Annotated in this window: 63 protein-coding genes (1 of these 63 running past the window's edge); 27 read left to right on the top strand and 36 right to left on the bottom strand. The window is 74.0% G+C overall.

Annotation, left to right across the window (positions count from 1 at the left end):
- Nucleotides 1-289: the 3' end of a class I adenylate-forming enzyme family protein gene (locus tag ACFYUV_RS06060; RefSeq protein WP_387665479.1), read on the top strand. Its footprint begins 1,022 nt before the window's first position; only the last 289 of its 1,311 coding nucleotides appear in the window; its start codon lies beyond the left edge, outside the window; its stop codon occupies nucleotides 287-289.
- Here ACFYUV_RS06060 and ACFYUV_RS06055 read toward each other — a convergent pair.
- The 10 genes from ACFYUV_RS06055 to ACFYUV_RS06010 form a co-directional block, all read right to left on the bottom strand.
- Nucleotides 286-825: a DUF1697 domain-containing protein gene (locus ACFYUV_RS06055; RefSeq protein ID WP_387665476.1), complete on the bottom strand. Its 540-nt coding sequence runs from the start codon at nucleotides 823-825 to the stop codon at nucleotides 286-288. The two genes, ACFYUV_RS06060 and ACFYUV_RS06055, sit on opposite strands and share 4 nt — an antisense overlap.
- A 5-nt stretch (nucleotides 826-830) precedes the next feature.
- Nucleotides 831-1,892, bottom strand: coding sequence for a flavin-containing monooxygenase (locus tag ACFYUV_RS06050; protein ID WP_387665474.1), 1,062 nt, complete (start codon nucleotides 1,890-1,892; stop codon nucleotides 831-833).
- Nucleotides 1,893-2,000: 108 nt separating this feature from the next.
- Complete coding sequence (locus ACFYUV_RS06045) at nucleotides 2,001-2,399, bottom strand: DUF3224 domain-containing protein (RefSeq protein WP_352327373.1); 399 nt, start codon at nucleotides 2,397-2,399, stop codon at nucleotides 2,001-2,003.
- A 66-nt stretch (nucleotides 2,400-2,465) separates the two neighbouring features.
- A complete protein-coding gene (locus tag ACFYUV_RS06040; RefSeq protein ID WP_387665472.1) occupies nucleotides 2,466-3,719 on the bottom strand; it encodes a beta-ketoacyl synthase N-terminal-like domain-containing protein in 1,254 nt (417 codons plus the stop codon).
- Nucleotides 3,716-3,955: a phosphopantetheine-binding protein gene (locus ACFYUV_RS06035; RefSeq protein WP_358298245.1), complete on the bottom strand. Its 240-nt coding sequence runs from the start codon at nucleotides 3,953-3,955 to the stop codon at nucleotides 3,716-3,718. The genes ACFYUV_RS06040 and ACFYUV_RS06035 overlap by 4 nt, the downstream gene beginning before the upstream one ends.
- Entirely contained in the window at nucleotides 3,952-5,169 is a 1,218-nt protein-coding gene (locus ACFYUV_RS06030) for a hydroxymethylglutaryl-CoA synthase family protein (RefSeq protein ID WP_387665470.1), read from the bottom strand. The genes ACFYUV_RS06035 and ACFYUV_RS06030 overlap by 4 nt, the downstream gene beginning before the upstream one ends.
- A complete protein-coding gene (locus tag ACFYUV_RS06025; RefSeq protein WP_387665467.1) occupies nucleotides 5,166-5,402 on the bottom strand; it encodes a phosphopantetheine-binding protein in 237 nt (78 codons plus the stop codon). Before ACFYUV_RS06025 ends, ACFYUV_RS06030 begins: the two co-directional genes overlap by 4 nt.
- The gene (locus tag ACFYUV_RS06020; protein ID WP_364337106.1) at nucleotides 5,389-6,312 is read right to left on the bottom strand and encodes an LnmK family bifunctional acyltransferase/decarboxylase; all 924 of its coding nucleotides are present in this window, start codon (nucleotides 6,310-6,312) and stop codon (nucleotides 5,389-5,391) included. Before ACFYUV_RS06020 ends, ACFYUV_RS06025 begins: the two co-directional genes overlap by 14 nt.
- Nucleotides 6,296-26,635 carry an SDR family NAD(P)-dependent oxidoreductase gene (locus ACFYUV_RS06015; RefSeq protein ID WP_387665464.1) on the bottom strand — a complete coding sequence of 6,780 codons (20,340 nt, stop codon included), beginning with the start codon at nucleotides 26,633-26,635 and terminating at the stop codon, nucleotides 6,296-6,298. The genes ACFYUV_RS06020 and ACFYUV_RS06015 overlap by 17 nt, the downstream gene beginning before the upstream one ends.
- 4 nt (nucleotides 26,636-26,639) lie before the next feature.
- The gene (locus tag ACFYUV_RS06010; protein ID WP_387665462.1) at nucleotides 26,640-38,942 is read right to left on the bottom strand and encodes an amino acid adenylation domain-containing protein; all 12,303 of its coding nucleotides are present in this window, start codon (nucleotides 38,940-38,942) and stop codon (nucleotides 26,640-26,642) included.
- Between the two features lie 98 nt (nucleotides 38,943-39,040).
- On the opposite strand from ACFYUV_RS06010, the gene ACFYUV_RS06005 reads away from it, so the two are divergent.
- The gene (locus tag ACFYUV_RS06005) at nucleotides 39,041-39,775 is read left to right on the top strand and encodes a thioesterase II family protein (protein WP_387665459.1); all 735 of its coding nucleotides are present in this window, start codon (nucleotides 39,041-39,043) and stop codon (nucleotides 39,773-39,775) included.
- A gap of 13 nt (nucleotides 39,776-39,788) precedes the next feature.
- Here the strand turns inward: ACFYUV_RS06005 and fabD are convergent, their stop codons facing one another.
- From fabD to ACFYUV_RS05985, 4 genes are read right to left on the bottom strand one after another with little or no spacing between them, the layout of a single operon-like run.
- A complete protein-coding gene (gene fabD, locus ACFYUV_RS06000) occupies nucleotides 39,789-42,038 on the bottom strand; it encodes an ACP S-malonyltransferase (protein ID WP_387665456.1) in 2,250 nt (749 codons plus the stop codon).
- A gap of 15 nt (nucleotides 42,039-42,053) precedes the next feature.
- Nucleotides 42,054-42,776: an enoyl-CoA hydratase-related protein gene (locus ACFYUV_RS05995; protein WP_358298259.1), complete on the bottom strand. Its 723-nt coding sequence runs from the start codon at nucleotides 42,774-42,776 to the stop codon at nucleotides 42,054-42,056.
- Complete coding sequence (locus tag ACFYUV_RS05990) at nucleotides 42,767-43,984, bottom strand: hydroxymethylglutaryl-CoA synthase family protein (RefSeq protein ID WP_387665452.1); 1,218 nt, start codon at nucleotides 43,982-43,984, stop codon at nucleotides 42,767-42,769. The genes ACFYUV_RS05995 and ACFYUV_RS05990 overlap by 10 nt, the downstream gene beginning before the upstream one ends.
- 3 nt (nucleotides 43,985-43,987) lie before the next feature.
- Nucleotides 43,988-44,821, bottom strand: coding sequence for a DUF6039 family protein (locus ACFYUV_RS05985; RefSeq protein ID WP_352323689.1), 834 nt, complete (start codon nucleotides 44,819-44,821; stop codon nucleotides 43,988-43,990).
- Nucleotides 44,822-44,955: 134 nt separating this feature from the next.
- Here ACFYUV_RS05985 and ACFYUV_RS05980 point away from each other — a divergent pair, with 134 nt between their 5' ends.
- Nucleotides 44,956-46,239: a cation:proton antiporter gene (locus tag ACFYUV_RS05980; protein ID WP_387665450.1), complete on the top strand. Its 1,284-nt coding sequence runs from the start codon at nucleotides 44,956-44,958 to the stop codon at nucleotides 46,237-46,239.
- Between the two features lies 1 nt (nucleotide 46,240).
- Here ACFYUV_RS05980 and ACFYUV_RS05975 read toward each other — a convergent pair whose 3' ends face one another.
- Nucleotides 46,241-46,879 (bottom strand): 4'-phosphopantetheinyl transferase, encoded by a 639-nt coding sequence (locus ACFYUV_RS05975; protein ID WP_387665447.1) that lies wholly within the window; start codon nucleotides 46,877-46,879, stop codon nucleotides 46,241-46,243.
- Nucleotides 46,880-46,938: 59 nt separating this feature from the next.
- The gene (locus tag ACFYUV_RS05970) at nucleotides 46,939-47,859 is read right to left on the bottom strand and encodes a nitroreductase/quinone reductase family protein (RefSeq protein WP_387665444.1); all 921 of its coding nucleotides are present in this window, start codon (nucleotides 47,857-47,859) and stop codon (nucleotides 46,939-46,941) included.
- 160 nt (nucleotides 47,860-48,019) lie between these two features.
- Between ACFYUV_RS05970 and ACFYUV_RS05965 the strand changes: the two genes are divergently transcribed.
- The 3 genes from ACFYUV_RS05965 to ACFYUV_RS05955 all read left to right on the top strand — a co-directional run bounded on the left by ACFYUV_RS05965 (nucleotide 48,020) and on the right by ACFYUV_RS05955 (nucleotide 51,739).
- Nucleotides 48,020-49,417 carry an MFS transporter gene (locus ACFYUV_RS05965; protein ID WP_387665442.1) on the top strand — a complete coding sequence of 466 codons (1,398 nt, stop codon included), beginning with the start codon at nucleotides 48,020-48,022 and terminating at the stop codon, nucleotides 49,415-49,417.
- A 35-nt stretch (nucleotides 49,418-49,452) separates the two neighbouring features.
- Complete coding sequence (locus tag ACFYUV_RS05960; RefSeq protein WP_387665440.1) at nucleotides 49,453-50,517, top strand: alkene reductase; 1,065 nt, start codon at nucleotides 49,453-49,455, stop codon at nucleotides 50,515-50,517.
- 487 nt (nucleotides 50,518-51,004) lie between these two features.
- On the top strand, nucleotides 51,005-51,739 hold the full coding sequence (locus ACFYUV_RS05955) for a glyoxalase (protein WP_387665438.1): 735 nt from the start codon (nucleotides 51,005-51,007) through the stop codon (nucleotides 51,737-51,739).
- A gap of 42 nt (nucleotides 51,740-51,781) precedes the next feature.
- On the opposite strand, the gene ACFYUV_RS05950 is transcribed toward ACFYUV_RS05955, so the two are convergent.
- From ACFYUV_RS05950 to ACFYUV_RS05930, 5 genes are read right to left on the bottom strand one after another with little or no spacing between them, the layout of a single operon-like run.
- Complete coding sequence (locus ACFYUV_RS05950; RefSeq protein ID WP_387665436.1) at nucleotides 51,782-53,080, bottom strand: phenylacetate--CoA ligase family protein; 1,299 nt, start codon at nucleotides 53,078-53,080, stop codon at nucleotides 51,782-51,784.
- Complete coding sequence (locus ACFYUV_RS05945; RefSeq protein WP_387665433.1) at nucleotides 53,077-54,288, bottom strand: hypothetical protein; 1,212 nt, start codon at nucleotides 54,286-54,288, stop codon at nucleotides 53,077-53,079. Before ACFYUV_RS05945 ends, ACFYUV_RS05950 begins: the two co-directional genes overlap by 4 nt.
- A complete protein-coding gene (locus ACFYUV_RS05940; RefSeq protein WP_387665430.1) occupies nucleotides 54,285-55,568 on the bottom strand; it encodes a phenylacetate--CoA ligase family protein in 1,284 nt (427 codons plus the stop codon). The genes ACFYUV_RS05945 and ACFYUV_RS05940 overlap by 4 nt, the downstream gene beginning before the upstream one ends.
- Nucleotides 55,565-56,767 carry an ATP-grasp domain-containing protein gene (locus ACFYUV_RS05935; RefSeq protein ID WP_387665428.1) on the bottom strand — a complete coding sequence of 401 codons (1,203 nt, stop codon included), beginning with the start codon at nucleotides 56,765-56,767 and terminating at the stop codon, nucleotides 55,565-55,567. Before ACFYUV_RS05935 ends, ACFYUV_RS05940 begins: the two co-directional genes overlap by 4 nt.
- Nucleotides 56,764-57,705 (bottom strand): glycosyltransferase family 2 protein, encoded by a 942-nt coding sequence (locus tag ACFYUV_RS05930; RefSeq protein WP_387665425.1) that lies wholly within the window; start codon nucleotides 57,703-57,705, stop codon nucleotides 56,764-56,766. The genes ACFYUV_RS05935 and ACFYUV_RS05930 overlap by 4 nt, the downstream gene beginning before the upstream one ends.
- A gap of 198 nt (nucleotides 57,706-57,903) precedes the next feature.
- Here ACFYUV_RS05930 and ACFYUV_RS05925 point away from each other — a divergent pair, with 198 nt between their 5' ends.
- From ACFYUV_RS05925 to glf, 3 genes are read left to right on the top strand one after another with little or no spacing between them, the layout of a single operon-like run.
- A complete protein-coding gene (locus ACFYUV_RS05925) occupies nucleotides 57,904-59,700 on the top strand; it encodes a carbamoyltransferase (RefSeq protein ID WP_387665423.1) in 1,797 nt (598 codons plus the stop codon).
- Nucleotides 59,697-60,335 carry a hypothetical protein gene (locus ACFYUV_RS05920; RefSeq protein WP_387665420.1) on the top strand — a complete coding sequence of 213 codons (639 nt, stop codon included), beginning with the start codon at nucleotides 59,697-59,699 and terminating at the stop codon, nucleotides 60,333-60,335. The genes ACFYUV_RS05925 and ACFYUV_RS05920 overlap by 4 nt, the downstream gene beginning before the upstream one ends.
- Nucleotides 60,332-61,480, top strand: coding sequence for a UDP-galactopyranose mutase (gene glf / locus ACFYUV_RS05915; protein ID WP_387665417.1), 1,149 nt, complete (start codon nucleotides 60,332-60,334; stop codon nucleotides 61,478-61,480). The genes ACFYUV_RS05920 and glf overlap by 4 nt, the downstream gene beginning before the upstream one ends.
- A 238-nt stretch (nucleotides 61,481-61,718) precedes the next feature.
- Here the strand turns inward: glf and ACFYUV_RS05910 are convergent, their stop codons facing one another.
- From ACFYUV_RS05910 to ACFYUV_RS05890, 5 genes are read right to left on the bottom strand one after another with little or no spacing between them, the layout of a single operon-like run.
- Nucleotides 61,719-63,830: a hypothetical protein gene (locus tag ACFYUV_RS05910; protein ID WP_387665415.1), complete on the bottom strand. Its 2,112-nt coding sequence runs from the start codon at nucleotides 63,828-63,830 to the stop codon at nucleotides 61,719-61,721.
- The gene (locus tag ACFYUV_RS05905; protein ID WP_387665413.1) at nucleotides 63,827-67,552 is read right to left on the bottom strand and encodes a DUF5682 family protein; all 3,726 of its coding nucleotides are present in this window, start codon (nucleotides 67,550-67,552) and stop codon (nucleotides 63,827-63,829) included. The genes ACFYUV_RS05910 and ACFYUV_RS05905 overlap by 4 nt, the downstream gene beginning before the upstream one ends.
- Nucleotides 67,549-68,700, bottom strand: a complete 1,152-nt coding sequence (locus tag ACFYUV_RS05900) for an AAA family ATPase (protein WP_387665410.1) — start codon at nucleotides 68,698-68,700, stop codon at nucleotides 67,549-67,551. Before ACFYUV_RS05900 ends, ACFYUV_RS05905 begins: the two co-directional genes overlap by 4 nt.
- A gap of 33 nt (nucleotides 68,701-68,733) precedes the next feature.
- Complete coding sequence (locus ACFYUV_RS05895; protein WP_387665408.1) at nucleotides 68,734-73,587, bottom strand: DNA-binding protein; 4,854 nt, start codon at nucleotides 73,585-73,587, stop codon at nucleotides 68,734-68,736.
- The gene (locus ACFYUV_RS05890) at nucleotides 73,584-74,450 is read right to left on the bottom strand and encodes a DUF4132 domain-containing protein (RefSeq protein ID WP_387665406.1); all 867 of its coding nucleotides are present in this window, start codon (nucleotides 74,448-74,450) and stop codon (nucleotides 73,584-73,586) included. Before ACFYUV_RS05890 ends, ACFYUV_RS05895 begins: the two co-directional genes overlap by 4 nt.
- Before the next feature lie 342 nt (nucleotides 74,451-74,792).
- Between ACFYUV_RS05890 and ACFYUV_RS05885 the strand changes: the two genes are divergently transcribed.
- The 5 genes from ACFYUV_RS05885 to ACFYUV_RS05865 all read left to right on the top strand — a co-directional run bounded on the left by ACFYUV_RS05885 (nucleotide 74,793) and on the right by ACFYUV_RS05865 (nucleotide 84,971).
- Nucleotides 74,793-76,388: an FAD-dependent oxidoreductase gene (locus ACFYUV_RS05885; protein ID WP_387665404.1), complete on the top strand. Its 1,596-nt coding sequence runs from the start codon at nucleotides 74,793-74,795 to the stop codon at nucleotides 76,386-76,388.
- Nucleotides 76,389-76,421: 33 nt separating this feature from the next.
- Nucleotides 76,422-77,633: a cytochrome P450 gene (locus ACFYUV_RS05880; protein WP_387665401.1), complete on the top strand. Its 1,212-nt coding sequence runs from the start codon at nucleotides 76,422-76,424 to the stop codon at nucleotides 77,631-77,633.
- Nucleotides 77,634-77,771: 138 nt separating this feature from the next.
- The gene (locus ACFYUV_RS05875; RefSeq protein WP_387665398.1) at nucleotides 77,772-80,600 is read left to right on the top strand and encodes an ATP-binding protein; all 2,829 of its coding nucleotides are present in this window, start codon (nucleotides 77,772-77,774) and stop codon (nucleotides 80,598-80,600) included.
- A gap of 72 nt (nucleotides 80,601-80,672) precedes the next feature.
- Nucleotides 80,673-80,795 carry a hypothetical protein gene (locus ACFYUV_RS05870; protein ID WP_357978876.1) on the top strand — a complete coding sequence of 41 codons (123 nt, stop codon included), beginning with the start codon at nucleotides 80,673-80,675 and terminating at the stop codon, nucleotides 80,793-80,795.
- 135 nt (nucleotides 80,796-80,930) lie between these two features.
- Complete coding sequence (locus ACFYUV_RS05865; RefSeq protein ID WP_387665395.1) at nucleotides 80,931-84,971, top strand: S8 family serine peptidase; 4,041 nt, start codon at nucleotides 80,931-80,933, stop codon at nucleotides 84,969-84,971.
- Between the two features lie 76 nt (nucleotides 84,972-85,047).
- Here ACFYUV_RS05865 and ACFYUV_RS05860 read toward each other — a convergent pair whose 3' ends face one another.
- Nucleotides 85,048-85,398, bottom strand: coding sequence for a hypothetical protein (locus tag ACFYUV_RS05860; protein WP_387665392.1), 351 nt, complete (start codon nucleotides 85,396-85,398; stop codon nucleotides 85,048-85,050).
- Here ACFYUV_RS05860 and ACFYUV_RS05855 point away from each other — a divergent pair.
- Nucleotides 85,397-86,287: a YihY/virulence factor BrkB family protein gene (locus tag ACFYUV_RS05855; protein WP_358298309.1), complete on the top strand. Its 891-nt coding sequence runs from the start codon at nucleotides 85,397-85,399 to the stop codon at nucleotides 86,285-86,287. The two genes, ACFYUV_RS05860 and ACFYUV_RS05855, sit on opposite strands and share 2 nt — an antisense overlap.
- A 74-nt stretch (nucleotides 86,288-86,361) precedes the next feature.
- Nucleotides 86,362-88,119 (top strand): 3-oxosteroid 1-dehydrogenase, encoded by a 1,758-nt coding sequence (kstD, locus tag ACFYUV_RS05850; RefSeq protein WP_387665390.1) that lies wholly within the window; start codon nucleotides 86,362-86,364, stop codon nucleotides 88,117-88,119.
- A 3-nt stretch (nucleotides 88,120-88,122) separates the two neighbouring features.
- Here kstD and ACFYUV_RS05845 read toward each other — a convergent pair whose 3' ends face one another.
- Nucleotides 88,123-88,824, bottom strand: coding sequence for a hypothetical protein (locus ACFYUV_RS05845; RefSeq protein ID WP_387665388.1), 702 nt, complete (start codon nucleotides 88,822-88,824; stop codon nucleotides 88,123-88,125).
- Nucleotides 88,825-89,079: 255 nt separating this feature from the next.
- Here ACFYUV_RS05845 and ACFYUV_RS05840 point away from each other — a divergent pair, with 255 nt between their 5' ends.
- Nucleotides 89,080-90,480, top strand: a complete 1,401-nt coding sequence (locus tag ACFYUV_RS05840; protein WP_387665386.1) for an APC family permease — start codon at nucleotides 89,080-89,082, stop codon at nucleotides 90,478-90,480.
- Between the two features lie 92 nt (nucleotides 90,481-90,572).
- On the top strand, nucleotides 90,573-91,136 hold the full coding sequence (locus ACFYUV_RS05835) for a dihydrofolate reductase family protein (protein WP_387665384.1): 564 nt from the start codon (nucleotides 90,573-90,575) through the stop codon (nucleotides 91,134-91,136).
- Between the two features lie 164 nt (nucleotides 91,137-91,300).
- Here the strand turns inward: ACFYUV_RS05835 and ACFYUV_RS05830 are convergent, their stop codons facing one another.
- The 5 genes from ACFYUV_RS05830 to ACFYUV_RS05810 form a co-directional block, all read right to left on the bottom strand.
- Nucleotides 91,301-93,253, bottom strand: coding sequence for an ABC transporter ATP-binding protein (locus tag ACFYUV_RS05830; RefSeq protein WP_387665382.1), 1,953 nt, complete (start codon nucleotides 93,251-93,253; stop codon nucleotides 91,301-91,303).
- Nucleotides 93,250-94,986 carry an ABC transporter ATP-binding protein gene (locus ACFYUV_RS05825; RefSeq protein ID WP_387665380.1) on the bottom strand — a complete coding sequence of 579 codons (1,737 nt, stop codon included), beginning with the start codon at nucleotides 94,984-94,986 and terminating at the stop codon, nucleotides 93,250-93,252. The genes ACFYUV_RS05830 and ACFYUV_RS05825 overlap by 4 nt, the downstream gene beginning before the upstream one ends.
- Nucleotides 94,986-95,609, bottom strand: coding sequence for a TetR/AcrR family transcriptional regulator (locus ACFYUV_RS05820; protein ID WP_387665377.1), 624 nt, complete (start codon nucleotides 95,607-95,609; stop codon nucleotides 94,986-94,988). Before ACFYUV_RS05820 ends, ACFYUV_RS05825 begins: the two co-directional genes overlap by 1 nt.
- A gap of 69 nt (nucleotides 95,610-95,678) precedes the next feature.
- On the bottom strand, nucleotides 95,679-97,394 hold the full coding sequence (locus ACFYUV_RS05815) for an MFS transporter (protein WP_387665374.1): 1,716 nt from the start codon (nucleotides 97,392-97,394) through the stop codon (nucleotides 95,679-95,681).
- Nucleotides 97,395-97,504: 110 nt separating this feature from the next.
- Nucleotides 97,505-97,807 carry a 4a-hydroxytetrahydrobiopterin dehydratase gene (locus ACFYUV_RS05810; protein WP_387665372.1) on the bottom strand — a complete coding sequence of 101 codons (303 nt, stop codon included), beginning with the start codon at nucleotides 97,805-97,807 and terminating at the stop codon, nucleotides 97,505-97,507.
- Between the two features lie 520 nt (nucleotides 97,808-98,327).
- Between ACFYUV_RS05810 and ACFYUV_RS05805 the strand changes: the two genes are divergently transcribed.
- The 7 genes from ACFYUV_RS05805 to ACFYUV_RS05775 all read left to right on the top strand — a co-directional run bounded on the left by ACFYUV_RS05805 (nucleotide 98,328) and on the right by ACFYUV_RS05775 (nucleotide 108,182).
- The gene (locus ACFYUV_RS05805) at nucleotides 98,328-99,458 is read left to right on the top strand and encodes an NAD(P)/FAD-dependent oxidoreductase (protein ID WP_387665370.1); all 1,131 of its coding nucleotides are present in this window, start codon (nucleotides 98,328-98,330) and stop codon (nucleotides 99,456-99,458) included.
- Nucleotides 99,459-99,528: 70 nt separating this feature from the next.
- Nucleotides 99,529-102,567, top strand: coding sequence for an amino acid adenylation domain-containing protein (locus ACFYUV_RS05800; protein WP_387665368.1), 3,039 nt, complete (start codon nucleotides 99,529-99,531; stop codon nucleotides 102,565-102,567).
- 16 nt (nucleotides 102,568-102,583) lie between these two features.
- On the top strand, nucleotides 102,584-103,567 hold the full coding sequence (locus ACFYUV_RS05795) for an aldo/keto reductase (RefSeq protein WP_387665366.1): 984 nt from the start codon (nucleotides 102,584-102,586) through the stop codon (nucleotides 103,565-103,567).
- On the top strand, nucleotides 103,564-104,286 hold the full coding sequence (locus ACFYUV_RS05790) for a sulfotransferase family protein (protein ID WP_387665364.1): 723 nt from the start codon (nucleotides 103,564-103,566) through the stop codon (nucleotides 104,284-104,286). The genes ACFYUV_RS05795 and ACFYUV_RS05790 overlap by 4 nt, the downstream gene beginning before the upstream one ends.
- 9 nt (nucleotides 104,287-104,295) lie before the next feature.
- A complete protein-coding gene (locus ACFYUV_RS05785) occupies nucleotides 104,296-105,135 on the top strand; it encodes a family 3 encapsulin nanocompartment shell protein (protein ID WP_358298335.1) in 840 nt (279 codons plus the stop codon).
- Nucleotides 105,136-105,172: 37 nt separating this feature from the next.
- Complete coding sequence (locus ACFYUV_RS05780; RefSeq protein ID WP_387665360.1) at nucleotides 105,173-106,798, top strand: AMP-binding protein; 1,626 nt, start codon at nucleotides 105,173-105,175, stop codon at nucleotides 106,796-106,798.
- 1 nt (nucleotide 106,799) lies between these two features.
- Nucleotides 106,800-108,182, top strand: a complete 1,383-nt coding sequence (locus ACFYUV_RS05775) for a DHA2 family efflux MFS transporter permease subunit (RefSeq protein WP_387665358.1) — start codon at nucleotides 106,800-106,802, stop codon at nucleotides 108,180-108,182.
- Between the two features lie 34 nt (nucleotides 108,183-108,216).
- Here the strand turns inward: ACFYUV_RS05775 and ACFYUV_RS05770 are convergent, their stop codons facing one another.
- Nucleotides 108,217-108,855: a GntR family transcriptional regulator gene (locus ACFYUV_RS05770; protein WP_387665356.1), complete on the bottom strand. Its 639-nt coding sequence runs from the start codon at nucleotides 108,853-108,855 to the stop codon at nucleotides 108,217-108,219.
- 18 nt (nucleotides 108,856-108,873) lie between these two features.
- Here ACFYUV_RS05770 and aceE point away from each other — a divergent pair, with 18 nt between their 5' ends.
- Together aceE and ACFYUV_RS05760 are read left to right on the top strand one after the other, a co-directional pair.
- Nucleotides 108,874-111,321 (top strand): pyruvate dehydrogenase (acetyl-transferring), homodimeric type, encoded by a 2,448-nt coding sequence (gene aceE, locus ACFYUV_RS05765; protein ID WP_387665353.1) that lies wholly within the window; start codon nucleotides 108,874-108,876, stop codon nucleotides 111,319-111,321.
- Nucleotides 111,322-111,424: 103 nt separating this feature from the next.
- Nucleotides 111,425-112,780 (top strand): sensor histidine kinase, encoded by a 1,356-nt coding sequence (locus tag ACFYUV_RS05760; protein WP_387665351.1) that lies wholly within the window; start codon nucleotides 111,425-111,427, stop codon nucleotides 112,778-112,780.
- A gap of 72 nt (nucleotides 112,781-112,852) precedes the next feature.
- Here the strand turns inward: ACFYUV_RS05760 and ACFYUV_RS05755 are convergent, their stop codons facing one another.
- Together ACFYUV_RS05755 and ACFYUV_RS05750 are read right to left on the bottom strand one after the other, a co-directional pair.
- A complete protein-coding gene (locus ACFYUV_RS05755; protein ID WP_387665348.1) occupies nucleotides 112,853-114,469 on the bottom strand; it encodes a protein kinase in 1,617 nt (538 codons plus the stop codon).
- 85 nt (nucleotides 114,470-114,554) lie between these two features.
- On the bottom strand, nucleotides 114,555-115,343 hold a 789-nt coding region (locus tag ACFYUV_RS05750; protein ID WP_387665345.1), incomplete at its 5' end, for an aldehyde dehydrogenase family protein.

Below are 115,343 nucleotides of genomic sequence, written 5' to 3'. Positions count from 1 at the left end.
CTTCGACCGGGCCGCCGACGTCATCACCGCCGGCGGGCGCCGGATCTCCTCGCTGCGGGTCGAGCACGCCCTGCACTGGCATCCCGAGGTGGTCGAGGCCGCCGCGGTCCAGGGGCCGCGGGGCGTCACGGCGGCCGTCGTGCTGCGCTCGCCCGTGCCCGAGGACGAGCTGCGCGCCTTCGCCGCCGACCGGCTGGACCCGGCCGAGCGGCCGGCGCGGTACGTGGTCGCGAAGTCGCTGCCGCGCGGGCCGATCGGCAAGACGCTCAAGCGCGAGCTGGCGGGCTAACCGGCGGTGGCCAGCTCGTGCAGCTTGGAGACGGTCTTCCAGTTGCGGGCGGTGGCGGTGACGCCGAGCTTCTTCTCCCAGAAGGAGTAGGACAGCTTGGTGTTGCGCACCCCGTCGGGGCACCAGACGTAGATCTCCTTGCCGACGTGCTTGAAGACGTCGGGCTTGAAGGCGTCGGGGTCGAGCGCCTTGATCGGCCCTGCGTCGGGCTTGTCCGACAGGAACGTGACGAGGTGCAGGGCGTCGTCGGCGGCGACGTCCCCGAGCGGGTTGGCCTTGAGGATCTCGCCCAGCTCGGCGCCCGTCCTGGCCAGGACGGGCACCGAGACGCCGAGGTCGCGGGCGAGCGCGGCCTGGATCTCGGCCGCCGCCGCCTCGGGGCTCTTCCCGCTGGTGTAGACGACGTTGCCGCTCTGCAGGTGCGTCTTGACGTCCTCGAAGCCGAGGCCCTCCAGCAGCTTGCGGAGCTCGGCCATGCTCACCATGTTCCGGCCGCCGACGTTCACTCCGCGCAGCAGCGCCACCTGCCTGGACATGTCGCTCAACCCCTTCTGCCCGCCACCGCCTGGGGACGGAACTGCCTGATGCGCTCGACCAGATAAGCCGCGTCGTCCTTTACCCACCAGATGAGCGCCGAACCGTAGGAGTGCTGGCACTGCATGCCGAGGACGTAGAGGCCGGGGGACGCGGTCACACCGCGGTCCTGCGTGATGCCGCCGCCCTCGTCCTGGACGGGCGCGTGCACCCAGGAGTAGTCGTAGCGGAAGCCGGTCGCCCAGACGACGGCGTCGACGTCGGCCGAGCGGCCGTCCTCGAAGCGCATCGTGCGGCCCTCGGCGTCGACCGTGCGGCCCACGAGCTCGAAGCGGTGCCGCTTGGCCAGCTTCTTCAGGCTCGGCCCGACCAGGATCGTCTTCTTGTGCAGCCGGTCGCGCTCGCCCATCAGCGGCTTGGCGATCAGCCCGAACTTGTCGCCCCACCAGTGCAGGCCCTTGCCCAGGAACCGGCGGCCGAAGTGCGGCAGCGGCGAGCCCTGCGACAGCAGCACGCGGCGGCCGGCGGCCAGCTCGGGCGCGATCTGGGCGCCGGAGTTCGCCGCGCCGACCACGACGACGGTCCCGCCCGGCACCTGGGACGGGTTGCGGTAGCGGCCGGTGTGCACCTGGTAGACCTCGGGGTCCAGCCGACCCGCGAGCTCGGGCACCTTCGGCACCCGGTAGGCGCCGGTCGCGATGATCACCTGCGGCGCCTCGTCTGTGCCCTTCGTGGTCTCCAGCCGGTAGCCGCCCTCGATCGGCTCCAGGGAGGTGACGCGGGTGCCGAGCCTGACCGGCAGGTCGAACTCCTCGCCGTACGCCTCGACGTAGTCGGCCATCTCCTCCTTGGTGGGGAAGCGGTTCTTCCGGCCGGGGAAGCGCAGGCCGGGCAGGGCACAGTACTCGGCGATCGTGAACAGCTCCAGGGAGTCCCAGCGCTGCCGCCACGCCTCGCCGAGCCGCGGTTCCTCGTCGAGGATGACGAAGGGGATGCCGGCCTGTTTCAGGTAGTAGCCCGCGACGAGCCCGCTCTGGCCGCCACCGACGACGATCACTTCAGTGTCCATGCGGCCATCGTCGCGCGCGGGCGCGAGGCGGTCTGCTCAACACTGAGCAGTTCCTGACATGCGAGTACGCGGAGCCCCCGGCCCCGCGTACTCGGCTGCGTGCAGCGCCTACTTGAGGTTGAAGTTGAGGGTGACCTCCGCCGAGCCGTCGGTCTTGGAGACGTACCCTCCCTTGCCGCTCAGCCCCTTCAGCTCCTCCGTGCCGGAGTTCGGCACGACGGACCAGTCGGCCTTGGCCACGCCGCCGTCGAAGGTGCCCGTCGCCTGCAGCACGAAGGAGCCCTTCTTGCCGCGGACGCTCCCGACGACCTTCTGCAGGCCGACGAAGCTGGCCTCGGTGTCGCTGGCGTAGGCCATCAGGTACTCGGCCTGCCCCTCGCCTTCGATGTCGCCGGTCCAGGCGTTGGTGACGTGGGCCTGAGTGAGCTTGGGCTGGCCCTTCTTCTCCTCGTAGGGCTTCTCGTCCCAACCGGTGATCTGGTACGAGCCCTTACCTTGGGTAGTCATGTCAGCTCCCTTTTTTGCTCTCTTTTTCGCTACCCCTGACCCTGGGCGCTATGCGTCGGCCGTCGGTCAACGCTCGCGTCCGAGGACGATGCAGGTGTTGAAACCGCCGAACCCGAAGCTGTTGGACAGCGCGTAACGGATGTCGGCGGCCCGCAGCCTGCCGGGTGCGAGCCGGCAGTCGCGGTTGATCGGATGGCGCAGGTTCAGGTTGGGATGGACGAAGCCGCGGCGCATCTGCACCACGGTCGCGATCGCCTCCACCACGCCGGCCGCGCACATGCAGTGGCCGACCAGCCCCTTGGTGGAGTTGACCCACGGCCGGCCGAAGCTGTCGCCCAGCGCCCTGCGCAGCGCGGCCAGCTCGGCCACGTCGCCGCTGGGCGTCGCCGTGGCGTGGGCGTTGACGTAGTCGATGTCGCGCGGCCCGACGCCCGCGTTGGCCATGGCGTTGACCATCACCTTGGCCTCGCCCTCCTCGCGCGGGTCGGGCAGGCTGTTGGCGTCCAGCTTCAGGTCGTAGCCGCACAGCTCGGCCAGCGCCGTCGCGCCGCGCGCGGCGGCCGAGCGGGCGCTCTCCAGCACGACGCAGCCGGCGCCCTGGCCGGGCACGAACCCCTCGTGCTCCTCGTCGAACGGCCGGCACCTGGCCTGCTGCGGCTCCTCGACGCCGGCGACCGCCCCGAGCGTGGCCAGGCCGCGCTTCTCCATCGGCGACAGGTCGGTCATGGCGCCCACCACCAGGCAGACGTCCACCGCCCCCGACTCCACCAGCCGGCTGCCGTTGATGATGCCGACGTTGCCGCTGGCCGAGGCGCCGCCCACGGTGTAGCCCTCGCCCCTGATGCCGAACACCTGGCTGAGCGTGCCCACCCGGTCGGTGTCCATGAAGTGCAGCGCGAACCTGGCCGGCAGGTGGGCGGGGTTGTCCTCGTACTTGGGGTGCAGGTCGTGGGCGTAGCCGGAGCTGAGGTTGTGCCCGGCCACGACCAGGCCCATCCGCTCGGGGTCGGCGCGCGCCTCGTGCAGCCCGGCCTGCTCGTACGCCTGCATGGCGGCGACCAGGTCCATCTGCAGCGGCTGCGGCGAGCGGTTGGCCGCCCGCAGCGCGTTGCGCACGATCTCCTCGGGCAGGCGGCGGCGGGCCGCCACCGCCTCCCGGAAGCGGAAGCCCTTGACCAGGGCGGCCAGGCGCGGCCCGCCGTCGCCGGGGTCGGGCACCGGCCCGATCCCGCACCGTCCGGCCCGCAGCGCCCTGGTGAACGACGGGACGGTGGAGGCGATCGAGCAGACGATGCCCATGCCGGTGACGACGACCTTCATGAATGCCTCGCCAGCAGGTCCACCAGGGACCGGATGTCGTGCACCTCCTGGAACTCCGACACCGGCACGGTCAGCCCGAGGTCCTCCATGCTCATGGTGACCACGTCGGCCCGGTCGACGCTGTTCGCGCCCAGGTCGGTCAGGGTGCCCTCGGTCGTCACGTCGCCGGGCCGCAGGTCCGGCAGCACCCTCAGGACGTTCTGCTTGACGGTCTCGAAAATCTCCGCGTTTGTCATGGTGCCAGCCATTCGTAGGTTCGGTGGTAGTCCTTCGTCCCGGTGTTCACCAGGAGGTCGCGGTCGAAGCGGGCGCGGGCGAGCAGGTGCTCGTACGCGCCCACGTCGACCTGCCTGTCCCGCTCCGGCACGAGGCAGGTCAGGGTCTCCGGCAGCAGCGCCGCGTACTCGTCGAAGCCGAGCTCGCAGCGGCCGTCCAGGTGCTCGCCGATCCGCATCGCGGCCAGCGTGCTCGCCGACTCCTCGTCGACCAGGCCGCTGAAGAACTCCGACGAGCAGCCCGAGCCGTAGGAGTAGAGGCCGACCCGGGCCGGGCCGTCCAGGGTGGCGTGGTCGATCAGGCTGGCCAGGGCCAGGTAGACCGAGCCGGAGCAGAGGTTGCCCACCCGTCTGGGGTAGGCGAGGGAGGGCAGCACCCGCCGCTCGAAGTCCTCCTCGACCGACGCCGTGCCGCCGCCCGACTCGCGCATCAGCTTGCGGTGCGCGGCCTTGACCATCCCGGCGAACGGGGTGTGCATGGCCAGATGGTCGAAGGTGGTGGCGAAGTCGGCGTCCTCGACCCTGGACCGGTAGCCGGCCAGGCAGCTCGTCAGGCAGTCGAGGTAGGCGAACAGCGAGCGGTCGGAGTCGGCGATGTCGAACGTCGGCCCCGGCCGGGCCGAGTCCATCGTCTCGTAGCTGTGGTTGCCGAACGCCCCCAGATCCAGGTCCAGGATCCGCGGCCGGTCGCTGATCAGCACGGCCGCCGCCCCGGCGCCCATGGCGGGCTCGGCGTAGGCGGCGCGCTCGTCCACCAGCGCCACGTCCGTCGCGATCACCAGCGCCTTCGCGCCGGGCGACACGCCCGAGGCGACGTACGCGGCGGCGAGCTGGACGGCCGCCGTGGCCGCGTAGCACGCCTGCTTGACCTCCACGACCCGGCAGCTCCTCGGCAGCCCCAGGTACTCGTGCACGTAGGAGGCCACCGACTTGCTGTAGTCGAGGCCGGACTCGGTGGAGGTGATCAGGATCTCGATCCGGTCGTCGCCGGCGATCGGCCGGGCGGCGTTGACGGCGTTGGTCACCGGGTCCTCGAAGGGCAGGCCGACCGAGCGGTTGCGCATCATCAGGTTGCCCAGGCGCTCGGCATCGAGCCCGCGCCCCTCGAACAGCTCCGGCACCGGGATCTGGGCCAGGCCGCAGTAGACGTTCAGTGCCTCGATTCCGACGTTCACCTCACACGCTCCCACACGAAGTCGACCAGGGCGTCGATGCTGGGCACGCCGCCGAAGGAGGACAGCGGCTCGCGCACGCCGAGCCGGTCGAGCACGGCCAGGATGATCTCGACCCGGTCCACGGAGTCCGCGCCCAGGTCCTTCAGGTGCGCCCGGCCGTCGATCTCGACGCCGGGCAGGATCTCGTCGATCGTCTTGTGCACGACGCCCTCGACGTGTTCACGCGTCGTCATCGGTGTCTCCCCTCCTGAGAACGCGCAGGGTGCTGACCGCGATCGTGCGGCCCCGGTCCTCCATGACGAGGTTGACGATCTCCTCGTTCTCGTCCTCCGGCGCCGGCCAGCACTCCAGGCTCACCCGCAGCACCGAGTCGGCGTTCGCGTTGCCCAGGTAGCACAGCCGCTGGTCGAGCACGACCCGCCGGAGGAAGTCGGCGACGCCGATCCCCCGGCTGCGCCAGAAGCGCAGCAGCACCCAGTCGACGATCGCGAAGTAGGAGGCGAAGTAGAGCAGGCCCACGCCGTTGAGGTCCCTGGACGGCTCCACCGGGTAGTCGGCGGTGAACGTGACCGGGTCGTCCGGTTTGCGGGCCAGGAACGTGCCGGTGCTCCGCGCGTGGCCGTAGATCTTCCGCGGCGAGTACGCGCCGGGCAGCGTCGGCAGGTGCTCGTGCCTGAAGTCCACCGGCGACGACTTGACCAGCCCCTCGTTGCTGCCGGGCGCGCTGCGCGAGATCCAGCGGTTGAAGGTCTCGACGTAGATGCAGCCGGGGTCGTCGAAGGCGTAGAAGCGGTCGGGGTCGAGCTCGCCCGTCCGGCCGCCGCCGCGGCCGATCCGGTGCAGGGCCAGCACCGACTCGCTGCCGAAGCCGAACAGCCGGGAGGTGACCTCCAGCTCGTCGCCGAACGTCAGCGCGTTGACGTGCAGGTCGCGGCTGCCCCTGACGTGGAAGTAGTAGAACGACAGGTACGTCGGGTCGCCGGCGGCGTTGCGCGCGTCGAAGGCGTTCGTGCCGCACAGCGCGCTGACCGTGTCCCAGGTCCAGTCGCCGACCTCGCCCATGAACAGCGAGCTGGGCCCGCACATCCCTGGCTTGACCAGCTCGGTCCTGGTCACGGTGCTGTCGTCAATTCTGTTCATCATGGAACTCGCAGATCAGCCGGTTGACGTGGTCGGGGCTGGTGAGCTGCGGGAAGTGGCCCGCGTCGGGGATCTCCTCGTACCGGGAGTCGGGGATCAGGGCGTGCAGCAGGTGCGCGGTCTTGGCCGGGATGACGGTGTCGTACCGGCCCTGGACGATCAGCGTGCGCGCCCGGACCTCCGGCAGCCGGTCGCCCAGGTCCGGGCGTTCGGCGAACACGTCCAGGTAGCGCAGGCCGACCTGCGGGGCCATGCTCTCGGCGCGCAGCAGCAGCCGCATCAGGGCGTCCCGCCGCTTGCGCAGCCGCTTGGACCCGCTGCCCTCGATGACCCGGTCGAAGTCCTGGGTGGCCACCACCTCCAGCTTGTCGATGTCGCCGACCCGGTTGCCGATGCGGCAGGAGCTGCCGATCAGGATCAGCGACTCGGTGTCGTCGGGATGGTCGAGCGCGTACGCCAGGGCGACCAGCCCGCCGAACGACGCCCCGGCCACGTGCGCCGGGCCGCCCGCCACGTCGTGGCAGAGCCGGGCCAGGCCGCTGAGCGACAGGTCGGCGGCGGCCGTGGTCGCGCCGACGCCCGGATGGTGCACGCTCGTCACCCGGTAGCGGTGGGCCAGGCCCTCGAACTGGCGGGCGTAGACGCCGGCGCCGATGTTGAACGGGTGCATGAGCAGCAGGGCCGGTCCCGAGCCGGCGCTGAACAGCTCGACGTCGCCGTCCGCGGTGGTGACGATCTCGTGCTCGACGTCGGGCTGGTGTTCGCGCAGGATCGCCAGGTTGGGGTTGTCGGGGTTCCTCCGGGTCTCGTTCTTCCGGCCTTTGGGACGGGCGGATTGCGAGGCGTCGGCCTTCTGATGGGCGGATTGCGAGGTGTCGGCCGTCTGACGGGCGGACTGCGGGGCGTCGGCGCCGAGGAGGGCGCCCAGGCGGGCGGCGGCGTCCTTGGCCTCCTCGACGCTCAGGCCGACCGGCACCGCCAGGCGCACCACGCCCTCGCGGCCGAAGTGCGGAGCGCCCCTGATGCCCGTCTCGCGGAAGATGCGCACGTGGTCGGCGTCCTTCAGCAGCACGCAGTGACCGCCGGGCGGGCCCTCCAGCGCGACGCCCGCCTCCGACAGGCCCTGCCGGAGCGCCGCCACCGCGTCCGCCCGGGCGCGGACCTGGTCGGCCACCGTCTCGCGGTCCTCCAGGGCGGCCGCCATGATCCGGCGGTTGGCCAGGCCGACGTCGCTGCCCCAGGTCTCCAGCCGCTCGGCGACCCGCTCGCGCAGGGCGTCGTCGCGGGTGGCGAGCAGGCCGCCGAACGGCACCCCGAAGTCCTTGGACAGGCTGATCGTGGCGCTGTCGGCCAGTTCGAGCAGCTCGCCGACGACCTCCCACACGTCCCGGCCGCCCGCGACCGCCATGGCGTTGTCCACGACGCGGGCGCCGTCGATCACCAGGGGGACGCCGTGCCGGGCCGCGGCCTCCTTGACCGCGCGCAGGCTCGCCAGGGAGGTCGGCGCGCCGCCGGCCGCGTTGTTGGCCACCTCCACGCAGACGAACGACACCGGCTCGTCCCCGGCCAGCTCCGCCTCCAGCGCCTCGACGTCGATCTCCGGGCCGCCGGGCAGCTCGACCGGCTTGAAGCCGTTGTCGGCCAGGCTCAGGAACCAGGTCGGGAACAGGCCGTTGTGCAGCACCCGACCGCGCCGGCCCGGCCACGACCGGCACAGCAGCGCCTCGGCCGCCCGGCCGGAGCCCGTCGGGACGACGAAGGGGAACGGCAGGCCGTCGATCTCGGTGTCCGGACGGGCGGCCGACCGTTCCGTCAGGCGCCGCAGCCGCTCGGCGATCCAGGGGGCGTCCAGCTCGGCCCAGGAGTCGGTGATCAGGTCGGTGGTGACGTGGTGGGCGGGGACCCGGGCCGGCTCGCCGCCGTACCGGTTCAGCAGTCCGGCCGTGTCCGGCTTGTCCGCTGCCGGCTTGGCTTCGGGCTTGGCTTCGGGCTTGGCTTCGGGCGGCTCCTCGGTGGTGGCGGGGCGCAGGTCCGGGTCGGCGATCATGAGGATGATCTCCGAGACCGGCGTGCGGTCCTCCCCCTCCGGCTGGCACAGGTAGATGGGCACGTTCACCGGCCGGAACTTGTTCTTGAACTGGAAGTTCCCCTCGCCGAAGATGCCCGCGGAACGCAGCTCGTCCAGCGCCTGGCGCACGTCCGGGGCGGCGTTGGCCGACTCCTCCGTCTCCACGCCGAAGCTGGCGCCGAAGCTGAACATCGTGCAGCCCTCCTCCACGAGCCGCTCGATGATCTGCACGATCGCGAACTCCAGCCCGCCGAGTGGCATGCCCTTGGGGTAGAACTCGACGTCCAGCAGGTAGCCGTTCTCCGACGGGATCTTCGTGATGACGACGGCGTTGGCCACCTCGTCGTCCAGGTAGGTGACGAAGACGCGGTGCCTGCCGTCCAGGCGGCCCTCCTCGATCTCCCGCCGGACGACCGACACGTACGGGTTGACCATCTGCTTGCGGCCGGCCCAGTCGTCCACCAGCGCGGCCAGCCTGCGGTCCATCGCGGGGTCCTCGCCCGAGCGGTACTCGGCCGTCCGGCACTCGCCCGCCTTGCAGAAGCGCCGCACCATGTAGCGCAGGCGTTCCATCCGGCCGCCCTTCAGCGTGAAGGAGCCCAGGTCGTCGAGCCGCTGCACGGCCCCGAACGGCGTCGCGCTGTACGGCTCCCCGGCCACCTCGCGCACCGGGAGGAGGGACAGGAAGTTGGGCCGCAGGCCGCGCGCCCGCGCGTAGGCGGTGTACTCCTCGACCAGCTCCTGGAAGTACTCCTCGGAGCCGGCGTAGCTCCAGGCCAGCAGGTTGCCGCCGTTCTCGGAGACGTGCAGGTAGCCCTTGCGCGCCGAGCCGATGAAGGCCAGCGGCGCGATGTCGCGTCCGGCCAGGCCGCCCTCCTTGGCGTGGCGGCGGTCGATGCCTGCGACCAGGTCCCGCAGGTCCGGGTGCCGGTGCAGGTCCCGCTTCAGCAGCACGGCCGGCTCGCCGTCGCGCGTCCTCGTCTCGAACGGGGCCGGCCCGTCCGGCTGCTCCGGGGGCTGTACGGACTCCGTGCCGCGCTCGTCGCGCAGGTGCGCGGCCAGGTCGGCGGGCGTGGTGTGGTCGAACAGGAGGGTCTTGCGCAGCGCGCCGACCTGCTTCTCCAGGACGCTCACCACGCGCAGCATCTCGAAGGAGGTCAGGCCGTTGTCGGCGAAGCTGCGGGCGGGGTCGAGCGGGCGCTCGATGATCGCGCCGACCAGGTCCGCGAGCTGGTCCTCCAGGGTGCCTGCCGTCCCTCGCGCCTGCTGCTTCGACGTCGGTTCGGTGGCGGGCTTCGGGGCGGGTTTCGGGGCGGGTTTCGGGGCGGGTTTCGGGGCGGGTTTCGGTTGCGGTTCTTGGGTGGGGGCGGAGTCGGTGATGGCTGATTCGACGGCGCGGGCCAGCCGGTCCACCGTGTCGTACTCGTACAGCTCGGCTGCCTGGAGGTCGAGGGAGAAGGCGGTGTTGATCGCCTTGACCAGTTCCATCCGGAAGATGGAGTCGAGTCCCAGCTCCTCGAAGGGGGTGTCCACGTCCACGCCGGCGGGGTCGGCGTCCAGGATCGTGGAGAGCCGTTCGCGCAGCATCTCCTCCACCCCGGCGGGGCCGCCGGCGCTTCCGGCGGGCGCGACCGGCGTCTCGTCCAGTCGCGCGGCCTCCACCCGCTCGGCGGGGGCGGGGGCGGGAACGTCGGGCGTCCGGCCACCCTTGGCGGCGCGCAGGCGCACCCTCCCGTCGCTGGTCCGCCGCACGACCGCGCCGTCCGAAGACGCGGCGGCCGGGGCGGCGGCGCGGGACGGCTCGGGCGCGGTGAACCAGTGCTCGACGCGGGCGAAGGGCGGGCCGGGCAGCGAGACCCGCACCGGGCGCGGCCCCTGCCACAACCCCTGCCAGTCCACCTCGCTGCCGGAGACCCACGCCTCGGCCAGGTCCTCCGGCCCGGTGCCCCACGGCGCCGGGGCGTCCCTGCGGGCGGTGCCCCTGTGCACGCCCGCCGGTTCGCCGCTCAGCGCCCGTACCGCCTGCTCGCGATCGCTGACCACCACGGCGAGCCGTTCGGACAGGTGGCGGCGTCCGTTCTGGAGGGTCCAGGCGATGCGGTCGAGGCCGATCTCCGGATGTTCCCGGATGTACCGGGCGACGTTCCGCGCGTACTCCTCCAGGGCCTCCCGGCGGGCCGCCGACAGCACCAGCACCCGCGGCTCCCCCGCCTTCTCCGGCGGGACCTGCTGCCGGTACGCCTCCAGCACCACGTGCGCGTTCGTCCCGCCGAAGCCGAACGAGCTGACCCCCGCCACCCGGTCCGGCCCGTCCCACGGCGTGAGCCGCGTGTTGATGGTGAACGGGCTGCCCTCCAGCCGCACGTACGGGTTGGGACGCTCGTAGTGGATCGTCGGCGGCAGCGCCCCGTGACGCATGCAGAGCAGCACCTTGAGCAGCCCGGCGATGCCGGCCGCCGCCTCCAGGTGGCCGATGTTGGTCTTCACGGTGGCGAGCGCCACGTGCGGGACGTCCGGCGCGGGCCGCCCCCGGTCGGCGTACAGCCGGGCGAACGCCTTCTTCATGCCCTCGATCTCGATCGGGTCGCCGAGCCTGGTGCCGGTGCCGTGCGCCTCGATGTAGCTGACGCGGGCGGGATCGACGTCCGCCTTGCGGTAGGCGTCGACCAGCACGCGCGCCTGCGCCTCGGGGTTGGGCGCGGTGAGCGAGCTGGCCCGGCCCCCGTGGTTGACCGCGCTGCCCCTGATCACGGCGAGGATCTGGTCGCCGTCCGCCAGCGCCGTCCGCAGCGGCTTGAGCAGGACGGCGCCGCAGCCCTCGCCCCGGCCGTAGCCGTCGGCGCGCTCGTCGAACGTCTTGCAGACGCCGTCCTCGCTGATCATGCCGGACTTGGCGAAGGCGATGTAGAGCCCCGGGCTGAGCGTCAGGTTGACGCCGCCGGCGATGGCCGCGTCGCACTCGCCGTCCTCGATGGCGCGTACCGCGTGGTGCAGGGCGACGAGGGAGCTGGAGCAGGCCGTGTCGACCGCCTCGCTCGGGCCGCGCAGGTCCAGCAGGTGGGAGACGCGGTTGGCCAGGATGCAGTCGGCCACGCCGCTGGCCGTGTGGGCCTCGACCGGCACGCCGTGCTCGCGCAGCAGGTCGTCGTAGTCGCACGCGGACACGCCCGCGAACAGGCCCGTCCTGGTGCCGGCCAGGTCGGCGGGGCGGTAACCGGCGTCCTCGACGGCCCGCCAGACGGTCTGCAGGAACAGCCGCTGCTGCGGGTCCATCATCGCCGCCTCCTTGGGCGAGATGCCGAACAGCGCGGCGTCGAAGGAGCGCACGTCGTCGAGGAAGCCGGCGCGGACGTTCGCCGTCTCGGGGTTCTCGCGCAGCTCGCGCCGGTCCTCGGGGACCGGGCGGGTCAGGTCGCGGCCCTCGGTCAGGTGGCGCCAGAAGTCGTCCAGGTCGGCGGAGCCGGGCAGCATGCCCGCCATGCCGACGATCGCGATGCCACCCGTCGCGGGCCTTTCCGTCGCGCTCCCAGCCGTCGTGCCGGTCGCAGTGCCGGTCGCTGTGCCGGTCGCTGTGCCGGTCGCTGTGGTCGGTGGGTTGTCAGGGGTGGTCGGGGAGGTCCCGGCGCCGGGCCGTGGGGGCGAGGTCACGGTCTCCGGCGCCGGGCCTGGCTCGGCGTCCTCCTGCCGCTCGGTGGGGGCGAGAGGTTCTGCGGCGGGGGCGGGTGGGGTGGCGGGCGAGGGGGTGGCGGGGGCCGGTGGGGTGTGGGCGGCGGCGATCTCGGCCGGGTGCTCGGCGAGCAGGTGGTCGCAGAAGGTGTTCAGGTCGGTGGCCTCGAAGAGCACGGTCGGCAGCAGGTCCAGCTTGTACCGCTCGTTGACCTGGTCCACCAGCTCGGCCATGGAGATCGAGTCGAACCCCATGTCCATCAGCTCGGCGTCGAGGTCCACGTGCTCCTCGCCCACCAGCAGGAATCCGGCCGCCGCGCGACGCAGCTCCGCCCGGACCGCCTCGATCAGATGGTCGTCGGACCCGGTCGTCTCCGTCGCGGACATGGGCTCACTCATCTCCATAACCTCGGATTCGGGATTCGCGGGCGGCTGGGACCGTTCGGGGGCGGGCTCGGCGGGGCCTTCGACCACGGCGAAGCTCGTCTCGGCTCCGGCCAGCCCCCGGGCGAAGGCGGCGAGCCCGGCGGCGGTGCTCATCGGGACGCTGCCCCAGCGGCGTTCGAACAGCCGGCGGGTGGCGTCGTCCACCTTCATGCCGCCCTCCTCCCACAGCGGCCAGCCGACGGCGAGCGTCCTGCCGTGCCCGAGCCGCGCGCGCCGCTCGGCGAAGTGGTTGAGGAAGGCGTTGGCGTAGGCGTAGTCGATCTGCCCGATGTTGCCGGTCTCGGCGGCCACCGACGAGAACAGCGCCAGGAAGTCCAGCGGCTGGCCGCGCAGGGCCTCGTCCAGCAGGACGGTGCCCAGGATCTTGGGCTCCAGCACGGCCCGCGTGTCCTCGGGACGTTTGCGCACGGCCCGCGCGTCCCGATGGATCCCGGCGGCGTGGATGACGCCGTGGAAGGGGCCGTACCGGTCGCGCAGGTCACGCAGGTCGGCGGCCGAGCACACGTCGGCGCGCACGTAGACGGCGGGCAGCCCGGCGATCCGGCGCTCGATGTCGTCGCCGGGCTCGGAGCGTCCGGTCAGGACCAGCTTCGCCGCCCCGCGCCCGGCGAGGAAGCGGGCGAACGCCAGCCCGATGGCCCCGGCGCCGCCGGTGATCAGGTACGTGCCGTCCGGCCGGACGTCCAGCCCGGGCGGCGGCGGCTCGTACGGCTCCATGCCCTTCACCAGGCGGGCGCCGTCGCGGTAGGCGACCTCGGAGACCCGCCGCTCGGGAGCGGTTCCGGCGGCGGGCGCCCGCAGCTCGGCCGCGACCTGCGCCGGGGTGGCGCCGGTGACGCACACGCCGCTGAACGCCGTGTGCTCCAGGGCCAGCGTCCTCAGGGCGGCGGCCAGGGCGGTGTGGTGCGGCTCGCGGGTCGCGGCGGACACCACCACCCTGAGCGGGCCCCCGTCGCGCAGGACGGCGGTGGCCGTGCGCAGCAGGGCGTCGAAGGCGGCGGTCCCGGGGAACGGGTCCGAGGGGGCGATCACGACGGCGTCGGGGGTCCGATCCAGGCCGCCGAACTGCCGGGCGGCCTGCGCGGGGGGAACGTCCGCGTCGCCGAACTGCCGGGCGGGCTGTTCGGGGGGATCGTCCGGTGGGAAGGCGTCGCCGGGGCGGAGTTGAGTGCCGCCGAGCGCTTCGGCGAGCCGGTCGTCGTCGGTGATGACCAGGAGGGCTTCAGGTTCCCGGTGTCCTTCGGGGAGTGCGGCGGGTGTCCAGCGGGGCCGCAGGTAGGTGCAACGCCCGTCGGCGGCCTCCCCCGCTCCCTGACCGGACGCCCGCTCGGCGGCGAGCTCGGAACCCGCCTGAGAGGCGGCCGCGTCGGCGGGCGTCGGCTGAGAGGCCGGAGGTCTGGGCATGGGGCTGGGTCGGTCGGCGGGCTTGCCGACGGGCTCACCGGCGGCCTGGTCGGTGGGGTGGGTGGTGGTCTGGGCGGTGGGGTGCGTGGTGGTCTGGTCGGTGGGGTGCGTGGTGGTCTGGGCGGTGGGAGTGGCCGTGGGGAGCCAGTAGGGGCGGCGGTCGAAGGGGTAGGGCGGGAGGGTCACGCGGCGCGGGTGGGGGGTGGGCCAGTTGGCGGCCCAGTCCACCCGGGCCCCCGCGACCCATCCGGCCCCGAGCCCCTCCGCGCCGTCCTCCGGCGGAGCCTGGCCGGCGCCGGGCTCCGCCGTCCCCACGAGGACGCCCTCGGCCTCGCCGTCGCCCGCGAACGAACGCAGCCGGGCGGCCAGCTCGTCCAGGCCGGCAGCCCGGACGGCGAGCCGTTCGGGCAGCTCGGCGCGACCCACCTGGGTGGTGTACGCGAGCTCCGCCAGCCCCGCCCGCCCGCTCGCCGCGACGTCGGCGACCTGGCCCGCCATGGCGCGGAGCTGGTCGCGGGTACGCGCCGAGAGCAGGATCACCTGCTCCCCCGCGTCGGCGGGCTCCGGCGGCGTCCCGGCGGTGGGCACGTACTCCTCCAGGACGACGTGCACGTTGGCCCCGCCGGCGCCGAACGAGCTGACCCCGGCCCGGCGCGGGAACGTCTCGCCGTCCAGGAAGGGCCGCTGCCAGTCGGTCAGCCGGTCCGGCGGCCGGAAGGGGGACGCGGTGAAGTCGATCTTGGAGTTGGGCGTTCTCAGGTTCGCGCAGGGAGCCACCTGGCCGTGCTGGAACTGCAGCAGCACCTTGGTCAGCCCGGCGATGCCCGCCGCGCCCTCCAGGTGCCCGATGTTGGCCTTGACGGAGCCGACCATCCGGTCCACGCGGTCCCCGTCCGCGACGCCCTCGGAGGCGAAGGCCCGGGTCAGGCTGGCGATCTCGATGGGGTCGCCGAGCGCGGTGCCGGTGCCGTGGGCCTCGACGTACGAGATGGTCCGCGGGTCCAGCCCGGCCCGCCGGACCGCCTCGGAGACCAGGTCGGCCTGGGCGCTCGGATTGGGCACGGTGTACCCGGCGGTCTTCCCTCCGGCGTTGGCGAAGGCGCCCTTGATGACGCCGTAGATCCGGTCGCCGTCCCGCTCGGCGTCGGCCAGGGGCTTGAGCAGCACCGCCCCGACGCCCTCCCCCGGGACGAACCCGTCCGCCGCCTCGTCGAACACCTTGCAGGCGCCGTCGGCGGCGAGCATGTTCAGCGAGCAGAGCGCCACGAAGTGGGCGGGGTGCAGGATCAGGTTCACGCCGCCCGCGATGGCCTGCGCGCACTCGCCGCGCCGCAGGCTCTCGCAGGCGAGCTGGACCGCGGTCAGCGACGACGAGCAGGCCGAGTCGACGGCGAGGCTCGGCCCGCGCAGGTCGAAGAAGTACGACACCCGGTTGGCGATCGACCAGTACGCCGAGTGCGCCCCCGCGAACCTGCCCTCCGGCCAGCCCTCGGCCGCCGCCATGCGCCCGTAGGAGCCGTACATGGTGCCGACGAAGACGCCGGTGCTCGGCTGCCTGGTGTGCTCGCTCAGGTAGCCGGCGTCTTCGAGCAGGGTCCAGGCGGTCTCCAGGAACAGGCGTTCCTGCGGGTCGGTGATCTCGGCGTCGCGCGGCAGGATGCCGAAGAACGGCGCGTCGAACTGCTCCACGCCCTCGATGAAGCCGCCCCACTTGCTGTAGGTGCGCTGCTTGCGTCCGCGTTTGGGGTCGTACAGGGCGTCCAGGTCGAAGCGGTCCGCCTCGGTGATGCAGTTCGCGCCCTTCGCCAGGTTGCTCCAGAAAGCGTCCAGGTCGGGGGAGGCCGGGTAGCGGCCGGTCATCGCGACCACGGCGATGTCGAGGGCCTGCGCGGCGGGCTCGCGGCGCGGCGCGGGCCGCGCCGGCTCCTCCGGCGCGGGTTCCTGGCCGAGGGCCGCGCGCAGGCGCTCGCCGTGCTCGTTCTCCAGGTACGCGGCCAGCTCCTCGATCGTCAGGTTCTCGAACAGCAGCGTGGACGGCAGCGGCCCCAGGTCCTGCTCGAACCGGTGGATGACGTTCTGGCTCACCAGCGAGTCGATGCCGAACGTCTCGAAGGTGGCGCGCTCGTCCAGATCGGTGCTCCCGTACTTGAGCACCTCGGCGAACACCCGCTTGACGTAGCCGCGGGCGCCGGTGCCGGGAGCTGTGGCGGCCGCCGTCTCGCCCACCAGGACGCACTGGTCGAGCTCCGCGACGGGCGTGCCGGGGATGCCCAGGGTGCGGGCGGGAGTGAGACCGGCGTCCCGGAACGCCCGCTGCCATTGCGGCGCGCCGAGCAGCGGGCTGTGCGGCAGGCGCAGCTCCTCGTCGGTGAAGCGCCACCAGCCCGGGGTCAGCCCGAACGTGAGGGTCAGGAAGTCGGCCGCCCTGGTCACCTCGTTGACCAGCAACCGTCCGCCGGGACGCAGCAGCGCGGCGGCGTTGCGCAGCGTCCGGCCGACGTCGGCGGTGGCGTGCAGGACGTTCGTGGCCAGCACGACGTCGTAGGTCCCGGGTTCGAAGCCCTGCTCGGCCGGGTCGCGTTCCACGTCGAAGAGGGCGAGCACGAGGTCCGGGCGGCGCGCGCCGAACTCCCGCTCGCCGTGGCGCAGGAACCCGGGCGAGACGTCGGTGTAGGTGTACTCGACGTCCTGGCCTTCGAGGGCGTCCAGCACGAAGCCGGTGCTCGCGCCCGTGCCGGCGCCGATCTCCAGGACGCGGCGGGGGCCGCCGCGGGCGACCTCCCCGGCCAGCAGCCGGTTGAAGTGGTCCGAGACCGCCTGCCCCTTGTAGACCTGCTCGACCAGGCTCATCGAGCCGCCGGGGAACAGCACCTCCATGGGGTCGCGCTCGCCCGCCAGCACGCCGGGCAGCGCCTCGACGCAGGCGGTCAGCAGCTTGACGTGCGGCTCCAGGTCGGGGAAGCGGGCCAGCACGTCCGCCGGCGACGTCTGCGGCGCGGGCCCGTCCAGCAGGTCGAGCACGGCGGCGCGCAGCCGTCCGCGGTCCGCGCGCACGTTCTCGACGGCCCTGACCCGGTCGGCCGACCGGTGGAGCAGCCCGCGGGCCAGGTCGTCCAGAGCGGCGAACGCCGTCCGCGCTCGTTCCAGTTCACCGGGCTCGCCGGTCCGGCCGGGCTCTCCGGCGGCGTCCGGGGTGCGGACGCCGATGTGGGCCAGGCCCTTCGGCTCCGCCTTGACGACGAGCGCCTGCCGCGCGCCCGAGCCCAGGACGGACGCCAGCGCCGCCATGCCCTCCTCCGGCTCGATCGAGCCGATGCCCAGCTCGGCGAACCGGCCGTCGTAGCCGCCGCCGGAGACCGCGCCGACGCTGCCCCAGTAGCCCCAGTTGATCACGCTGACCGGCCGGTCGGGCAGGCTCAGCGCGTAGGCGTCCTCGAACGTGCTGGCGGCCGCGTAGTTCGCCTGGCCGCCCACCTCGACGAACGAGGCCGCCGAGGAGAAGTAGGCCAGGAAGTCGAGCGGCAGGCCGGCCAGCGCCTCGGCGAAGACGGCGGCGCCGGCCACCTTGGGCGCGAGCACCCGGTCGAACGCGTCGTCGTCCATGTTGGCGAGCGTCATGTCGCGCAGCACCAGAGCGGCGTGGAAGGCGCCGTGGAGCTCGCCGAACCGCTGCCGCGCCGCCTCGACGGCCCTGCCGAACGCGGCCCGGTCGGCCACGTCGGCCCGCAGGTACACGGCCTGGCCGCCGAGCGACTCGATCTCGGCCAGCTGCTCGCGGATCTCGGGGCTGATCTCGCGCCGCCCGACCAGGGCCAGCCGCGCTCCTGCGGTGGCGGCCAGATGCCTGCTCAGGGTGCGTCCGAGGCCGCCGGTCCCGCCCACGATCAGGTAGGCCCCGCCGTCCCGGTAGGGGCTGCGTCCGGCGGTCAGGGGCAGGGGTTCCAGGGTGCGGAGGTGGCGGTGGCCGTCGCGGAGGGCGACCAGCTCGTCGGCGCAGCTCTCGGCGCGCACCAGGCGGGCGAGGTCGGCGGGCGGCTGCGGCGCGGCCCCGACGTCGATGACGGCGACGGTCCAGTGCGGGTGCTCGGCGGCCACCGCCCTGGTCAGTCCGATCACACCGGCCGCGTGCGGGACGATCTCCTCGCCCCCGACCCGCACGGCTCCGGCGACGACCACCTTCACCGTGGGGCTCCAGCCGCCGCGCCCCTGCTCGGAAAGCCGCTTGACCAGGCGGAACACGTCGCGGGTGGTGGGGTCGTCGGCGGGCGGGCCGCTCCGGTCGGGCAGGGCGAGGACGTACACGGTGTCGTACCGTTCCTCCGGCGCTGCGGGCGAGGCGAGCGGGGCCAGATGGCCGTCCTCGTGGGTGTCCAGGAGGGCGCGGGCCAGCGGCTCGGCGGCGGGGGTGTGCAGCACGAGAGCCCGGCCGCCGCCCGCACCGGGCTCGGTGGCGGGCTCGGTCCGGCGCCAGACGGGGGCGAAGATCATGCCGTCCGCCGGGCGGCTCGGCCGGGTCCGCAGGACGACCCCCCGGAACTCGGCCCTGACCCGCCCCGCGGAGTCGGCGAGGCGGACCGTGTACCCGTCCCGGCCCTCGTCGGTCACGTGGGCGTGGGCGGGGCCGGTGATCGGGCCGTCCAGCTCGGCCGACTCCACGCTGAACGGCATCGCGGGCTCACCGCCCTCGGGACGCAGCGCCGCGACGGTCTGGAGCGCGCCGTCCAGCAGCGCCTCCCAGCGCGCGCCGTCGCGCAGGACGCCGAGCGCCTCGCCGTCGCCGACCCGGACCTCGCGCAGCACCCGGAACCCGGGCCCGTAGTGCAGCCCGGCGCGGTCGAAGGCGCGGTAGAGGTCGTCGGCCGGACGGCTGTCCGCGCACCGGGCCTCGACCTGGGCGACGTCCAGCCGCCCGAGTGCGCCGTCGCCGGTCCGCAGGGTGCCGCGGGCGTGCCCGTCCAGCTCGAAGCCGCCGTCGTCGCGCACGACCACGTCCAGGGCGCGGGCCTCGCGCACCTCGAACGGGCGCAGCCACCGTACCCGCTCGAAGCGCACCGGACCGGACAGCCCGCCGCGCTCGGCGGCGATCGTCAGGAGGGCCACGCCGGGCAGCACGGAGGTGCCGCCGATCCGGTGGTCGGCGACCAGCCGGTCGTCGGGGCGGATCCACATCCCGGGGGCGGGCCCGGCGGGGTGGTCGTCGCCGGGCCCGGCGGGGTGGTCGTCGCCGCCGATCCAGTGGCGCCGGTCGTCCGCGAACGGGTATCCCGGCAGCGGCACCCGCCGCCCGCCCGCCGTCAGGTCGTCCCAGGGGAGGTCGTCGCCGCCGGTGTACCGCTCGGCGAGGCGTCCCGCCTCACCGCGTGCCGGGCGGGCGCCGTCGCGCAGCTGGCCGCGCAGGTCGGCGAGGTCCCCGGCCACGTACGCGCACCGGGCCCCGGCCAGGTGCGGCCTGCCCACGGCGAGCGTGCGGGCGACGTCGCGCACGTCGAGCTCCGGGTGGGCGTCGAGGTGGCCGGCCAGGCCGGTGCGCAGCCGGGCCAGGGCCTGCTCGTCCGAGGCCGACAGGGGCACGACGACGTCCTCGCGCCCGCCGGCCCGCGGTTCGCGGGAGGGCGGCTCGGCGACCACGACGTGGCAGTTCGTCCCGCTGAAGCCGAAGCTGCTCACCGCCGCGACCCGCTCGCCGGAGCGGCCGGGCGTCCAGGGCGACAGCTCCGTGACCACTTCGAGCGCGCCGTCCGCGAAGTCGATCTTCGGGTTGGCCCGGACGAACCCCGGCGACGGCGGCAACTGCCGATGCCGCAACGCCAGCAGGGTCTTGAGCAGCCCGCCGATCCCCGCCGCCATGGTGGTGTGGCCGACGTTCGCCTTGAGCGAGCCGATGCGGCACGGGCGCTCGCGGTCCGCGCCGAACACCTTCGCCAGCGCCTTGACCTCGATCGGGTCGCCCAGCTCGGTCCCGGTGCCGTGCGTCTCGACGTAGTCCACCGCGCCGGGCCGGATCCCGGCCCGCCGGTGCACCTCGGTCAGCAGTTCCGCCTGGGAGGAGGCGCTGGGCGCGGTGATGCCGTTGCTCGCGCCGTCGCCGTTGACGCCGCTGGCCCGGATCACGCCGTGGACGTGGTCGCCGTCCGCCAGCGCCCGGTCCAGCCGCTTCAGCACGACCACGCCGACGCCCTCGCCCAGCACGATGCCGTCGGCCGACTCGTCGAAGGGCGCGCAGGTGCCGGTGGGCGAGAGCATCCCGGCCTTGCTGCACCAGATGTGCATCCTCGGGGTGTTCATCACCGCCACCCCACCCGCGACCGCCGCCTCGCACTCGCCGCGCCGGATGCTCTCGCAGGCCAGGTGCACGGCCACCAGCGAGGACGAGCACGCGGTGTCCACGGCCATGGTCGGCCCGCCGAAGTCCAGCAGGTACGCGATCCGCGCGGGCAGCACCGAGGAGGCGTTGCCGAGGAAGGCGTGCCCGGTGTCGTCGCGTCCGGCCGCCGCCAGCAGGCCGGCGTAGTCGCCCGCGCCGCAGCCGACGAAGCACCCCCACGGCCTGCGGCCGGACCTGGCGGCGTAGCCGGCGTCCTCCAGGGCGTGCCACGCCTCCTGGAGGAACAGCCGCTGCTGCGGGTCCATCGTCTCGGCCTCCAGGGGCGAGATGTTGAAGAAGGCCGCGTCGAAGGCGTCGACGTCGGTGAGCATGGCGGCCCACTTGCTGTACGTCCGGCCCGGCGCCATGCGGTCGGCGTCGTACACCCGCGAGACGTCGAACCGCTCGGGGGGCACCTCGCGGATGCTGCACCGGCCGTCCGCCAGGTTCCGCCAGAACGTCCGGAGGTCGGGCGCGTCCGGGAACCGCCCGGCCATGCCGATGACGGCGATGTCCCCCTCCCGGACAGGCGTCTTCTCTCGTGCGGGGGTGGGCTCCTCACGGGCGGGGGGCTCTTCGGTGGGCCTCACCGCCTCCAGGGTGACCGTGCCGGTGTTCGCGCGAGGCTCGGCGGTCGTGGGGTCCGGCTCGGCGCGGTCGCCGTCGAGCGAGGGCAGCCGGACCTGGCCCGCCCGCTCCTCCGGATCGCCCGGTCCGGGCGTCTCGTCCCGCTCGGCGGGCGTGGGTTGCCTCGGTACGGAAGGCCGCTCCTCCGGGGCCGGCTGCTCGGGGGCGGGACGCGGCGGGGGCACGGTCAGCCCGTCGGCGGCCACGGCCTCCCGTACGGCGTCCACCAGCGCCGGGACGGTCGGGTGGTCGTAGACGGCGACGGAGTCCAGGTCGAGCCCGAAGCTCCGGTTCAGGTCCCGGACGATCTCCACGGCCCCGATCGAGTCCAGACCCATCTCGCTGAAGCTCAGCGAGTCGTCCACCTCGTGGGCCTGGAGGTAGAGGTGGCTCATGAGCGTGCCCTCGATGACCCGCCGCACCTCCCCCGGCTCAGGCCCGCCCCCCGCAGGACCCCCCTTCACGGGACGGGCCTTCGCTGACGCGCTTCTGCCCGTGTCCGCCTTCGGGGCGTCGCCTCTGAAGGTGTCCACCTTGGCGAAGTAGTCGTCGACGCGGGCCAGCGACTCCTCCCCCAGCACGCGCTCGTGCATCCCCGACTCCCCCGCGATGACGCCGGTCAGCCGGTCGAGCACCCGTCCGGCCAGCTCGGACTTGAGCGCCCGCAGGGCGGGCAGGGGCAGCGCGGCGATCGAGCGGGCGTGCCTGAGCGCCGCCTTCAGCACGGCGCCCTGCGGCAGGACGGTCACCCCGGCCCCCCGCCGGGCCAGCTCCTCACCCGTCACGGACCGGCCGGTGTAGAGCATCTCGTGCGCCGCCGACCGGCCGAGCCGCTCCTCCAGGATGTACGTCGCGCCCATCCCGGGCGTGAAGCCGAACTTCATGAAGTTGGCGCTGTAGACCCCCTCGGCCGCCATGATGACGAGGTCGGCGAACAGCCCGAAGGCCAGCCCGCCGCCCGACGCGTGCCCCTGGACGGCGGCGACGACCGGCCGGTCGCACCGCAGCAGCCCCTCGTACAGGAAGGGCACGTCCGTGAAACGTCCTTCGCCGCCCGCAAGGGTGCGCAGGGCCTCCGGGGTGGCGCCCATGCTGAAGACGTTGCCGCTGCCGGTGAGCACGACCGCCTTGACGTCCTCGCGCCCGGCGATCTCGGCGAACGCGGCCTGGAGGTCGTCGATCAGCTCCCTGGTGAACATGGACGCGCCGGACCCCATCACCACCAGCGCCACCCCGTCGGGCAGCACCTCGAACCGCAGCCCTTCCCCGTCCGGCACGAGCTCCACGGCCTGCTCCTCCGGCGTCTCCACGGCCTGCTCCTCCGGCGTCTCCACGGCGGGCGGCCCGGTGGGTGACTCGAACAACGGCTCGGCAGGCTGCTCGGAGGTCGCGGTGGCGCGCTGCCAGCGTCCGAGCCAGCAGCTCTCCTCCTGGAACGGATAGACCGGCAGCGACACCAGACGTCCGCCGTCGTGGCACTCGCGCCACGGCACCTCGGCTCCTCCGGCCCAGGCGGCCGCCACCTCTTCCAGCCGTCCGGCCCGGAACAGCCGGACGCAGTCCGCCGCCGACGGCGTCCCGTCCTCGCCGCCGGAGCCGGAGCCGGTGAAGACGCCGGGGCCGGGGTTCGCGCCCGCCGCGTACGCCTCCAGCCCGTCCCGCAGCTCGGCCACGTCGCGCACGACGAGCGCCAGCCGCTCCGCCATGCCGGTCCGTCCGACCTGCGAGGTGTAGGCGAGGTCGGCCAGAGCCGTGCCGGGCCCGGCCAGGTCGGCGACGGTGTCGTCCAGCGAGAGGCCCTGTCCGAGATGGATCAGCGCGGCCGGGTCGAGGCCGAGGTCGCCCAGCGAGTCGGCCGGGTCGAGCTGGTCGGCGGGGATGCCGAGCAGCGCGGCCACCCGTTCGACGGCGCCCCGGGAGCTTGAGAGGGAGCCGTCCGCCGTGGCGGTCTCCGCCAGGAAGCGGGTCCAGGCGCGGGCGTAGTCGCGCAGCGCCTCGGGCGTACGGGCGGAGAGCACGACCAGGCAGGGCCCGTCCGCGCCCGGCCCGGGAGCGGGCTCCGGCGCCTCCTCGACCAGGACGTGCGCGTTCGTGCCGCCCGCGCCGAACGCGCTGACCCCGGCCCGCCGGGGTGCGCCGCCCGCGCGGGGCCAGGGTTCGAGCGCACGCTGCACGTGGAAGGGCGTGGCGGCGAAGTCGATCTTCGGGTTGAGCTCGTCGGCGTGCAGGGACGGCACCAGTTGCCCGTGCTGGAGCTGGAGCAGCACCTTGGTCAGCCCGGCGATCCCGGCCGCGCCCTCCAGGTGGCCGATGTTGGACTTGACCGAGCCGATCGAGCAGTCCGCGCCCTCCGGCAGGGCCTGGCGCATGCCCTCGACCTCGATCGGGTCGCCGAGCGAGGTGCCGGTGCCGTGCGCCTCGATGTAGCCGATGCTCGCCGGGTCCCAGCCGGACCTGCGGATCGCCGTGCCGATGAGCTGGGCCTGCGAGCGCGGGCTCGGGACCGTGGCGCCGCTGGTCCGGCCGGTGTGGTTGACGGCGGTGGCGGCGATGACGCCGTAGACGTGGTCGCCGTCCGCCAGGGCCCGCGAGAGCGGCCTGAGCAGGACGGCCCCGACGCCCTCGCCGGGCACGTACCCGCTGCCGCCGGCGCCGAAGGCGCGGCACCGGCCGTCCTCCGACAACCAGTGTCCCTGGGCGAGTTGCAGGTACTTCTGCGGGTGGACGGTCGCGTTCACGCCGCCGGCCAGGGCGAGGTCGCACTCGCCGCGCCGCAGGCTCTCGACGGCCAGGTGCACGGCGGTCAGCGAGGAGGAGCAGGCGGTGTCCAGCGCGATGCTCGGGCCGTGCAGGTCGAGGGTGTAGGAGACGCGGTTGGCGATGGAGGCGTGCATGGCCGTGGGGGCGACGCCGCCCTCCCCGCCCTCGACGAGCTGGTAGTGGTTCCACATGACGCCCGCGAACACGCCGACGTTCTGCGCCGACAGCGACTCCGGCGGGTGGCCGGCGTCCTCCAGCGCGTGCCAGCAGGTCTGGAGGAACAGCCGTTCCTGCGGGTCCATGCGTTCGGCGTCGCGGCGGGAGATGCCGAAGAAGGCGGGGTCGAAGCGGTCGACGCCGTCGAGGAAGCCGCCCCACTTGCCGTACGTCCTGCCACGGGCGCCCTTCTCGGGGTCGTAGATCTCGTCGTGGTTCCAGCGGCCGGCCGGGACCTCCTCGATGCAGTCGCGTCCCTCGGCCAGGTTGCGCCAGAAGGCGCGCAGGTCGGGGGCCTGCGGGTACCGTCCGGCCAGCCCGACGACCGCGATGGGCTCTTCGCCGCGCACCTCGCCGGGCTCGCCGCCGCCCGCCGCCCGCGCCTCCGCTCGGGGCGTGGCGGCCGCGCGCCGGGAGGCCGCGCGGGGCGAGGGTTGCGGCGGGGCGGGTGGCAGCAGCGCGGGGACGCGGTCCGCGTCGCCGTGCAGCACCGTCAGGACGTCCTCGCTGCCGCTCAGGGCGCGGTCGAACACGTCGAGGGCGGCCTCGGTGGGCAGCGGGACCATCCCGGTGGCCGCGCGGGCGCGCTCGACCGTCTCCGGCCCGACCCGCATCCCGCCCTCGGCCCAGTACGGCCACGCGATCGCCAGGGTCCGGCCCGGCCGGTCCCGTCGCGCCGCCCGCCGCCGGGCGAACTCCTCCAGGTACGCGTTCGCGAAGGCGTAGTCGGCCTGCCCCGGGTTGGCCAGCGACGCCGACACCGACGAGAACACCACGAAGCAGTCCAGGTCGTCGTCCCTGGTCGCGGCGTCCAGGTGGCGCACGCTCAGGGCCTTGGCCGCCACCACGGCCTCGATGTCGGCGGCCCGTTTGCCCGGGTAGAGCCCGTCGCGGTTGACGCCCGCGCAGTGGACGACGCCGTCGATGCGGCCGTGGCGCGCCCGGACCGTGGCGAGGGCGCGCTCGACCTGGTCCGGGTCGGTCAGGTCGGCGGAGATCTCCGCGTTCCTGCTGACCGGCACGGCCGTGGCCTGGTGGCGGCGTGCCAGGTGCTCGGCGAGGAGGCGGCCGATGCCGCCCGTCCCGCCGGCGATCACGTACACGCCGCCCTTCCTGATCGGGACGCGCCCGCCGGGCTCGGGCTGCTCGGGCGGCTCGGGCGGCTCGACCGGGAGCCAGCGGCGGACCAGGCGTTCGCCGCGCTCGTAGCGGATCTCGGGCTCGGCGGAGGCGTCCCGCAGCACGTCGGCGGAGGCGGAGACGTCGGCGGAGGCAGGGGCGTCGGAGGAGGCAGGGGCGGGGGCGGGGGCGTCGGCAGGGTCCAGGCGGATGCTGCGGCAGCGGATCAGCGGGGTCTCGGCGGTGATCGTCCTGGCCAGCGCGCCGACGGCCTCGTGGGCGGGGTCGTCGCCGGTGTGGGCGTAGGTGAGGGTGACCGGCCGCTCCGGCTTCGCGGCGAGGACGGCCTTCGCGGTCTCCCAGACGGCCAGGCACGGGTCGGCGGGCTCACCCGGCGTGGCCCGGATCACCAGGTGCCGGGAACCGTCGTACCGGGCGCCGGGGGTGATCTCGCGGTACTCGCCGGGGTCGTCGCCGTCCTCGGGGTGGGGCACCCACACGTCGCGGAAGCAGCGCGTCTCGCCCGGCTCGGGCTCCGGCTCCGCCGGGGTGAGGTCGTAGGCGGAGGAGAGGTGGGCGGCGAGGCTGTCGATGTCGCCGTACTCGAACAGCAGGGTCGGGTAGAGCCGCCGCCCGACGATCTTCTCCAGCCGTTCGCTGATGTCCACGAGCGTGACCGAGTCCAGGCCGAGGTCGTAGAAGCCGGTTCCGGTGGGCACCTCGCCGGGCGGGCGGCCGAGCGGCCCGGCGACGAGCTCGCGCAGGCGGCCGACCAGGTCGCCGGAGCCGTTGTGGCCGGTGGCGGACGGCTGCTCAGGGCGGGCCGGGTCGTCGAGCAGTCGCTCGATCAGCCGCGGTGACCTGATGCGCTTGCACGACAGCCCGCCGAACCCGGCGACGAAGCGCCCCCGCTCGTCGTAGAGGCCGAAGTCGTTGGTGATCACGTCGCCGGACGGCGCGATGCTCTCCGGGCGCGGCGCGTACACGTGGAAGGCCGCGCCGAGCCGCCGGGGCGCGCGGAACTCGGCGATGTAGACCGGGATGAACGGCTCCCGCCCCGACGCCTGGGTCTGGCCCAGCCCGGCCAGGGTGGCCGCGTCCAGGCGGGCGGGGTGCAGGTGGAAGCCCTCGTGGCCGGGGGCGGGCGCGTCCTGCCGCAGCTCGGCGAGCAGGTAGCCGTCGCCGTGGTGCAGCCGTCCTGCGCATTTCATCGGGGCGCCGTGGCTGATGTCCTCGGCCCTGGCGCGGGCGTACAGGTCCTCCATGTCGCCGTGCCGCCGAGCGCCGCGGCGGAGGGCGTCCAGGTCGATCGGGCCGGGCTCGGGGCCGGTCGGCGTGCCCACCTTGCCGGTGAAGTTCCGCCGCCAGCCGGACAGCGGCGTCCCGTCCCTGCTCCAGCGGCTCTCCGCCCGCACGTCGGCGCCGTCGACGGTGACGCGGATCTCCCGGTCGGCCTCCGGCTTGGTGACGATCGCCTCGGTGAACAGCACCTCGCGCAGGACGATCTCCCCGGCGTCGCGCCCGGTCGCCATCAGCGTGCGGAACACCAGATCGAGGAACGTCACCCCGGGCATGACGGACACGTCGTGCACCCGGTGGTTCCGCATGATGAAGTCGGTGTGCTTCAGCGTGGTGTGACACTCGATCGCGGGCATGGAGTCAGCGCCTCCCCGTGGTGATGTTCAGGTCGAGCAGCGAGCTGGCGTCGTCCGGCGGACCGGGATCGGGACCGGGACCGGTGCCGGAGGCGCCGGCCGGGACCGGGTCGCGGGCCGTGTCACGGGCCGGGGCCGGGTCGCGTTCCAGCCACAGGCGCCTGCGCCGGAAGACCGGCGCGGGGGCGGGCTCGCGTTCCGGCCGCACGCCCGGCCGCGGGTCCGGCTCGCTCAGCACGAGGTGCGCGTTGGTGCCGCCGAGCCCGAACGAGCTCACGCCCGCAACTCTGGGCGAGGGCCAGTCCCGCGGCTCGGTGGCGGGCTCGAAGGGCGAGGCGGCGAAGTCGAAGCGCGGGTTGGGCCGCTCGCAGGACAACGTCGGCGGGATCCGCCCGTGCTCGACGGCCAGCGCCGCCTTGATCAACCCGGCGATCCCGGCCGCGCTGAGCGTGTGCCCGATGTTGGTCTTCACGCTGCCGATCGCGCACGTTCCCGGGTCGCCGCCGCCTTCCGCGAACACCCGCGTCAGGGCGCGCAGCTCGATGGGGTCGCCGATCAGCGTGCCGGTGCCGTGCGCCTCGATCAGGCCGATCTCGCCCGGCGTGCGGCCGGCCGCCGCCAGGGCCCGGCGGACCACGTCGGCCTGGGCCTCGGGGTTGGGCGTGGTGACGCCCATGGTGCGTCCGTCGTTGTTCACCGCCACCGCCTCGATGACCGCGTGCACCCGGTCGCCGTCGGCCAGCGCCGCGCGCAGCGGCTTGAGCAGGACGACCCCGCACCCCTCCCCCGGCACGAACCCGTCGGCGCGCTCGTCGAACGTGTGACACCGTCCGGTGGGCGACAGCGCCTTGGCGGCGCTGAGCTGGAGGTAGTCGTTCTCGTCCAGGAGCACCTCCACCCCGCCCGCCAGGGCGACCTCGGCCTCCCCGGCGAGCAGGCTCTGCGCGGCGAGCTGCACGCCGACCAGCGAGGAGGAGCAGGCGCTGTCCACGACGAGGTTGGGGCCGCGCAGGTCGAAGTGGTGGGCGACCCTGGCCGCGATGAAGTTCTGGTCGGAGGCCAGGCCGCCCGGCCGGACGCCGACCCGGCGCCCGTAGTCGGACATGCGGGCTCCGGCGAACACGCCGGCCCGGCGTCCGCGCAGCTCGGCGGGGTCGTAACCGGCGTCGGCCAGGCAGGCCGCGCAGCACTCCAGGAACATGCGGATGGCCGGGTCGAGGGCGCGGGCCTCGTCCTCGCCCAGGCCGAAGTAGTCGTTGTCGAAGTCCTCGATGCCGTCGACGAAGCCGCCCCACTTGCTGATGCTGCGGCCGAGGGCCGGTTCGGGCGAGTACAGCTCGCGGTGGTCCCAGCGGGAGGCGGGCACCTCCCGCACGTCGCACCGGCCCTCGGTGAGGTTCCGCCAGAACGCGGCCACGTCGGGGGCGCCGGGGAACCGGCAGGCCATGCCGATGATCGCGATCCTGCGATCCTCGGCGCCCGGAAGGGCAGACCCGGAGGCGCCGCCAGGCGCACTCTCCCGGCCCTCCCCCCACGCGCCCGTCTCGGGGGCGTCCGGGAGAACGACGGTCGGCTCGGGGACGTCCGGACGGTCGGCGGTCGCTTCGGGGACGTCCGGACGTTCGGCGGTCGCTTCGGGGGCGTCCACGCTGTCGGCGTCCGGCTCCGGAACGTCCAGGCGGTCGCGGAGCTGCTCCAGCGTCGGATGGTCGAGCAGCAGCGACGGCTCCAGGCTCTCCCCGAGCCGTTCCTCGATGCGCTGCACCAGCTCGGCCAGCATCACCGACTCGACGCCGAGGTCCCCGAACTCCGCCGCCGGGTCCAGGGCGTCCACGGGGATGCCGATCGTCTCGGAGAACAGCACGGCCAGCCAGTCGGGTCCGCCGGTCCGCGCCGGCTCGGGAGCCGGGCGGGCGGTGGCCGGGCGGCGGTCCGCCCGCTCGGGGAGCCGGATCAGCGCCGGGACGTCCACGGACGCGCCGGACGGCGGGCACGGCAGCACGGTCGCGCCGCGCGGCAACCCGATCACCCGGTCCAGCACCCGCAGCCCCTCCCGGTCGCCGAGCGACGCGAGCCCGACGGCCTCGCCGACGTTCGGCTTGCCGCGCGCCCCGCCGGACTCCCGCCACTGCGGCCAGTCGACCGACCGGAACTCGGTCCGCCCGGACCGCCGCCTGACCCCGGTGCAGTAGTCGAGGAAGGCGTTGGCGGCCGCGTAGTCGGCCACCCCGGCGGCCAGCGCGGGCACGGCGGCGCACACGGAGGAGAAGGTGACGAAGAAGGCCGGACGGTCCCCGGCGCACGCCTCGTCCAGCGCCTCCAGGAGGTCGGCCTTGGGCGTGAGCACGGCCCGCAGGTCGTCCTCGGACTTGTGGGCCAGCGACGGACGGCCCTGGCTGGAGCGTCCCGCGCAGTGGACGACGCCGCCGATCGGGCCCAGCTCGCGCCGCACGCCGTCCAGGAAGGCGGCCACCCCGGACGGCGGCCCGGTGTGCACGACGACCCGGGCGCCCGCGCGTTCCAGGTCGAGGACGGTGGCGACGGCCTCCTCGCCGGAGCCGTCCCACTGCTCGCGCGGCGGCAGCGGACGCGCGCCGAGCAGGGCGAGCCGGCGCGCGCCGCGAGCGGCCAGGTGGCGGGCCACCAGCGCGCCCAGCCCCCTGGTGCCGCCGCTCACGACGTAGACGGCCGAGGGGTCGAGCCGCGGCTCGGCGTACGGCGCGGACAACTCCCGCAGATCGGGACGGAACCGCTCACCGTCGCGGTAACAGACCTCCCCGTACGGCTCGGCGGCCGCCCATTCGGCGCGGATCTGCGCGGCCGTGGGCCGGTCGCTGTCCAGCACGGTGGCCGTGACCGCCGGGTACTCGGCGGCGAGCATCCGCACGAACCCCGCCATCCGCGCCCCCGCCAGGCTCGGCGACGCGCCGCCGAGGTCCAGCAGGCCGCTGGTGACGTGCAGGATCCGGAGCGGGCGGCGCCGGGCCAGGGCGTCCCGCAGCACGGCGAGCCGGTCCAGCTCGCCCGCCGGGTCGGCCTCGCCCAGGTCGCGCAGGTCGATCCAGCCGGTGAACTCCTCCGGGACGGGGTCGCCCGCGCCCACGGGCACGACCTGGTCGCCGAGCGAGCGCGCCAGCTCCTCCGAGGCGTCGCCGAACAGGCACACCACGGTCCCGCCGCCGAACGTTCCGGGGTCGCGGGCGGGCTCCCCGGACGGCGCCCAGGTCCGTTCGAAGAGCGGCGTCTCGGCGACGGCCGGTCCCGGGATGCCGGAAGCGGGCTTCTGGTCGCCGGAAGCGGGCTTCTGGTCGGCGGCGGCCGGTCCCGGGGCGCCGGAGGCGGGCTCCCGGTCGGCGGAGGCGGGTTCGAACGGCCAGCACCGCATCCGGTCGAACGGGTACGACGGCAGGCCCACCAGCCGCGCGCCCGGCGGCGGCGTCCAGTCCACGTGGCCGCCGTCCACCCAGTGCCGCCCCAGCTCCAGCAGGTCGCCGGGCCGTCCGGACAGCTGGTCGCCGGACCACCCGGACGGCGGGACGCCGGGACGGGTCCGGCCGCGCAGCACGTCGGCGGGCTCCGACCGGGCGAACCGCTCCAGCCGTTCGCACAGCTCCGCCACGTCCGCGACGACCAGGGCGAGCCGTTCGCGCAGCGGTTCCCGCCCGATGCGGAGGGTGTGGGCGACGTCGGCGAGACTCTCGGGCGTCGCGCGCAGGTGACCCGCCAGCCGGCCCGCCATGGCCCGCAGCCGCCGCTCGTCGTGGGCCGACAGCACGATGAGCTGCGGTCCGTCGTCGGGCGTACCGGTCGCGGTGGACGTACCGGTCGCTGCGGGCCTGCCGGTCGCTGCGGGCGGGGCCTCTTCGATCACCGCGTGGGCGATCGTCCCGCCGGCGCCGAACGAGCTGAGGCCCGCCCGCCGGGGCGCGCCGCCGGGCCCCTCGGGCCAGTCGGCCGCCTCGCGCTGCACGCGGAAGGGGATCTCGTCCCAGGCGATGTCCGGGTTGAGCTCGTCGGCGTGCAGGGAGGGCACGAGCCGCCGGTGCCGGAGCTGGAGCACGATCTTGGTGAGCCCGGCGATGCCGGCGCCCGACTCGACGTGCCCGAGGTTGGACTTGACCGACCCGATCGGGATGCTGCCCGGCGCGGCCCCCACCTGCCCGAACACCCGCATGAGGGCGTTGATCTCGATGGGGTCGCCGAGCGCGGTGCCCGCGCCGTGGCATTCCAGGTAGCCGATCCCGGCGGGGTCCACGCCCGCGTCGGCCAGCGCGCGGGCGACGAGCTCGCCCTCCTCGACGGGGCTCGGCACCACCCAGCCGTTCGTCCTGCCCGAGTGCACGACGGCGGTGCCCCTGATCACGGCGTGGATGCGGTCGCCGTCCGCCTTGGCCCTGGACAGCGGCTTGAGCAGGACGACCCCGGCGCCCTCGGCGGGCACGAAGCCGTCGCCGCCCGCCCCGAAGCTGTGGCAGCGCCGGTCACCGGCGGTGAGCCGCATGCGGGCGTGCTGGACGAACTTGTTCGGATGCAGGTTGAGGTTGACGCCGCCGGCGATCGCCAGCTCGCACTCCCCCTGGCGCAGCGACCGGACCGCGAGGTGCAGCGCGGCCAGCGACGACGAGCACATCGTGTCGACCGACATGCTGGGCCCCTTGAGGTCCAGGTGGTAGGAGACGCGGTTGGCCACGCCGCCGAGCGTCGCGCCGGTGTCCTGGGGCGTGCCGCGCAGGCTCTGCTCGACGCCGAAGAAGGGGTACTCGTTGTACATCACACCCGCGTAGACGGCGACGTTCGAACCGTGCCGGTCGCGCAGGCGGGTGCGCGGGTAGCCCGCGTCCTCCAGGGCCTCCCAGGTGACCTCCAGGAAGACGCGCTCCTGCGGGTCCATGAGGGCCGCGTCGCGCGGGGTGATGCCGAACAGCAGCGGGTCGAAGTCGGTGACGCCGTCGAGGAAGCCGCCCCACATCAGGTCCACGGGCCAGCCGTCGCGGGTCCTGTCGGCGGGGACGCGGGAGAGCGAGTGCCGCCCGGCGGCCAGGTTCTCCCAGAACGTGCCCAGGTCGGGGGCGTCGGGGTAGCGCCCGGCGATCCCGATGACGGCGATCGCGCCGTCGTCTGCACTGTCCGTCCCGGCGGAGCGCGGTTCGGTCCGATCGGTCCGGTCCGTCGGGGGCGGGGCGGGGGTTCTGGCGGACAGGGCGGCGGCGACCCCGGCCAGGTCCTTGTGCTCGAAGAAGAGCGTGCGCGACCGCTCGCCCAGGTCCCGCTCCAGCCGCGCGTTGAGCTCCACGATCTGGGACGACGTCAGCCCGTACTGCTCCAGCGGCACCCGCGTCCCCAGCCGGTCGGCGTCGATGCCCGAGACCTCGGCGTAGACGCCCTTGAGGTAGTCCTCCATGTCCCCGGCGGCGGACTCCGACGCGACCGGCTCCGCCCGTTCGATCCAGTACGGCTCGGCCTCGAACGGGTAGGCGGGCAGCGCGACCCGTCCGGGCGGCTGCGGCCAGAACCGGGCCCAGTCGACGTCCTGACCGGCCACCCAGGCCGCCGCCGCCTCGGCCTCCGCGCCGGTCGGACGCCCGCCGGAGCCACCGGTGAGCACGGACGGATGCGTCCTGCCCGCCGCGAACGCCTCCAGCCCCTCCCGCAGCCCGGCCGCGTCACGGCAGACGACGGCGATCCGGTGCGCGAGGGCGGCGCGCCCGGTCTGGGTGGTGTAGGCGATGCGGCGCACGTCCCGCTCCCCGGTCTCGGCCAGGCGGCGGGCGGCGGCCACCAGCCGTTCCGGGGTCGCGGCGGAGACCAGGACGGTGTGCTCCCGTCCGTCCTCGTCCGAGTTGCCCGGGGTCTCCTCGGGGAGGGGCGCGCGGACGACGGCGTGGGCGTGCGTGCCGGTCGCCCCGAAGGCGTTGATCAGCGCCCGCCGCTCGCCGGTCCACGGCTGCGGCTGCTCCGGCACGGTGACCGCGTCGGTGGGCGGCTCGGCGAGCAGGGTGGGCGCCAGCCGTCCGTGCCGGAGCTGCAGCAGCACCTTGGCGAGCTGGGAGGCGCCGGACGCGGCTTCGAGATGGCCGATGTTCGGCTTGAGCGTGCCCGCCGCGACGGGCTCGGCCCGCTCGCCGAAGACCTCGGCCAGCGCCTCGGCCTCGGCCGCGTCGGCCAGGGCGGCTCCGGCCGCCGCGCACTCGACGTAGGAGACGTCGCCGGGCCCGGCACCCGCCCGCTCCAGGGCGCGGCGCATGGACGCCGCCATGGCGTCGGCGCTCGGCGCGGTGAACCGCCCGGTACGCCCGGTGTGCGCGACCCAGGTGGCCTCGACCACGCCGTGGACGGCGTCCCCCGCCCGGACGGCGTCCGCGACGGGTCGCAGCAGGAAGGAGCCGACGCCCTCGCCGACCGTCCAGCCGGGCCGGTCGGGGTCGAAGGCGGCGGCGCCGGCCTCCTCGGCCAGCAGGCCGAGCCCGGCCAGCAGCCCGGCGTGGTAGGGGTCGGCGAGCAGGTTGACGCCCGCGACCACGGCCGCGTCGCAGTCGCCCGTACGGATGGCCTGGGCGGCCAGGTGCAGGGCGGTCAGCGTGGACGAGCACGACGTGTCCACGGCGATGCTCGGCCCGGTGAAGCCGAAGAAGTACGAGACGCGGTTCACCATGTCGGACGCGGTCGCCGAGACCACGGCCGGGCCGCCCGCGCGCCAGGCGGCGGCGCCCGCGTGCTGGTAGTCGTGCCACATCGAGCCGACGAAGACGCCCACCCTGGGCGCGGTCGCGTGCAGCGAGGCGGGGGTGTGACCGGCGTGCTCCAGGCACTCCCAGACGTTGTGCAGCAGGAGCCGGAGCTGCGGGTCGAGCGTCGCGGCCTCCTTCGGCGAGACGTGGAAGAGCAGGCTGTCGAAGCGGTCGATGTGCTCCAGGTAGCCGCCGGGACGCTCGCCCCTGGGGCTCGGGCCCAGGCTGCGGGTGCCGGTGCTGAGGTTGCGCCAGAAGCCGTCCAGGTCGTCGGCGCCGGGGTAGCGTCCGGCCATGCCGATCACGGCGAGCCCGCCCGGCCGATCCTCGTGCGCCGGCTCCTCGGGCGTCGGCTCCCCGCGCCGGGCGGGCTCGGTGCGGAGGGCCGGTTCCGTCTCCGGGGTGGAGAGCACGGGGGTGGAGAGCACGGGAGTGGCGAACACGGGCGTGGCGTCGCCGTTCGCGTACTCCGCCGGGCCGCCCAGGAACGCCTGGAGGAAGCGGTGGCCGTCGTCCAGGTCGAACTGGTCGCGCACCTGGTCGAAGGCGACCTCGCCGATGGGACAGAGCCCGATTCCGCAGGCCGCCTGGCCGGTCATCAGGAGCTGGCCGAGGTAGCCGGCCTCCAGGGTCAGGTAGCGCAGGCTCTGCTCGCCGTACAGGGGCTCGATGCCCTTGGTCTGGCCGATGAGGTAGAGGCTGAAGCCGGCGCGGTCGTACAGGTCGCGGTTGTAGACGAAGTGGGCCGTACGGTCGAGCTGGGGGCGGCCGTTCACGAGCTGGAGCGCGTGCTCGACCGGGTTGTAGTAGTAGATCCCCTCGGCGACGCCGCTGATCGCGCCCTTGGCGACGTGCAGGTACGCCTGCACGGCGTAGGTGTCCCCGGCCGACGGGTACAGGTGGCGCGCGCGGTCGCCGAGCCGCCGTTCGCGCAGCAGCCCGAGCAGCCGGCACAACGACCGGTACGGCAGCGAGCCGGGCGCGAAGTCGCGCACGCTGGCCCGCCAGGCGTAGTGCTCCTCGGGCACGTCCAGGCGGTCGAGGCGGATGAGGCTGGCGTCGGGCTCCAGCGGGCGCAGGTTCCAGCGGCCCGCCTTGAACGCCTCCCGGTCCTCGGGCGAGAAGAAGTCGACCTCCCCCGGCCCGTCCGCCTCGACGTCGGCCTTCACAGGCTGCTCGACGGGCTTCTCGGTGGCGGGCTTCTCGGTGGCGGGCTTCTCGGTGGCGGGCTTCTTCGTGGGGGGCTTCTTCGGTGCGGGCTCGTCGGTGGGGGCGCCGACGACGGTGGCGATGCCGGTGACGGTCGGGTTCTCCAGCAGCAGCGCCACCGGCACCCGCCTGCCGTACCGCTTCCGCAGCGCCTTGGAGACCTGGACCATGGTGAAGGAGGTGACGCCCTGGTCCCACAGGTCCTGGCCGGGATCGACCTCCTCGACCCCGATCAGCTCGGCGAACAGCTCGGCGATCTCCGTCACCGTCCGCCCCGCCACCTCGGGCTCGGGCTCGGGTTCCGGCTCGGGGGCGGGCTCGGGCTCGGGGGCGCGGTCGGTGAGCGGCCACGGGAGCGCGTCCCGGTCCAGCTTGCCGTTGGCGGTGGCCGGGAACGTGCTCACGAACGCCACGTGGTTGGGCACCATGTACGCCGGCAGCGTCCCGGCCGCGTGCGCCCGCAGCTCCCCCACGTCCGGCTCCGCGCCCTCGGCCATCACGTACGCGACCAGCTTCCGCTCCCCCGACCGGTCGTCGCGGGCCAGGACGACGACGTCCCGCACGCCCGGATGCTGCCGCAGCCGGTGCTCGATCTCGCCCAGCTCCACCCGGAACCCGCGGATCTTCACCTGGTTGTCGGCCCGCCCGAGGAACGTGATGTTCCCGTCGGGCAGCAGCGCGGCCCGGTCGCCGGTCAGGTACATGCGCCCGCCCGCGAACGGGTCCGGCACGAACCGCTCGGCGGTCAGCTCGGGCTGGTTGCGGTAGCCGAGGCTCAGGCACCTGCCGCCGATGTACAGGTCGCCCTCCTCGCCTTCGGGGCAGGGCCGCCGGTCCTCGTCGAGGATGTAGTAGAGGGCGTCGTCGATCGGCCGCCCGTACGGGATGCTCCGCCACGACGGGTCGACCTCGCCCACCTCGAACCAGTTCGACCAGACGGTGGCCTCGGTGGCCCCGCCCAGGCTGACCACCCGCGCCCGCGGAAAGGTCGCGCGCACGGCGTCCGGCAGCGGCAGCGGCGTGTAGTCGCCGCTGAGGAAGACCAGCCGCAGGTCGCCGGTGCCCTCCCCGCCCTGCCGCTCGGCCAGCAGCGGGGCGAGCTGGTTGAGCGTGGTGGGCGCGGAGTTCCAGAACGTGATCGGCTCGTCGATGAGCACGTCCAGCAGCAGTTCGGGGTCGCGCTGCTGGCCCTCGTCGGCGATGTAGAGCGAGGCGCCCCGGCCGAGCAGGCCGAAGATGTCGAACACCGACAGGTCGAAGCCGAGCGAGGTGACGCAGAGCCCGACGTCGGAGGCGTCGAAGTCGAAGGTGCGGTAGCACCAGTCGAGCAGGTTGAGCAGCGGCCGGTGGCTGACCTCGACGCCCTTGGGCTTGCCGGTGCTGCCCGAGGTGAAGATCACGTACGCGAGGTCGTCCACGGTGCCGGCGAGGGGCGGGTCGCCGCGGTCGTCGCCGCCGGCGTCCAGCTCGACGGCGCGCACGCCCTCGGGCACGGCCCAGCCGGGCGTCTGCGCGCAGGTGAGGACGATCCCGGCGGCGGCGTCGTCCAGCATGACGGCGGCCCGCTCGTCGGGCAGGGACGGCTCCACCGGCAGGTAGGCGCCGCCCGCCTTGTGTATCCCGAGGACGGCGGCCACCATGTCGGGCCCGCGGCACAGGCGCACGGCGACCACCGTCCCCGGCCCCACGTCCAGCTCCTTCAGCCGCCAGGCGACGGCGTTGGCGCGCCGGTTCAGCTCCCCGTACGTCATGGTGCCGCCGGCGTGCCGCAGCGCGACCGCGTCGGGGCGGGCGGCGGCCTGCCGCTCGAACAGCCGGTGCGCGGGGCGCAGCCGGTCCTCGAAGGCCGCGAACAGCTCGGCGAGGTCGGGGAACTCCGGCTCCAGCGCGTCCCAGTGGTAGTGCAGCCGGTCGCCCTCCCTGATGACGATGCAGTCGAGCGCGACGTCCGGGGTGTAGGTCATCCAGGGCCCGGCCTCGACGCCGTCCGGCAGGGGGTGGTCGGTCAGGTCGAGGGTGCTGGTGTAGACGACGGGGAAGGCGTAGGCGCGGCGGCGGCGCTCCTTCATGACGTGGCCGCGCAGCGTGGCCAGGCCGGTCAGGGCGCCGTTCGCGGCGTCGGCGGCGATCCGGTCGGGGTAGGACTCCGCGTCGGTGACCCAGCTCAGGGCGGTGTGCTCGCCGGGGCGCCGCGGCTCGGACTCGGCGGTCCAGCGCACCACGGACACGCTGAACGGATCGGCGAAGCGTGCGCGCAGCGCGCCGGCCAGGGCGGCGAAGACGGTCTCGTCGGACACCGCGGCGACGCTGCCGCTCAGCCGGACGCGGCGCGCGGGCGTGGTGGCCAGCCCGGGCCCCGGCGGCAGGTCGCGGAACCGCTCGTCCCAGTAGCCCCCTTCGCGCGGACGCTCCGGGGCGGCCGGGGCCTCGGCGGGCGGGCGCGGCTCGGCGGACGGGTCGGCGTACAGCCTGAACAGCTCGCGCAGCACGATGTGGATGCTCCGGCCGTCCAGCACGGCGAGGTCGACGGCCGCGTGCACCGTCTCGCCGCTGACCCGCAGCTCCCAGTGCGGCCAGCGGCCCAGCGGGAACGCCCGCCCGGCCATCTCCGCGGCCGTCTCCCCTGCCGTCTCTCCCGTCTCGGCGCCGGGGATCTCGGGGATGTCCCAGTTCTCCGGCGCGTGCGGCCTGACCCGCAGCGTCCCGTCGTGGGTGACCTCCGAGCGCAGCGCGTCGTGCGCGGCCACCAGGCGCAGCCAGGCCCGTCCGAGCCGGTCCCGGTCCAGGTCGCGGACGTGGAAGCTGTGGTGGACCTGGCAGCCGTCGTAGGGGTGCGAGCCGCCCGCTCGGGCCACGTAGTACGCCTTCTGCAGCTCGTTGAGCGGCCGGATCTCCTCCTCGCCGGTGTCGGCGGCCAGGGCGCGCAGCGCGTTGGTGAAGCGGGCGAACAGGGTCTCCGGCTCGCCGGGCGCGAAGCAGCCGGGCACCAGGTCCCAGCGCACCCGCAGCTCGCCGTCGTGCTCCCACATCTGGTGGTCCAGCGCGACGCCGGAGGTCTGGCTCAGCGCGTACGTCACCGGCGGCACGGCCTCGTCGGGCCGGGCGTCCAGCAGGCTGGTGAAGACGACGGGCAGCGCCGTGCGCTCGCGCAGCTCCCGCATGACGGTCACGCCGGGGACGCCCGCGTGGCCGAGGTCGCGCCACAGCCGCCGGTGCACCTCCTGGACCGCCTCCGGGAGCGGCTCGCCGAGCGTGCTCTCGGCGGCGAACACGGCGGTGCCGGTGAACGGCCCGACCACCTCGTCCACCTCGCGCGGCAGCCAGGCCCGGCCGGTCGTGGTCACGGCCAGGGAGCAGTCCTCGCCCCTGCCGACCGTCTCGGCGAACAGGGTCAGCACCAGGGCGGTCGGCGAGACGTCCAGCTCGGCGGCCCTGGCGCGCAGGGCGCCCCACTGGGCGGCGGTCAGCGAGCCGGTCAGCGCGGAGCGCGGCGACCCGTCGGGCACGCCGGCGGCGGGGCCGGGCGGCAGGTCGGCCAGGCGCTCCCGCCAGTAGTCCAGGTCCTCCTGGTGGCGGGGGCCGCGCCGCCGGGCGTCCAGCGCCAGCAGGCAGTCGCGGACGGACAGCCCGCTCTCCTCCAACGTGTGGCCGGGGTCGCGGTAGCAGCGCCACCAGTCGCGCAGCAGCACGTCGAGCCCGCGGCCGTCGGTCACGCTCGCGTCGATGCCGAAGTGCACGGTCCCGGGCGTGGTGACCTCGACGGCGAACGGCGGCCAGACGCCGGGCTCGTAACGCCGGTGCGCGAGGCGTTCGCGGGCGCCGGGCTCGTCCACCGGCAGGTCCCAGGAGGGGGCCCGTTCCAGGATCCGCTGGGTGCCGTCCTCGCCCAGCTCCAGGCGCAGGGCGTCGTGGTGGTCGACGACGCGCTGCCAGGCCGCGCGCAGGCGGTCGGGGTCCACGCCGGGCACCTCGAACTCGCGGTAGACCTGGCAGCCGACCGGGTCGGGGGTGGCGTCCTCGTCCGCGCCCATGACGTACGCCTGTTGCAGGGGCGTCAGGGGGAACGGCTCGTGCCGGTCGCCGGGGGCGGCACTGATCGCCCCGCCGGTCTTCGGGGTGTCGTGCTCCGCCGTCCCGGCCAGCTCGGCGATCCGCGCGGCCAGCTCGGCCGGCGTCGCGCAGCCGCCCAGCCGCTCGACGGGGAGGTCCAGCGAGAACTCCCGCTGGATCTCGAACCACACCCGTACCGCGGAGATCGAGTCGAGTCCGCTGTCCTTGAGTGAAGCGTCGGGGGTCAGCTCCGCACCGCCGGGCAGCACCTCGGCCAGCAGGCGGATGACCGTCTCCGTCACGCGCTCGTCGTGCTCCATGGGCCTCCTCCCTCACTGCGACGCTAGTGAGGACGGCGGGCGCTGCCTGCTCAAGACTGAGCAGGCGGCGCAAGGCGATCGGCCGTAGCTTTCTGACCATGCCTGGTTCCTGGATAGCGGGCGGCGAGCCCAGAGCCGACGCCCGCATCAGACTGTTCTGCTTCGCGCACGCGGGAGGCGGCTCGGCGCTGTTCCGCAAATGGGACGAGCACCTGTCGCCGGACGTCGACGTCTGCCCGGTGGTGCTGCCGGGGCGCGAGTCACGCCTGCGCGAGCGGCCCTACAACCGCATGGAGCAGCTCGCAGGGCCGCTGTCGGAGGCCATCGAGCCGTACACCGACCGGCCGTTCGCGCTGTTCGGGCACAGCATGGGTGCCGTGGTGGCCTGGGAGACGGCCCGCCGCTTCCCGCCCGCGGTGCTGTTCGTGTCCGGACGCCGCGCGCCGCACCTGCCGACCCGCCGCCGCCGCTTCACCGACCTGTCGGAGGACGAGCTGCTGAGCGAGCTCGGCAAGCTGAACGGCACGCCGTCGGAGGTGATGGACCAGCGCAGCCTGCTGGAGGTGTTCCTGCCGGGCCTGCGCGCCGACTTCGAGCTGAACGAGACGTACACGCCGCTGCCCGGCCCGCGTCCGGACTGCCCGATCTCGGCGCTGACCGGCGACGCCGACCCGGAGGTCGACCCGGACGAGATCAGCGCCTGGGCCGACGCCACCGGCGGCGGTTTCACGCTGCGCGTGTTCGGCGGCGACCACTTCTACCTCAAGGGCCCGCGGCCCGAGGTGCTGACGGCGGTCCAGGAGGACCTGAACCGCCATCTGCTCAACGTCTAGCCGTCCTCAGCGTCTAACCGTCCTTGGACAGGTCGCGCAGCCGGGCTTCGAGCAGCCCGGCCGCGGCCTCCATCAGCCGGTCGGCGATGACGTCCACGTGCCTGGCCCGCCAGTCGGCCAGCTCCGTGCCCGCCACCCACCGGTTGAACGCGCCCATCGCCGGCCCGCAGTGGACCTGGTAGTCCACCTGCCGCCCGGCCTCGCCGCGCAGCGCCAGCCTGATCGTGTGCACGAAGTACCAGCGGAAGACGAGCGCCATCCGGTGCTTGGGGTCGCGCTCGGCGCGGGCCAGCTCGGCCGGCCGGCGCGCGGCCAGGAACGCCCGGGTCTCCTCCCACACCTCCTCGAAGGAGCGGCGGAAGAACTTGTCCTGGATCGTCCGCCTGGTCCGCTCGTCGATCTCCTCCAGCGAGCCGTACTGGCGGTAGAGCTGGTAGAGCTTGTTGGCGCGGGCCGGGAACAGCGTGCCCTTCCTGGCGACCTGCACCTGAGCGCCCATCTCGAACATGTCGCCGGCCGGGGCGTAGGCGGTGTCCTGCACGTCGAGCCCGGCCAGCAGGTCCTTGACGGCGTCGGACGTCCCGGCCTGCGGGGTGCACTGGTTGACGCTGCCGGTGACGATGAAGTCCGCGCCGAGCACGAACGCCGCGGCGGCCGCCTCCGGTGCGCCGATGCCGCCGGACGCGCCGACCCTGATGCGCCGGGCGTAGCCGTGGGCGGCCATCTCCTCGTCGCGCAGCCGCAGGATCGCCGGCATCAGCGCGTACGGCGAGCGCCCGTCGGTGTGCCCGGCCGAGTCGGCCTCGACGCAGACGTCCGCGCTGACCGGCAGCTCGGCGGCGACCTCCGCCTCGGCCGCGCTCAGCGCCCCCTCCCGGACGAGCCGGTCCAGGACGGCCTGCGGGGCGGGCCGCATGAAGGCGGCGGCGACCTCCGGCCTGGAGACCTTGGCCACCACGTGCCGGACGGCGACCGGCCGCCCGGCCGGGTCGCGGTGCGCGCCGCTGTAGCGGTAGCGGACGAGGGGCGCGGTGATGTGCGGGTAGGCGGCGGCCTCGACGTACCGCACGTCGCGGCGGAGCAGCAGGTCCACCGTCTCGCGCTCCAGGCCCTCCTCGTCGAAGCCGTAGAGCAGGTTCACGCCGTAGGGGCCGTCCGGGCCGAGGGCGGACTGGACGGTGTCGAGCGCGTCGGAGATCTGGTCCAGGGTGAGGCCGCCCGCGCCGAGAAAGCCCATCAGCCCGGCCCGGCCCATCCTGATCACGAGCTCGGCCGAGGCGATGCCCTTGAACATCGACCCGGCCAGGTAGGCGTGGCGGACGCGGTAGTCGGCGCGGAACTCGGCCGAGCCGAGCACGATCCCGGCCTCCCGGACGGCGGGCGCCTCGACCGGTTCCCGGACGGCGGGCTTCTCGACCGGCTCCTGGTCGGCAGAGGGCTCGGGCGGGTGGCGGCGGGTGACCGTCCACAGTTTGGTGAGCACGTCGCCGGGGCCGATCTCCTCCAGCTCGGAGACGCCCTGGGCCATCAGGTAGCGCAGCCCGTCCACCCACCGCACCGGGTTGCAGATCTGGCGGCGCAGCAGCTCGGCCGCCTCGCCGGCCCGGTACGGGCGTCCGGTCACGTTGGAGACGACGGGCACCCGCGGCTCCTCGATGCGGACGCCCTCCAGCGCCTCGGCGAAGGCGTCGGCGGCCGGTTCCATGTAGCGCGAGTGCGAGGGCACGCTCACGCTCAGCGGCACCCACTTGCCGGGGCCGCCGCGGCTGAGCGCGTCCAGCTCGTCCTTGGGCCCGGCCAGGACGACCTGTTCCGGGGAGTTGTAGTTGGCGATGTCGATGCCGGTGCCCGCCACCAGCTCCTCCAGCCGTTCGCGGTCGGCGCCGAGCACCGCCGCCATGGCGCCGCCGCCCGCCGCGGACATCAGCTCGCCGCGCCGCTTGACCAGGCCGAGCGCGGTCTCGAAGTCGAAGCAGCCGGCCGCGAACAGCGCCGCGTACTCGCCCAGGCTGTGCCCGGCCAGGTAGTCGGGCCGGCCGCCCTCCTCCTGCCGGGCGAGGAAGCTCAGCGCGTTGACCGTGAACAGGGCGGGCTGCACGTAGCGGGTCTCCCGCAGCCGCTTGGGGTCGCCGCACAGCTCGGCGACGGAGTAGCCGAGGATCTCGTCGGCGCGGGCGCACAGGTCGGGGTACCGCTCCAGGACGCCCGCGCCCATGCCCTTGCGCTGCGACCCCTGCCCGGGGAAAACCCACACGACGGACATCAGGCGCGTTCCTCTCTAGCGTTCCCAGGGGAATCTCTTCTCGGTCGCGTAGTCGACGAGCCTGCGGCGCACCTCGGGGCTGGACATGAGCCGGCCGAACTCCTTGACCGCCACCTGCTCGGTCTCGTCCGACAGGATCCACAGCTCGCGGAAGTAGCGCTTCATGTCCGTGACGATCGACCGGTCCAGCTTGGTCAGCCGGTAGGCCAGCCGCCGCACGAGCGCCTCCGGGTCGTCCGACACCTCGTCCACCAGGTGGAAGGCGGCGGCCTCCGCGGCGCTCACCGGCTGGGTGCTCAGCGTCATCGCGTACGCCTTCTGAAAGCCCGTGCGCCGGATCAGGAACGGCAGCACGCAGCACGGCAGCAGCCCCCACAGCGCCTCGGGGAGGCTGAAGGTGCTGCGCTCGCTGGCGAAGACGAAGTCGCTGGCCGCGGCCAGGCCGACCCCGCCGCCGGCCACCCGGCCGTCCACCCGGGCCACCACCGTCACGGGCGTCTCGGTGAAGCGGCGCAGCAGGCCGTAGAACGCCCGGCCGCCGTCGGCGACGTCGCTGCCGGCCGCCTCCTCCAGGTCCATGCCGGTGCAGAAGACGCCGTCGCCGCCCTCCAGCAGCAGGATGCGGCAGCCGGGCGCGCGCTCGGCCTCGTCCAGGGCGGCGCCCAGCTCGTCGATGGCGCGGTCGTCGATCGTGCGGCTGCGCAGCCGGTGCCGCAGGGTCGCCGAGGTCAGCTCCATCTGTACTCCCGGTGGAAGTCCGCGATGCGGTCCAGCACCAGCAGGCCGCGACCGCCGAAGGCATCCTCGTACAGGTCGCCGTACGGTTTGGGGTCGAGCACCGCGTCCCGCACCCCGAAGGCGCGGTCGGCGCTCAGCTCGGTCAGCGCGTCCAGCTCCGCGACGCCGATCTCGCGCCGCTCGTCCAGCGCCCGGCCGATGCCGCTGCGCCCCTGGGCCGGGATCACGCCGCTGTAGAACTCCGACGCGCAGCCCGACCCGTACGAGAACAGCCCCGCCCGTTTCGGCGCGTCGAACGCGCCGTGGTCGATGAGCGAGCACAGCGCCAGGTAGAGCGCGGCCGAGTAGGTGTTGCCCACCCGCACGCCGTAGGCCAGGGACGGCGCGACCCGGGCCGCGAAGTCGGCCTCGATCTCCCGCGCCCCCATGCCCTTGAGCTTGCGCAGCAACATCCGGTGCGCGCCCTTCACCATCCCGGCGAACGGCGTGTGCAGCGCCAGGTAGTCGAAGGTGTCCACGATGTCGGCCCCGGCCACCCGCCGCCCGTAGGCCGCGAAGCACTCCTCCGCGCAGCGCATGTACGCCAGCAGCGACAGGTCCGGATCGACGGCGTCGGTGTCGTGGCGCGGCCGGGCCGTGTCCATCACCTCGAAGGTGTGGTAGCCGCTGGCGCCGGGGTCGAGCCGCAGCACCCGCGCGTCCGCGCCGACCAGCATCGCCACCGCGCCGGCGCCCTCGGAGGGCTCCCAGTAGGTGGACTTGGCGGTGCCGCTGGCCGCGTCGGTGGCGATGGCCAGCGCCTTCACGCCGGGGATCGGGCTCGCGCCGACGACGGCGGCGGCGCACTGGAGCGCGGCCGTCCCGCCGTAGCAGGCGTGCTTGACCTCGAACGAGCGGCACGCCGGGTTCAGCCCGAGGTGGTGGTGGATGTAGGTGCTGATCGGCTTGCCGAAGTCGAGCCCCGACTCGGTGCCGACGACCAGCAGCTCGATCCGGTCCTTCTCCTCCGGGGCGAGCGCGTCCAGCAGCGGCTTGGCGGCGTTGACCGCGTTGGTGACCGGGTCCTCGCAGGGCAGGTTGACCGAGCGCTGCTCCATCATCAGGTTGCCGAAGCGGTTCACGTCCAGGCCGCGCGCGTCGAACAGCGCGCGGACGTCCGTGTACGCCCTGCCGACGTACGCGTTGATCGCCTCGATCCCGAGAGCCATGGCCTAGGGCACCATCAGGACGTCGTGGATGCTGGTCGGCACGAACAGCCGGTCCCACTGCCCGCCGCCGTGCCGTTCCGGGACCCGTTCCACGTCGTAGACCTCCTTGCGCATGCCCTCGCCGCGGTCCACCTCCTGAACGGCCTGGTAGTCGTCCAGCTCGCGCAGGTGGATGAGGGCGTGCAGGCGGTCCTGCCGGCCCCACGTCTGCTCGTAGATGAAGGCGGTGGCGCGGCCTTCGAGGTTGGCGTTGAGGTAGCGGGACCAGTCGTAGAGGAACTGCCGCCCCTCCTCGCGCAGCTCGTAGCGCGCGTCGGCGGTGCGCAGCACGATCGCCCCGGCGGTCGCCGAGTTGAGCTGCTGCTGCTGCGTGGTCTGGTACGTCGCGGGCGGCACGAACGTGCCGGGCACGTCGTGCACGTCGTCGGTGAACCCGTGCTGCGGGCACATGACGGTCTCCTGGAGACTGCCGTGCACGAACATCTTCTCCCAGTTGCCGCCGCCCTTCTTGGGCAGCCGGTCCTTGAGCGAGATCTGCTGGAACGCCTCGTCGTGGTCCACCATCTCGATGAGCTTGCTGTACTTCTCGGGGGACTTCATGTGCACGAACCAGTGCAGCCGCTCGCGTACGCCGAAGACCTCCTCGTAGCAGAAGGTCGTGGCGACGCCGGCCTGGGCGCGGTTCATGTAGTCGAGCAGGTCCACGCTGAAGTCGCGGCCCTCGCGGGCCATGCCGTACTCCAGCATCCCCACGCGGTGGATGATCAGGCCCGCGTTGCCCGAGTGCAGCAACTGGTCGGGGGGCAGGGTGGTCTGATACTGCGCCGGCTTCGTCATGCCCCGAATGTCGCCCACGGGGGCGGGAAGCTCCGCTCAATATTGAGCAGGCCCCCGGCGCGCCTGTCGCGGGCGGGCTCAATATTGAGCAGCAGGGCGGCGGCCCGATCGGCCTAGCCTCTCCTGTGCCTGACATGCCTCTGGGAGCCCACGAACTGCTGGTCTTCATGCTGCAGCTGGGCCTGCTCCTCGGTCTCGCCGTCCTGCTGGGCCGGCTGGCCGTGCGCCTGCGCATGCCCGCCATCGTCGGCGAGCTGACCGTGGGCGTGCTGCTCGGCCCGTCGTTGCTGAACCATCTCGCCCCCGCCCTGAAGTTCACCCAGCTCCACCTGCTGGACGCGGTGGGCCAGGTCGGCGTCCTGCTGCTGGTCGCCATCACCGGCGTCCAGCTCGACTTCGGCCTGGTCCGGCGGCGCGGCGCGACGGCCGTCAAGGTGAGCGTCGCCGGTCTGGTCGTGCCGTTGGGGCTCGGCGTGGCCGCCGGTTTCCTGCTGCCCGCCTCCCTGCTCGTCGAGGGCACCAGCGTGACCGTCTTCGCGCTGTTCCTGGGCGTGGCCACGTGCGTCAGCGCCATCCCCGTGATCGCCAAGACGCTGACGGACATGAAGCTGCTGCACCGCGACGTCGGCCAGCTCTGCCTGACGGCGGGGATGGTGGACGACGCGTTCGGCTGGTTCATGCTCTCGGTCGTCTCGGCCATGGCGACCACCGGCGTGCGCACCGGGCAGATCGTGTTGTCGCTGGTCTACCTGGTCGCGCTGGTGCCGTTCGCGCTGTGGGTGGGCCGGCCGCTGGTCCGTTGGACGATGCGGGCGGCCACCCGCTCGGACGAGCCGGGCCCGGCCGTGGCCGCCGCCGTGGTGCTGGTGCTGCTGGCCGCCGCCGGCACGCACGCGCTCGGCCTGGAGGCCATCTTGGGGGCGTTCGTCTGCGGCGCGCTGATCGGACGGTCCGGCCACGCCGACGCCGCGTGGCTGGCCCCGCTGCGCACGATCGTGCTGAGCGTGCTCGCGCCCCTGTTCTTCGCGACGGCCGGCCTGCGCATGGACCTCACGCTGCTGTCCAGGCCGGACGTGCTGGCGGCGGCCGGGGTCGTGCTGGGGGTGGCGATCGTGGGCAAGTTCCTGGGCGCGTACCTCGGGGCGCTGCTGAGCCGGTTGAGCGCGTGGGAGGCGTTCGCGCTGGGGGCGGGCATGAACGCGCGCGGCGTCATCGAGGTGATCGTGGCGATGGTCGGCCTGCGCATCGGCATCATCGACACGGCGATGTACACGATCGTGATCGTCGTCGCGATCGTCACCTCGCTCATGGCGCCGCCGATCCTGCGCGTCGCGATGAGACGCGTCGAGCTCACCGCCGAGGAACGCCTGCGCCGGGCCGAGCACGAGCAACTGGTCGAGCCCGGCCGCCGCGGCTGACCTATCGGGGGACGACGACCGCCGTGGCCAGCAGCCCGGGGGCGGCCGTCCAGCGGCCCGCGAACTCCGCCAGCGGCGCGTCCGGCGGCAGCAGCCTGGCGCGGAAGCGGCCGTCGAGGGAGAAGGCGAGCGAGCCGTCGTCGAACCCCAGCCACTCGCCGGTCAGCGGGAACCACGCCTTGTAGACCGACTCCTTGGCGCTGAACAGCAGCCGGTCCCAGCAGGTGCCGGGCCGCAGATCGCGCAGCTCGCGGACCATCGCGGCCTCCTCGGGCCGGGCCACCATGCGGAAGACGCCTTCGGGGAGCGGTTCGTGCGGTTCGGCGTCGATGCCGATGCTGCGCACGTCGCCGGCGTCGGCCACGGCCGCCGCGCGGAACCCGGCGCAGTGCGTCATGCTGCCCACCGCGCCCGCCGGCCAGCGCGGCGCGCCGCGCCGGCCGGGGACGATGGGCGCGGGCGGGATGCCGAGGGCCGCCAGCGCCTCGCGGGCGCAGTGGCGGACGGTGGCGAACTCGCGCCGGCGTTTGGCGACCGCCTTCCTGACGGCGTGCCGCTCCTCGGGGAAGAGCCGCACGCCGGGCGGGTCGCCGTAGGCGGTGGAGACGGCGACGTTGTCCGGGACGAGCGTCTCGATCATCGAGTGTCCCTCCTCCTGGGCCGGCGGGTGCCCCTCCGTCTACCCACAGGCCGCCGTCGTCACCGCTCTCCGGCGAGCGGTTCGAGGACGAGGACCGGGATCAGGCGCTCGGTCTTCGCCTGGTAGTCGGCGTAGTCGGGGTAGGCCGCCACCGCCCGCCGCCACCAGACGTCCTTCTCCTCCCCCGACACCTCGCGCGCCCGGTAGACGCCGGTCGCCGTGCCGTCCTGGAGCTCGACGACGGGCTCGGCGAGCACGCTGGCGTACCACTGCGGGTTGACCGGGGCGCCGCCCAGGGACGCGACGGCCGCGTAGCGCCCCTCGTGCTCGACCCGCATGACCGGCGTCCTGCGCAGTTTGCCGGTCTTCGCGCCCCGGTAGGTCATCAGCACGACGGGCCGGTCCTTGATCGTGACGCCGTCGGTCGTGCCGGTGCGCAGGATCTGCTCGACGTGCTCGCGGACCCAGTCCGACGTGCTGGGCTCGTACTCGCCGGTCGGCCCCTGCCCGGCCCGCCGCGCCGCCTCCGCCGGGCCGTGCCGCCGGCCGGGGCGCTTGTCCACGTTGTCGGTGAGAGCGTTGATCAGGGCGGGCAGCCCGGCCACCGTCCCGGCCGGCAGCCCGGCCACGGTCTCCTCGGCCAGGTCGACCCAGAGCCGCTTGACCTGCTCGGCCAGCGCCCGGCCGCTGTCGGTGAGCTCGACCACGCTGGCCCGCTTGTCGGACGGCGCAGGCGTGCGGCGGATGTGACCGGAGGCCTCCAGCTTGCGGCTCATGAGCGTCACGCTGGGCGGCTCGCACCCCAGCGCCTCGCTGAGCTGCGCCTGGATCCTCGGCCCGGTGCGGGCGAGTTCGAGCAGGAGCGCCTCCTGCCCGGGATGCAGGCCGAGCGGGGCCAGCAGGGCGGCGGCCCTGGCCCGGTGGCGCAGGCTCAGCAGGCGGATCGCCTGGTTGACGGCGTCGGCTTGCGCGAAGTCCATGATCGCTCCTTGACGGAAATTAGTTATCTGCATAATAGTTATCCGCGTAACCAAATCCTACACGGCCGGGGCACGGCCCGCGGGAGCCGGGGCCGTCCCCGGCGCGGCGCACGCACGCCGCGCGTCCACGGCGGCGAAGCAGACAAGAACGGAACAATCCATGACGAGCATCGGCGCCGCCGCCCGGCGGGCCACCCCACGAACCATCCCGTCCTGGCTGATCCTGGCGCTGGCCTGCGCCGGCCAGTTCATGGTCATCCTGGACGCCTCCATCGTGAACGTCGCCCTCCCCGCCATCCGCGCGGAGCTCGGCTTCACCCCCACCGGGCTCGCCTGGGTGGTGAACGGCTACCTGCTGGCCTTCGCCGGCTTCATGCTGCTGGGCGGCCGGGCCGCCGACCTGTTCGGCCCGCGCCGGACGCTGGTCGCCGGGCTGCTGCTGTTCTCCGCCGCCAGCCTGGCCGCCGGCCTGGCCACCGCGGCGGAGGTGCTGGTCGCGGCCCGCGTGGCACAGGGCGCCGGGGCCGCCATGATGACCCCCGCCACGCTGGCCGTGATCAACACGTACTTCACCGAGCCGGGCGCACGTGCCAGGGCGTTCGGCGCCTGGTCGTCCGCGGGCGGCGTCGGCGGGATGATCGGCGCGGTGGCCGGCGGCGCCATCACCACCGGCCTGTCGTGGCGCTGGGTCTTCCTGATCAACGTGCCGGTCGGCGCGCTGCTGATCGCCGTGGCCCTCGCGGCGCTGGTCACCGTACAGAGCGCGCGGCGCGAGCCGCTCGACCTCACCGGCGCGGTCACCGCGACCGCCGGCCTGGCGGCCCTGGTCTACGGGGTCATGCAGAGCGCCGAGCACGCCTGGTCGTCCGGACGGGTGCTCGTGCCCGTGCTCGCCGGCCTGCTGCTGCTCGCCGTCTTCGTCGTGGTCGAGGCGCGCTTCGCCGGAAGGCCCATGCTGCCCCTGCGGCTGCTCCGTATCCGGGGGGTGGCCGTCGGGAACGGCATGCTGCTGCTGTTCGGCGGGATCACCATCGCGATGTGGTACTTCACGTCGCTGTTCCTGCAGAACGTCCTGGGCTTCAGCGCGCTGCTCGCGGGGCTCGGGCAGACGCCCGCGGCGGTGACGTTCATGCTGGTCGCCCGGGCGTCCGCCGCCCTGCTGCCGCGGGCCGGGGCGCGGGCGCCGGTGCTCGGCGGCGGCGCGCTGTTCGTGGCCGGGTTCGGCTGGCTGTCCCTGGCGCAGGCCGGCGGCGGCTACCTCACCGGCGTCCTCGGACCCACGCTGCTCGTCGCGGCCGGCATCGGGCTGACCTTCCCCACCCTCATGGCCGCGGCGACCGCCGAGGCGCCCGAAGGCGCGGCGGGCGTCGTCGGGGGCCTGGCCAACACCACCAGCCAGGTGGGCTCGTCGATCGGCCTGGCGGTCCTCGCGACGGCCGCGGGCGCCGCCGGCTCCCCCGAAGCCCTCGCCGACGGCTACGGCCTGGTCTTCCTCATCGCGGCCGGGCTCGGCCTGGCCCTGGCGGCGGGCGGCTTCCTGCTGCCGCGCCGCGCCTGACCCGCCCCCAACCCTTCCACCTTAAGGAGATTTCCATGTCCATCGCCTTCGATCCGATCGCCGTGGGCCGCACGAAGCTGGCCAACCGGGTCGTCATGGCCCCGATGACCCGCAGCCGCGCCCGCGACGGGCTGGTGACGAGCCTGACGGCGCGGTATTACGCCCAGCGCGCCTCCGCCGGGCTGATCGTCACGGAGGGCGTCCAGCCGTCGGTGATCGGCCAGGGCTATCCCTTCACGCCCGGCCTGCACAGCGCCGCGCAGGTCGCCGCCTGGCGCGAGGTCACCGGCGCGGTGCACGCGGCGGGCGGCAAGATCTTCGCCCAGCTCCTGCACACCGGCCGGATCGGCCATCCGGTGCTGCTGCCCGAGGGGGCGGTCCCCGTCGCGCCGTCGCCGGTGGCCGCGCGCGGGCAGCTCTTCACCCCCGACGGCGTCAAGGAGTTCGTCACCCCGCGCGAGCTGACGGAGCCCGAGATCGAGCGGACCGTCGCCGACTTCGCGGACGCCGCCCGCAACGCCGTCGGGGCCGGCTTCGACGGCGTGGAGCTGCACGGCGCCAACGGCTACCTGATCCACCAGTTCCTCGCCCCCGGCAGCAACCGGCGCACCGACGGCTGGGGCGGCTCGGCGGACGGGCACGCCAGGTTCGCCGTGGCGGTCGTCTCCGCCGTGGCCGGCGCGATCGGCGGCGACCGCACCGCGTTGCGGATCTCTCCCGGGATGCCGAACAACGACATGCACGAGCCCGACCCGCGGCCGGTCTACGAGGAGCTGCTGGGCCGGACGTCCGGGTTGGGGCTGGCGTACCTGCACGTCATGGAGGCCGCCGACCGGGAGCTGACGCGTGCCCTGCGGCGGCTCTTCCCCGGCCCGCTCGTCCTGAACCCGCACACCGGCGACCGCCCGACCGGCCCCGAGGACCTGGCGCTGATCGAGGACGGCACCGCGGACCTGATCGCCTTCGGCCGGCTCTTCCTCGCCAACCCCGACCTGCCCCGCCGGCTGGCGACCGGCGCGCCGCTCAACGCCCCGGACCCGGCCACCTTCTACGGCGGCGACGCCGCGGGCTACACCGACTACCCGGCCCTGCCCGCCTGACCGGCCGGTCGCGGGGCGCGGACCCGCCACCCTTTTTGATCTTCAAGGATGCGGCCGGCCGGAATTTCGGTCGGCCGATAAAGCGGCTCCCTTGCGGAGTAGGCGGTCGGAGGCGGTGTCAAGGAAGGTCCGCGCCCCACGCCCCGGCGGCGATTGGCCCGGACCCGCGCGAACAGGACGCCACCAGCCTCGATGCGCACCTCCACCCGCCGGAGTCACCGAAACGTGATCGGCGCTCTTTTCCCACGCATTCTTCGCCTCGCGCATGATTCACGGGAGAACAATTCCTCGGCGAATTCAGGGCGGGCGGATCGCCGGAAATTCACCGCCGCCCGATCGCTATTCAAATGATTCGGGAAAAGCGCATTGTCCGATCAATTGCGTCCCGGAATTCAGCGAACAAGGCTGCGGGACGTCATGGAACGATCCATATGCGAGAGGCCGCCGAGGATGCCAGCATCGTCGGATGGCCCAAGAGGTGGAATCCATGACCGAGCCCGCGATCCGTCCCAACGAGACGACGGTTCCGGTGCTGCCCTGCCCTTCCCCCGAGCAGACCCTGGAGTTCTTCGAGGCGCTCGGGTTCACCGTCACCCACCGGCAGACCCGGCCCTACGTCTATCTGGCGATGCGCTGGAGCGGGTTCGACCTGCATTTCGGTCCCGCGCCGAAGGACTTCGACCCCGCCCGGGACGCGACCGGGGCGTGCCTGGTCCTGGTCGACGCCGTGGCGCCGTACCACGCCGCGCTCGTCGCGGCCATGCGCCGGGCCTACGGCAAGGTGCTGAGCTCGGGCCTGCCGCGGATCACCCGCTACCGGCCCGGCGCGTCCAGGTTCACGCTGACGGACCCGTCCGGGAACTCGATCATGTTCATCCAGCGGGACGAGCCGGCCGAGCTGGAGTACGGCGGCTCCAAGAAGCTGACGGGCCTGGCCAAGGCGCTGGACAACGCCCGGATCCTGCGCGAGTTCAAGAACGACGACCTGCAGGCCTACCGGGCGCTCAAGTCGGCCGTGCGCCGGCACGGCCCGCAGGCCCCGGCGGCCGAGCGGGCCATCGCCCTGTGCCACCTCGCCGACCTCGCCACGGCGCTCGGCGAGCCCGCCGAGCCGTGGCTGGCCGACCTGCGCGGCATCGAGCTCACCGCCGACGACAGGCGGCGCGTCGAGTCCGAGCTCGGCCACCTCGCCGACCTGCGTGAGTGGCTCGGGCCGAGCTGACGGCGGGCGGACCGGCGGCGGACGGCCGGGCCGCGGCGGGCGTCAGGAGGCGGGGGTGTTGTGCATGATCTTGACCATCCGCACCTTGCCGTTGGGCTCCGGGGTGATGCTGTCCACCGTGCGCGCGGTCACCTCGAAGTCCTTGGCGACGGCGGCCACGGCGTCGCGGACCCGCCCGGCCAGGTCGGCGGGGGCCGACGGCGAGGGCACCAGCAGGATCTCCACCGCGCCCGGCCGGTACTGGAGCACCTGCACGCCGCGCACGCCCGCCGTCGGCATCACGGCCGGGTTGGTGAGGAAGTTGGCGTGCACCGTGCGCCCGTCGGCGGCCACGACGCGGTCCTCGGTCCGTCCCTGGATCCGGCGGATGATCGGGGTGTGGAAGGCGCGGCACGGGCAGTCGTCCGGCTCGATGAGCACGCGGTCGCCGAGCCGGTAGCGGATCAGCGGCATCGCCTCGGCGTGCAGCCGGGTCACCAGGACCTCGCCCTCGCCGTCGGCCAGCGACACGCCGCCGTCGTCGTGCAGCACCTCCACCACCACGTCGGCCGAGCGCAGGTGCATCGCGCCCTCGGGGCAGGTGCGGCCGATCGTGTACGCCTCCACCGAGGCGTACACCTCGTGGCCGCGCGCCCCGAAGTAGTTCAGCACGTGCTCGCGGGCCTCGGGGGTGAGCGTCTCGCCGGCGAAGATGACGGTGTGCACGCGACGGTAGGCGATCTTCCTGCGGCGCAGCTCGTCCACGAGGGTGACGATGCAGCCGGGGAAGCCCCACAGGAACGTCGGCCGTCCGCGCAGGAACGCCTCGACCTGCTCGTCCAGGCTGCGGCTGGTGTTGACGTGGACCGTACGGGCCAGGCCGAGCCGCTGCAGCCGGTGCGGCCGGAACTCGCCCACCCGGAAGTAGCCGATCCGGTCCCAGGGACGCAGGCCCGAGGCCAGCAGGTCCTGGAGGTAGGTGGCGCGCAGGTAGCCGAGGTCGCCCTCGGAGTAGAAGGGGCGGATGGGCACGCCGGAGGAGCCGCTGGTGGGCGCCTCGCGGGTGTTGTCGGGGGTGAACCCGGCGGCCATCAGCTCGGCGGGCGGCAGGTCGCGCAGCGTCGTCCGGTTCAGCATCGGCAGGGCGGCCAGGTCGGCGGCGGTGGACAGCGCCGCCACGGCGTCGGCCGGGAACACGCGGCGGTAGTACGGCACGTTGGCGTGCGCATGGCGGACGAGCCCCGTCAGCAGCCGGTCCTGCACGACCTGGAGCCGGGCCGGGTCCATCCGGTCCCGCGACCGCGCCAGGTAGAGGTTCCGCACCACCGGCACCACCGGGATCGTGCTGGGCAAGCCCTTCATGAGGTCTCCTTCTTCAGCGTGGCCAGCATGACGCCGCCCTTGACCACCTCGCCCGCGCAGTACGCCAGCAGCGCGCCGAACGCCGTCGCGGCGGGCACCAGGAACCAACCGGCGGCGGCGACCACCGCGAACTGCAGGCACGCGGCCACCGCGGCCAGCCGCCGTCCCCGGTCGTCGGTGTTCTCCACCAGCAGGAACGCGGGCAGCACGGCCACCGTCAGGGCCGCCTCGGCCAGCAGCGCCGCGCCGGTCGCCACCATGCCCCGCTGGCCGCCCGCCAGCACCACCCCGAGCACGACCACCGCCAGGGCGCCGGCCGGCACGGCGGGCGCGAGGATGCGCCGCGCCATCCGGCGGGCGCCGGCCTCGCCCGTGCCCTCGATCCAGACCGCCACCCGCGGCTGGAGGATGCGCAGCAGGTACGACACGCCCATCACGACCACCGACAGCGCCACCGACCACACGTAGAAGACGCTGGTCTGCTGCGCGTCGCCCAGGTGGGCGAAGTACGCGAACGTCACCGAGGTGGCCGCGACCGCGGTCACCTCGCCGACGCTGAGCAGCGCCGCCGCGCGCACGGCCGGGCGGTAGGCGCCCTTGTCCGCCCTGCCGGCGCGCCCGCGGATCAGCCCGGCCGCCAGCACGGCGTTCAGCACGGCCAGCACGCCGACGTGCAGGGCCAGCAGCGCGTTGGCCCGCATCCCGGTCAGGGCCACCAGCCCCACGCCGGACGCCTGCGCGACGGCGAGCGTCAGGTAGGCGAACACGTCGGCCCGCGCCCGCCCGCGCAGCCGGTTCAGCGCCGCCATGACCGCGCAGCAGCCCAGCCCGCAGGCGTAGGCGGCGGCGGCCGCGTACCGGGCCGGCGCGCCGCCGGGGTCGGCCGCCGCCAGGGCCAGCCAGACGGGCACGGCCAGCGCGAACGGCGTGGCCGCCAGCAGCATGAACAGCGGCCGCAGCGTCTGCCCGCCGCGCCGCGGCACCAGCGCCAGCGCCGCCTTCTCGATGCCGCTGGACGTCAGCGCCAGCAGCCAGCCGGACACGCCGTTGGCGGTGGCGTACAGGGCGAACTCGTCGGCGCCCCAGAGGCCGAGCAGCACCAGGTTGGCGGTCCACAGGGCGGCGCGGAACGCGCCGCGCCCGGCGAACAGGGCCGCCGTCACCGCCACGAGGCGTGGCGGCGGCCTGCGGCGCAGGCTCACGGTCACGGGCCGGCCTGTGCCGACTCGACGAACCTGCCCTTGCCGCCGGGGGTGAGCGTGACCCGTTCGGCCTGCTCGAAGCGCACCTCGACCGGGCCGCCCACCTGCTTGGCCAGCCCGTCCCGGTAGGCCGCGGCCACCTCGTCGAAGTCCCGGCCCGCCTCGGGGACCAGGTGGACGGTGACGTTGCCGTCGGCGTCCTGGCGGACCATGCTCTCGGCCACGCCAGGCGTCCACATGGCCAGCGACAGGAACGTGGCGGTGTAGACGCGGTGGCCGCCGGGGAAGGTGATGTAGTCGTCGGACCGGCCGCCGGTCACCCGCATGCGCATGAACCGGTTGCCGCAGCCGCACTCCCCCGGCACGATCATGCCGCGGTCGCCCAGGCGGTAGCGGACCAGCGGCATCGCCCGTTCCCTGAAGTGGGTCACCACGACCGCGCCGTCCTGGCCGTCGGGCACCGGCATGCCGTCGTCGTCCACGATCTCCAGGCGGACGCGGTCCTCGTCCACGTGCATCGCGCCCCGGTCGCACTGGGTGGAGACGGTCAGCACCTCGTAGGCCGAGTACTCGTCGTACACCGGCACGCCGAAGCCGTTCTGCAGCAGCTCGCGCACCTCGTCGGTGAGCAGTTCGGAGTCGGTCATGACCATGCGCAGCGTGCGCCGCAGCCGGGCCACGTCGGCGGGCGAGGCGGCGCGCAGCAGCCCGCGCAGCACCACCGGGTAGCCCATGATCAGGTGCGGGCGCACCTTCAGCACGTCGGCCAGGATCTTCGCGTCGCCCTGCCCGGCGCCGATGACCGTGCGCGGGAACAGGCCGAGCCGCTGGAACCAGCGCAGCGGGCGGGGGAACGGCTTGATGTGCGCGATCCGCCACCACGGCCGGTAGCCCGACAGCAGGAAGCGGCGGAAGATGGTCGCGCCGTGGTAGCCGTAGGCGGCCACGTCGTGCCGCACCTCCAGGACGCGGCCCGTGGTCCCGCTCGTACGGTCCAGCCGGTAGTCCTTGGCGCTCAGGCCGGGCGTGTGGAAGCGGGACAGGTCGCCGTCCAGCACGGTGGCCTTGTCCAGGATCGGCAGCTTCGCCAGGTCGGCCAGGCTGTGCAGGGGCACGTCGTAGCGCGGGTCGGCGTAGTGCGGCACGTGCGCGCGGGCGAAGGCCAGCAGGTCGCGCAGGCCGTCGAGGGTGAGCCGGTCGGTCTCGGCGCGCGGGCGGCGGATGGCGCGGAAGGCGTCCACGACGTGCCGCACCTCCCGCACGGCGACGCCCAGTCCATGGCTCACAGGCCGTCCCCGATCTCGAAGCGGAGCAGCCCGGTGGCCTCGGCCAGCACGCCGGCCAGGGCGTCCCGGCCGGAGGCGGCGACGGTCAGGTAGCCGAGCTTGGCGCCCGCCCGCGTGTAGCGCTCCACGTGGTCGCCGGGGGCGGCGGCCAGCACCAGGTCGACGACGCCGGGCAGCGCCCTGACCTGCTCCTCGCCGTCCACCCGGACCAGCTTGCCGTCGCGTTCCGCGTTGAGCACGCGGACCGCGCCGTACCGGGTCGCCGCCGGGGTCAGGGACGGCGTCTCGCCCATGGCCGACAACACGTACTGCTCGACCACGTCCACGCCGTGCACCAGGCCCAGCAGCTCGGCCAGGCCGTTGCCGCCCAGGCGGGCGCCCATCTCGACGAGCACGACCTCGCCCGTCCCGGTGACCAGCACGTCGGCGCTGAGCGGCCCTTCGCGCAGCCCGGTCTCGGCGCAGATCGCGTCGAGCATCGGGCGCACGGCGTCGGTGACGTGGTCCGGGCCCGGCATGGTGTGCTGGACGGTGATGAACAGCGGCGGCGGGGTCAGCTCCCGTTCGGCCAGGCCGATCAGGGCCACCTTGCCGCCGATCACGAACGCCTCGGCCGTGTAGTGGGCGCCCTCCAGGAACTCCTCGGCCACGACGCGGCCGGACAGCGACCACTCCCTGGCCAGCCCCACGGCCTCGGGCAGCTCGTCCGGCGCGCGGCACAGCGACACGCCGCGGCTGCCGGAGGAGTCCACCGGCTTGACCATGAGCGGGAAGCCCAGGTCAGAGGCGTCGCGCAGCACCTCCTCCGCGGTGCCGCTCACGTGGCGGGGGCCGGGCAGGCCGAGCCGGGCGCACATCGCGCGGAACCAGCCCTTGTCCACCGAGCCGCGCACCGCGCCCTCCGACAGCCCGCACGGCAGGCCGAGCCGGGCGGCCAGGGCGAGCTGCGAGGGCAGGTTGACGTCGCTGGCCGGGGAGACCACGCCGGCCAGGTCGTCGCGCTCGGCCAGGGCCCGCGCGACCCGCGGCACGTCGCGGGTGCTGAGGTCGAGGAACTCGTCGGCGTGCGCGACGCCGGGGGCGTCGGCCCGCATGTCCACGCAGATCGTGCGCACGCCGAGGCGGGCCGCGGCGCGGATGGTGCTGATGGCGCCGTCCGCGCCGCCGAGAACCGCGATGGTGCGGCCGGCGCCGGTCATGTGAGCCTCCCGGCGAGCAGGTCAGCGGAATCGACCGGCACGTTGGCCTCCCGTACGAGGAACAGCGGCGGACGGGCCTGACCGCGAGAGATGTGCAGAAGCGTGCGGGCCATCATGCTCAGCCCGAACAGGGCGGCGGCCAGCGCCAGCCCGAACAGCAGCGCGCTGCCGGTGATCCCGGCCAGCAGCGCCACGGGCAGGCCGATCAGGCCCGCCCACACCGCGGCCGAGATGGGCCGCGACGAGAAGCCGAAGAACAGGTCCAGCGAGTGCCTGGCCAGCCCGCGCACGGTCACCTTGGACGAGCCGTGCACCCGCGGCCGGTGCGCGGTCGGCACGGTCGTCCAGGCGCGCGTCAGGCGCGGCAGCGTGGCCAGGAAGTACGGCGTGCCGAGCCGCAGGTCCACGATCCGGCGCGCGATCTCCGTGCGGACCAGGCGGAACGTCGTGGCGCGCGGCGGGATCTCGATGCCCAGCAGCCGCCGCGCCAGCCAGTCGTGCACGATCGACGCGGTCCGCCGCGGCCAGGGGTCCTTGCGGTCCACCCGGATGCCGAACACCGCGTCGTACCCGTCGGCCGCCCGCTCGATCAGCCGCTTGGCCTCGGTGGGCGGGAACTGCAGGTCGGCGTCGAGATGCAGCACCCAGGGGTTCCGGGCGTACCGATAACCGGCCGAGAAGGCGGCCTCCACGCCGAAATTCTTGGACAACGATATGAACGACACACGATTGTCACTCTCGGCGATCATTCGAATGCGCGCGAGCGTGTCGTCCGTACTGCCGTCGTCGACGAAGAGAATTTCGAGTTCGCCCTGGTCACCCAGCGCGTCTGCGATTTCGCGATAGGTGTCAGGGATGTTGTCGGCCTCGTTCAGGCACGGAACGACCACGGTGAGTGCCAGGCCGTCCGGCGGAACCGGAAGCGGATGCTCATTCATGGAACGGTCTTCACCACGTGTATCAACCCCGGTTCACCCTGTGACAGGGCCCGGGCATTCCCACCCGGCTCGACCCCGGTTGCGGAATATATCCATACGAGTCAGTCAAAAGATAGGTATTGATTTCTTTCCGGACGGTTTGTTAGGAAGATCTCCGACGCGGGGCCGCTGGGTCATGCGCATTGTCAGGGGGCATTCATGTATGTGCTCGGCATCAGCCAGGTCCACGACTCGGCGGCGGCCCTGGTGGCCGACGGGAAGATCGTGGCCTTCGCCGAGGAGGAGCGGTTCACCAGGGTCAAGCACGACGGCCGGTTTCCCGCGCAGGCCGTGCGCTACTGCCTGGAGGAGGCCGGCATCACGCTGGCCGACGTCGACCACGTCGCCTACTACTGGCAGGCGCCCCGCGAGACGTTGCACGCGCTCGGCCACTTCGCCCGGCACCTGCCCCACACGCTGGCCGTCTTCCGCAACGACGCCGGCGACTACGGCGACAAGGCCAGCGGCCTGCTGGAGACGCTGTCCGACCAGAAGGGCCAGGCCCACCCGGACGACTACAACGTGGGCGGCGCGCTGCTGCTGCACCTGCGGCGCGGGTTCACGCTGGAGAAGATCCTGCGCGAGTCGCAGAACTTCCGGGGCCGGACGAAGTTCAAGGTCCACCTGATGGACCACCACCGCGCCCACGCCGCCAGCGCGTTCTTCATCTCGCCGTACCAGGAGTCGGCGATCATCACCTGGGACGGCATCGGCAGCGACGGCACCTCCACCTACCTCGGGCTGGGCAAGGGCGGCCGGATCCACGACATCCGCCGGGTCAAGTTCCCGCACTCGCTGGGCGCCATGTACGCCGGCGTCACCGGCTACCTCGGCTTCAACCCCACCCGGGACGAGGGCAAGGTCATGGGCCTGGCCGCGTACGGCACCGACCGCTACGTGGACGACTTCGCCGACCTGGTCCGCCTGGGCCCCGACGGCCACTTCGAGCTGGACCTGAGCTGGTTCCGGCACCACGCCACCGGCAAGCACCAGATGTCGGCCAAGTTCCTGGAGCGCTTCGGCCCGGCCAGGCCGCGCGAGCGCGCCATCCCCAACCAGCACTACGCCGACGTCGCGTACGCGCTGCAGGCCACGCTGGAGCGCACCGGCCTGCACGTGGCGCGCTGGCTGCAGGCCAAGACCGGGCAGACCCGCCTGGTCACCGCCGGCGGCGTCGCGCTGAACAGCGTCATGAACGGCCGCATCCTGCTGGAGACGCCGTTCGAGGACTTCTTCGCCCAGCCCGCCGCCGCCGACGACGGCTCGGCGCTGGGTGCGGCGCTGCTGCTGGGCGTGGAGAAGTACGGCATGCGCCGCCCGCGCGACGAGGAGTACATCTTCCTCGGCCCGCAGTTCGGCGAGGAGGAGATGGAGCGGGCGCTCCAGGACGCCGGCCTCGACTACCGGCGCACCGACGACATCAACGACACGACGGCGCAGGCGCTGGCCGACGGCAAGATCGTCGGCTGGTTCCAGGGCCGCATGGAGTGCGGGCCGCGCGCGCTCGGCAACCGCTCGATCCTGGCCGACCCGCGCCGCGCCGACGCCAAGGACCGGCTGAACGAGAAGGTCAAGCACCGCGAGCCGTTCCGCCCCTTCGCGCCCTCCTGCCTGGCCGAGCACGCCGGCGAGTACTTCGCCAGCGGCTACCCCTCGCCCGTCATGCTGCTCGTGTTCGACGTGCTGGAGCACCAGCGGGACAAGGTGCCGGCGATCACGCACGAGGACGGCACCGCCCGCGTCCAGACGGTCTCGGCGGCCGACAACCCGCGCTACCACGCGATGATCTCCCGCTTCGCGGAGCTGACCGGCGTGCCCATGGTGGTCAACACCTCGTTCAACGACAACGAGGAGCCCATCGTGTGCACCCCCGAGGACGCCGTGCGCTGCTACCTCAAGACCGACATGGACGCCCTGGCCCTGGGACCGTTCTTCACCGAGAAGGTCGTTCATTGAGGCGTTGGTTGTGGCTGGCGCCCGCCGTCCTGGGCGCCGGGGCGGCCACCCTGATCATGGTGATCCTGCCGCCCGACCGTACTCTGGACAACCCGCTCGAAGCGCTGTGGAAGGTCAGCCCGCTGGTGTTCGCGGTGCTGGCCGTGGCCGGGTTCCCCCGGCGTCCGGGGCTGGGCATGGCGCTGATGTGCGCGCTGGTCGTCGGCTACATGGGCGTGCTCGACACGGTCAACGTGCTGCACATCTTCTCCTACGCCGAGTCCGCCGACCAGAAGGCCGCCTTCCCCGAGCTCTACCAGTTCATGCTCTTCATGAACTCCTTCACCGTGCTGGCCGTGCTGTTCGCCTACCGGCTGGGCGGGGCGCGCTCCGACCGCGTGCTGAAGGTCGGGCTCGCCAGTGTCCTGGTGGTGATCTCCGGGCTGAACGACCTGTCGATGTGGCTGCTCGGCGACTGGCCGCAGGGCCGGCCCGGCACGCTGACGTGGGCCTCGCACATCGCGGTGTTCGTCGGCGGGCCGCCGAGCGTCGCCGTGGCAGTGATCTTCTTCCTCGTCCACCTCGTCCTGGCCGGGGTCGTGCTGGCGCTGCCCGTGCGGCGGTGGCTGGACCGGCTCGTCCCCGCAGCCGCATGAACGCCGACTTAGTCGTCGTCGGCTCCGGTCTGTTCGGGCTGACCGTGGCCGAGCGGTGCGCGTCCGAGCTGGGGATGCGCGTGCTGGTGCTGGAGCGCAGGGACCACGTCGGCGGCAACTCCTACAGCGAGCGCGAGCCGCAGACCGGCATCGAGGTCCACCGGTACGGGTCGCACCTGTTCCACACGTCCAACGCGCGCGTGTGGGAGTACGCCCAGAGGTTCACGTCGTTCACGCCGTACGAACACCGGGTCTATTCGGTGCACAAGGGGCAGGTCTACCCGATGCCCATCAACCTGGGCACGATCTGCGCCTTCTTCGGCCGCCACCTCAGCCCCGACGAGGCCCGCGACCTGGTCGCCCGGCAGGCCGCCGAGGTGACCAGCGCCGGCAACCTGGAGGAGAAGGCGATCTCGCTGATCGGCCGGCCGCTGTACGAGGCGTTCATCCGGGGCTACACCGCCAAGCAGTGGCAGACGGCCCCGGCCGAGCTGCCCGCCGAGATCATCGGCCGGCTGCCGGTGCGCTACACCTTCGACGGGCGCTACTTCGACGACCTCTACCAGGGCCTGCCCACCGACGGGTACGCCGCCTGGCTGGAACGCATGGCCGACCATCCCAACATCGAGATCCGGCTCGGCGCCGACTTCTTCGACGTGCGGGAGAGCCTGGCCGGCGCGGTGCCCGTCGTCTACACCGGGCCGCTGGACCGCTACTTCGGCTACGCCGAGGGCGAGCTGGGCTGGCGGACGCTCGACTTCGAGACGTCCGTGCTGCCGACCGGCGACTTCCAGGGCACGTCGGTGATCAACTACGCCGACGAGGACCTGCCGTGGACGCGCGTCCACGAGTTCCGCCACCTGCATCCCGAACGCACCTGGTACCCGTCCGACGCCACCGTGATCATGCGGGAGTACTCGCGCTTCGCCGGCCGGGCCGACGAGCCGTACTACCCGATCAACACGCCGCAGGACCGCGCCCGGCTGCGCCGGTACCGCGACCTGACCAAGGGCGAGCGGGACGTCTGGTTCGGCGGACGCCTGGGCACCTACCAGTACCTCGACATGCACATGGCCATCGCCGCCGCCCTCACCCTGTACGAAAACCGCCTCCGCCCCCACTTCGCCCCCCACGCCTCCGAATAGGACTGCCCCTCCCACACCTGGGCTTGGGGCCGTCTCCCCCACACCTCCTGGTGGGATGGCCCCCTCTCACCCCGGGCTTGGGCCGTTTCCGCCATGCCTTCTGGTGGGGCGGCCAGCTCTCGCGCGCGGGGCCATCACCGCGCGGCTGCCCTTTCGCCCTTTTCACGCCCCCACCACACCCCTTCGCCTCCCGCGGGACCGGGCCGCCCGTGTGGTGGGCGGCCCGGTCGCCGGTTGTTCAGGGGGTGGCCTGCCAGGAGGTGCGGACGAGGGCGCGTTCGGTGGCGGCCAGGTGGGTCGCCGCCGTGAGCCAGGCGCGGGCGTACCCGTCCGGATCGGCCTCGGCCGGCCTGCCGAACACGTCACGTTCACGCCGGTCGGCCTCGTCGGCGAGCGCGACGGCCAGGTCGGCGGCCGTGCGGAACCCGGCGCGGCGCAGGGACGCGGCCTGCCCGCGGGCGTCGCCGCCGCGCGCGGACTCGGCGACCGCCCTGCGTCCGCCGGAGACCGCCAGCTCGACCAGCCGGCGCACCCGCCACAGCGGCGCGCCGTCCAGCGGGTCCATCTCGGCGTACGCGTCCCGGCCGGGCGAGGGGTCGGCGTCGGCGGGCGAGGGGCCGGCGTCGGCGGGTGGCAGGTGCGAGCCCTGGAGGCGGTCGTAGCCGAGGTCGGCCCGGCCCTGCCACTCGGGGGGCAGCCTGAGCGTCGCCTCCTCCCCCGCGACCGGCCCCACGGCGAGCGGGACGAGCGTCGCCGCCCGGCCGGGCTCGACCCTGGCCACCACGCGCACCCGCAGGCCGGGGCGCGAGGCGAGCCGCCGCAGGTTCTCGACGTACGCGAGATCGGGATGACGGTTCGCCGGAACCAGCCGGACCACCGGCCCCTCACCGCCGACCACCGCTCCCCCGGCTTCGGCCGGTTGTGGCGGGGCGGTGGGTGGGAGGTGGCGGGCCAGGACGTGGTCGCCCGCCGCGCCGACGATCACCAGGTCGCAGCCGACCGGCTCCCGTACCTGCTCGGCGGCCTCCTCCTCGCTCCACGCCCCCGCCGACAGCCGGGCCCCCACCGCTTCGGACAGCGGCCGGGCGAACAGCGCGCCGAGCGGCCCGTCCGTCCAGGCCAGGCCGGCGACCGGGGTGGCCCGTACGCCCTTGCCCGCGCCGAGGCGGCCGTCCGGGGACACGGTGGCTCCGGCGATCAGCAGTCCGCCCCGGGCCAGTTGCGCGTGGCTCATCATGGCCGCCCCGATGGCGACGGTCGCGGTCGCCGCGCCACGGGCACGGGCCGGGCCCCCGGGCTTGACGTCGGCCACCGAGAACCAGCGTCCGTCGTCGGTGACGAGGTGGGTGACCACCCCGCCGTAACCGGTGCTGCTGATCACGGGCTCGCGGAAGACGCCGTACACCTTCAGGCCGCCGTTCGGACGGTAGCCGCGCCGTACGGTGCCGACCAGCGCCGGGTCGGGATCGGACGCGGCCAGCCGGCCCACGGTGAGCAGCAACTCCCGCAGGGCGGAGACCAGGTCGGCGAGGCGGTGGCTGTCGTAGCGGGCACGGGCGGCGCGCAGCCCGCGCACCACCCGCAGTGTGGCGGCCTCGGCCCTGGGCAGCCCGGCCAGGCGGGCGGTGTGGGCGGCTCTGAGCAGCTCGGCCTGCGGCACCGCGCCCGCGCCCGGCACACCCGCCGACAGCACGGCGGCCGCCGCCCGCCACAACCCCGCGGCCGCCGCCACCTGCGCCGCCCCGGGCGCAGCCGGAACGACCGCCTCCCCCGAGCCCCGCCCAGATCCGGCGCCCGCCTGCCCGGCCCCTGAGCCCGCCCCGGACGCAGCACCCACCTGCTGCCCGGCCCGTGGACCCGACCCGGAGTCGCCACCCGCCTGGTCGGCTTCTGGGCCGGGCCCCGGCTCGGCGCCCGCCTGGTGGGTGTCCGGTCGCCGGCCGGGTTCGGTGGCCGGCTGGGCGGGGCGTCCGTCGGTGGAGGGCGTGTCCGGTTGCCCGGAACGGGACGGGGATGTGTCCGTCTCCACGTCCAGGGGCAGGGTGTCGGCCGGGTCGGCCAGGGGGCAGGCGGTGAGGAGGGCGGCGCGGTGGAGGCAGCGGGGAGCGAGGAGGCAGGAGCAGCGGGCCTGCCCCTCCTCCGCGATCACCCCCGACGGCCCCGGCGACAGCGTGACCACCGCGTCCTCGCCGCACGTGACCACCACGTCGGTGCCGTCGGCCACCCGGCCGAGGGCGGCGTACTGGTCGACGGCCGCGTCCAGCTTCTTGCGCAACCTGCTGGTCAGACCGTCGACGGCGGCGGCCACCACGTGCGGCGCGGCGGGCGGGAGCGTTGCAGAGGTGTTCACCGGACTTCTCCCCGGAGGCGGTCCCCCACCCAGCGGGCGAGGGCGAGCGGGCTGAGCGCGGCGACCGGCATGCCGGCCGCGACGAGCTGCTGGGCGATGGGCAGCGAGTAACGGGGCACGCCCTGGTCGTCGAGCGCCGCGCAGCCCATCAGGTGGACGCCGGACCCGGCCAGCGAGCGCACCTCCGCGAGCAGGCCGCCCACCGGGTAGCCCTCCTCGAAGTCGCTGACGACGACCACGAGCGTACGGCTCGGCACGGTGACCAGCGTCCGGGCGTGCGCGAGCCCGGCGGCGATGTGCGTGCCACCGCCGACCCGCACTTCGAGCAGCAGGGACAGCGGGTCCTCCACCCGGTCGGTCAGGTCGATCACCTGGGTGGAGAACGCCAGGAAGTGCGTCGAGAGCGTCGGCACGCCCGCGAGGACGGCCGCCGTCAGCGCGGACCACACGACCGACGCCTCCATCGACCCCGACACGTCGACCACGAGGATCAGCCGCCAGTCGGCCTCCTTCCTGGCCCGCGTGCTGAACACCGGCCGTTCCGGCACCACCACGAGCCGCCCGTCGTCGAGGCGGCGGGTGTGGGCCAGGTTGGCGCGCAGCGTGCGCGGCAGGTCGAGCCGGCCGCCGGGCCTTCTGGTCGGACGCGGGCTTGCCAGGCCGGTCAGCGCGGGTCTCAGCCGGGTCGCCAGCTCGCGGGTCAGCTCGGCGACCAGGCGGCGGACGAGCGGCCTGAGCTTGGCGACCTGCTGCTCGGGCAGCCCACCGGCCAGCGACAGCACGGACGTCAGCAGCTCGACGGACGGCCGCACGGCGGCGGGGTCCAGCTCGGCGAGCACGTCGTGCCGTCCGGCGTCGGCGGCCCTGGCCAGCACTTCCTCGCGTACGTCGCCGCCGAACAGGGACTCCAGCTCGTCGGCCCATTCGCGGGCCGTGGGGAACGGGTCGCCCTGGCCTCCGGTGTCGCCCTGCTGCCCGAAGTCGTCGGCGCCCTCGCCGCGGCCGGCGCCGTAGAGCTCGTCCAGGGCGCGGGCGTACGGGCGGGCGCCGGCGGGCAGCCGCTCGCGCTCCTGCCCGAGCAGCAACCGCCACCGGTCGGCCGGACCGATCCGCATCCCGCCCTCCACCCGCCGCCCGGACACCGGCTCCCCGCATGCCGCCTGGCGCGTGGACACCGGAGGCACCGGTTCCCCGCCCTCCACCAGCGGGACCGGACCGCCCTGCGAGGCCGCGGCGTCCTGCGAGACCGGGGCGTCCTGCGAGACCGGGGCGTCGGGCGAGGCCGGGGCGTCGTGCGGGGGGAAGAGGCCGAGGGTGTGCAGGGCCGTCAGGCCGGCCAGGTCGGCGGCGGTCCAGGTGGCCAGCAGGTCGGGCGGCGCGTCCAGCGTCAGGTCCGGACGGTCCCCGAGCCGCTCGGACACCGCCGCCAGCAGCCGGCCGCGCGCCGCCGGGGCGAGCGTGTCGAACCCACCGCGCAGGGCGGGCAGCCGGTCGAGGAACTCCTTGTCCGCCAGCTCGTCCACCCGGTCCATCAGCGGGCCGAGCGCGGCGGGCGCCGCCTGGAGCAGCGGTCCGGCGGCCGTGAGCACGCCGGTCAGCAGCAGGCTCAGCCGGCGGCGGCCGTCCGGGGTGGTGGCGGTGTCGATCCAGCCGGCGGCCCGCGCGCCCAGGAGCTCGGGGCCGTCCAGGTCGAGCAGCACGCGGGCGGCCAGCGCGGCCCCCTGGACGAGCGGCGCCCCGGTGCTCGCGAGCGCGCCCAGCGCGTCGTCCAGCCGCAGGCCCAGCCGGTCCTCCCCGGCCCGCGTGGCGAGCGCGACCAGCGCGACCGCGTCCTCGGGCCGGTCGCTGCCGGCGAGTCCGGGCAGCGACCGGACCGCGGCCTCCAGCAGCGTGACGGCCAGCTCGCCCGCCTGCTCGCGTCCTTCCGGCGTGGTGCCGGGAAGGTGCTCGCGACGCAGCGCCTCCAACAGGTCGAGGGCGTCGAGCAGCTCGGGAAGGGTGGCCGTGGCGGGCAGTGTGCCGGCGGCGTCGGCCAGCCGCTGCCCGACCAGCTCCGGCAGGTCGCAGCGGGCGGCGGCGCGCAGCCCGTCGAGGATGGTGCGGCAGGTGGGGCCGCCGTCCGCGGACTCGCGCCGGTAGGTCTCCCGCAGCGTGCCCGCCGCGGCCTGCGCCGGGGTCACGCCCCGGACGCCGGCCAGGTCGAGCAGCGCGGGGGCGGCGGGCGTCCAGGACAGGCGCCATTTGGTGGTGAGCGCGCCGGCGTCGCCGGTGCCCGCGACCTGGATCGGCTCGCCGTAGCCGATGCCGCACACGTGCAGCCGGCGCAGCAGCACCTCCCGGCGCGCGTCCAGGTCGGAGCGGAGCGGGTCGAGGCGCACCTCGCGCGGGTCGGGGTCGTCCGGGCAGGGCAGCCTGAGCGCGGCCAGCTCCTCCTCGACGGCGGGACCGAGCCCTGAGCGGGGGGTGCCGGGGGCGGTGCGGCCCCTGGCCGTCCCGACGAGCACCGTGTCGAGCGCCTTGGCCAGCGCGCGTCCGCGGCCCAGGGGTTCGCCCTGGCCGAGGACGGTCGTCACCGCCTCCAGCAGCTCGCCGCGGCCGGGTGCGGGCAGGCCGCGCAGACGGGCGAGGTCGCACGCCAGGCGCAGCGTCTCGACGGCCTCGCCGGTGCCCGCCGTGTGCCCGGCGGCCCGCAGCTCCCTGCACAGGTCGGTGATCGCGCGGGCGGCGCCGTCCCTGACCCGGTCCGGCACGCCGTCCGCCTCGAACACCGCCTGCTGCCAGCGCGGGTCGCGGATCCCGGCCGGGTAGCCCGACCGGGAGTCGAGCAGATCGAAGGCGTACGGGACCAGCGAGGTGACGGCCCGCGCCCCATCGGGCGCGGACCCAGCGGGCGCGGACCCAGCGGAGGCGGTGGGAGCGGAGTCGGAGGGGGCGGAGGCGGGGGCGGGGGTGTCGTCGGTGGCGAGCAGGGCGGGGGCGTGGAAGGCGCCCACGACCGCGGTGACCCGGCGTCCACCGGCCGCGGCGGCGGACACCACGCGCCGCATGTACGCCTCCCGCGCCAGATCCCTGGCCTGGACGCCGCCGCCCGCAGCCGCGTCGCGCCGCAGCGCCCAGCCGACGCCGAGCGCGGCCCGGCGGACGGCCTCCGGCTCGCAGCCCGGCGCCAGGACCTCGACGGCCCGGTCCCACATGTCGTCGCCCGCCCGCCCGGTGCCCGCGGCGGCCAGCGCGTCGGCGAAGCGCGGCGCGTCGGCGGCTTCAGCCTCAGGCCCGGCGGCCTGCCGGCCCTCGGCGGCCTCGGCCTCGGGTCCGGCGGCCTGCCGGCCCGGGTCCGACAGCGGGAGGTCGCAGCACAGCACCTCCACGCCGCGCTTGGCCGCCCACCGGATCGCCACCAGCTCAGGGGAGAAGTCGGCGAACGGGTAGAAGCCGAGCCCGTCCGCGCCGTTCCCGGCCAGGGCGACCGGGGCGACGGTGGCCGGGTCGGCGAGGTGGGGCAGCCACTGCTGGAAGTCGGCGGGCAGCTCGACGCACACCGTCTCCGGGTCGGCCGCCTCCAGCAGCTCGGGCAGCACGACGGCCAGGGCCGGGCTGTGGTGCCGCACCCCCACCAGGTACGGCCGGGTCGCAGCGGCCAGCCCGGCCACCACCACCCGCGGATCCGCCGGGTCGAGCGGCGCGGCCGGGGTGGCCGGGTCGGTCGGGGTGTGGGGGGTCAACGGAGGTTCTCCCGCAGGTCCCAGAGGCGGCGCCACATGGCCGAGCCGTCCTCGGCGCGCCGCCGCACCGGCCCGTCCCAGTAGCCGAGCAGCCGTCCGTGGTCGGCGGGGTCGTCCTTGCGCACGACGCCCAGCAGGTGGCCGGGCACCAGGTCGAGGATGTCGCCACCCGGCAGGTACGCGGCCGCGACGCCGAGCGAGGCCGCCACCTGCACCGCCTCGGCGGTCGACATCACGGTGCCCGGCCGCTCGACGTCCCAGCCCTCGCCGGACCGTCCGGTGCGCAGGTCGCGGAAGACCGTGACCAGCGCCTCCAGCACCGCGTCGTCCACGGCGAACCCGGCGCCGGCGCGCTGGACGACCGCCGTGGCCTGCCGCCGCACCAGGGACGTCTCGGCCGCGGCGTCGGAGATGGGATCGACGGTCTCGAAGTTGAAGCGCCGCTTGAGCGCGGCCGACATCTCCGACACGCCGCGGTCGCGGAGGTTGGCCGTGGCGATCACCGTGAACCCGGGGACGGCGGCCACCTGCGCGTCGTCGGTCCCGGCCAGCTCGGGGACGCTGACCCGCCGGTCGGACAGGATGGACACCAGCGCGTCCTGCACCTCGGGCAGGCAGCGGGTGATCTCCTCGACCCTGGCCACCCGCCCCGATCGCATGGCGGTCAGCACCGGGGAGTCCACCAGCGCGCCCCGGCTCGGCCCCTGGGCCAGCAGCAGCGCGTAGTTCCAGCCGTAGCGGAAGGCGTCCTCGGTGGTGCCGGCGGTGCCCTGGACGGTGAGCGCGCTGGTGCCGCAGACGGCCGCGGCCAGCAGCTCCGACAACATCGACTTGGCCGTGCCGGGCTCGCCGACCAGCAGCAGGCCGCGCTCGCCGGCCAGCGTCACGACGCAGCGCTCGACCAGCGCGCGTTCGCCGACGAACTTGGGCGCCACCTTGAGCTTGGACGGCAGGCCGTCGCGGGCGGGCAGGGAGAGGGTCTCCTCGCCGCTGCCGCAGATGAAGGTCACGACGGCGCGCGGCGTCAGCAGCCAGCCGGGCGGGCGGGGGCCGTCGTCGTGGGCGGCGAGGAAGGCCAGTTCGGTGGCGTACCGCTGCTCGGCGGAGACCACCTGCGTGGCGGGGGTCGCCTCGTCGGTGAGGGTCATGGGGTTTCGTGTCCTTCGTGTGTGATGACAGGGTCAGCGGCGGCGGCCGCGTTTGACGTCGAGCTGCTCGAACCGGGGCACGTCGCCGTCCTGGACGCGCCGCCAGGCCCTGGCGTACAGGTCGGCCACGGGTTCGCCGGGCACGAGGAGGCCGCCGAGGCCCGCGTTCGGGCTGAACATCGGGAGCTTCCACTGCTCCAGCGGGAGCCGCGGCGTGCGCTCCTCCGACCAGCCGCCGGTCAGGAACAACGAGCGTCCGGCGCGGGCGCGCACGGCCTGGACGACCAGGTCGGTGCGGGCCAGTTCGGCCCGCGCGGCCTTGAGCCGGGCCGGCTTCCAGCCGGTCCACCGGGCGGTGTTGCGGTCGGTGGGGTCGGGCATGGCCAGCAGCATCAGGTAGACGGCGGCGGCGTCCTCGCCGAGGCCGTGCGCCTTGGCGACGTCCACCACCAGGTCGGGCACCGAGCGGGTGGGGTCCTGCGGCCACCAGGTCCCGTCGGCGTCCCGGTCGCCCTGGGCGGGGTCGCCGGGGTCGGCCAGCAGCGCCGCGAAGCGCGGGTCGAGGGCGGTGCGCAGCGCGGACACGGCGGGGAACGAGCCGTTGAGCCCAATCAGGGCCCGCAGGTAGGGGTCCTCTCCGGCCGCGTCGAGCAGGTGCGGGCGGAGCGCGGGCGAGGGCTGGCTGTCGTAGGTGGCCATGACGACCGCGCCGTACCGCTCGTAGCCGTCGCCGACCTCGGTCGGCGTGCCCGCGACCTTCTTGAACGCGGGCAGGCCGACGTACTGGTCGAGGTCGATCAGCAGCCCGGGGTGGGCGAGCCGGTCGCGGACCGCCGACAGGGCGGCGGGCAGCCCGGCGCGCAGCGGATCCCCGGCCGGCAGCCGGTGGGCCAGCCAGGCGGCCGTGGCGACGGCCGTGACCAGCGACCGCTCGCCGAACCCGGTGCCCTGGCCGACGGGGTGGACGCGGTCGCCGCGCACCTCCCACTCCAGGTCCACGCTCAGCTCGGGAGCGGCGGCGGGGTCGAGCACGGCGCGCAGGGCGGGCGCCGGGTCGTCCAGGATGCGCAGCGTGCGGGCGGCCTCGCCGAGCAGCCATTCGGGCAGGGCGAGCCGCTGCCCGACGCGCTCGTTCCACACCCGCGCGGCGGCGGCCGCGTCGGGGCCGTCGGTCCACAGGCGGGCCGGGTCGGCGGGCAGCAGCGCCGCTGTGACGGCCCGCCGCACGCCGGCGCCGAGGGCGCGCAGCTCGTCCTTGGCGACGGCGGCCTCGGCCACCTTCACGCCGATCGTCGCGCGGGCCTCCTTGTCGAGGAAGGTCCGCGCGTAGGTGTCCACCTGCGGGAACCCGGCCACGACCAGCCGCGCGGCGGTCCATGAGACCCCGGTGAGCCGGGCGAACTCCTCGGCGGCGGCGTCGTGCCAGGGGGCCGGGCCGCGCGCGGCCGCCTCGGTGAGGAACGCCGCGAACCAACTCGCCTCCCGGTCCCCGCCGACGGGCGAGGTGTCGCGGACCGTGTAGGGCGCGGGCACCTCGAACACCTCGGCGGGGTCGTGGCACAGCGCCGTCCATTCGAGCCCGTCGGCGTCCGTCTCGCGCAGGTCGAGGAAGGCGACGAACGCGCCGCCGCCCAGCGGCAGCACGCCCGAGAGCGAGCCGTCCGCCGGGGCGCCGTCCGCGCCGACCATGTGCTCGCGCCTGAGCGTCACCGTCATGCGGCGCCAGCGGGACGAGCCGGCCGCGACCGGCAGGCCGCCGTCGCGCAGCTCGCCGAGCAGCACGCCCAGCGCGTCCCGGTGCTCGGCCGGGGTGGTCGGCGCCGCGCACCGGTACGCCACGGCGGCGCAGTGGTCGAGCAGGCGCTCCCATCGCAGGCCGGAGGCCGGCATCCCGGGCAGGCGGAGGTGGTTGGCCACCTGCGGGCGGTCCTGACCGGCGGTCACGGCCCCGCCCACCGCGCGGATCTGCTGGAAGGCGGCGTCGGCGTTGTGGCGGTGGTAGCCGCGGCCGTCGCCGATGCCGTTGAGCGCCTCGTCCAGCAGCAGGTCGGCAGGCCCGGACGGGCCCCGCTCGGCGGCCGGGTCGCCGGCCAGCGCGCGGTTGAGGTTGGCCACGACGGCGCGCACCGCGTCCTGCTGGGTGGCGGCGAAGCCGACGATCCCGGCCACGCCCTTGACCAGCGCCTCGTGGGTGATGCCCGGCAGCAGCGCGCGGACGGCCGCCGCCAGGTCGGCGCCCTGCGGCGTGGCCGCTTCAAGCAGGGCCGCGGCGGTCTCGCGGTCCGCGCGGCGCAGCGCCGCCGAGCCTTCGAGGTCGCGGGGGCGCAGGCAGTACCAGTAGCGCTCGGGCGGCAGGATGGGCGTGCCCGCGCCGAAGGCGCCCGGCTTGGCGTCGGTCCGGTACTCGGCCAGGACGACGCCGTCGGCGTCCACGAGGCTGATCCGGTAGCTGCCGCGCACGACGGCGCAGGCCCGATCCGTGCCCGGGAACGTCAGCAGCCGCACCGGCACTCCGGCGTCCGGCGGCAGCGTCACCGAGACGCCGGACAGGTCCTCGGCGCGGTGGGAGCCGTCGGGCAGCTCGACCACGCGCAGGCCGTACAGGCCGTCCACGGGGGCGCCGACCGGGGTGGGCTCGTCGGAGGGCGCGGGCAGCAGCCAGCCCCCGGATGGCCGGACGTCCGGGATGCCGGCGAGGAAACCGGGCAGCGACTTCCTGCCGACGCCGCCGCCGGCGGGGTCGAACTCGTACCAGCCGCTGTCGTGCTCCGCCCAGATCCACGTCCAGAACGACGTGCCGTCGGTGAGCAGGGGCCGCTCGTCGGGGACGGCCGTGTCACCGGCGTGCAGCACGCCGTGGCCGGTGGTGCGGCCGCCGCCGGGCACGGCCAGGCTGACCGGGTCGTCGCCCTGGTAGTAGTCCAGCCGCGTGCCCCGGCTCCGGTCGGTCCCGTCCAGGTCGCGCACCCGGTCGGCGGAGGTGTGCCAGTAGCCGCGCAGGCCGTTGGCGCGGTCGCGGGAGTCCCAGTAGACGAGCAGCTCGCCGTCCACGTAGTGGAAGCCGGGATCGCTCCAGGTGTCGTCCCTGGGGACGCGCAGGTCGTGGGTGAGCAGGACGCCGTCGGCCGAGAGCACCCGGGCCTGCGCCGTGCCCGCGACGACCAGGTTCGGCCAGGCGTCGCAGACGACGAGGTCGTCGATGTCCTTCTCCGGCACGAGCTGGGTGGCGGCCTGCTCGAAGGCGGGCCAGCCCAGCTCGTCGATGACGCCGGAGCGCAGGGCGCGGGCCAGCACCCCGGCCACGTCGGCGTCGGTCACCGCCTGGCGCACCTCGTCCTCGGCCAGGGCCAGGGCCTCGCCGGGCAGCCAGGACAGGCAGCACAGGGCGTCGGGCAGGTTGGACAGGCCGGCGGCGGCCGATCGGCGGGCGACCAGGCGTACCCACTCGGTCAGCAGCGGACGCCCGCCCGGCGCGGCGGCCAGCGCGCGGACGGTGGCCCTGCCCTCGTCGTCGTGGTCGAGGTAGTCGGCGCCGCGCCGGAAGGCGGTGTGGAAGCGGCCGTCGGCGGCCAGGGCGAGCAGGTCGCGGCGGTCGTCGTGTCCCGCCCAGTGCGTCAGCCGGAGCCGGGCGCCGTCGCCGGGGTCGGCCAGGGGGATGCCGAGGGCCAGCAGCAGGTCGATCAGGTCGGCTTCGTCGTCGACGGCGATCGTCGAGCCGGTCGCGGCCAGCTCGGCGCGCAGCCGGTCGGCCATGCGCTCGATCAGGGCGTGCAGGGCGGGCAGGTGCGGCGCGACGCCCCAGGCCCGCTGCCGCGCGGCGAGGAACCTGCGCAGCCAGCCGGCGGCGCCGTCGGCCGGGCGTTCGGACTCGGGCACGTCGGTGTGCAGGCCGGCGGTCGCGCCCGCGCTCTCCAGGATGTCGAGCCAGAGGCCCGGCAGCTCCCGGTCGTGGCTGTCGGGGATGACGTTCAGCAGCGTGCCGCGCAGCTCCGGCCGCTGCCTGGCCAGCGCCGCGACGGCCGGGGCGTGGGACCTCCACCAGCCGGTCGGGGCCTGCATGGCGGCCGGCAGGGCCAGCACCTCGGCCAGGTAGTCCTGCTCGGCCGCCTCGGCGTCCACGCCGGCGGCCTTGGCGAGCCTGCGGATGTCGGCGGCCATCTGCGCCGAGGGGGCGAGGCCGCCGGCGGTCCTGCGCACGCACAGCCGCGCGTACCTGTTCAGCGCCTCCGCGGCGGGCAGGCGGGCGGTCAGCTCCTTGGCGTACCCGGACAGCGCCTTGACCGGCAGCGCCCCGGCCAGCGCGAACTCCAGGAACACCGCGTCGAGGCGGTCGTCGTCCACGGGGAGGCCGTGCTGGGCCTCGGCCCGGCGGGCGGCGGAGAAGAGCTGCCCGGCGTACTGGGCGTTGTCGGCCGCGGTGAACACGCGGGCGGCCTGCTCGTAGAAGGTCGGCAGGAAGTGCGGGACGGACGCGGCGAGCTGCCCGGCCAGGCGCTGGTAGGCGTCGAGCGCCGTCTTGGGCTTGGTCCTGGCCTGCCGGGCGACGCGCTCCAGCTCCGGCACGACGGCCAGGGCGTGGTGCCCGTCCTGGGGGTGGTGGACCAGCACCCATTCGGGGAAGCCGAGCGAGCGCCGCAGGCCCAGGCCGACCACCGCGGCCTCGCCCTCGGGCACCAGGCCGAGGAAGCCGCCCACCGCGTCCTCGGCGCCGCTCAGCTCCTCGGTGACCAGGCGCACGATCACCCGGTCGTCGAGGCCGGGGTGCCGGTAGGCGCGGGCGACCAGCGGCACGGCCCGCTCCCCCGCGCCCTCGGTGCCGGCCGGCAGCACCGCGCCGGCGTCGAGCAGCTCCCGCGCCTCGGCGTTCTGCGAGATGTCCCCGGTCATGCGCTCTTCCCCTCTTCGACCTGCCGGCCGGCGTGCAGCGCGGCGGCCATCCTCATGCCTTCCGACCAGGCGACCGGGCCGACCTCGCGCAGCGTGAGCGTCCTGCCGTCCTGGTCGCGCCAGGTGAGATCGCCCGTGGACGTCTCGCTGTCCCAGTAGGGCTCGCCGATCCAGACGGCGGCCTCGGTGAGCCGGCCGGCGTCGCGCACCTGGCAGGTGGCGTAGCCGCCGGAGACGCGGTAGCCGAGCTGGGTGGCGCGGGCCGCCACGCCGAACCGGGAGGCGTACGTGCCGCCCGCGAAGTCCTTCACCTGGCGCACCCCTTCGCCCTGGTCGGCGGGCTTGCGCCAGATGGCCCGGTGGATCTGCTCGACCTTCTGCGTGATGCCCAGCTCGGCGGCGAACTCGCGCAGGTCGTCGAGGTCGGGCAGGAGCACCGGGTGCGGCAGCGTCACCGTGCGCGGGGCCAGCCTGACGGTCTCGCCGTCGAGGTTGACCATGCGCAGCTCGCCGGAGGAGGTCGCGTCGCGCAGGAAGCCCACCTCGTCGGGGTCGTCGCCGACGACCGCCACGTCACGCAGCGCCGTCCGCCACGCCTCGTCCGGCCACACCCTGGCGATCAGCTCGGTCGGCACGGGCAGCGAGGACACCATCCAGGCGTCCACGTGCGCCACACAGGATGCGGCGTGCCGGTCGAGCCATTCGGCGAAGCGGCGCAGCCGGTCCGCCTCGGGGTGCTCGCGCACCGCCTTCGGCAGTGTCTTCAGCTGCCGTCCGGCCGAGCGGCCGGACGTGGCCCTGGCCGTGACCCGGCCCTCTATCAGGGCGACCTCGTACGCGTCGCCCGCCGCCAGCCAACCCAATTGCCGCCGCCTCTCCTCGTGCAGGCATGGCGTGAGGCCATGCCGTGAAGCCATGGGAATGTGTCGAGGCGCGGATCGATCTCCCGCCGCCACGTTGCGCGGAACGTTATCGGCGATCACTGACAAATGCCTACCGACTGCCCGACGAGCCGGTTACGGGGCCGGGTCACCCCGGCGAGCGGGGGCGCACGGGGATGGCGTGAATTCCCTCCGTACCGGCTAAAGAGCAGGGCAGGATCGGCGCGCGCAGGCTACGGGCGCGGGCGGCGGGGGTAGGCCAGTCCGGGCCGGGCGCGCCGGCCGGGGAACGGGCGCGCGGCTCGCTCGACAGGGGGATGGCCGGTGAAAGTCGTCGTCGATCTGACGCGTTGCCAGGGGTACGGGCAGTGTGCCTTCCTCGCGCCCGACGTCTTCACCATGCGCGAGGAGTCCCTCCTGTACGACCTCGACCCCGGCGACGAGCGGCGCGAGCACGTGCTGCGCGCGGCGGCGGCCTGCCCCGTCCAGGCCATCCACCTCGACTGGACGGCCACCCGGCTCACGCCCGAGCCGCCCGGCCCGCCGGCGCGCGGGATGACCGACGGGCGCATCGTCATCGTCGGCGCGTCCCTGGCCGGGGCGCGGGCCGCCGGCGTGCTCAGGCGGGAGGGCTTCACCGGGTCGCTGACCGTGATCGGCGACGAGCCCGCCGAGCCGTACGACCGGCCGCCGCTGTCCAAGCAGGTGCTCATGGGGCAGGTGGCGCCCGACCACGTCATGCTGCCCCACCTGCGCGAGGTCGAGGCCGAATGGTTGTGGGGCACCCGGGCGACGGGCCTGGACGTGGCCGGCAAGCGCGTCCTGCTGGCCGACGGCCGCGAGGTCGGCTTCGACCGGGTGCTGCTGGCCACCGGCACCCGCGCCCGGCCCTGGCCGCACGAGGAGCAGGCCCGGCTGACGGGCGTGCACACGCTGCGCTCGATGCGGGACGCCGCCGGCCTACGGGAGGCGCTGGCCGCCCGCCCCAACCGGGTGCTCATCCTGGGCGCCGGGTTCACCGGCAGCGAGATCGCCTCGGTCTGCCGCGAGCTGGACCTGCCCGTGACGGTCGTCGAACGCGGCCCGGCCCCGCTCGTCAACGCCCTCGGCGGCGTGATCGGCGACGTCGCCGCCCAGCTCCACCGCGAGCACGGCGTGGACCTGCGATGCGGCACCACGGTCACCGCGCTGGAGGGCGACGGGCAGGGACGGCTGCGCGGCGCCCATCTGTCGGACGGCAGCACGGTCGAGGCCGAGGTCGCCGTCGTCGCACTCGGCTCGGTGCGCAACGTCGAGTGGCTGCTCGACTCGGGGCTGGCCGCCGGTGTGTGGGGCGTGGCCTGCGACGCCGGCTGCCGCGCCGTGGACACCAACGGCCTGGTGACCGACGACGTCTTCGTCGCCGGCGACATCGCCCGCTTCCCGCACCCGCTGTACCAGTACCAGTTCATGACGCTGGAGCACTGGGGGAACGCCGTCACCCAGGCCGAGATCGCGGCCCACAACATGGTCAGCGACCAGACCCACCGCTGGCCGCACCTGTCGGTGCCGGTGTTCTGGTCCAGCCAGTTCGGGGTCAACATCAAGTCGGTGGGCGTGCCCACCTTCGCCGACGAGCTCGTCGTCACCCAGGGCTCGACGGACGAGCGCCGCTTCGTCGCCGTCTACGGCTACAAGGGCCGGATCACCGCCGCGGTCACCTTCGACCAGGGCATGTGGCTGGAGTTCTACCAGCGGCTGATCGAGCGGGCCACGCCCTTCCCGCCCGCCTTCCGGCACGTGGACATGCGGGGGGAGGCGCGGCCCGTGCCGGCCCGGGTGCCCGAGCGGCTGGTCGCGGCCGAGGGGGCGACGGTCGTGGTGACCGGCCACGACCCGGCCGAGCGGCGCGCCTCGCTGCTGCACGAGCCGCAGAGCTGACCCGGCAGGAACCCAAGGACAGGAGTGCAGGACATGACCTCGGACGCCGCCATGCAGCGCATCCTCGACCCGGCCGGCCGCGCCGACCCCTACCCGTTCCTCGGGGAGCTGCGCCGCAACCCGGTGACGCGGCTGGCGGACGGTTCGTACGTCGTCAGCACGTACCGGGAGATCGTCGAGCTGCTGCACGACCCGCGGGTCAGCTCCGACCGGCGCAACCTGGCGAACGCGCCGGAGGAGCCGGAGCACGCGCCCGCCTTCATCAGGCTCGACCCGCCGGAGCACGACCGGCTGCGCCGCCTGACCATGCGCCACTTCGGCCCGCCGCACGCGCCGGGCGTGGTGGACGGGCTGCGCCCGATGATGCTGGCCACCACCACCGAGCTGATCGACGCCCTGGCCGGCAAGAACCGGGCCGACGTCGTGGACGAGGTCGCCTACCCGCTGCCGATCGCCGTCATCTGCCGGCTGCTCGGCGTGCCGGCCGAGGACGAGCAGCAGTTCCACGCCTGGGCCGACCAGATCGTCGAGACGCTCGGGCCGGGCGAGGAGGACCGCGCCGAGCGGGCCCGCGAGCGCCAGGCGGTGTCGCAGAACCTGGAACGATACCTCGCCGGGCTGGCCGAGGCGCGGCGGCGGGAGCCGGGCGACGACATGTTGTCCGGGTTCGTCACCTACGAGGGCCCGGACGGCCGCATGACGCCCGAGGAGGTCGTCGCCACCTCCCTGCTGCTGCTCATCGCCGGGCACGAGACCACGATCAACCTGATCGCCAACGGCATGCTCACCGTGCTGCGCGACCCCATGCTGCTGGAACGCCTGCGCGCCGACCCCGACCTGGTCATCACCACGGTCGAGGAGCTGCTGCGCTTCGAGCCGCCCGTGCAGCTCGTCTCCTCCCGGGTCACCCTCGACGACGTGGTCGTCGGCGGCGTGACCATCCCGGCCGGCTCGCCCGTCGTGCTGGCGCTGGCGGCGGGCAGCCGCGACCCGGCCCACGTGCGCGAGCCCGACCGGTTCGACCCGTGCCGCCGGCCGAACGAGCACCTGGGGTTCGGGGGCGGCGTCCACTACTGCTTCGGCGCGCCGCTGGCCCGGCTGGAGGCGCAGATCGTGCTGGGTGAGCTGGTGCGCCGGGTGCGCAATCCGCGGCTGGTCGCCGACCCGCCGCCGTACCGCCCCAGCCCGGTGCTCCGCGGCCCCCGCCACCTCCTGATCGACTACGACGGCATCACCCCGGCCTGACCCGCCCGCCGCGCCCCCGCTGGGGCCGGAAGCCGGAGGTCGCCGTCGCTTCCTCCTGGTTCGGGCGTTTCGCTGGGTTGTGACGTTGATCTGTGACTTCGGGTGCAGTTGAATGAGCGGGTGCGTGCTGGGCGGGTGGTGTCTCCTGTTCTGGTTGGGCGGGAGAAGGAGCTCGCCCGGCTGGTCGCGCTGGTCGCCGGGGCGCCCGCCGTGGCCGTCGTCGAGGGCGAGGCCGGCATCGGCAAGTCCAGGCTGACGGCCGAGCTGCTCGGCGGTCCCGCGGTGGCGGGCCTGCGGGTGCTGAGCGGGGCCTGCGTGCAGATCAGGGAGCCGTTCCCGCTGGGCCCCGTCGTCGAGGCGTTACGCGGACGGGCGTCCGAGCTGGCCGGCGCGGCGCTGTCACCGGTCGCCGGGGCGCTGCGCGAGCTGCTGCCCGAGCTGGCCGGGGTGCTGCCGGAGACGCCGCCGCCGCTGGACGACCGGGCGGCCGAGCGGCACCGGGTCTTCCGCGGGCTCGCCGAGGTGCTGACCGCGCTCGGCCCCGCCGTCCTGGCGGTGGAGGACCTGCACTGGGCCGACGGGCAGACGGTCGAGTTCCTGACGTACCTGATGTCGGTGCTGCCCGGCACGTTGCGGGTGGTGCTGACGTACCGGAGCGAGGAGGCGTCCGGGGCGGTGCGGGCGATCACGGCCCGCGCCCCCGACACGATCACGGCCGAGCACCTGGTGCTGCCGCCGCTCGACGCCGCCCAGACCCGGGTGATGGCCTCGGCGATCCTCGGGGCCGAGGAGGTGACGGCCGAGTTCGCCGAGCACCTGTGCGGGCGGGCCTCCGGCCTGCCGCTGGCCGTGCAGGAGCTGCTGGCGCTGCTGCGCGACCGCGGCACGCTGATCCGGTGGGAGGGCGGCTGGGCGCGGCGGGCCCTGGAGGAGCTCGACGTGCCGAGCGGCGTGCGCGCCTCGGTGCAGGAACGGGTGGCCCGGCTCTCCCCGGGCGCCAAGGAGGTGGCCGAGCGCGCCGCCGTGCTGCAGCTCCCGGTGCCCGTCGCGCTGTTGTCGGGGCCCGACGTCGGGGCGATCGACGAGGTGCTGGGCTCAGGGCTGTTCGCCGACACCGGCGGCCTGGTCGGGTTCCGTCACGTGCTGGCGGCGCAGGCGGTCTACGAGGCGATCCCGCTCGGCCGCCGGCAGGCCCTGCACGCCGCCGCCGCCGACACCGTACGCGAGCTGCGCCCGGTGCCGCTGGGCCGGCTGGCCCACCACCTGCGCCAGGCCGGCCGGGCCGGGCAGTGGGTGGCGGCCGCGATCGAGGCGGCCGAGCAGGCGTCCCGGCTCGGTGACGACGCCGAGGCCGCCCGCCTGCTGGAGGACGTCCTGCGCGGCGCCGACCTGCCCGCCGCGCGGCGGGCCGAGCTGACGGTGAAGCTGGGCTGGGCCGCGCTGGAGCTGCTGCGCCCGCCGCCGGTCGCCGACCTGGTCACCGGCGCGCTGGAGCAGGACGTGCCGCCCCCCGTGCGCGGCCACCTGCGCCTGCTGCTCGCGCTGCACCTGGAGCGCACCCGCACCGACGGCGCCCGCATCGGCGAGGCCTTCGCGCGGGCCGCCGACGACCTGGCCGGCGAGCCGGGGCTGGCGGCGTGGGCCATGGCCGGGGTCGGCCGCCCGCCCAGCGGCCTGCCGCCGGAGGAGAGCAGGTCGTGGCTGGAGCGGGCGCTGGCGACCCTGCCCGCGGTCGCCGACCCGGCCATGCGGATGCTGGTGCTCGGCAAGATCGCGATGATCTTCGTGGTGATGGGCGACCCGCGCTGGGCCGTGCTCGCCGACGACCTGCTGCGCGAGACCGGCGGACGGCGGCTGCTGCGCCGCGAGGTCAACGCCTACCGCTCCATCGGGGGCGCGGCCCTGTTCAGCGGGCACCACCGGCGGGGCCGCCGCCTGCTGACCGCGGCGGTCGAGGAGGGCGCCGAGCCCGACCTGCGCGAGCGGCTGGAACTGCGCTGCCTGGTGAACCTGGCCGCGGCCGACTACTTCGAGGGCTCCTGGCAGGGCCTGCCGGCCAGGCTCCAGGAGCTGCGCGACCAGTTCGGCGACGAGCCGCACGAGCGCATCCTCCTCGACATCGTGACCGCCTGCCTGGCCGTGGTGCAGGGCCGTCAGGAGGCCGCGCTGCCGTCGTTGCTCGACGCCGCCGCCGAGGCCCGCACCCGGGGGCAGTACGACGACCTGGTGCTGCCGCTGGCGATGTCGCTCCGGCTGAGCGCCGCGCGGGGCGAGCCGGAGGCGGCGATCGAGGCGGCCGTCGAGGCGGGCCGCCACTGGGAGGCGAGCGAGCTGTGGCCGGTGGCGGTCCGCGCGCTGCCCGCGCTGACCGAGGCGCTGCTCGTGGCGGGCCGTCCCGAGGAGGCCGCCGACGTGGTCGCGCGGCACGCCGCCCGGCTGGCCGGGCGCGACGCGCCGCTGGCCGGGCCCGCGCTCGCGCAGGCCCGGGGCCTGCTGGCGGCCGCCGGGGAGCAGTGGGCGCGGGCCGCGGCCGAGTTCACCGCCGCCGCCGACGCCTTCGAGACGGTGCCGGCGCGGTACGAGGCGGCGCAGGCGAGCGAGCAGGCCGCCGCCTGCCTGTTCGCCCTCGACGACCCCGAGGCCGCCGTCCGGCTCGGCCGGGCCGTCGCGGTGTACGCCGAGCTCGGCGCGCGCTGGGACCTCGACCGCGCGACCGGGCTGGGCCGCAGGTGGGGCGTCCGCCCGGCGGCGCAGAGCGCGCCCGCGCAGGCGGGGAACGACCACGCCCTGTCGGCCCGGCAGGAGCAGGTGGCCCGGCTGGCGGCCGAGGGGCTGACCAACCAGGAGATCGCCAGGGAGCTGTTCCTGTCGCCGAAGACGGTGGACAAGCACGTCAGCGCGGCCATGCGCAAGGTGGGGGCGCGGTCGCGGACGGAGCTGGCCCGCCACCTCCTCCCCAGCGACTAACCCCAATATGGGGATTTTTCCCCATAGGGCACCCCATACCCCACCCCATACGTCTGCCGCGACACTTTCGGCATGTCCGACACCATCCAAGACCCCGACCGGCCGGACCCGGACGACCCGGCCCCCGACGTCCCCTCCCCGCACGAGGAGACCCCGGAGCCCCCCCGCCCACCGGACGGCTTCGAACCCGTCTGACCCTTCAGGACGGTCACGGAACCCCGCCCTTCCCGGACGGCCATGCCGCCGTCCACACCCTCACGGACGGTTCCTCCCTCCGGGCCGTGGGCCCGCCGCCGCCGTCCGAACCCCTCCCCCGCCAGAAAGGCCACCATGGCACTGCCCCGCCCCCCGCTGGCGCGCCGGACAGGCGTCCTGCTGACCGCGGTCACCGCGCTCGCCGGCGTGCTGACCGCCGGACCGGCGACCGCCGCGACACCGGACACCCCCGCCCCCGGCGCCCCCGCCGCTCCAGCAGCGCCCACAACGTCCGCGCAGCCCGCCAAGGACGTCGCCCTGTCCGGGGTGCGCGCCCAGAAGGTCGTCGTCACGCTGATCACGGGTGACAAGGTCCAGCTCACCCGGTCCGCCACCGGCCGGTACCGCGTCGAGCCGGCCCCCGGCACCCGCCAGGACGGCCGCCGCATCAACCTGTTCACCCAGTTCACCCCGGACGGCGTCTTCGTGCTGCCGGACGACGCGGTCTCCGCCGTCCAGGCGGGCCTGGTGGACAGGCGGCTGTTCGACGTCAAGTACCTGGCCGAGAACGGCTACTCCGACGAGGTGGCCAAGCGGCTGCCGGTCATCGTGCAGTACCCGGGCGACCAGCCGGAGGCCGCGGTCAGGCGCTCGGCCGCCGCCGTCCCCGCCAGCGAGCCCACCCGGACGCTGGAGAGCATCCACGCCTCCGCCCTCGACGTCACCAAGGCCGAGGCGGGCGCGTTCTGGGAGGCCGTGCGCGGCGGGCGGCCCGCCGGCGAGGGCCTGGCCAAGTCGCCCGGCACGCTGCGCGGCGGCATCGCCAAGCTGTGGCTGGACGCCAAGGTCAAGGCCGACCTGGACGTGAGCGTCCCGCAGATCGGCGCCCCCAAGGCATGGGAACGCGGCCAGGACGGGACCGGCGTGAAGATCGCCGTACTGGACACCGGCGCCGACACCGGCCACCCCGACCTGGCCGGCCGGATCGCCGACAGCAAGTCGTTCGTCCCCGACCAGCCCGTCCAGGACGGGCACGGGCACGGCACCCACGTCGCCTCGACCATCGCCGGCACCGGCGCGGCCTCGGGCGGCAAGTTCAAGGGCGTCGCCCCGGGCGCGCAGCTCGTCGTCGGCAAGGTGCTCGACAACACCGGCTCCGGCCAGGAGTCGTGGATCATCGAGGGCATGGAGTGGGCCGCGCGCAGCGGCGCCAAGGCCGTCAGCATGAGCCTCGGCGGCCCGCCCAGCGACGGCACCGACCCGCTCAGCCAGGCGGTGAACGACCTGACCGCCGAGACCGGCACGCTGTTCGTGGTCGCCGCGGGCAACCTGTACGAGGCCGAGACGATCAGCATGCCCGGCGCGGCCGACGCCGCGCTGACCGTGGCCGCGGTGGACAAGAGCGACAAGCTCGCCGCGTTCTCCAGCCGCGGGCCGCGCCCCGGCGGCGGGCTCAAGCCCGACATCGCCGCGCCCGGCGTGGACATCGTGGCCGCGCGGGCGGCCGGCACCGCCATGGGCTCCCCGGTGGACGACCACTACACCGGCGCCTCCGGCACCTCCATGGCCACGCCGCACGTGGCCGGCGCGGTCGCGATCATGGCGCAGCGGCACCCGGACTGGACGGCCCAGCAGCTCAAGTCCGCCCTGATGTCCACCTCCACGGACGACGGCTTCACCGTCTACGAGCAGGGCGCCGGCCGGGTGGACCTGGACCGCGCGACCCGGCAGCAGGTGTTCGCGACGAGCGGCGGCGTGGACTTCGGCCTGCTGGAGACCGGCAGCGCGGCGAAGACCGGCGAGATCTCCTACCGCAACCTGGGCGACCAGCCCGTCACGCTCACGCTGAAGGCGGCGATGGGCGCCGCCAAGCCGGTCCTCGCCGACGCGACGCTGACCGTCCCCGCCGGCGGCACCGCCGCCACCACCGTCACCCTCGACCCGGCCGAGCTGCCCGTCGGCCTCTACAGCGGGGCCGTGACGGCCGAGGCGGACGGCGTCCGGCTCAGCACGCCGCTCGGCGCCGTGCGGGACGCCCCCAAGTACGACCTGACCATCCGCACCATCGACCGGGACGGCAAGCCACGCACCCCGTCGGCCATGAGCGTCCTGGACGTCGACGGCAACAAGGGCGAGCTCGGCCCCAACCGCATCGACGACGTGGGCCTGGTGGTGAGCCGCGTCCCGGCCGGCACTGTCAGCCTGCTGCAGGTGCTCGACTGGGTGGACGCCGACGACCGCGCCAACCGGGCCTGGCTGTTCGAGCCCGAGCTGACCGTCACCGGCGACATGGAGATCACCCTCGACGCCCGCAAGGCCACCGAGGTCGGCTTCCGCGCGCCGAAGACCGCCCAGCCGCTGAACAACACCTACGACGTCTTCTTCCAGCGCACCCTGCCCAACGGCAAGGTCTTCGGCGGCACGCTGCTGTCCAACCGCCCGCTCGGCGCCTGGGAGAAGGTGTGGGCGCTGCCGACCAAGAAGGTCACCAAGGGCGGCTTCCGCTTCGCCGGCCAGTGGGAGCTGGGCGTGCCCGAGGTCACCATGACCATGCGCACGCCGAGGCGCACGACCCTGCACCCGGTCACCCGCGTCCACACGATCGACGGCGGCGAGATCCACCCGGGCTACGTGCCGTTCGAGGGCGCCAAGGACCTGCGGGTGGTGGACGCCGGCAAGGGCCGTCCCGAGGACCTCGCGGGCAAGGACCTGCGCGGCGCGCTCGTGCTGATCGACGCCGAGCCCGCCGAGGGCGTCTTCGGGCCGGCGTGCGGCCTGCAGATCGAGCGGGTGGGCCCGATCAGGGACGCGGGCGCCGCCGGCGTCCTGGCCTTCAACGAGAAGGCCGCCACCTGCCCGATCCCGCTGCCCATCTCGCAGAAGCCGTTCAGCGGCCCGTTCCAGCCGGTCAACATCCCCGTCGCCTACGTCTCCAACGCCGAGGGCCGCAAGATCCGCGAGGAGGCCGGCCGGGGCGGGGTGACCGTCCGGGTCGAGGGCACGCCGAACACGCCGTACTCGTACGTGTTCCGCCCGACCGTGGACGGGCGCGTCCCCGACTCGATGCGGTACGAGGTGACCGAGCGCCGGCTCCACCAGGTTGACCTCGACGTGCACGCCGGGCCGTACACGAAGTACATGAACTGGCGGGCCTCGTGGCGGACCGACGACATCTCGTACACCACGACCAACACCAACATCCTCCAGTGGCCGGTCCCGCTGCCCGAGCGCAGGACGCAGTGGATCTGGCCGCTGGACCCCAAGCTCGTGAGCGAGGCCGGCCTGTCCGCGCTGGTCACGTCCGCGCCCGGCGAGGAGGTCCAGGAGTCCCGCTACCGGCACGAGGTGTTCGACCGGCCGGGCACCACCGTCCAGAAGTGGTTCGCCACCCCGAGCACGCCGGGCGCCTCGACGGCCTCCGACAAGCTGTACGCGCTCGGCGGCCCCGCGGACGCGCCCCCGCTCAGGCAGCTCGTGATCGGCGTGCCGTGCGCGATCTGCGTGCACGACGGCAACCTGTGGGTGACGCCGTCGATGGTCAACGGGGTCGGGGACCGGCGTGACGACGGCGTCGCGTTCGGCGACCTGGTGCCCCAGTACGAGCTGCACCTGTACCGCGACGGCAAGGAACTGCCGAACGCCCCCCTGCCGGGCTTCGACACGCTGCCGCGCTACCCGCTGCCCAAGGAGCCGGGCACCTACCGGCTGACGGCCAGGAACGCCCTGTCGGACATCGAGTGGACGTTCACCGCGCCGCCGTCCAAGGAGCAGCTGCGGCCGGGCGCCAACTGCTACGCCTGGTTCGTCGACGGGCTGGTCGAGCAGTGCCGCACCACCCCCGCGGTCTACGTCAGCTACGACCTCGGTGACACCCTGTCCGCCGGCAACACGGTGGCGGCCGGGCGCAGGCACACGTTCGAGCTGGAGGCCTACCACGGGCCGTCGGCGGCGAAGATGCCGGCGATCGCGGGCGTCAAGCTGTGGACCAGCACCGACGACGGCGCCACCTGGCAGCCCGCCGACCTCAGGCGGGGCCGGGACGGCGTCTACACCGCCGGTGCGAAGTACCCGGCCTACCGCGCCACCAAGGGCGCGGTGAGCCTGAAGGTGGAGGCGTGGGACGCGGCGGGCAACCGCCTCAGGCAGACCACCCTGCGCGCCTTCAACCTCCGCTGACCCCGCCGACCGCGGCCGCCCACCCCGGCGGCCGCGGTCACCCGCCGGGCGGGACCCGCTGACCTTCCCGGCGCGGTCACCAGTCCAGCGTGACGGGCGAGCCGGGTCGTACGCCTTCGAGCAGCCCCTCGACCAGCCCGGCCAGCCCCGGCGGGAAGACCCGCTCGGTGGTGCGGCCGAGCTCGCCCGCGCTCCACCAGCGATGCCCGAGCCCGTCGTCGGCGGACTCGGGCAGCTCCATGCCGGGGACCCGGGCGAAGAAGTACGTGTGCACGGTGTGGAACCGGCGTCCCCGCACCGACCACTCCCCGGCGTTGACGGCCACCGGCCCGCCCAGGTCCGCCCTGCCGATCCGCTCATGGCGGTACGGTGAGCACCCGGCGGCGTACGGCCATCGGGACGGAGAGCGAAGGGACCCGCGCACCATGAACGCCACCGGACCGGACAAGGGCCCGGCGGCGGCCTGGCGGCGGGCCCGCGACCGGCACGGCTGGCTCGACCACCTGTCCCGCGCCGTGCTGCGCTACGACAAGGCCGACGGCGGCCGGTTGTCGGCGGCCCTCACCTACTACTCCTTCTTCGCCACCTTCGCCCTGGCCCTGCTGGCGTTCGGCATCCTCGGCCACGTCATGGACGACCCGACGGTCCTCGCCACGGTCCAGCACTACCTGAGCGAGAACTTCCCGCGCCTCGACGTCCAGGCGTTACGGGAGGCCGGGGGCACGGCCGGCGCGGTGGCCTTCGTCGCGCTGCCGATGACCGGGCTGTTCTGGATGGACACCCTGCGCTCGGCCACCCGGGCGATCTGGGGGCTGGAGGAGTATCCGGGGCGCTTCCTCCTGCGCCAGCTCATCGACCTGGGCGTGATGGCCGGGCTCGGGATGCTGCTCGCCCTGTCGCTCGCCGTCGCCTTCGCCGCCGAGCGGCTGCTGACCTGGCTGGCCGTGCTCACTGTGGGCGTCGAGGCCCTTCCGGCCCAGTGGGTGCTCACCGCGGCCGGGATCGTGCTCGGCCTCGGCGTGAACACGCTGCTGGCCATGGCGCTGCTGACCGCGCCGCCGCGGCTGCGGGTGCCGCTGCGCCGCGTGATCGGCCCCGCGCTGGTGATCACCGCCGGGCTGGAGATCCTCAAGACGATCGGCCAGGTCTACGTCAATCTCACCGCGGCCAATCCCGCCTACCGGGTGGTCGCGGGCGCGGCGGGCATGCTGCTGTTCCTGAAGGTGCTCAACCAGCTCATCCTGTTCGCCACCGCCCTGACGGCGACCGCCACGTCGGGCCACGTCAAGGATCTGGCCGTGCGGCGGGCCCGTTGACAGGGTAACCAACCAAGCGCATGCTCGTTTCGACGAGGGGGCCGACCGGCTCTCCCCTGTCGAAGGGATCATCGATGCGACCAGCCTCACCGGCCTCCGACGACCTCACCCCCCGCGGGCGCAGCCGCCGTACCCTGCTCGTCGCGGGCGGGATCCTGGTCACCGGCGCGGCGCTCGGCCAGGACCCGGCCTACGCCGAGGCCGACTACGACGTGGTGGTGGTCGGCTCGGGGGCCGCCGGGATGACCGCCGCCCTCACCGCCGCCAAGCGCGGCCTGAGCACCGTCGTGCTGGAGAAGGCGCCGACGTTCGGCGGGTCGGCGGCGCGCTCGGGCGCGGGCATCTGGATCCCGTGCAACGAGGTGATCCTGGCCGCCGGGGTGCCGGACACGCCCGCCAAGGCCGCCGCGTACCTGGCCCGCGTGGTGGGCGACACCGTCCCGGCCGCGCGGCAGCAGGCGTTCCTGGACGCGGGGCCGCAGATGATCTCGTTCGTGACGCGCAACAGCCCGCTGCGCTTCCGGTTCATGGAGGGGTACTCCGACTACTACCCGGAGTTCCCCGGCGGGATGCCGGGTGGGCGTTCGATCGAGCCCGACCAGTTCGACGGCAACCTCCTCGGCCCGGAGCTGGCCCGGCTCAACCCGCCGTACATGGCGACCCCGGCGGGCATGGTCGTCTTCAGCGCCGACTACAAGTGGCTGACGCTCGCCCTGGTCAACCCGAAGGGCGCGGAGGTGTCGGCGGCGTGCCTGCTGCGGGGCACGCAGGCGGCGTTGCGCGGCGAGAAGCCGCTGACGATGGGCCAGGCGCTGGCCGCCGGGCTGCGCGCCGGGCTGCTGGCCGCCGGGGTGCCGGTGTGGCTGAACACCCCGCTGCTCGGCCTGCACGTCGAGGGCGGCCGGGCCGCGGGCGTGGTCACCCCGGCCGGGGTGGTCAGGGGCAGGCGCGGGGTGATCGTCGCATCGGGCGGGTTCGAGCACAGCGCGGCGATGCGGGCCGAGTTCCAGCGCCAGCCCATCGGGACGAGCTGGACCGTCGGCGCCAAGGAGAACACCGGCGACGGCATCGAGGCCGGCGAGCAGGCCGGCGGCGCGCTGGACCTGATGGACGACGCCTGGTGGGGGCCGGTGATCCCGCTGCCCGGCGAGCCGTACTTCTGCCTGGCCGAGCGGACCCTGCCAGGCTGCGTCATCGTCAACGGCGCCGGCCGGCGATTCGTCAACGAGGCCGCGCCCTACAGCGACGTCGTGCACGTCATGTACGACCGCAACACCCCGTCCGACCCGCACATCCCCGCCTGGCTGATCATCGACCAGCAGTACCGCAACAAGTACCTGTTCAAGGACATCGCGCCGCTGCTGCCCTTCCCCGACTCCTGGTACGACAGCGGCGCCCTGTTCAGAGCCCCGACGATCGAGCAGCTCGCCCGCAGGATCGGGGTGCCGGAGGCCGCCCTGCGCGCCACGGTCACCCGCTTCAACGGGTTCGCCCTGGCCGGGCGGGACGCCGACTTCCACCGCGGCGACAGCGCCTACGACCACTACTACGCCGACCCGTACGTCCGGCCGAACCCGTGCCTGGCGCCGCTCTGGCTGCCGCCGTTCTACGCCTTCAAGATCGTCCCTGGTGACCTGGGCACCAAGGGCGGCCTGCGCACCGACGCGCGCGCCCGCGTCCTGCGCGCCGACGGCTCGGTGATCCCCGGCCTGTACGCCGCCGGGAACGCCAGCGGCGCCGTCATGGGCCACAGCTACGCGGGCTCGGGCTCGACCATCGGACCGGCCATGACCTTCGGCTACGTGGCCGCGAACGACCTGGCCGCCGGCTGACCGTCAGTCGGCCGTGTACGTGATCGACCGGACGTCGTAGCCCCTCGCCGTGGAGCCGCGGACGTGCATGAACATCGCGCCGCCCTCGTAGGACCAGGCGCACGCGTAGCCCTTCGGCTCCTTGGCGCAGCCCTGGAAGTGGTGGGTGACGCCGCGCGGGTCGTACCTGACCCGGAACAGCGTCCGCACCGCGTCCTCGGCGCCGACCTCCAGGGCGGCGTACCGGTCGCCGCGCTTCCAGGCGGCGAACAGGTGCCCGGCCGCGGCGGACGGCCGCACGACGTGCCGGGACAGGTAGACCTTGGTGACCTTGGAGCCGGCCACGGCCATCGCGATGCCGTTGAGGCCGCCGGGCACGCGCACGCTGGTGTGCACGTACCGGCACACGCCGCGCGAGCAGCCGTCGAAGCGGTCGGGCGCGCGGTAGGCGTAACCGAAGATCGTGCGCACCGCGGCGGGGGTGGCGACCCCGGCCGCGGCGGCGCGGTCGCCGGCCAGCCACGCGCGGAACAGCTCGCCCGCCACCTTGCCGGGGGCCGGCGCGGCGGCGAGCGCAGGCGTGGTGGCGAGCGCAGGCGTGGTGGCGAGCGCAGGCGTGGTGGCGAGCGCAGGCGTGGTGGCGAGCGCGGGGGCGGCGGGAAGGCCGAGCGTCAGCGTGGCGGTCGCCGCGAGGACGGCGCCGCCGAGAACCAGTCGTCTGGACACGCCCCGACGTTAGGACCCGCCCCTTGCGCAGGGATTGCTCCCGACTTGCAACCCTTACCCCCGCCCCGGTTCCCCTGTACCGGGGCGGATGCTCAGCGTGACGGCCTGTTCACGGATGACAAGCCGGGATCGTACAGTGTCAGGATGACGGTCGAGATCACGTGGTCGCGGCGGCGCGCGGCGACCGGCCGGGGCTCGCCGTCGCCCGCGCACCTGACGTAGCCGTCATCCTCACGGACGAGAAGGACCACCCCCATGGCTCAGATCAGTCCCCCCAGCCCGCCCGAGGCCGGCAGCGGCCAGCCCAGCCTGAAGCGGGTGATGGGCCCCGGCCTGTTGCTGCTGTTCATCGTCGGCGACATCCTCGGCACCGGCATCTACGCCCTGACCGGCCAGGTCGCCGGCGAGGTGGGCGGCGCGGCCTGGCTGCCCTTCACGATCGCCTTCGTCGTCGCGCTGATCACCGCCTGCTCCTATCTGGAGCTGGTGACCAAGTATCCGGAGGCCGCGGGCGCCGCCCTCTACGTGCACAAGGCGTTCGGCAAGCACGCGCTGACGTTCCTGGTGTGCTTCGCTGTGATGTGCTCGGGCATCACGTCGGCGTCGGCGGCCTCGCGGGCCTTCGCCGCCAACCTCGCCACCGGGTTCGGCCTCGACGCGGGCAACGGCGTCATCCTGCTGATCGCCGTGGGGTTCATGCTGCTGATCCTGGCCGTCAACCTGCGCGGCGTCGGCGAGAGCGTCAAGCTCAACGTCGTGCTCACCGCGGTCGAGCTGTCGGGGCTGCTGATGGTCATCGTGCTCAGCGGGTACTTCATCTCCGGCGGCCACGCCGACTTCTCCCGCGTCGTCGCCTTCGAGACGCCCGCCGACAAGGGCGTGTTCCTGGCCGTCAGCGCCGCGACGTCGCTGGCCTTCTTCGCCATGGTCGGGTTCGAGGACTCCGTCAACATGGCCGAGGAGACCAAGAACCCGACCCGGATCTTCCCGCGCATGATGTTCGCCGGCATCGGCATCACCGGGGTGATCTACGTGCTCGTGTCGATCTGCGCGGTCGCCGTCGTCCCGGTCGGTCAGCTCGCCGCCAGCGAGACGCCGCTGGTCACGGTGGTGCAGACGGCGGCTCCGGGCGTGCCGATCGCCTCGCTGCTGCCGTTCATCTCGATGTTCGCCGTCGCCAACTCGGCGCTGATCAACATGCTGATGGCCAGCCGGCTGCTGTACGGCATGAGCAAGCAGGGCGTGCTGCCGCCGTTCCTGTCGGCGGTCCACGCCACCCGGCGCACGCCGCACGCGGCGATCCTGTTCACCACGGTGATCGCCATCGGCCTCATCACGTTCGTCTCGCTGGTCCCCGACAGCCCCGTCGTGGCGCTGCTGGGCGGCACGACCTCGCTGCTGCTGCTGGCCGTCTTCGCGGCGGTCAACGTGGCGGTCCTCGTCCTGCGCCGGGACGTCACCGGCGCCGAGCACTTCAACGCGGGCCGCGTGCTCCCCGTGGTGGGCACGGTAACCTGCCTCTACCTGGTGCTGCCGTGGTCCTCCGGGCGCCCGGCGGGCCAGTACGAGATCGCCGGGATCCTGCTGGTGATCGGCGTGATCCTGTGGGCGGCGTCCTGGTCGTCGGCCAGGCGCCGGGCCGCCCGGCGACCATAAGACCGGCGACCTTAAGTCCGGCGGAAGCAGACCGTAAGCAGGCTCCGGCACGCTGGGAACCACACAGAGCGGAACCGGAAGGGACATATCAGATGCGCAAGGTCAAGCTGCAGCTCCAGATCACCACGGACGGCTTCGTGGGCGGCCCCGCCGGCGAGATGGACTGGGTCACGTTCCCCTGGACCGACGACATCAACGCCCACGTCGCGGCGCTCTGGGAGCCGGTCGACACCATCGTGCTGGGCCGCAAGCTGGCCGAGGGCTTCATCCCGGCCTGGGAGTCGCGGCCGGCGGGCGAGACCGAGGAGGGCATCGACAAGATGATCAACACTCCGAAGGTCGTCATCTCCCGCAGCCTCACCGAGTCGCCCTGGAAGAACGCCGTCGTGGCGGGCGGCGACCCGGCCGAGACCGTCGAGGAGCTGAAGGCGAAGCCCGGCGGCGACGTGATGGTGGCCGGCGGCGCCTCGATCGGCCGGCAGCTGATCTCGCGGGGGCTGATCGACGAGCTGCACCTGTTCGTCAACCCGGTCGCGATCGGGGCCGGGCTGCCGCTGTTCCCGGCGGGCGAGGGTTACCACCGGCTGCGCCTGGTCGGCGCGCGCGCGTTCGACTGCGGCGTGGTGGGCCTGCACTACGAGCCGGAACGGTCCTGAGAGGTCCGCCCTCCACCGTGGCGGGCCGTGAACCGCGGAAGGCGAAAGAGAGCACGTGCCCGGGAATGGCCTCCCGGGCACTTCGCTTTTTGGTCAGAACGCCGCTGACCAGGAGATAGTCCGGCCGTCAATGACGTGAAAGCGAAGGCCCGGGAGAATGGCGGTCAGTCCATCTCGACGGCGGCCTGGGCGAACTGGGCGGAGTAGAGGCGGGCGTAGGCGCCGTCCGCCGCCAGGAGGGCCTCGTGGGTGCCCTGCTCGACGATTCGGCCCTCCTCCATGACCAGAATGAGGCTGGCGTCGCGGATCGTGGACAGACGGTGGGCGATCACGAAGCTGGTCCGGCCCTCGCGCAGCGAGCTCATCGCCCGCTGGATGAGCACCTCGGTACGGGTGTCGACCGAGCTGGTGGCCTCGTCCAGGATGAGGATCGCCGGCTCGGACAGGAACGCGCGGGCGATCGTGATGAGCTGCTTCTCACCCGCGCTGACCGTGGCGCCCTCCTCGTCGATCACCGTGTCGTAGCCGTCGGGCAGCGTGTGGGCGATGCGGTCGACGTGGGCGGCGCGGGCGGCGGCCTCGATGCGCTCGCGGGTGGCGCCCTCGGCCCCGTAGCCGATGTTCTCGGCGATCGTGCCGCCGAACAGCCAGGTGTCCTGGAGCACCATGCCGATGTCGGCGCGCAGCTCCTCCCTGGACATCTCGGCCGTGTCGACGCCGTCGAGGGTGATGCGGCCGCCGGTCACCTCGTAGAACCGCATGATGAGGTTGACCAGGGTCGTCTTGCCCGCTCCCGTGGGGCCGACGATGGCCACGGTCTGGCCGGGCTCCACGGTCAGCGACAGGTTCTCGATCAGCGGCCGGTCGGGGGCGTAGCGGAAGGAGACGTTCTCGAACGCCACGCGCCCCCGCAGCTCGGCGGGACGGGCGGGCTCGGCCGGCTCGGCCGACTGCTCGGGGGCCTCCAGCAGCTCGAAGACCCGCTCGGCCGAGGCGACGCCCGACTGGACGAGGTTCGCCATGCCGGCCACCTGGGTCAGCGGCTGGCTGAACTGCCGGGAGTACTGGATGAACGCCTGCACGTCGCCCAGCGAGATCGCGCCCGAGGCCACCTTGAACCCGCCCACGACGGCGACCAGCACGTAGTTGACGTTGCCGATGAACATCATCGCCGGCTGGATGAGGCCGGAGATGAACTGGGCGCGGAAGCTGGAGGCGTACAGGGCCTGGTTGTGCTCCTCGAAGGTGGCGACGGCCTCCTGCTGGCGGCCGAAGATCTTGACCAGGGTGTGGCCGCCGTACATCTCCTCGATGTGGCCGTTGAGCTTGCCGGTGGACGACCACTGCTTGACGAACTGCGGCTGCGACCGCTTGCCGACGACGGTGGTGACGTAGACCGACACGGGCACCGTGACCAGGGCGATGAGCGCCAGGACCGGCGAGATCCAGAACATCACCACCAGCACGCCCACGACGGTCAGCACCGAGGAGATGAGCTGGCTCATGGTCTGCTGGAGGGTCTGGGCGATGTTGTCGGTGTCGTTGGTGGCGCGGCTGAGGATCTCGCCGCGCGGCTGGCCGTCGAAGTAGCTGAGCGGCAGCCGTCCCAGCTTGGCCTCGATCCGCTCGCGCAGCCGGGACGCCGCCCGCTGGACGATGGTCGTCGTGAGCCGGAACTGCGCGATGCCGAGCAGCGCCGCCACCACGTAGATGGCCAGCACCCAGCCCAGGACGTGGGCCAGTGCGGTGAAGTCGATGCCCTGGCCGGGCACGACGTTCATCGAGGCGACCATGTCGGCGAAGTTGTCCTCGCCCTTGGCGCGCAGGCCCGCCACGGCCTGCTCCTTGGTGAGCCCGGGGGTCAGCCGGGCGCCGATGATGCCGGAGAAGATCAGGTCAGTGGCGTGGCCGAGGATCTTGGGCCCGGTGACGGTGAGCGCGACGCTGGCCGTGCCGAGCGCCAGCACGACGCCGAGCATCGCGCGTTCGGGCCGCAGCAGGCGCAGCAGCTTGCGCAGCGTGCCGCCGAAGTCGAGCGCCTTCTCGGCCGGGCCGGCCATCATCCGGCCCGGCCCGAAGGCGGGCTGCGGGCGGCGCGCGGGAGCCTGGGCGGTCATGCCGCGGCCTCCTGTTCGGTGAGCTGGGACAGCACGATCTCGCGGTAGGTCGGGCAGGTCTCCATGAGCTCGGCGTGGTCGCCGCTGCCCACCACCCGCCCCTCGTCGAGCACGAGGATGAGGTCGGCGTCGCGGATCGTGTTCACCCGCTGGGCGACGATGACGATCGTGGCGTCGGCGATCTCCTCGGCCAGGGCGGCCCGCAGGCGGGCGTCGGTGGCGTAGTCGAGGGCGGAGAAGGAGTCGTCGAACAGGTAGATCCCGGGCCGGTGCACGAGGGTCCTGGCGATGGCCAGGCGCTGGCGCTGGCCGCCGGAGACGTTCGTGCCGCCCTGGGAGATCGGCTCGTCCAGGCCGCCGGGCATCGCCTCGACGAACTCGCGGGCCTGGGCGATCTCCAGGGCCCGCCACAGCTCCTCGTCGGTGGCGCCGGGCCGGCCGTAGCGCAGGTTGGAGGCCACTGTGCCGGAGAACAGGTAGGGCGACTGCGGGACCAGGCCGACCGCGCGGGACAGCGCCGCCGGGTCGAGGTCGCGGACGTTGACGCCGTCCACCAGCACGTCGCCGGCGGTCGCGTCGAACAGCCGCGGGACGAGGTTGAGCAGCGTGGTCTTGCCGCTGCCGGTGCTGCCGATGATCGCGGTGGTCCGGCCCGGCCGCGCGGCGAAGCTCACCCCGCACAACACCGGGTCCTCGGCGCCCGGGTAGCGGAAGTCGACCGACCGCAGCTCCAGCTCGCCCCGGTGGCCGTCGGGCGTGACGGGGTTCGCGGGCGGGTGGACGGTCGAGTCGGTGCCGAGCACGTCCTCGATGCGCTCGGCGCAGACCTCGGCGCGCGGGATCATCATGAACATGAACATGGCCATCATCACCGACATCAGGATCTGCATCAGATAGGAGATGACCGCGGTCAGCGCGCCGACCTGCATGGCGCCGTCGGCGATGCGGTGGCCGCCGAACCAGATGACGGCGACGCTGGAGACGTTCACGACCAGCATGACCGAGGGGAACATCAGCGCCATCAGCCGGCCGACCCGCAGCGAGACGTCGGTGAGCCGGTCGTTGGCCACGCCGAAGCGCTCGCGCTCGTGCCGGTCGCGAACGAACGCCCGGATGACCCGGATGCCGGTGATCTGCTCGCGCAGCACCTGGTTGATCCGGTCGATGCGCTCCTGCATGGTGCGGAACAGCGGCCGCATCCGCCAGACGACCAGGCCGACGATGACGATCATCACCGGCAGCACGACGAGCAGCAGCGACGACAGCGCGGTGTCCTGGCGCAGCGCCAGCACGATGCCGCCGACGCACATGATCGGCGCGGCCACCATCATCGTGAACGTCATCAGCACGAGCAGCTGCACCTGCTGCACGTCGTTGGTGGTCCGGGTGATCAGCGACGGCGCCCCGAACCTGTTCACCTCCTGCGCCGAGAAGCCCTGCACGCGGTGGAAGATCGCGGCGCGCAGGTCGCGGCCCAGGGCCATCGACGTCCTGGCGCCGTAGTAGACGGCCACGATCGAGCAGACGATCTGGACGAGCGTCACGCCGAGCATCACCAGCCCGACGCGCATGATGTAACCGGTGTCGCCGGTGATGACGCCGTGGTCGATGATGTCGGCGTTGAGTGTGGGGAGATAGAGCGTGGCCAGTGTCTGCACGAACTGGAAGAGGACCACGAGGGTGATCTCCTTCCCGTACGGCCTGAGCTGGACCCGCAGCAGGCGCAGCAGCATCAACGGACGCTTTCTGTGATGGGGGTGCGGTAGGAGGGCAGCAGCAGCCCGTCGAGCAGGACGGAGACGAGCTCCTCGTCGTCCATGTCGCCGAAGTCGTCGGACAGGCCGAAACCGCGGTGGACGCTCACCGAGACGAGCATGAGCAGCAGTTGCGCCGTGGCCATGGGCGAGCGGCGCAGATGGTCGCGGTCGGGCTCGACGAGGGCGGCGATCGCGGCGGTGATGCGGGCCCGGCTGTCCAGCATGTGCTCGCGGAACTCGGCGTCCTCGGCCATGAGCTCGCGGGGCACGGTGAAGATGTTGACGTTGGCCTTCATGCCGGCCCGCAGCAGCGCCGCCACCTCACGCAGCCGGGCGCGCAGCCCGGCGGTGGCGCCGATGGCGGCGAGCGCTTCCTCGGCCGGACGGGGGTCGAAGGCGCTCATCAGGGCCGCGCGCAGCAGCGTGGCCTTGTCGGGGAAGACGCCGAAGATCGTGCCCTCGGCCACGCCCGCGGCCTCGGCGATCTGGCGGGTGCTGACGGCGGTGCCGTGCGCGCGCAGCAGGGGGACGGTGGCCTCGATGAGGGCGGCACGGCGGTCTTCGGGCGCCATCGCGGGCACCCGTCGCCTCTTGGTCATGCGGACGAGCGTAATGAGTGAGTACTCGCTCGTTCAAATCATTATTTGCCGGACATGTGGATCGGCAGGTCAGCCCGCCGGCTTGTCGTCGGCCAGGTTCTTGAGCCACACGCCGGCGCCCCGCATGAGCACGTCCAGCTCACGGCGCAGTTCGGCGTTCTCGCGGCGCAGCCAGAGCAGCTCGTCCCGCTCCTCCAGGGAGAGCACGCCCGTTTCCGCCGGCTGGACCGGTCGCGGGTGGTGGCGGCCCTCGGGGGCCGGGTCGTGCGTGCGGAACGCGTCCTCCCAGGGGCCGAGGACGTCGGCGGCGGCCGGGGCGGGCCCGGCCACCGGCGCCGGGGCGGGGGTCGTGGCGGGGGTCGCGGCGGCGACAGGGGCCGGGGCGTCGGCGGTCCTGGTCTTCGGCAGCGTGAGGGTGACCAGCGCGGCGACCACCGCGACGCCGCAGCCGATCAGCAGGGCGGTGCGGAAGCCGGTCTCCGAGGGCAGCGTGTGGCCGCCGACCGTCACGGTGAGCTGGGCCAGGACGACGCCGATCACGGCGGCGCAGACCGAGGTGCCGATGGAGCGCATCAGGGTGTTGAAGCTGTTGGCGGAGGCGGTCTCGCTCCTCGGGACCGCGCCCATGATGAGGGCGGGCATCGCGCCGTACGCCAGGCCGACCCCGGCGCTGCCGACGCAACCGGCGATCATCAGGCCCCAGCTCCAGCCCATCAGGCCGAGCGCGGTGCCGTAGCCGGCCGCGATGACCAGCGCGCCGACGAACAGGCTGGCCTTGGGCCCGCGGGCGGCCGACAGCCGGGCGCCGAGCGAGGAGACCGCCATCATCATCAGCCCGGACGGCGCCATCCAGAGCCCGGCGGCCAGCATCGACTGGCCCAGGCCGTAGCCGAGCGCCGCGGGCAGCTGCAGGATCTGCATGAGGACCAGCGACTGGGCGTACATGGCGAAGCCGACGAGGATGGAGGCCACGTTGGTGAGCAGCACCTGGGGGCGGGCGGTGGTGCGCAGGTCCACGAGGGGGTCGCGGACGCGCAGCTCCCACAGCCCCCACAGCAGGGCGAGCAGCACCGCGCCGCCGAGCAGCCCGAGGGTGGTGCCGCTCGACCAGCCCCAGTCGCCGCCCTTCGACACGCCGAGCAGCAGGCAGACCAGCGCCGCGCCCAGGCCGAACGCGCCGACCAGGTCGAGCCGCCCCCGGACGGCGGCGGCGGGCGTGGCCGGGACCAGCAGCCAGATCAGCACCCCGACCAGCACGCTCAGCGCGGCCGAGCCCCAGAACAGCACCCGCCAGTCGGCGTACTCGGCGACCGCGGCCGAGATCGGCAGCCCGAGCGCGCCGCCGATGCCCATGGACGAGCTCATCAGCGCGATGGCCGGGCCGACCCGCTGGGGCGGCAGCAGGTCGCGCAGCGCGCTGACGCCGAGCGGGATCATGCCGACGCCCAGCCCCTGGAGACCGCGTCCGGCGATCATGGGGATCAGGGAGCCGGACAGCGCGCACACCACCGACCCGGCGACGAGCGGCACCGAGCAGACGAGCATCATGGTGCGCTTGCCGTAGAGGTCGCCGAGCTTGCCGATGACGGGGGTGGCGACCGCGCCCACCAGCAGCGTCACGGTGATCACCCATGACGTGTCGGCGGCGCTCGCGTGCAGCAGCCGCGGCAGCTGGCCGATGAGCGGCACCACCAGCGTCTGCATGAGCGAGCCGACGATGCCGGCGACCGCGAGCACGCTGACGATCCCGCCGCCGGAGCGCGGGCTGGGCGCGGAATGCACCATTAATCCCCCTATTGTCCGAATGCACCCTACACAGGATGTGCCCCCTGCACAACCTGTGCGCCCTGCACATCGACCTGGTCACGAAAGGGGCCCTGCGCCGAGAGGGCAGGTCAGCCGCGGTCGCGGGCGCCGCCGTCGAGGACCTGGTCGATGTGGGCGGCGAGCTCGACGTCGCGCTCGGTGACCCCGCCGGCCTCGCGCGTCGAGAGCCGGAAGCGGATGCCCTCCGCCGTACGCTCGATCTCGGCCTGGTGCCCCAGCGTGGCGCCCTCGTTGTGCACCGCCTCGCTCAGCCAGCCGTAGCTGTCGGGCGTGATCGGCACGTCCTTGACCAGGGCGTCGCCGTCCCGCCGCCAGCCCTCCAGCGCCGCCAGGGCGGTGTCGATGTCCTCGTCGGTCAGGCGCTCGGCCATGTTGCCCCCCAAGTCGTCGGCTTCCCGACGCTCGGCTACCACCGATGGGCCGCTTCACACCCGCCATTTCCCTCTATAGCGTGTAGTACTACGATTCGTAGAGAGAACGTGGCATGCGGGAGCCGGCGGCGGACGGCCGCGAGGTCGTCGTGCTGGAGGCCCGCGCCCCGGCGGTCGCCGCGAACCTGCTCGCGGGTCGGGCCCGCGGACGCTCATGCAGAGCGAGCCCCCGATGCGGCCGATGGCCGCCGTCGCGCCGCGCCTGGCGGCGCCGGGTTTCGGACGTCTGCCGCGCGCGCTCAGCGACCGGATCTGACACTCGGAGCGCACGCCTGCGCCGTTTCTGACATAGGGGTTGACGCCGCCGGGACGCCCGGCCACCGCCGCCGAGCCCCTGACAGGCCGGTAATCACAAGATCGTTTATATAAATGCTTGAATTACAGCATTTACGACCTGACTTACTACGCATTTCGGGCAAGTCATTTCTGTCAGGACGTACAAACTGTTTGCCGAAACACGGTGAAATGTGATCAGTTTACGGACGTGAGAGATTTTCTCATTGTCGGGGGCGGCGTCGCGGGCGCCTGTGCGGGGTTCTTCCTCGCCAGGTCAGGCACCGTGACCCTGCTCGAAGCCGAGCAGGTCACCGGCCACCACTCGACCGGACGGTCGGCGGCGCTCTTCTCGGAGTACTTCGGCAACCGCGCCGTCCGGGCTCTCACGGCGGCGAGCAGGGACTTCCTCGCCGCGCCTCCACCGGGTTTCGCCGACGTCCCGCTGCTGAGCCCGCGCGGCGTGCTCGCGCTGTGCCCGCACGGCGGCGAGAAGCTGTTCGACGAGGTGCTGGCCGAAGGGCGGCGGGCCCCGACGCCGGCGGTGGAGATCGACCCCGCCGAGGCTTCGAAGCACTGCCCGATCCTGCGTCGTGGCCGGTTCAGCAGGGCGATGCTCAAGCCCGGCGCGATGGACATCGACGTGGACGCCCTCCACCAGGGCTTCCTGCGCGGCGTCAAGGCCCGCGGCGGCCAGGTGGTCACCTCCGCCCGGGTCCGGGCGCTGTCGCGCACGGGCGGCGTCTGGCGGGCGGTCACCGACGCGGGCGAGCACACCGCGCCGATCCTGGTCAACGCGGCCGGGGCGTGGGCCGACGAGGTCGCCGGGCTGGCCGGGGTGCGGCCGGTGGGCCTGCGCCCGCTGCGCAGGACCGCGTTCCTGGTGGACCTGCCCGAGGGGACGGACGCCCGGTCCTGGCCGATGGTCACCGACGTGGCGGACACGTTCTACGTCAAGCCCGAGTCCGGGCGGCTGCTGGTCTCCCCCGCCGACGCCACGCCCGTCCCGCCCTGCGACGCCCGCCCCGACGACCTGGACGTCGCCGTCGGCGTACGGCGCGTCCAGGAGGCCACGACGCTGGAGATCCGCAGCGTCCGGCACGCCTGGGCGGGGCTGCGCAGCGAGGTGGCCGACGGGACGCCGGTGATCGGGCCGGACCCCGGCGCGCCGGGGTTCGTCTGGCTGGCCGCCCTGGGCGGCTACGGGGTGCAGACGTCGCCCGAGGCGGGCCGGATCGCCGCCGCCGCGGCGACGGACGGGGCCGCCGAACCGGCGTACGCGCCGGGCCGGCTCCGGAACGACTTGGAACGCCTATGAGGAAGGCGACGGGGGCGTGTGAGGCAAAGGGGCCGGTCGCCGTTCGTACATTCCTGACAGAGAGGTGGAGATGACCGGCAACACCCGCGGCTTCACCGGCCGGGCGGTCGACTTCGGCCCGTTCCGTCCCGTCCCGGCGTTGATCGAGGAGCAGACCGACCGGTGCCCGGAGCGGCCGGCGGTCACCTACGACGGCAGGACCCTCACCTACAGGCAACTGGACGACCTGGTCAACGGCCTGGCGGCGACGCTGGCCGGGCACGGCGTGGGCAAGGGCGACGTGGTCGCCGCCCTGCTGGTCAACTCGCTGGAGCTGCCGGTCGCGTACCTGGCGCTGATGAAGCTGGGCGCGGCGTTCGTGCCGCTCGACCCGTCGTGGCCGGTCGAGCGCGTGCGCGACACGCTGGACGTGCTGCCGGACGGGCCGATCCTGTGCGCGGGCGGCGAACCGCTGCCGCCGGGCGCGGCCGATCGGGCGGTGATCGTCGGGATCGACACGATCGTCCCGACCGCCGAGCGCCCGGCGGTCGAGCTGGGCCCGGACGACCTGGCGTACGGCTACTTCACCTCCGGCACCACCGGCACCCCCAAGTGCGCGATGAACCGACACGGCGGCCTGGCCAACCGGCTGCGCTTCATGACCCGCTACTTCGCCGCGACCGGCGACGACGTCGTGCTGCAGAACAGCAGGCACACCTCCGACTCCGCGCTGTGGCAGCTGTTCTGGCCGCTGACCACGGGCGGGCGCACGGTGCTGCCCGTGCAGGGCGACTTCCTCAACCTCCGGCACACCATCGACCTGATCGCCCGGTACGGCATCACCACCGCCGACTTCGTCTCCAGCGTCTTCAACGCCCTGGTCGCCATCGTGGACGGCGACGCCGCCGCCCTGCGCGCGCTGTCGTCCCTGCGCCGGCTCGTCGTCGGCAGCGAGGCGGTCAGCCCGCGCGCGGTGCACCGCCTGATGGCCCTGCTGCCCGGCCTCGACCTGACCAACGGCTACGGCCCCACCGAGGCGTCGATCGGGATGGTCTTCCACCGGGTGTCGGCGGCCGACGGCGACGCGGTCCCGCTGGGCCGCCCGATCGACAACTGCTACGCGGTCGTGGTGGACGACGAGCTGCGCCCGGTCCCGCCCGGCACGACCGGCGAGATCGCGATCGGCGGCGCCTGCCTGGGCGCGGGCTACCTGGGCGACCCCGCCGCGACGGCCAGGGCGTTCGTCGGCAACCCGTTCCCCGGCGAGATCCCGGGCGAGCGCCTCTACCTCACGGGCGACCTCGGCCACCTGGACGACGACGGCCGCCTGTTCTTCGCCGGCCGCAAAGACTTCCAGGTCAAGATCCACGGCGTGCGCATCGAGCTGGGCGAGATCGCCGCGGCGGCCCAGCGCTGCCCCGGCGTGCTGCAGGCCGAGGTGCTGGTGGCCGAGCAGGCGGGCGTCAAGGCGCTGGCGCTGTTCGCCTCCGGCAGGGGCCTGACCGAGGCCGCGCTGGCCGCCGAGCTGCGCCGCACGCTGCCGCGGACCAGCGTCCCCCGCTACTTCTTCCCGCTGGCCGAGATGCCGCTGCACGACAACGGCAAGGTGGACCGCGGCCGGCTCCAGGAGATCCTCGACGGCCGGCTGGCCGAGGACACCGCGCTGCTGGCCGAGAGCGCGCCGACCGCGTGCCTGGGCGACCAGGTGCTGCGGGCGATGCGCTCGGCGCTGGGCTGGCCGGGCCTGACCGCCGAGACGCACTTCGCCGAGTCGGGCGGCGACTCCATCCAGGCCCTGTCCGTCGTCCACATGATCACCGCCGAGACCGGCGTGCGCGTGGACGTCAAGGACCTGTACGACCACCCGACGGCCGGCGCGCTGGCCCGGCTGATCGAGCGGCGGCGGCAGGACCACGAGGCCATCGAGGAGGAGTCGGTGCTGATGGCGCGCGACTCCGTGGTGCCCGACGGGGAGCCCATCCGGCGGGCGTCCAGGCCGGAGCGGCTGCGCACGGTGCTGGTCACCGGGGCCACCGGGTTCGTCGGCAGCCGCCTGGTGCACGAGCTGCTGAGCCGCGGCGGGCTGCGGGTGTGCTGCCTGGCGCGGGCGGCCGACGACGAGGCGGCCACGGCCCGGGTCGCGGCGGCGCTCGCCGAGCGGGGGTTGTGGGAGCCGCGCTTCGCCGACCGGCTGGAGGGCTACGCGGGCGACCTGTCCTTACCCGGCCTCGGGCTGGACGGCTCCACCTGGGAGCATCTGGCCAGAGCCTGCGACCTGGTGCTGCACAACGGCGCGATGGTGAACTTCCTGTTCGACTACCGCGCCCACCGTCAGGCCAACGTGCGCGGCACGATCGAGCTGGTGCGGCTGGCGATGGCCCACCACCCGGTGCCGCTGCACTACGTCTCGACGCTGGGCGCGCTGCAGACGGAGGCGCTCCACAGGGGCGAGCGCGTCCCGGAGGACTGCGACCCGGCGCTGGCCAGGCCGCCGGGCGGCGGCTACAGCCGGTCGAAGTGGATCGCCGAGCGCTACCTGGCCGAGGCCCGGCGCCGGGGCGCGCTGGTGACCGTGCTGCGGCTGGGCGAGATCATGCCGAGCGCCGACAACGGCTATCCGAACCCGGTCGCCTTCACCCACCTGCTGCTGTCGGCGTTCGTGCGGCTCGGCGTGCGTCCGGACGTCGCCACGCGCACCGACTACACCCCGGTCGACTACGTCGCCGCGCGGGTCGGGGCGGCCGTGGCCGACCCCGAGGTCTGGGGCCGTACGCTGCACGTCTTCCGCGCCGAGAGCGTCCGCATCGACGACGTGCCGGCGCGGGCGGGCGTGCCGGTCACGCCGATCCCGTGCGGCGACTTCGCGCGGCTCGTGCGCGAGACCGGCCGGGCGAGCGGGGACCGCGAGCTGATCACGCTCGCCTCCCTGCTGCCCGCCGCGGCGGACGAGGAGGAGCTGCGCCGGGCGTTCGGCGGGCTGCTCACCGACAACCCCGAGCTGTTCCGCAAGGACGAGTGCCACAGGCTCGAACAGCGATGGCGGCTCGGCGAGGGCACCCTCGACGGCCCGATCGCCGCCTACCACGCCCGCCTGGCGGGCACGGCCGGGCAGCGGGTGCCCACCGGTTGATCAGGAAAGGTCAGGAATGCGCTACCGCAAGATGGGAAACCTCGGCTGGGAGGTCAGCGAGGTCGGCTACGGCATGTGGGGCATCGGCGGCGGCCCCGGCGGCTTCACCGGCTGGGACTACGACGTCGCCCCCCGGTGCCTCGACGAGGCCGTCGAACTGGGCTGCACCTTCTTCGACACCGCCTGGGTCTACGGCCGCGGCGTCAGCGAGCAGCTGCTCGGCGCCCTGCTGCGCCGCCACTCCGGCCACCGGCTGTACGTGGCCACGAAGATCCCGCCGAAGAACCGCGAATGGCCCCCGAAACCGGACGACACCCTTGACGACGCCTACCCCGCCGAGCACATCCGCGAGTACACCCACCGCAGCCTGGACAACCTGGGCGTCTCGCGCATCGACCTCATGCAGTTCCACACCTGGGAGGACCGCTGGGCCCGCGACGAGCGGTGGCAGGAGGCGATCAGGGACCTCAAGAGCGAGGGCCTGATCGACGCGGTCGGCATCAGCGTCAACCGGTGGGAGCCGGCCAACTGCCTCGCCGCGCTCGACACCGGCCTGATCGACGTCATCCAGGTGATCTACAACATCTTCGACCAGGCGCCCGAGGACGAGCTGTTCGACCGGGCGCTGCGCGACGGTGTGGGCATCATCGCCCGGGTGCCGTTCGACGAGGGCACCCTCACGGGCAGCCTGACCGCGGACAGCACGTGGCCGGAGGAGGACTGGCGCAGCACGTACTTCGGGCCGGAGAACCTGGGGCCGAGCGTCGAGCGGGCCGAACGGCTCAAGGCGGCGCTCCCGGAGGGGCTCTCGCTGCCGGAGGTCGCGCTGCGGTTCGTGCTGCACCACCCGGCGGTCAGCACGGTGATCCCGGGGATGCGCAGGCCGGCGCACGTGCGGGCCAACCTCGGCGTCTCCGACGGGCGTCCGCTCGACCCTGACCTGCTGAGCGAGCTGCGGCGGCACCGCTGGGACCGGGTTCCGGCCTGGTGGTCGGGGTGAGCGGGCCGCTGGTCGCCATGTGGGCGCACTCGCGCTCGGCCTCGACGGCGTTCCTGCGCATGATGATCGAGCGGGGCGACGTGGCCGTCCTGCACGAGCCGTTCCTGGCGCTGACCGAGGAGGGCTCGCTGACGCTGCCCGCGCCGGACGGCGGCCAGGTGACGGCCCGCTCGGAGAAGGACCTGCTGGTCCGGCTGGCCGAGCTGGCACGGGCGCGGCCGGTGTTCGTCAAGGAGGTGCTCGACTACGAGTACCCGCACCTGTTCAAGCATCCGGAAGACCTGGCGGGGATCGTCCACACGTTCATCGTGCGCGACCCGCGGCCGACCATCGCCTCGCACTACGCCATCAAACCGGCGGTGACCTGCGACGAGATCGGCTACGAGCGGCTGTTCCTGCTGCACGAGCTGGTCCGGGAGGCGACCGGCCGGCGGCCGCTGGTGATCCGCACCGAACGGCTGATCCGCGAGCCGGCGGCGGTCGTCGAGGAGTTCTGCGCCTACACCGGCCTGCCCTTCCTGCCCGGCTCGCTCAGCTGGGCCGCCGGCGACCGCCCGGAGTGGGGGCGGACCCGCCGCTGGCACCTGGACGCGAGCGGCAGCGCCGGGTTCGAGGACCGCGGCAACGTCTACGCCGCGACCGTGGACAACCATCCGGCCCTGCGGGCCTTCTACGACCACCACCTCCCCTTCTACCAGCGCCTCGTCCAGGACGAATAGGGAGCATCCATGTCAGAGTCACCGGGCCGGCTGTTCGCGCGGGCCTACGCCGAGGACCCCGGCCACGCGGAAGTGACCTTCGACTACACCATCACCGAGGCGCACGAGCCGACCAAGGACCGGCCCCGCCTGACCGTGCGCAACCTGCTCAAGGTCGTCCCCGTCGAGGGCGACACGGCCCGGTTCTGGACGGAGTCGCCGCCCGGCGAGGAGGAGCGGCGGTCGGTGCGCGACTCGGACGTGCGCCGCGAGGCGGCCTTCAGGTTCGGCATGTCGGAGGCCAAGGTGCATCCGATCCGGGCGTGGGTGCAGATCCCCGACGGCCTGGCCGCCGACCCGGACGCCCTGGCCACCTTCCTCGACTACCGCCTGCTGGTCCGGCTGGCCACGGCCGAGAACCTGGCCCTGACCACCGCCCTGCTCGGCCATCCGGAGATCGCCCGCCTGCCGTACGACGACTACGTCCACGGCGTGCTGTCGGCCTGCGACGAGGTCGAGCAGTCGGGCGCGACGCCGCACGCGATGATCGTCAACCCGCGCGACTACTACCACCGGCTGATCGGCCGGGGCGGGCTGCTGGCCGAGCTGGCCGAGGGCAACGGCATGAAGGTCAGCCGCAACCGGTGGGTCGCCCCCGGTGACGCCCTGGTCGGCGACATCTCCGTGGCGGCCAGGCTGCTGGACGCGGGCCGCTCGGTGATCCGGGTGGCCGAGCCGCCGCCCGGCACGTTCGCCCGGCCGGGCGTGGCCGTCTGCGCGGAGGTGTACGAGGGCGTCGCGGTGCACCTGCCGGGGTTGTTCTACCTGGTCACCCCAGCCGGGGAAAACACCGTATTTCCCACTTCATAGCAATCGAGTAGAACGAGAACGACGAAAGGCGGTGACCGTGTCGGACACGAGCCAGGAATACCGGCGCAATGGTTGGTGGCGCGACGAGACCTTTCTGGACGACTTACGCCGCAACATGGCCACGTCCCCCGACAAGGCGGCACTGATAAGCCGGCGGGTCGCCGACGGTGTCACCGACGTCGTCACGTACGCCGAGCTGGGCGCGATGACCGACCGCATCGCGCACGGCCTGGTCCGGCTGGGCGTGCGGCCGGGCGACTTCGTCGCCATCCAGCTCCCCAACCGCAGGGAGACGCTGCCCCTCGCGCTGGCGTGCATGAAGGTCGGCGCCCGCATCGCCCCGCAGATGCCCATCTACCGGCACCGCGAGCTGGACTTCATGATCCGGCTGACCGAGGCGAAGCTGTTCGTCACCACGAGCCGGATCGGCCACCTGGACACGGCCGAGACGGGGATGACCCTGGCCCGGGAGATCCCGAGCCTGGAGCACGTGATCGTCGTCGGCGGCGACGGCCCGCCCGGCTCGCTCGACTTCGACGAGCTCCTGCTCAACCCGGAACCGGGCGACCCGGCCGACGTCGAGGGCCGCGAGCTGGGCCCCGACGACCCGTTCCTCATCCTGTTCACCTCGGGCACGACCGGCGAGCCCAAGGGCGCCCTGCACAGCCAGAACACCCTGTACGCCGACATCAAGGGCTACGCGGAGGCGTTCGGGCTGGACCCGAGCCTGGTCATCATGACGGCCCAGACGTCGATGCACTACGTCGGCCTGGTGATGGCCTACCTGACGGCGCTGACGCTGGGCGGCACCGCGGTCACGGCCGACGCCTGGGATCCGGGCGTCTACCTCGACCTGATGGCCGACCACGACGTCACCATGTACTACGGCTCGCCGCCGTTCGCCCGGGAGATCAGCGAGGAGCAGGCGGCCCGGCCGCGCGAGCTGCCCAGCCTGAGCGTCTTCGTCTCCGGCTCGGCCCCCGTCCCGCCGCACCTGGTGGAACGGGTCACCGAGACGCTGGGCGTGCGCGTGTACGCGTTGTGGGGCATGACCGAGAACGGCGGCGTCACCATGACCAGGCCCGAGGACCCGCCCGAGCGGGCCGGCGAGAGCGACGGCACGGTCATCTCCGGCATGGAGGTGCGCATCGTCGACGAGGAGAACAAGCCGGTCGAGAAGGGCGAGATCGGCGCGCTCCAGGTCCGCGGCGCGGCCCAGTGCCTCGGCTACTACCTGCGCGACGAGATCTACGCCAAGTCGATCACCCCGGACGGCTGGTTCGACACCGGCGACCTGGCCCGCGACGACGGCTACGGCGGCGTGCGCATCTCCGGCAGGACCAAGGACGTCATCATCGCCAACATGTGCCTCAAGCTGCCGGTCAGCGACATCGAGGCGCTGCTCGGGCGGCATCCGGCGATCCGCGACATCGCCCTCATCGGCATCCCGGACCCGGCGCTGGTCGAGCAGGTGTGCGCCGTCGTCACGCCGTCGGGCGAGCCGCCCACGCTGGAGGAGTTGCGCGCCTACCTCAAGGAGGCCGGCGTGAACGACTGGTTCTGGCCCGAGCGCCTGGAGATCGTCGAGGAGATGCCGCGGACCGTCACCGGCAAGATCCGCAAGGTCGAGCTGCGGGAGCGGTTCGGCGCGGCGTCGGACTGAGGTGGCCGGTTCACGGGCGCTCCCGCTCGCCGTCCTGTGCGGGAGCGCCTTCCTCGGCGCGATCGACGTGCAGCTCGCGAACATCGCCTTCCCCGACATCCTGCGCAGCTTCCCGCGCAGCAGCCTGCCGGAGCTGTCGTGGGTGTTCAACGGCTACGCGATCGTGTTCACCGCCGCGCTGCTGCCGGCCGGCGGCCTGGCCGACCGGTTCGGCGCGCGGCGGGTGTTCCTGACCGGCCTCGCGGTGTTCGTGGTCGGCGCCGCCCTGTGCGCGGTCGCGCCGTCGGCCGGCGCGCTGATCGCCGCCCGGGTCGTGCAGGGCGTGGGCGGCGGGGTGATCACGCCGCTGACGCTCGCGCTGATCCTGCCGTACTACCCGCCGGAACGCCGGGGCACGGCGATCGGGCTGTGGAGCGCGGCGCAGTCGGTGGCGACGGCGTCGGGGCCGTCGCTGGGCGGCATGCTGGTCGGCGTCTGGGACTGGCGGACGGTGTTCTTCCTGCACCTGCCGGTCGGAGCGGCCGTGCTGGCGGGCGCCTGGCGGATCGTGCCCAAGGGGGCGGGCGAGGCGGCCACGTCCCGGCTGCCGGACATCGCCGGGCTGCTGCTGCTGGTGGGGGCCATCGGGCTGCCCTCGCTGGCGATCGTGCAGAGCGACGCGTGGGGGCCGGGCAGCCCCGGCACGATCGCGGCGCTGGTCGCGGGCGTCGTCGTGGCCGTGCTGTTCGTCCGGCGGGCGCGCACGCATCCCGCGCCGATCGTGGACCTGGGCGCGCTGCGGGCGCGCGGCACGCAACGGGCCAACCTCGCGATGTTCCTGGTCGGGCTGGTGATGTTCGCGCTGCCGCTGGCCAACATCCTGTTCCTGACCGGGATCTGGGGGTACTCCGTGGCCGCCGCGGGGCTCGCCGTCACGCCGGGGGCGCTCGCCCAGGTGCTGACCGCGCCGCTCGCCGGGCGGCTGGCCGCCAGGACCGGCCATCGCCTGCTCGCCCTGTGCGGGGTGGCGCTGCTGGCCCTGTCCACGGCGTACCTGGCGTTCGCGACGGGGGACGCCCCGGCGTACCTGACGGTCGTGCTGCCCGCGGTGGTGCTGTCGGGCGTCGCGGTGGCCGTGCTGATCACGTCGCTGAGCGGCGCGGCGGTGGCCGAGATCCCGCCCGCGCGGCTGGCCACCGGCACCGCCCTGTCGGTGACCTCGCGGGCCGTCGGGGCCGTCATCGGCGTCTCGGCGCTGGTGCTGGTGCTGTCGGGCGACCGGCTCGGGGCGATCGGGGCGTACCAGGGGGTGTGGCTGACGATGCTCGGCCTGTGCGCGCTGGTCGCCGTCGCCGTCGCCGGCCTGCGCGCCCCGCGGGCCGAGCCCGCCGCGCAACGCGCCTGACCGGCGCACGGCCTCAAGGGACGGGCCCGTCGGGTCAGTCGGGGGCGTAGGCCAGGACGTGGTCGTGCAGCAGGCGGCCGGCCCGCGGGTCGTCCCGCTCGAACGCCTCCACCAGGGGTTCGTGGTCGGCCGCGTTCTCGTGCGGCCGCATCCGGAACAGCCGGATCGACACGTGCGTCCAGACCTCGACGCCGAGCGACTCCCACACCGACGCCAGCAGCGCGTTGCCGGACGCCGCGACGATCTCCCGGTGGAAGGCGACGCCGTGGCGGACCTGGTCGTCAAGGGAGCCGGCGGCCGCGGCGGCGTGCAGGCGGGCCACGTGGGCGCGCAGCGCGGCCACCGGCGGCCGGCCGAGGCGGGTGGCGGTCTCCTCCAGCCCGGCCCGGACCTGGTAGACCTCGCGCAGGTCGTCGAGGGTGAAGCCGCGTACCCGGGCGCCGCGGTTGGGCGCCGACTCGACCAGCCGGAGCGCCTCCAGCTCGCGCAGCGCCTCGCGTACGGGGGCCTGGCTGACCTGGAGCTCGGCGGCCAGGCGGCGCTCGACGATGCGCTCGCCGGGCTCCCAGCGGCCGCTGATCAGGCCGTCGAGCAGCACTTTCCTGATCTCCTCGCGCAACGGCGGCCGCACCACGGGCTCCACAGATAATCCTTTCATCGGATGATCGATCATATGGTGTTTAATGGAAGCATGGAGAAAGACCTGGATCCACAGGAGACCGCCGAATGGCTCGAATCGCTTGAGGCGGTCCGGCGGGCGGCCGGTCCCGATCGGGCCGATTACCTGCTGCGCAGGCTCGCCACGAGCACGCGCTATCTCAACACGGTGCCCACCGCCGAGGAGCCCGCCTACCCCGGCGACCTGGAGCTCGAAGAACGCGTCGCGGCCTACGACCGGTGGAACGCCGCCGTCATGGTCAGCCGGGGCAGCAAGCTCGGCCTCGGCGGCCACCTGGCCACCTACGCCTCGGCCGCCTGGCTGTACGAGGTCGGCTTCAACCACTTCTTCCACGGCACGGACGACCAGGTCTTCTTCCAGGGGCACGCCTCCCCCGGCATCTACGCGCGGGCCTTCCTCGAAGGGCGCCTGAGCGAGGAGCAACTCGACCTGTTCCGGCGCGAGACGCAGGGCGGGCTGCCGTCGTACCCGCACCCGAGGGCGATGTCGGGCTTCTGGCAGTTCCCGACCGTGTCGATGGGCATCGGCCCGCTCAACGCGGTCTACCAGGCACGTTTCAACCGCTACCTGCACAACCGCGGCATCAAGGACACCTCGCACAGCCATGTCTGGGCCTTCCTGGGTGACGGCGAGATGGACGAGCCGGAGTCCACCGCGGCGCTGACGCTGGCCGCCAGGGAGGGGCTGGACAACCTCACCTTCGTGATCAACTGTAACCTCCAGCGGCTCGACGGCCCGGTACGCGGCAACACCCGGATCGTGCAGGAGCTGGAGAGCGTCTTCCGGGGCGCGGGCTGGCACGTCGTCAAGGCGCTGTGGGGCGCCGAGTGGGACGGCCTGCTCGGCTCCGACGAGCTCGTGGCCAGGCTCGGCGAGGTGCCGGACGGCCAGTTCCAGACGTTCGCCGCCGCCGACGGCGCCTACATCAGGCAGCACCTGTTCCAGGGGCTCGACGTGCCCTACTCCGACGACGACCTGCGGCGCATCGTCGGCGGCTCGCGGGCCGGGCACGAGCCGCGCAAGGTGTACGCCGCCTACCACCGGGCGCTGCAGAACCGCGGCGCGCCCACGGTGGTCCTGGTCCAGACGGTCAAGGGCTGGACGCTGGGCGCGGGCGTCGAGGCGCGCAACGCCAACCACCAGATGAAGAAGCTCACCCTCGACGAGTTCCGCGTCATGCGCGACCGGCTCGGCCTGCCGGTCCCCGACTCGGCGCTGGCCGGGGAGCTGCCGCCGTACCTGCACCCGGGGCCCGGCTCGGCCGAGGCCGAGTACGTCGCCGAGCGCCGCCGGGAGCTGGGCGGCCCGATCCCCCGCCGCGCGGTCGCCGGCCGGCCGCTGCCGCAGCCGGGCGAGCGGCCGTTCGCGGCCCTGGCCAAGGGCTCGACGCAGCCGATCGCCACCACGATGGCGTTCGTCCGGCTGGTCAAGGACCTGATGAAGGAGCCGGAGACCGGGCGGCGCTGGGTGCCGATCGTGCCCGACGAGGCCAGGACGTTCGGCATGGAGTCGCTGTTCCCCACGGCCAAGATCTACTCGCCGCTCGGCCAGCGCTACGAGTCCGTCGACCGGGAGCTGCTGCTGGCGTACAAGGAGGCGGTGGACGGGCAGATCCTCATCGAGGGCATCACCGAGGCCGGCTCGATGGCCTCCTTCACCGCGGCGGCCACCAGCTACGCCACCCACGGCGAGCCGATGGTGCCGTTCTACATCTTCTACTCGATGTTCGGCTGGCAGCGGACCGGCGACCAGATGTGGGCGCTGGCCGACCAGCTCGGCCGCGGCTTCCTGCTCGGCGCGACCGCCGGCCGCACCACCATGACGGGCGAGGGCCTGCAGCACGCCGACGGCCACTCCCAGCTCCTGGCCTCCGCCAACCCCGCCTGCCTGGCCTACGACCCGGCCTTCGCCTACGAGGTCGGCGTCATCGTCCGCGACGGGCTCACGCGCATGTACGGCGAGGCCGCCGAGGACGTGTTCTACTACCTGACCCTCTACAACGAGCCGCTGCCCCAGCCCGCGATGCCCGAGGGCGTCGAGGAGGGCATCGTCAAGGGCATCTACCGCTACTCCGCCGGCGGCGGCGCCGCCCACCTGCTGGCCAGCGGCACCGCGATCCACTGGGCGCTGGAGGCCCAGCGGCTGCTGGCCGACGAGTACGGGCTGGGCGTGGACGTCTGGTCGGTCACCTCGTGGAGCGAGCTGCGGCGCGAGGCCATGTCGGCGACCGGGGTGCCGTACCTGCGGCAGGCGCTGGCCGGGACCGAGGGGCCGGTGATCGCGGTCAGCGACTGGATGCGGGCCGTGCCCGACCAGATCAGGCCGTGGATCGACCGGCCGTGGACCTCGCTCGGCACCGACGGGTTCGGGCTCTCCGACACCCGGGAGGCCGTGCGCAGGCACTTCGGGGTCGATCCGCGCTCGATCGCGGACGCCGTGCTGAAGGCGGTGGAGGAGTAGCAGCGGGGGCGACTCGTCCCGGCGTAACCGTATTTATCGAGGAATCTCCCTAAGTTAGGGCCTGGTGCACCAACCGTGTTCTGCTGATCCCGGGGGGAGACGGGTGAGAACACGGTTGCGCCGGTCGCTGCGTACGCGGCTGGCACTGCTCGCCGGCATCGCCATGCTGCTGCTGAACGTCGTCGTCAGCGGCTTCGTCATGTTCGGCATCCACGACGACGTCGCCGACGTGCGCGCCAGCGACGTGTCCGGGCGGGCCCTGCGCGTGCTCCTCATGGTCAAGCGCAACCAGCTGCCCCAGGTGCTGGAACCCCTCGGCCTCGACGGCATCCAGGTCGTCGACCCGGCCGGACGGGCCGTCGCCTGGACGCCCAACCTGGCCGGCGCCCCCCGCCAGACGGCCCACATCCCCCGCGACCAGGCGAACTACGTCAGCAGGAGCTGCGACCTGCCGGCCTTTCCCGGCCGGTGCGAGCTCGTGGTCGCCCTGCGCGCCTACCAGCCCGAGGGCACCTGGATCATCTACGCCTTCGACCCCGCGGTCCCCTGGTTCGTCAGCCCGCAGGTCGTGCTGTTCCAGATCGTGGTGTCGGCGCTGCTGGTCGGGCTGACCTTCTTCGGGGTGTCGCGGGTCGTGGCCAGGACGCTCGCCCCCGTCAGCGCCATCACCAAGAGGCTCGCCGAGATCACCGCGGACGGCGGCGGCCTGCGGGTGCCCGTCCCGGACACCGACGACGAGATCAGAGCCCTGGCCGAGACCGCCAACCAGACGCTGGAACGGCTGGAGACGGCGCGGGCCCGCCTGGAGGCCGCGATGGAGCAGCAGCGCAGGTTCGCCGGGGACGCCTCGCACGACCTGCGCAGCCCGATCACCGCCATGCGCGCGCAGGTCGAGGAGGCCATGCTGCATCCGGAGGAGACCGACTGGCGGGAGACCAGCACCCAGGTGCTGGCCAGCCTCGACCGGCTGCAGGCCATCGTCACCGACCTGCTCACACTGACCAAGCTGGACGCCGGGGCGCCGAGCGACCACCGGCCGGTGGACCTGGGCGAGCTGGTCACCGCCGAGACCGCCAGGCCGCGGGCCAAGCGCGTGGTCACCGGCCCGGAGGAGGGCGTGGTGGTCATGGGCGACCGGCTGCAGCTCACCCGGCTGCTGACGAACCTGCTGGACAACGCCGAGCGGCACGCCGAGACGCAGGTCACCGTGACGGTCCGGCAGGAGGGCGGCCGGGCCGTGCTGGAGGTCCTGGACGACGGCGCAGGCATCGAACCGGCCCACCGCGAGCTCGTCTTCCAGCGCTTCACCCGCCTGGACGACTCCCGCAACCGCGACGCCGGCGGCACCGGCCTCGGGCTGCCGATCGCCCGCGAGATCGCGACCGCGCACCACGGCACGCTGACCATCGAGGACTCCCCCAAGGGCGCCCGCTTCGTCCTCCGCCTCCCCCTCGCCTGACGGGTGCGAGGCCGCGGGGTCTGGTGCTTGGCGGAGCCGCGGGGTTCTGGTGCTTGGCGTGGCCGCGGGGTTCTAGTGCTTGCCGTGGCCGCGGGCCAGGCTCTTGCCGTGCTTGGCCTTGTCGGCCTGATGGCCGGCCTTCCGCCCCTTGCCGGAGCCGGCGGCGGACGTGGCGCCGGACCTGGCGCCGGTCACGGCGGGCCGCTGGGCCGGCGGCTGGGCGACGGGCTGGGCGGCCGGACGGCGGCGGGAGCCGCTCTGCTCGGCCGCGCGGTCGGAGGCCCCCTCCGAAGGGCGCTCGCGCGCGATGGCCACGGCGTGCATGATGCCCTCGTGCTCGGTGGCCTGGTTCGGCGCCGGGTCGGCGTAGGAGGGCGTGCGGGTGGCGGCGGGTGGGCCGCCGTCGCCGTTCCAGGACGTCGTGAGGAGCACGCTGGTGACGAGCGCGGCCAGGGCGGTGAGCTGCCGCCAGCGCTGCGGCCGGCCCGGCTGCGGGATCGACACCGAGAACGGCAGCAGCTCGCGGTGCGCGCGAAGCCCGCGCGCGGCGTCGGGCATGGTCCGGCGCACGGCGTGGTTCCGCTCGCCGGTCCTGCGTACCGCGCGGTCCCAGCCCGGGATCCGCCGCCTGGCGTCCGGCCGCGCCCCGGCGACGGCCCCCACGTCCCGGACGCCCACCGGGACGGGACCGGCCACCGGGACGGGACCGGCCTCCGGGACGGGGGCGGGAACGGCTTCCGGGGCGGTGAGGGAGACCTCCGGGGCGGGGGCCGCGGGGAAGAGGGTGGGAGGAAGGAGGTCGCCGGTGTTGGGCAGGGGGGTGGACAGGGGGATGGCGGCGGTGTCGTGGGGCTCCTCGTCGCGCAGCGCGGCCACCCGGGTCAGGCGCCGCCGGGCCTCCTCCCCGTCGATCCGGCGGGCGGGGTCCTTGGTCAGGAGACCGGCGATGACCGGCGCGAGCGGCCCGGCCAGGTGGAACGGCGCGGGCTCGGAGGTGAGCACCGCGGTCAGTGCGGCCAGGTGGCCGCTGTGCGGGAAGGGCGACTGGCCCTCGACGGCCGCGTACAGGGTGGCGCCGAGGGACCACAGGTCGGCCTGCGGGGTCGCGTGGCCGCCGCGCAGGCGTTCCGGGGCGATGTACGCGGGCGTGCCCACCACCATGCCCGACTGGGTGATGTTGGCCTGGTCGTCGAGGGTGGTGGCCAGGCCGAAGTCGGTGAGCAGGGCGTGCCGGTCGCCGTTCAGCAGGATGTTGCCGGGCTTGACGTCGCGGTGCACGATGCCGTCGGCGTGCGCCGCGCTCAGCGCCTCCAGCACCTGGAGCCCGAGGCGCGCGGCGTCGGGCGGGGACAGCGGCCCGCGTTCGGCGATCACGTCGGCGAGGCTGCGCGAGGGCACGAGCTGGAGCACGATCCACGGCCGTTCGTCGGCCACCACCACGTCGTAGACGGCGGCGATGTGCGGGTGGCTCAGCCGGGCGGCCAGCCGCGCCTCCCGCATCGTCCGGCCGAGCAGCCGCTCCCGCTCGGTCCCCAGCGCGTGCCCGAGGGTGACCTCCTTGACCGCGACCTGCCGGTCCAGCAGCTCGTCGTGGGCCCGCCAGACCCGGCCCATGCCACCGCGGCCCAGTTCGGACAGCAGCCGGTAGCGTCCGGCCAGCAACCAGCCCGCACAGTGCGAAAGTGACATGCCGCCCTGCCTACCCGATCATCCCGCCCTCATGCAACGGCCGCACAGGCTTCGAGTCGATCCTGTGAGAAGGGCGGGCGCGGGGTCACCCGTTCGTGGGGAAGCCGAGGTTCACACCGCCGTGGGACGGGTCCAGCCAGCGCGAGGTCACCACCTTGCCCCGCGTGTAGAACTGCACCCCCTCGGTGCCATGCACATGCGTGTCACCGAACAACGACGACTTCCACCCACCGAAACTGTAGAACGCCATCGGCACCGGGATCGGCACGTTGATCCCCACCATCCCCACCTCGACCTCGTTCTGGAACCGGCGCGCCGCACCCCCGTCATTGGTGAAGATCGCCGTGCCGTTGCCGTACACACCCTCGTTGATCACCCGCAGGCCCTCCTCGTACGAGGACACCCGCACCACCGACAACACCGGACCGAAGATCTCCTCGGTGTGCGTCCGCGACCCCACCGGCACCTGATCCAGCACCGTCGGCCCCAACCAGAACCCGCCGCCCCGGCCGCCCAGCACCTCCGTCTCCCGGCCGTCCACCACGAGCTTGGCACCCTCGGCAACACCCAGATCCAAGTAGGACGCCACCTTGTCCCGATGCGCCGCCGTCACCAACGGCCCCATCTCCGACCGCGGATCATCCCCCGGACCCACCACCAACCGGCCCACCCGCTCCACGATCTTGCCGACCAGCTCATCCCCCACCGGATCCACCGCCAGCACGACCGAGATCGCCATGCACCGCTCACCCGCCGACCCGAACCCCGCCGACACCGCCGCATCAGCCACCAGATCCAGATCCGCGTCCGGCAGCACCAGCATGTGGTTCTTGGCCCCGCCCAGCGCCTGCACCCGCTTGCCGTGCGCACTGCC

It is taken from the genome of Nonomuraea sp. NPDC003560 (genome assembly GCF_042878785.1).
Taxonomy (GTDB): Bacteria; Actinomycetota; Actinomycetes; order Streptosporangiales; family Streptosporangiaceae; genus Nonomuraea.
The sequence above is the reverse complement of the archived record's forward strand: the minus strand, read 5'-3'. Positions and strand labels throughout refer to the sequence as shown.

Coding starts and splice junctions, on each gene's coding strand:
- ACFYUV_RS06055 (WP_387665476.1), bottom strand. CDS start 825: ATGTCCAGGCAGGTGGCGCTGCTGCGCGGAGTGAACGTCGGCGGCCGG.
- ACFYUV_RS06050 (WP_387665474.1), bottom strand. CDS start 1,892: ATGGACACTGAAGTGATCGTCGTCGGTGGCGGCCAGAGCGGGCTCGTC.
- ACFYUV_RS06045 (WP_352327373.1), bottom strand. CDS start 2,399: ATGACTACCCAAGGTAAGGGCTCGTACCAGATCACCGGTTGGGACGAG.
- ACFYUV_RS06040 (WP_387665472.1), bottom strand. CDS start 3,719: ATGAAGGTCGTCGTCACCGGCATGGGCATCGTCTGCTCGATCGCCTCC.
- ACFYUV_RS06035 (WP_358298245.1), bottom strand. CDS start 3,955: ATGACAAACGCGGAGATTTTCGAGACCGTCAAGCAGAACGTCCTGAGG.
- ACFYUV_RS06025 (WP_387665467.1), bottom strand. CDS start 5,402: ATGACGACGCGTGAACACGTCGAGGGCGTCGTGCACAAGACGATCGAC.
- ACFYUV_RS06020 (WP_364337106.1), bottom strand. CDS start 6,312: ATGATGAACAGAATTGACGACAGCACCGTGACCAGGACCGAGCTGGTC.
- ACFYUV_RS06015 (WP_387665464.1), bottom strand. CDS start 26,635: ATGCCCGCGATCGAGTGTCACACCACGCTGAAGCACACCGACTTCATC.
- ACFYUV_RS06010 (WP_387665462.1), bottom strand. CDS start 38,942: ATGGAGCACGACGAGCGCGTGACGGAGACGGTCATCCGCCTGCTGGCC.
- ACFYUV_RS06005 (WP_387665459.1), top strand. CDS start 39,041: ATGCCTGGTTCCTGGATAGCGGGCGGCGAGCCCAGAGCCGACGCCCGC.
- fabD (WP_387665456.1), bottom strand. CDS start 42,038: ATGTCCGTCGTGTGGGTTTTCCCCGGGCAGGGGTCGCAGCGCAAGGGC.
- ACFYUV_RS05995 (WP_358298259.1), bottom strand. CDS start 42,776: ATGGAGCTGACCTCGGCGACCCTGCGGCACCGGCTGCGCAGCCGCACG.
- ACFYUV_RS05990 (WP_387665452.1), bottom strand. CDS start 43,984: ATGGCTCTCGGGATCGAGGCGATCAACGCGTACGTCGGCAGGGCGTAC.
- ACFYUV_RS05985 (WP_352323689.1), bottom strand. CDS start 44,821: ATGACGAAGCCGGCGCAGTATCAGACCACCCTGCCCCCCGACCAGTTG.
- ACFYUV_RS05980 (WP_387665450.1), top strand. CDS start 44,956: ATGCCTCTGGGAGCCCACGAACTGCTGGTCTTCATGCTGCAGCTGGGC.
- ACFYUV_RS05975 (WP_387665447.1), bottom strand. CDS start 46,879: ATGATCGAGACGCTCGTCCCGGACAACGTCGCCGTCTCCACCGCCTAC.
- ACFYUV_RS05970 (WP_387665444.1), bottom strand. CDS start 47,859: ATGGACTTCGCGCAAGCCGACGCCGTCAACCAGGCGATCCGCCTGCTG.
- ACFYUV_RS05965 (WP_387665442.1), top strand. CDS start 48,020: ATGACGAGCATCGGCGCCGCCGCCCGGCGGGCCACCCCACGAACCATC.
- ACFYUV_RS05960 (WP_387665440.1), top strand. CDS start 49,453: ATGTCCATCGCCTTCGATCCGATCGCCGTGGGCCGCACGAAGCTGGCC.
- ACFYUV_RS05955 (WP_387665438.1), top strand. CDS start 51,005: ATGACCGAGCCCGCGATCCGTCCCAACGAGACGACGGTTCCGGTGCTG.
- ACFYUV_RS05950 (WP_387665436.1), bottom strand. CDS start 53,080: ATGAAGGGCTTGCCCAGCACGATCCCGGTGGTGCCGGTGGTGCGGAAC.
- ACFYUV_RS05935 (WP_387665428.1), bottom strand. CDS start 56,767: ATGACCGGCGCCGGCCGCACCATCGCGGTTCTCGGCGGCGCGGACGGC.
- ACFYUV_RS05930 (WP_387665425.1), bottom strand. CDS start 57,705: ATGAATGAGCATCCGCTTCCGGTTCCGCCGGACGGCCTGGCACTCACC.
- ACFYUV_RS05925 (WP_387665423.1), top strand. CDS start 57,904: ATGTATGTGCTCGGCATCAGCCAGGTCCACGACTCGGCGGCGGCCCTG.
- glf (WP_387665417.1), top strand. CDS start 60,332: ATGAACGCCGACTTAGTCGTCGTCGGCTCCGGTCTGTTCGGGCTGACC.
- ACFYUV_RS05900 (WP_387665410.1), bottom strand. CDS start 68,700: ATGACCCTCACCGACGAGGCGACCCCCGCCACGCAGGTGGTCTCCGCC.
- ACFYUV_RS05895 (WP_387665408.1), bottom strand. CDS start 73,587: ATGACCGGGGACATCTCGCAGAACGCCGAGGCGCGGGAGCTGCTCGAC.
- ACFYUV_RS05880 (WP_387665401.1), top strand. CDS start 76,422: ATGACCTCGGACGCCGCCATGCAGCGCATCCTCGACCCGGCCGGCCGC.
- ACFYUV_RS05870 (WP_357978876.1), top strand. CDS start 80,673: ATGTCCGACACCATCCAAGACCCCGACCGGCCGGACCCGGACGACCCG.
- ACFYUV_RS05865 (WP_387665395.1), top strand. CDS start 80,931: ATGGCACTGCCCCGCCCCCCGCTGGCGCGCCGGACAGGCGTCCTGCTG.
- ACFYUV_RS05855 (WP_358298309.1), top strand. CDS start 85,397: ATGAACGCCACCGGACCGGACAAGGGCCCGGCGGCGGCCTGGCGGCGG.
- ACFYUV_RS05860 (WP_387665392.1), bottom strand. CDS start 85,398: ATGGTGCGCGGGTCCCTTCGCTCTCCGTCCCGATGGCCGTACGCCGCC.
- kstD (WP_387665390.1), top strand. CDS start 86,362: ATGCGACCAGCCTCACCGGCCTCCGACGACCTCACCCCCCGCGGGCGC.
- ACFYUV_RS05840 (WP_387665386.1), top strand. CDS start 89,080: ATGGCTCAGATCAGTCCCCCCAGCCCGCCCGAGGCCGGCAGCGGCCAG.
- ACFYUV_RS05835 (WP_387665384.1), top strand. CDS start 90,573: ATGCGCAAGGTCAAGCTGCAGCTCCAGATCACCACGGACGGCTTCGTG.
- ACFYUV_RS05830 (WP_387665382.1), bottom strand. CDS start 93,253: ATGACCGCCCAGGCTCCCGCGCGCCGCCCGCAGCCCGCCTTCGGGCCG.
- ACFYUV_RS05825 (WP_387665380.1), bottom strand. CDS start 94,986: ATGCTGCTGCGCCTGCTGCGGGTCCAGCTCAGGCCGTACGGGAAGGAG.
- ACFYUV_RS05820 (WP_387665377.1), bottom strand. CDS start 95,609: ATGACCAAGAGGCGACGGGTGCCCGCGATGGCGCCCGAAGACCGCCGT.
- ACFYUV_RS05815 (WP_387665374.1), bottom strand. CDS start 97,394: ATGGTGCATTCCGCGCCCAGCCCGCGCTCCGGCGGCGGGATCGTCAGC.
- ACFYUV_RS05810 (WP_387665372.1), bottom strand. CDS start 97,807: ATGGCCGAGCGCCTGACCGACGAGGACATCGACACCGCCCTGGCGGCG.
- ACFYUV_RS05800 (WP_387665368.1), top strand. CDS start 99,529: ATGACCGGCAACACCCGCGGCTTCACCGGCCGGGCGGTCGACTTCGGC.
- ACFYUV_RS05795 (WP_387665366.1), top strand. CDS start 102,584: ATGCGCTACCGCAAGATGGGAAACCTCGGCTGGGAGGTCAGCGAGGTC.
- ACFYUV_RS05785 (WP_358298335.1), top strand. CDS start 104,296: ATGTCAGAGTCACCGGGCCGGCTGTTCGCGCGGGCCTACGCCGAGGAC.
- ACFYUV_RS05770 (WP_387665356.1), bottom strand. CDS start 108,855: ATGATCGATCATCCGATGAAAGGATTATCTGTGGAGCCCGTGGTGCGG.
- aceE (WP_387665353.1), top strand. CDS start 108,874: ATGGAGAAAGACCTGGATCCACAGGAGACCGCCGAATGGCTCGAATCG.
- ACFYUV_RS05755 (WP_387665348.1), bottom strand. CDS start 114,469: ATGTCACTTTCGCACTGTGCGGGCTGGTTGCTGGCCGGACGCTACCGG.